The following is a 109,803-nucleotide window of genomic DNA, read 5'->3' as shown; positions in this document are numbered from 1 at the left end:
CCATCACGACCTCCCACGATCACCACTTGTCGCAACGACCGTATGAATCCACCGCATCGACGACGACACTGAGACCACCCTCGTGGTGGCGACGAGCTACTCCTCGCCGAAGCCCGCCTCGACGTCCGCCTCGATCGCATCCAGCGCCCGGGCCGCCTCCGGGCCGCTCGCCTCGAGTGCCAGCTCAGCACCGCCCGTCAGCCCGAGCCCCATGATCGCCAGGATGCTCGCGGCATCGATCCCGTTGAGGCTGACCTGTGCATCGAACTCCCCGACTTTGCGGGCGAGCATCGCGGCCGGCCGTGCATGCAGTCCGAGCCGGTTGCGCAGAATCAGGGTGCGCGTGAGCACCTCACCCTGCTCCGGCCCGACGGACCCGGGTGAGGGCGGACCGTCGTCCTCGCGATCCACCGGTCCGAAACTGGACGCCGCCTCCTCAGCAGCGGCCAGGACGGCCCGTCCCCCCGCGCCCCCCTGGGCCGCGACCGCTGCCGCGACCGCACCCTCGACGAACGGTGCATCCGCTAGGAGGACCCGTTCATCGTCGAGCATCTCGAGGACGGATTCGGCTGTGAGAGCCGCAGACCCGAGATCGGTCACCATCACCACGGCACCGGCCTCATCCTCCAAGGACGCCGTCACCGCCTGCTCCACCAGGTCGTAGCTGGTCCCGATGCGCCCGTCATCTGTGCCACCGGCGGGACGGATCGCTACATCGGGCGCCATCTGGGCCGCGACCTCGGCCGCACCGGCCGCGAGCGCCGCGGAGTGGGAGACGAGGACGAGAGCCGTCGTGGGCTCACTCATCCCCGCCCCCATCACCTGCGGCGCCCGCTGCCGCCTCGAGGAGCAGCGCGGTCGACTGCGCACCTGGATCTCGGTGCCCCACCGAGCGTGCGCCGAGATAACTCGCTCGACCCTTGCGGGCGGTCAGCGGTTCGGTGGCCGCCGCACCGGCCTGAGCTGCCTGGGCGGCCGCCTGCAGAGCCTCGACCCCGCTTCCACCTGCCTCGGCGATCTCCCGGGCGGCCTCGGACGCGGGCCCCCAGGCGTCGACCATCGTCTTGTCCTCGCGCTCGGCTTTCCCACGGGCGACGATCCCGCCCAGGGCCGCCTCCAGCACGTCCGCCACCCCGGCGGCGTCGAGCGTGGATCCCGCAGCTTTCGAGGCGCGGAGGTAGGCGGTGCCGTACAGCGGTCCGGCCGCCCCGCCGACTGTTGACATGAGCGTCTTGGCGACGAGTGCGAGCACATCGCCGATCGTCTCGGTCTCGGTACTCTGGAGCTTAGCGAGCACGGCGGTGAATCCGCGGTCCATGTTCTCGCCGTGATCGCCATCGCCGATCGCGCGATCGAGGTCGATCAGTGCCATCCGGTTCTGCCGCATGACGTCCGCACTGGCCTCCACCCAGGCCCGTGCCCACGCGACGCCGAGTGACCCGGGAGTGCTCGCGCCCCCCTCCATCCTCACGCCCCCCATCGCAGTGCGGCCGTGTGCACCGGAGCGTCATAGAGGCTGAGCAACTCATCGTCGAGACGGAGCACGGTGACTGAGGCACCCTGCATCTCCAGCGACGTCACGTAGTTGCCGACCAGCGACCGCTCCACGCTCGCGCCCCGCTGCTCGAGCAGCGCACGCGCCTGCCGGTAGACGATGTACAACTCGGAGGCGGGTGTCCCGCCCATCCCGTTCACCAGCAGCACCAGCCGGTCACCGGAGGCCACCTGCAGGTCGTCGGCGACCGCCGTCAGGAGCCGTTCGGTGATCTCGTCCGCGGAGGCGGCGGGGATCCGCTCCCGGCCGGGTTCGCCGTGGATCCCGATCCCGATCTCGATCTCATCCTCGGCCAGATCGAAGGACGGCTTGCCGGCATGGGGCACCGTGCATGCGGTCAGGGCCACTCCCATCGAGCGTACGTTCTCGTTCACCCGGGTGGCGATGGCGGCCACGGTCTCGAGGTCGTCGCCGCGCTCGGCCGCAGCGCCGGCAATCTTCTCCACCAGCACGGTGCCGGCCACCCCGCGGCGCCCCGCGGTGTAGAGGGAGTCCTGGACCGCCACATCGTCGTCGACGATCACCGATGTCACGGTCACGTCCTCCAGCTCGGCGAGCTCGGCGGCCGTCTCGAAGTTCAGCACGTCACCGGTGTAGTTCTTCACGATGTGCAGGACGCCGGCACCACCATCAGCCGCCACCGTCGCGGCGACGATCGGGTCGGGCGTCGGAGACGTGAACACCGCACCCGGTACGGCGGCATCGAGCATGCCGAGACCGACGAACCCGGCATGGAGCGGTTCGTGCCCGCTACCCCCGCCACTGACGAGACCGACCTTGCCGGACATCGCTCCGCCAGCGCGGGAGACGAACAGCTTCTCCTCGTCACCGCTGGAGACGACCAGGTCGGCGTGGGCGGCGACGAATCCTTCGACCGATTCGGCCACGACCGCCTGAGGATCGTTGATCAGCTTTTTCATGTCTGCTCCTTCGCATGGACGCCGGGGCGGCGAGTGACCAGTGCGGGCGGGTTCGGACCCCACGAGTCCACTGTGGACCGTGCCGGGTGCGGTTGCCTAGCCCTGGGTCCATCTTGCTCCTTCGACGGCCTCGTGCACAGGGTGATCGTGACAAGCAGTTCGTGAACGCACGGGATCCTGCCACAGTCAGCCCACGTGGGAGGATCGGGGCATGACGTTGTTGGCACACCAGAGACTGGTCGTCGACCAGGTCACGAACTTCATGAGCAACGACTTCGCGATCGCCGATGCCCAGGGACAGCAGATCGGCCACATCGAGACCGGTGGCAGTGCACTCAGCCGCTTCTTCATGGGCAGCCGCGAACTCACCGTCTTCGACGGCCCGGGCGAGCCACTGCTCCACCTCAAGGATACGGTCTCCTTCGGCCGCGACCGGATGGAGATCCTCGACGGGCACGGCCACCCGCTGGCACACATGGTCAAGCGGATCGCGTTCTTCCGGACCCGGGTGACGATCGAACTCGACGGTGCACCGTTGGAGATGACCGGCAATCTGTGGGGCTTCGACTTCACCCTGTCCGGCCCCCGGGGCCTCATGGCCACCGTGGCCCGCAATTGGGCCGGGATGGGCCGGGCGCTGCTGGGGCACAGTCGCTACGTCGTCGACCTCTCCCCGGACCTGGCACCCCGCGAACGTCAGGCGGTGCTCGGTGCTGTGATCGCGCTCGACCTCATCCGCAAGAAGCAGGACAACGGCTGAGACCGGCGTCGTCTCCGTATCCGCGCGGCAGACCTACCCCTCGCGACCGAAGGCCTCCAGCAGCCGCAGCCACACCTCGCTGATCGTCGGGTAGGCGGGCACTGCGTGCCAGAGACGCTCGATCGGGACCTCCCCGACCACAGCGACCGTGGCCGCGTGCAGCAACTCGGCCACGTCAGGCCCCACGAAGGTGACCCCGAGCAGCACCTGACGATCGGTGTCGACCACCATCCGGGCCCTACCGCTGTACCCGTCGGCGTGCAACGCTGCACCGGCCACGGCGCCGAGGTCGTGATCGATCACCCGCACCGCGTACCCCGCCTCCCTGGCCACCGCGGCGGTCAGACCGACGCTGGCGACCTCGGGGGAGGTGAACGCCACCTGCGGGACGCTGCGATGGTCAGCGGTGGCGACGTGCCGCTGCCACGAACCGTCCGCAACCGGACCCCCGCGAGCACGTGCCACGATCACGTCACCCGCCGCCCGCGCCTGGTACTTGCCCTGGTGGGTCAGCAGCGCCCGGTGGTTGACGTCCCCGACGGCATAGAGCCACTGTGCTCCCTGCACCCGCAACGTGTCGTCGACGTCCAGCCACTGACCGTCGGTCAGTCCCACGGTGCTCAAGCCCAGGTCGTCGGTTCGGGGGCGGCGGCCGGTGGCCACGAGCACCTCGTCGGCCTCCACCACCTGGCCGTCGGAACAGGTGAGGCGCACGGGCGTGGAGGGGCCGCCGTCGCGGGTGGCTGAGACCACGGTGACGCCGGTGCGCACGTCCACTCCTCGCTCGGCCAGGCTCGCGGTGACCAGTTCGCCGGCGAACGGCTCCTGCCCGGCCAGCACCTGCCCGCGCACGAGCATGGTGACGTCGGCGCCCAGGTCCCGGTACGCCGTCGCCATCTCCGTGCCGACCACCCCTCCCCCGACGATGGCCAGGTGCCCGGGCACCTCCTCGACACTGGTGGCCTCGCGGGAGGTCCAGGGGCTGACCGCAGCGAGGGCGTCCGGAACGTGGGCGTCGCTACCGGTGCAGATCACGACGGCGTAGCTCGCCTGCAGCCGTTCGGTCCCCTCGGCTGTGGTCACCTCCACCTCGCGCTCCCCGGTCAGGCGGCCGTGGCCGCGCACCAGGTCGATGCCCGCGCCCTCCAGCCACTGCACCTGCCCGGCGTCGTCCCATCCGCTGGTGAAGGACGTCCGCCGGTTGAGGACCTCGGCGATATCGAGGGAGGATCCAGGTCCAGTCGGCTCGTGGACTCCGGTGCCACGGACATGGGCAGCGGCGCGGCGGGCGTGCCCGGAACGTAGCAGAGCCTTGGACGGCATACATGCCCAGTAGGAGCATTCGCCGCCGACGAGCTCGGCCTCGACGATCACCGCACTCAGGCCTCCGGCGACGACCCGGCCGGCGACGTTCTCCCCCACCGCACCTGCCCCGATCACGATCACGTCCCAGGTTTGCATCTGTGCTCCTCGTGGGCGGACCCGCCCGGTCTCGTCAGGCCGATGTCATAGGTGCAGATTACGCTCGTTCCCATGGCTGTACTCAGTGGAACACAGACAAGCGAACCTCACCTGCCGTCGACGCGACCCGCAACGGCATGATCGAGTTCGAGGGGGTCGCCAAGCGGTTCGATGACGGCACGTTGGCGGTGCGAGGTGTCGATCTGGTCATCCCGTCCCACCAGGTGACGGTGTTCGTCGGTTCCTCGGGTTCGGGTAAGACGACGCTGCTGCGGATGATCAACCGGATGGTCGAACCGACGTCGGGGGTCGTGAGTATCGACGGCGAGGACGTTGCCGCACTCGACCCGGTCGCACTGCGGCGACGGATCGGCTACGTGATGCAGAGCGCGGGTCTGCTGCCGCACCGCAGGGTGCTGGAGAACATCGTGACCGTGCCGCGGCTGAACGGGATGGGGCGATCCGAGGCGACCGAGCTGGGGCTGACGCTCATGGATACCGTCGGCCTGGACCGGGATCTGGCCGGGCGCTACCCCAACCAGCTCTCGGGTGGTCAGCAGCAGCGGGTGGGCGTGGCCCGTGGGTTGGCGGTAGACCCCAACATCCTCCTGATGGACGAACCGTTCGGTGCGGTCGACCCGATCGTGCGCGCCGACCTGCAGACCGAACTGCTGCGACTGCAGGGAGAACTCGGCAAGACGGTCGTCTTCGTCACCCATGACATCGAGGAGGCATTCCTGCTCGGGGACCAGGTGGTGATCCTGGCGGACGGCGGCGTGATCGCCCAGCGTGGGGCTCCGGCCGACATCCTGGCCGCTCCTGCGAGCGAGTTCGTCGCGGACTTCATCGGCGCAGACCGTGGACGGAGGGCACTGCGGGTGGAGCACCGGGGCGGCGTCGCCGTGGTCGTCGACAGCAACGGCCGACCCGCCGGTGTCCTGACCGAGGACGCCGCGCCGTCATGACCTGGCTCTCACGGAATATCGACCTGGTGCTGGAACTGACGCTCGAGCACCTGTGGTTGAGCCTGCTGCCGATTGTGGCGGGCCTGATCATCGCCATACCGCTCGGCCAACTCGCCTGGCGTCAGCAGTGGCTACGTGGGCCCATGCTCTCGCTCGTCGGTCTGCTGTACACGATCCCGTCGCTGGCGCTGTTCGTGCTGCTGCCGCCGATACTCGGCATCGGGTACCTCAGCCGCGCGAACCTCATCGTGGCGCTGACCATCTACGCGGTGGCCCTGATGACGCGGTTCGCCTCGGACGCCTTCGCCTCCGTGGATTCACACGTGCGGCAGGCCGCCGTGGCGATGGGCTATGACGGCTGGCGCCGGTTCTGGGCAGTCGATCTGCCACTGGCGGGGCCGGTGCTCCTGGCGGGTCTGCGCGTGGTGGCGGTGAGCACGGTCAGTCTCGTCACCGTCGGAGTCCTGGTGGGGATTCGTTCGCTCGGATTCCTGTTCACGGACGGCCTGCAGCGCAACATCCCGGTGGAGATCCTGACAGGGATCGTCATGACTGTGGTGACAGCCCTGGCCCTCGACGCACTGCTGGTGCTGCTCGGCCGGTGGCTGATGCCCTGGTCGAGGGACGGGCGCGGTCGCGTGGCGGCGCGCCGGCGCCGGTCACCCAGAGCGGCGGTGGCGCGATGAACCTGTTCGCTGACGCCTTCGCCTGGCTCGCCTCACCGGAGCAGCACACCGGCGGCGACGCCATCGCCGTACGGCTGGGTGAGCACCTGCTGTACTCGGCCATCGCGGTGCTCATCTCCGCCGCGATCGCGGTACCGATCGGGTACGTGATCGGCCATACGGGACGCGGCAAGCAGGTCGCCGTCGCGTTCTCCGGCGCGGCCCGGGCGCTCCCCTCACTCGGATTACTGACGCTGCTGACTCTGTTCGTAGGCATCGGCCAGGCGCCGATGGCTGCCACGATCGTGTTCGTCGTGCTCGGTGTTCCGTCCGTGCTGGCGGGCACCTATGCCGGAGTCGAGGCGGTCGACGAGCGCGTCGTGGATGCTGCCCGGGCGATGGGGATGACCGAGTGGCAGATCTTGTGGCGCGTCGAGGCCCCGATCGGGCTGCCGTTGCTCATCGGCGGCCTGCGCAGCGCGACCCTGCAGATCGTCTCAACCGCAGTGCTCGCCGCCTACGTCGGCCTCGGCGGGCTCGGCACCTACATCCTGCGCGGGATCAACCTCAACGACTACGTCCAGATGCTCGGTGGCGCGATCGTCATCGTCGCGCTCGCGCTCGTGCTGGATGCAGCGTTCTCGCTCACGGCGTGGCTGGCGGAGAGCACCACACGGCACAGACCGGGGAATGCGGCCAAGCCGGCCGTTGTTTCTCACACTCACCCTCAGGAAGGAACGTCATGACCTTGCCTCCCCAGCGCCGTCGGGCGCTCGACCGCGGCAGCGTCCGCATGTCCGGCGCCGTCACTGCTGCCACCTCACTGGTGTTGCTGGCCGCATGCGGCGGTTCGTCCGACCCGCTCGACACCGGCGCGGGCGAGGAACCCGCGGATGCCTCCACCGTCGTGGTCGGTTCCCAGGCCTACTATTCGAACGAGATCATCGCCGAGATCTACGCGCAGGCGCTCGAGGTCGACGGCTTCGAGGTGGAGCGTCAGTTCCAGATCGGGCAACGGGACAGTTACCTCGCGGCCATGGAGAGCGGCGAGGTCGACCTGATTCCCGAGTACTCCGGGAACCTGCTGCAGTTCTACGACGCCGAGACCGAGGCGCGTAGCCCCGACGACGTCGCCGCCGCGCTGCCCGAGGCCCTCCCGGAGGGGTTGACAGTACTCAACCGTGCCGAGGCGCAGGACGCCGACTCCTACAACGTGACCGCGGCGTTCTCACAGGAGAACGGCATCACCAGCCTCGCGGATCTGGCCTCCTACGACGGTGAGATCACAGTCGGCGGCAACATCGAGCTGGAGTCACGCCCCTACGGGCCCGATGGACTCGCCGAGTTCTACGGGGTGGAGGTGGAGTTCGTCGCGATCGGTGACAGCGGTGGCCCACTCACCAAGGATGCGATCCGGGGCGGGGACATCACGATGGGTGACATCTACACCGCGGATCCGGATCTCGCGTCCGGTGACTTCGTGACCCTGGAGGACCCGGAGAGCATGATCCTGGCGCAAAACGTCGTTCCGCTGGCAGATGCCGAGATCGCCGAGGACATCGCCGGGGTGCTCGACCCGATCAGTGCGGTACTGACCACCGAGGATCTCATCGCGATGAACGCCCGCAGCGTCTCCGAACAGCTCGACTCGGCCACCATCGCCTCGGAGTGGCTGGCCGAGAACGGGCTGAATTGATCGGACAGTACGTGACATGAGTAGGTGGCGATCACGATGAGCACCTCGGGTTCTCCGAGTGCTGTCGGCACGATCCTGATCGACGGCTTCGACCGGGTGGCCGGCGAACTCCATCGCGCCCTGGACGGGATCGAGCCGGGCCACCTGGTGGCCCGGCTCGATCCGGAGGCGAACACCATCGCATGGCTGACATGGCACCTGACCCGCGTGCAGGACGATCACGTCGCCGATGTCTCCGGAGCAGATCAGCAATGGCTCGCCGGCGGCTGGGCCGAGCGATTCGGGCTGCCCTTCGACGTCTCGGAGCACGGGTATGGCCACACCAGCGCCCAGGTGGGACACGTGCGGGGTATCTCCGTCACGGATCTGCTCGGGTACCACGATGCCGTGCACGCGGCCACCGTCACCTACCTGCAGCGGCTTGTGGAGCCCGATCTGGACCGCGCGGTGGACCATTCGTGGGACCCGCCGGTCACCCTCGGTGTGCGGCTCGTCAGCGTGCTCGCCGAGGACCTGCAGCATGTGGGTCAGATCGCCTACATCGCCGGCGTGATGGAGCGCGTAGAGTCCAGAACCTAGCCTCAGGATCGGGGCAGGGCACTGTCCAATCGGTTCAGGGCACTGTCCGGCCGGCCCTCAGCCGGTTCCGTGCGGGGCGTCGACATGCCGTCGCAGCCAATCGTTGCGGGACGCGATCAGGTGGCGGACGTAGCGTGCGAGCACGAGCCGCTCGGCCAGCCTTCCGAGCGGTCCGAACGGAGCGACGAAGGTGACGTCGTCGCTCATCTGGGTGCCGCCGTCGGGTCGAGGCTGAAACCGGTGCACGTGACGGAACTGGGCGAACGGACCACGCACCTGCTCGTCGGTGAAGCTGTGGGGTGCCTCGTAGGCAGTGATGCGGCTCGTCATGGTCCACCACAGACCGAAATGACGGGCCCGCCACGTCACCGTCTCACCAAGCCCGATCACCCCGGAGGTCACGCCATCCACTGCAGCCTCCTCGCTCGCCGACATTGATGCCACGTGAGCGCCGATGTCGAGCGCAGCGTCGAAGACCTCCGGTGGCGGCGCCACGATGGTCGTCTCGGTGTGGAACTGGATCACCTGCCCTCGCCTCCGCGAACAGCGAGTACCTCGGCGCGACGTTCGGCCCACGCAATCGACGAGGCGATCGCCTCGTCCAGATTGAGCTCAGCCTGCCAGCCAAGCAACGCCTTGGCCCGGTCGACGTTGGCGTAGGCGCCGATGGCGTCCCCGGGTCTGGCCGGAGCCTCACGCACCGGCACACGGCGTCCGGTGACACGTTCGACGGCGGCATGCAGCTCGCGCACCGTGACGCCGGTCCCGGTGCCGATGTTGACCACGGCGGCCTCGTTCCCGACGGCGGTGAGCAGCGCATCGAAGCGTTCGACCGCCCGTACGTGCGCACGGGCCAGATCCCAGGCGTGCACGTAGTCGCGTAGGCCGGTGCCGTCGCGCGTGGGCAGATCCGTGCCCGTGAGGATGAACTCGTCCTGCTCCCCGCGCGCGGTCCGGATGAGCTGCCCGAGCACATGCAGAGGCTCCGCGGCGTGGATGCCGCTGCGCAGCTGCGGATCAGAGCCGATCGGGTTGAAGTAACGCAGGCTTGCCCCGCGCAGCAACCCGGCACCTGCCAGGTCTGCCATGATCTGCTCCACCATGAGTTTGGTGCGCGCATAAGGCGAACCTGGCGCGACCGGGGAACTCTCGTCAACCTCGAAGCTGGGCGAGTGAGCGTAGACAGCCGCCGAGGAGGAGAACAGCACCCGCGGGTGCCCGGCGTCGCTGAGCTCCTCGAACAGATCGAGCGACTTGGCCACGTTGTCGCGGTAGTACGCCGCCGGGTGTGCCACCGATTCGGGCACGCTCGCCCTGGCCGCCATATGCACAGTGACGGCGATCTCTGGATGCTCGGCCAGGATCTGCCGCACCAGGCGGCGGTCGGCGATGTCGCCCTCGTAGAAGATCCGGTTGGTGGTGAACGCCCGTGGGCCAGTCAGCAGCGAGTCGAGGATGACGGGCTCATGCCCGGCCCGTTCCAGGGCGGTCGCCGTCACCGAGCCGAGGTATCCGGCGCCGCCGGTGACGAGAACCTTCACATCGCCACCCTACTGGCGCAAAGGAACCCTGTGACCGCTGCGCGGCCATCGCGGGAGAGGATCCGGTGACCGTGGGTGTCGGCGATCAGCGTGCGTCGGTCGGTCGCCTCGGCTGCCGAGGCGGCTTGTCCTTGCCGAACACGGCGCGCGCCTCGGCTGCCAGAATCACCGAACCGGCGACGAGCACGCCCGTGCCGGAGGCGATCTGGTCCTGCTGACCCTGTTCGGCCAGGTCGGCCGCGAGGGAGATCGCGTTCGGAAGACTCGCCTGCACGTGCACCTGGTCAGGGTCGAAGACATCGCGGGCGATCTCGGCCAGATCATCCACGTCCATCGAACGCATCGACCTGGACTGGGTGATGACCACCTCGTCCAGGACGGGTTCGAGCACTGAGAGGATCCCCTCGGCGTCCTTGTCGGCCATCACCCCGATCACGCCGACCAGCCGGGTGAAGGAGAACGCCTCCTCCAGTGCCTGCACCAGGACTCCCGCACCGGCCGGGTTGTGGGCCGCGTCCACCACCACGGCCGGGCTGGAGCGCACGAGCTCCATCCGTCCGGGTGCGGTGGCATCGCCGAAGGCGGCCTCGACAACCTCCGCGCCCAGGGCGCCTCCCCCCAGGAACTGTTCGACCGCCGTCAGGGCGAGCAGGGCGTTCTGCGCCTGGTGGGCGCCGTGCAGCGGAAGGAAGATGTCGGTGTAGAGCCCGCCGGTACCACGCAGGTTCACCAGCTGTCCCCCAACGGCCACCATCCGCTCAGCGACCTCGATGTCGTACCCCTGGGCCACCACCCGCGCACCGCGTTCGACGGCGCGCCGGGCAATGACGGCAGCCACCTCGTCGTCCTGCTCGGCGGTCACCACGACCGCCGGCGGGTCGAGCTGTTTGATGATGCCCGACTTGACCTGCGCGATCTCCTCCAGGGAGTGCCCGAGCCACTTCTCGTGATCGCGGGCGATCGGCGTCATCACCGCCACCTCGCCGTCGATGACGTTGGTCGAGTCCCACTCGCCACCGAGCCCGACCTCGATGATCGCCACGTCCACCGGCGCATCCGCAAAGGCTGCAAAGGCAAACGCAGCAAGCACCTCGAAGAAGTTCAGCCGCGGGTGCCCACGCCCTTCGAGGCTCGCGTCCACCATCTGCACGTACGGCTCGATATCGCGCCAGACCTCCACGAAGGCCGCGGCTGAGATCGGCTCTCCGTCGATCGCGATCCGTTCGCGCACCGTGTGCAGGTGCGGGGAGGTGAAGCGTCCGGTGCGCAGCCCCATCTCCCGCAGCAGCCGTTCCACCATCCGTGCGGTCGAGGTCTTGCCGTTGGTCCCGGTCAGGTGGATGGCCCGGTAGGCACGCTGCGGGTGGCCGAGCAGGTCCACCAACTCGGCTACCCGGTCGATCGTCGGGGAGATCTTGTGCTCGGGTGCGCGGGAGAGGATCTCGGAGTAGATCTCTTTCGCCTGTTGCTCGGCCTCGGCGTCAGCCGCCCCGGTCATGAGGAGACCTTCGCCAGGTCGATACCGACGGGTGGTTCATCGTCGCCGACGACGGGAGCGACATCGACGTGCACGCTCACCGCGAGGGTCTCCCCGGCGATGAAGTCCTTCCGGTCGGTCACCGCCTGGGCCCACTGCCGGGGCACCGCCAGGGAGAGCCGGATGCGGTCCGAGACGTGCAGGTCGGCTGCCTTGCGCGCGTCCTGCACCTGGCGCACGACGTCGCGAGCGTATCCGTCCCCGATCAGTTCATCGTCCAGCTCCAGGTCGAGCACGACGAACCCACCACCGGGCAGCACTCCGGCGGCCACGGTGTCGCCGAAGCGGTCCTCGATCTCGGTGGTGAGTGTGAACTCGCCCTCCTCGAGGAGGATCCCGTCCACGCTCACGCGCTCACCCTGGGCTTCCCAGGCACCGCTGCGCGCACCGGCGATCGCACGCTGCACGTCCTTGCCGAGCCGCGGCCCGGCGGCGCGGGCGTTCACGGTGAGCTTGGTGTAGACGCCGTACTCGCTGGCGGCACCGTCGGCGAGATCACGGACCTCGACATCCTTGACATTCACCTCATCGGCCACGAGACCGGTGAACGCCGTGAGCGCATCCGGCCGGTCCACCACGACCTTGACGCTGCGCAGCGGCTGACGCACACGCAACTGGTTCGCCTTGCGCAACCCATGGGTCACCGAGACGACGTCCCGGACGGCATCCATCGCCGTCACCAGTTCCTCGTCCGCCACGAGAGCAGCCGCCGTCGGGTCGTCGGGGTTGCCGGGCACCGGCCAGTCGGTCAGGTGCACACTGCGCCCGCCTGTCAGCCCGCGCCACACCTCATCGGTGACCATCGGCGCGAGCGGGGCCATCACCCGCAGCAACACCTCCAACGCCGTGTACAGCGTCTGGTAGGCACCGGCGTCCTCGTCCCAGAACCGCTGCCGCGAGGTGCGCACGTACCAGTTGGTCAGCAGATCCAGATGCTCACGCACCCGGGCCACCGCCTCGGCGATCTCGTAGCGCTCCATCTCCATTCGCACGGTCTGGACCAGTGATCGGGTGCGGGCCAGGACGTAGCGGTCCATGTCTTCCAGCTCGGCCAGTTCCTCCGGCCGTGGGGCTCGCACGTCGATGCCGGTGCCGTCGTTGCAGGTGTTGGCGTAGAGGCCGAAGAAGTACCAGGTGTTCCACAGCGGCAGCAGCACCTGGCGCACCTGGTCGCGAATGGACTCCTCGGCCACCACGAGATTGCCGCCGCGCAGCACCGGTGAGCCCATGAGTGACAGGCGCACCGCGTCCGAGCCGTAGGAGTGGAACATCTCCATCGGGTCGGGGAAGTTGCGCAGCGACTTGCTGGCCTTGCGGCCGTCGTCGCCGAGGATGATGCCGTGCGAGACGCAGGTGCGGAACGCGGGGCGGTCGAACAGCGCCGTGGCAAGCACGTGCAGGGTGTAGAACCAGCCGCGGGTCTGCCCGATGTACTCCACGATGAAGTCACCCGGGTAGTGGTTCTCGAACCAGTCTGCGTTCGCGAACGGGTAGTGCACCTGCGCGAACGGCATCGAGCCGGAGTCGAACCACACGTCGAAGACATCCGGGATACGGCGCATCGTCGAACGACCCGTCGGGTCATCCGGGTTGGCACGGGTGAGCTCGTCGATGAACGGCCGGTGCAGGTCGGTCACCTGTACGCCGAAGTCGGCCTCGAGGTCGGCCAGCGAGCCGTACACGTCGATCCTGGGATAGGCGGGATCGTCGCTGACCCACACCGGGATGGGGGTTCCCCAGTACCGGTTGCGGGAGATCGACCAGTCACGCGCGTTCGCGAGCCACTTGCCGAACTGGCCGTCCTTGATGTGCTCGGGCACCCACGTGATCTGGTCGTTCAGTTCGACCATCCGGTCCCGGAACTCGGTGACCTTCACGAACCACGAGGAGACGGCCCGGTAGATGAGTGGGTTCTTGCAGCGCCAGCAGTGCGGGTAGGAGTGGTCATAGGTCTCGTGGCGCAGCAGTACGGCACTCTGACCCTGCGCCCCGCCGGAACCGGCCTTCAGGTCCTTGATGATGGCGGCGTTGGCGTCGAAGACGTTCATCCCGGCATAGTCGGGCACGGTGGCATCGAACTTGCCGGCGGCGTCCACCGGGGTCGCCGGTTCGATGCCGGCGGCGTCGGTGACGACCTTGTCCTCCTCACCGTAGGCAGGGGCGATGTGCACGATGCCCGTACCGTCGTCGGTGGTGACGTAGTCGGCGAGGAGCACCTGGTGGGCGTTCTCACGGCCGGCGAAGTACCCGAAGGGCGGGGCGTAGCGGCTGCCTGCCAGCTGGGCACCGGTGAGGGTCGCCAGTACCTCGGGCTCGGTCCCCAGCTCACGCTCGTAGGCGGCCAGGCGGGCCTCGGCGAGCACGTACCGCCCGCCGTCACTACCGGCCACGACGGCGTAGGTCACCTCGGGGTGGACGGCGGTGGCCAGGTTGGAGGGCACTGTCCAGGGGGTGGTGGTCCAGATGAGCAGGTGCGCGCCGGTGAGTGCCTCGGCAGCCTCGGAGGGGACCTCCGGACCGATCGCATCCAGCCGGAACCCGACCGTGATGGCCGGATCCTGCCGCATCCGATAGGTGTCGTCGTCCATCCGCAGCTCGTGGTTGGACAACGGGGTCTCGTCCCGCCAGCAGTACGGCAGCACGCGGTAGCCCTCGTAGGCGAGGCCCTTGTCGTAGAGCTGCTTGAACGCCCAGATCACCGATTCCATGTAGGTCAGGTCGAGCGTCTTGTAGTCGTTCTCGAAATCGACCCACCGGGCCTGCCGGGTGACGTACTCCTCCCACTCCTTCGTGTAGCGCAGCACCGAGTCCCGGCATTCTTTGTTGAACGCCTCGAGCCCCATCTCCTCGATCTGGGTCTTGTCGGTGATCCCGAGGATCCGCTCGGCCTCCAGCTCGGCGGGCAGGCCGTGGGTGTCCCAACCGAACCGGCGCTCCACCCGCTTGCCGAGCATGGTCTGGAACCGCGGCACGACGTCCTTGACGTACCCGGTGAGCAGGTGCCCGTAGTGCGGCAGGCCGTTGGCGAACGGGGGGCCGTCGTAGAAGACGAACTCGTTCTCACCCTTCTCCCCTGCCGACCGGTTCTCGATCGAGGCGCGGAAGGTGTCATCGCTCTTCCAGAACGCCAGCACGTCGGTCTCGACGTCCGGGAAGTTCGGGGAGGGCTGCACGCCGTCGGCCTGGGTGTGGCGCGGGAAGTGCAGGTCGCTGCCGGTCCTGGTGGGCTCGCTGGTCATCTGCGCTGTCCTTCGACTGATTCGATCCGTGTCGAGGACGATCCGCTCCCGTCCGGGCGCGTCCCGCGGTACCACCTCGGTTGCCCCGCCGCGGACGACGGAACCCCTTCATCTGCGGCTGTGACGGGCCTACCCGTCCGGTTCTACTGAGCTCCACCGTGGTGGGGCGGTTCTTCCGGAGGCTCACCGGTGATGGCCGGGTCGATGCCTGTGCTTCCAGTCTAGCCTGACGTACCCGGCGTGGGGCCAGCCGATATCGATCCCGCCCGCTCCACCGATGGGGTGGCCAGGCGGCCCGAGTGGTGTTGACGCGATCCACTGAACGCTGCGCGATCGCTGGAGACCATGATGGCGACCGAACCTGGCCGACCTCTGGCATGACGCACGATGCTCTTCGCGCGCTGACCGGCCCCCGTGGGTGACAGATTCTCGGCACTCAGGACAGGTGCTGGTGGAGGTAGCTGGTCAGCACGGCGTGGAGCTCGGTGGTCAGGGCGTCTCGTTCCGGTCCGCTCGCGTCGGCGATCAGGGGCATCATGCTGCGGACGAGCTGGATAGTGACGGTCGCGATACGGGCGACCTCCTCGTGCGAGCGATCTGGCAAGAGGAGCCCGATGAGTTCTGCCACGCGGTGGTGAATCGCGGTGTGGATTGGCGTGACGGCAGCACGGAGGCCGGCGGGCATGTCCGTTCTGGCGAAAAGAGCCTTGAATCCGGGATGGGCCAGGTTGAAGGCCACGAGAGGTCCGAGCACGGTATCGACGAGATCCTCGACGCTCGCGTCGTCGATACTCTCTCTCGTGAACACCTCTCCGCGCAGGGCAGCGAGCTGGCTGGCATAGTGATCGGCCAGCGCGTGGGCGATGTCGTCCTTGTTCTTGAAGAACTGGTACAGCGAGCCTGGTGAGATGCCGGCTTGTGCGGCGATCGCGTTTGTCGTCGCCGCGTCATAGCCGTGCTCGGCGAAGACGGCGGCGGCGGCGTGCAGGATCTGCTCGATCCGCTGCTGGCCGCGCGCCTGCCTACGCGGCCGTGCCTGCGAACCATCGGTGACCGTTTCCTCGCTCGCCACGCTTCTTCGCTCCCTCGAGGACTAGACAACACGAGCATTCGCTCGTATTCTTTTTTGCGAGCATCTACTCGCCTCTACTCGCCCCAAAGATAGCAGAGGCGCTGCCGCCGCATCAGGGCATCCGGCCGTGAACCCACCGACAGAGGCCGCGACGGCCGACGATCAACCACAGGAGAATCCCCGTGACTGACGCTCCGCTCCCGACCACCACCCTCGAACGCGTCGGCGACCTGACCTATCGTCGGCGGTGGCCGGTGCTGATCGTCTCGCTGATCGTGCTCGCGGGGCTCGGTGCGGTCGCCGCGGGCGCGCTGTCGTCCTTCGTGCTCAACCGCTGGGAGGCAGCCGGTAGCGAGTCGGTGGCGGCACAGGAAGTGATGTGGGACGAGTTCGCCACCGGCAACTCCAATCTGATCTTGCTCATCACCGCCGACGGTGGCGACGTGGACGAACCCGCCGTTGCCACAGCCTCGGCCGCTGTCGCCGACGAACTCGCAGGCGAGGATGCCGTGGCCGATGTGTGGTCGTACTGGTCGCTGGACGGCGATGCGACCCTGCGCAGCGACGACGGAGCCTCGGCCATGATCCTCGCCCACGTGACCGGCGACGCCACCGAGGCCCGCACTGCGATCGCCGAGTACATCCCCGACTACACCCGCGACGACGGTGTCATCAGAGTGCAGGTCGCAGGATCGGAGGCGGCATCGACGCAGATCAGCGCGCAGGCGACCGAGGACTTCCTGCGCGCGGAGCTCATCATCATCCCGCTCATGCTCGTCCTGCTCGTGATCATCTACCGTCGCGTGAGTTCCGCGCTGCTGACCCTCGGCGTCGGCCTGTTCTCCGTGATCACCACCCTGGCCGGACTCCGCGCGCTCACCTCGGTCGTTGAGATCGCGAGCTTCGCCTCCAACATCGTCCTCGTCATGGGAATCGGCCTAGGGGTCGACTACAGCCTGTTCGTCATATCGCGATTCCGCGAGGCGCTCGCCCGCGGCACGATGGTCCGCTATGCGCTCCGCGAGACGCTGAACACCGCCGGACGAACCGTCGTGTTCAGTGGCTTGACCGTCGCCGCATCCGTCGCGGTGCTGCTCGCACTGCCCTTCCCTTTCTTGCGTTCCTTCGCCTACGCCGGCGTACTCACCGTCATCACTGCTGCGGCTGGCGCGCTCATCATCTTGCCCGCCGCCCTCGCCATCCTCGGCGAGCGCATGGCACGACGCGGCGTCACCGTCCCGGTGTCGAAACCGGTGGAGCAGGGAGGCTGGTACCGGCTCGGGCAGCGCGTCATGCGGCGCCCGATCCTGTGGGGCGGAGCCGCGCTCGTCGCGCTCCTCGCTGTTGCCTCCCCGGCCTTTGACCTGCAGATCGGGGTGCCCGATGACCGTGTGCTCGCGCAGGGCTCCTCCGTGCGTGACACCTACGACCAGCTCCGTAACGACTTCGCCGTCGAGGCCAACGACGCCATCCAGGTGATCGAGACCGGCAACGCATCCCCGACCGCCACCGACGTGGCCGGCTACGCCGCCCGGATGTCCCGCATCGACGGGATCGCCCAGGTGAACTCTCCTGCGGGCGTGTTCGTGGACGGCACTCCGATCGCCGAGGGCGACGAACGACTCGACTCCGGCGACACGGTACGCCTGGATGCCATCCCCGCCCGCGAAGCACTCGACGGCACCGGGGGCGACCAGATCATCGCCGAGATACGCGCACTCCAGGCCCCCTTCGACGGCACTCTCGTCGGCGGGTATCCCGCCCAGCTCGCCGACTTCCGCGAAGCGCTCCTCGAACGGCTGCCGTTGATCGCCGCACTCATCCTGCTCGTCACCTTCGTGCTGCTGTTCCTCCTCAGCGGCAGCCTCCTCGTACCGCTGAAGGCGACCGTGCTGAACCTGCTCAGCATCGGCGTCATGTTCGGCGTCCTCACCGCCGTGTTCCAGAACGGGCTCTTCGCCGACGTGGTCGGCTTTACCCCCGTCGGCACCCTCGACCCGGCCTTCCCGATCCTGATGTTCTGCGTCGTCTACGGACTCTCCATGGATTACGAGGTGTTCATGGTCTCCCGCATCCGCGAAGAGTACGAACGCACCGGTGACAACGACCGTGCCGTGCTCGCTGGCCTCCAGCGCAGCGCCCCACTCATCACCGCGGCAGCCCTCACCCTTGCTGTGTCATTCGGCGTCTACGCCACCGGCTCGGTGATGTACCTGCAGATGATCGGCATCGGCGTCGCCGTCGCGATCCTCGTCGACGCGACCATCATCCGCGGCATCCTCGTCCCCGCCTTCATGCGCCTCGCCGGCCCCGCCAACTGGTGGGCCCCAGCGTTCCTCACCCCCGTCTTTCGCCGCTTCGGGCTCCGCGACGAACCCGCACGCTCCATCTCGGCACTTCCGGCCTCAACAGGGCCCCTCCCGGACTTCGAGACGCCAGTTGAGTCGGCCTGAGGCGCTCCATGCGAGACATCAGGCGTGGGATGGGAGCTCATCCCGTTCGAGAACTGCGACGACGGCGCCAGTGCGCTCATCCACGCCCGCCTCATCTGGGCACAGAAGTTCGGAGACACGCCCTAGCGTCCTCAGTCGCCGACGGCGTCGATCCCCCGCTTCACGATCGCCGGGTCGGGCTGTCCGACCACCTCATGGTCCTTGCCGTCGTACTCGAACTGGGCAAGGAAATGGCGCATCGCGTTGATCCGGGCTCGCTTCTTGTCGTTGCTCTTGATCGTGGTCCACGGCGCCCAGTCGGTGTCGGTGCGGCGGAACATCTCTTCTTTGGCCGTGGTGTAGGCGCCCCATTTGTCCAGGGATTCCAGGTCCATCGGCGAGAGCTTCCACTGCCGCACCGGATCCACTTGACGGATGATGAAGCGGGTCCGCTGCTCGGCCCGGGTGACCGAGAACCAGTACTTGGTCACCGATATCCCGGACTCCACGAGCATCTTCTCCAGCAGCGGGGCCTCACCCATGAACTGCTGGTACTGGTCGTCATCACAAAAGCCCATCACCCGTTCCACTCCGGCGCGGTTGTACCAGGAGCGGTCGAACAGGACCACCTCACCGGAGGTGGGCAGGTGCTGCACGTAGCGCTGGAAGTACCACTGGCCGAGCTCACGGTCACTGGGCTTGGACAGCGCCACCGTGCGGGCGTATCGCGGGTTCATGTGCTCCATGAACCGTTTGATCGTGCCCCCTTTGCCGGCGGCATCGCGCCCTTCGAACAGGATCACGTGCCTGCCGCCGGTAGCAGAGGTCCAGCGCTGGAACTTCAGCAGCTCCACCTGCAGCAGGTACTTCGTCTGGTCGTACTCGCTGCGGTCCATCCGCTCGTCGTAGGGATAGTTCTCGCGCCAGGTGTCGACCGCGCGGCCCGCGGGGTCGATCAGCACCGGGTCGTCGTCGTGGTCCTCGCCGAGGCTGTGACCATCGGTCTGGAGCCGGTCGATGTACTCCCGCACGTCCTGGATCATGGCGGCGAACGTACCGGGACCAGGCGAACACCCGGTGACCACCACGTGTCTGACAGACGACGGTCACCTCCGGTGAGCTGAGTACACCTCCTCAGGTCCCGTCAGGCTCCGGCGCTGAGCAGATAGTCCTCGGACTCCTCGTCCCAGCGCAGGTCCAGTGCCCCGTCGGCAGCGTCGGTGCAGAACTGCAGGAAGGTGCGATAGCCGAGCGCCTTCTCGCTGAAGTCCGGGCGCCGCTTGCGCAGGCGGTTCTTCAGGCTGGACAGGGCCACGGGCCCGTCGGACTCCGTGACGACAGACCGCAGCAGCGCGAAGGCGTCCGCACGTTCCCCATGAGCGGGCACGGACACCTCCGGGTCGCCGGCGGCCGGGCCCCTGGCCAACTCCACCAGGCCGCGCTCGGCGAGGTGGCGCAGCACATCGGAGAAGGTGCGGAACCCGTGGTCGGACTCGCTGAAGGTCGGATCCTTGCGCAGCAGAGTGCGTTTGAGTACCGAGGCCGTCACGCTCCCGCCGGTGGAGGACTGCAACCCGGCCAGGGTCTGCGCCACAAGCACCTCGAGCGCGCCGGCCTCTTCACTGCGAGCGGCCGGTTCGTCGTCAGTGGGCTCGGCCGGTGGGCTCACCGGTTCCCCGGCGGCGGCCGGTGGGGGCGCTGGTTCCTGCCTGCTCTTCTCCGCCGTCTTGCCACCCTGACGCCCACGCCGGCGCGGCCCGCTGGGTTCGGTCTCGGGCACCTCGACTCCCTCGAGGCGGTCGTAGAAGAGGAACTCGTCGCACGCTGGCGGCAGCAGCCGCGAGGTGGACTGTTCCACACCCACGCCGATCACGCGCTTGTTCAGCTCGCGCAGCTTATGCACGAGCGGGGAGAAGTCGCTGTCGCCGGTGCACATGACGAAGGTGGAGATGTAGTCGCGCTCGAAGGCCATCTCGATCGCGTCCACGACCATCTTGATGTCCGCGGCGTTCTTGCGGGAGGCACCCATCCGTTGCGGCATCTCGATCAGCTCCACCTGGTGGCGCGTGAGTGAGCGCCGGTCCTCGTCGAAGTAGGACCAGTCCGCATAGGCGCGGCGCACGACCACGCGACCCCGGATCGCGAGCGCGTCGGCGATCGGGCCGAAGTCGAACGCCATCCCGCCCAGGTGCTCGCGCGCGCCGAGCGCGAGATTCTCGTAGTCGAGGAAGACGGCGAGACGTTCTTCGGATTCCATGACACCACCCTAGGTGCGCGACGCGCAGATCCACAGACAGACCGGGTATCGGTGCAGATCAAGGCACACGCGCACGTCCTCCGGTGGCTGCCGGCCGGGCGCCGGAGAGGAGATGGTGACGGTGGTCAGGGGCGGGCTGGTCACGGGAGTTCCTCTCCGGCGCGGCGCAGCACAGCGCGCGCCTGGGCGAGCAGGGGTTCGTCCACCATCTGGCTGCCGTGGCGTTGCACGCCCCCACGCTCCCCGACGGCGGCCATCACCTCCCGCGCCCACCGCACCCGGGCAGCGTCGGGGTGGTAGGCCTCGCGGACGACGGGCACCTGCTGCGGGTGCAGGCAGGCTGTGGCGGCGAACCCGGAGGCGGCGGCGTCCTCTGCCTCGCCGCGCAGCCCCACGAGGTCGTCGAGGTCGAGATGGACGGCGTCGATGGCAGCCTTGCCGTAGGCGCCCGCGGCGAGCAGCACCCGGGACCGGGCGTGACGTGCGACCGGCCGATAGGGTGCCGCCACACCGGAGGTGGAGACGGAGAATCGGCTGGAGGTGCCCCCGAGGGAGGCCATCAGGTCCTCGGCGCCCCACATCAGGCCGACCACCGAGTCCTCGGCGGCCATCTCGGGGGCCACGAGCACGCCGCGCGCCGTCTCGCACAGGGCGATCACCTGCAGGCCCTCGAGCCCGGTCAGGTCGGCAGGGCTGCAGGCCTTGGCGAGCATCACCCGCCGGTATCCGGCACGACGGACCGCGTCCACGTCGGCCTCATGCTCCGGTGAGTCCGCCGCGTTCACCCGGACGATGGTGCGGTCGGGATCGAGTGGGTGCGCCTCGAGCGCACGCCGCGCAGCCGCCCGGGCGTCGGCAGCCACGGCATCCTCCAGGTCGAGGATCACCCCGTCTGCGCGCTCGGCCGCCTTCGTGAACCGGTCGGGTCGGTCGGCGGGGCAGAACAGCAGGGCAGGTCCGGGCAGATCCGCTGCGGACCTCGCGGGCCCTGGCGCCGTCATGAGCGCTCACCCCCAGCGTTCCCGCCGCCCGCGCGTCCCTCATGAGCCTGGCGGTACCACATGAGCGCCGAGCGCACCGCGACGACGGTGATGACGCCGTCCTGGTTGCGACCGGTGTGCTCGAGCCGGGCGATGCCCTGCCCCGGCCTGCTGGCCGAAGCACGGGTCTCGAGCACCACCGTCTGCGCATAGAGGGTGTCGCCGTGGAACATCGGGGCCGGGAACCGTACGTGCTCGAAGCCAAGGTTGGCGACGGTCGTGCCCTGGGTGAGATGCCCGACCGAGAGGCCCACCACTGTGGCAAGGGTGAACATCGAGTTCACCACCGGGCGGCCGAACGGCTGCGTCGCGCACCAGGCGGCGTCCAGGTGCAGGGCTTGTGGGTTCATCGTGGCGGTGGTGAACAGCACGTCATCGGCCTCGGTGATGGTCCGGCCCGGGGCGTGCCGGTAGCGCACCCCGAGCTCGAGCTCGTCGAGGTATTTGCCACGCTGGACCTCCTCGCGCAGCGGCTCCGCAGGCTGGGTGTCCATCGTTCTCCCTCTCTCGCTGTCGCCGAGCGGGCCGGTGCTATCGGCGGGTCAGGCCCGCGCCGGTCAACCCCAGTTCACGGGCGATCACTGCGAGCTGGACCTCGGTGGTGCCTTCACCGACCTCCAGCACTTTCGCGTCCCGGTAGTGCCGGGCCACGAGGTTCTCGTTGAGGAAACCGTAGCCGCCGAAGATCTGCGAGGCATCGTGAGCGTTGGCCACGGCAGCCTCGGCACCGACGAGCTTGGCGAGCGAGGCGGCCATCTTGAACCGCACCCCCGTGTCCATCAGCCGGGCCGCCTCCACCCACGCGAGCCGGGCGGTGTGCACGCGTGCCTGCATCCTGGCGATCATGAAAGCCACGTGCTGGTTGTCCTCCAGCGCTCGTCCGAAGACCTGCCGTTCGTGGCTGTGCCGGATCGCCTCTTCCAGGCATCCTTGGGCAGCGCCGGTGCAGAGTGCGGCGAAAGCGATACGGCCCTCGTCGAGGCAGGTGACGGCATAGGCGTACCCGCGGCCGCGCTCGCCGAGCAGACTCTCCTCGGGAATGTGGACATCGGTGAGCGTGAGGGGATGGGTGTCGGAGGTGTGCCAGCCGACCTTGTCGTAGGCGGGTCCGACGGCCAGTCCCTCGCTGGGGACGGGCACGAGGAAGGCCGAGAGCTCCGGTACCCGGGTGCCGTCGTCGCGCGTGCGCTCACCGGTGACAGCCGTGATGGTGACGAGCGTGGTGATCGGCGTTCCGGAGTTGGTGATGAACTGCTTGGAGCCATTGAGCACCCACTCACCACCGACGAGATCAGCGGTGGTGCGCGTGCCGCTGGCGTCTGAACCGGAACCGGCTTCGGTGAGTCCGAAAGCGGCGAGCGCCTGCCCGGTGGCGAGGCTGGGCAACCACTGCCGCTTCTGCTCCTCGGTGCCGAACCGCAGCACCGGCATGGCACCGAGTCCGATCCCGGCCTCGAGGGTGACGGCGAGGGACTGGTCGACACGGGCGATCTGCTCCACGGCGAGGCAGAACGCGGTGTAGTCGGCGCCGGTGCCCCCGAACTCCGGCGGCAGGGGAAGCCCGAAGAGCCCCATCCGGCCCATCTCGGCAATGACGTCCAGCGGCAGTTCCCGCCGGGTGTCCCAGTCGTAGGCGGCGGGGCGCACCACGGTATCGGCGAACGTGCGGACCTTCTCGGCGAGCGCGAGGTGCTCGGGGGTGAAGCCGTACGGCATGAGCGTGACTCCTTCGTCAGATCTTGTGGATCGTTGCGCTCGGCCCTCGCGGGTCTTGTGAACCCTCAGGGCCGGTGACGGCGGCGAGCACCTGGCCGGATGTGACCTGGTCACCGACGACGACGTCGATGGTGATCGTACCGGCGCGACCGGCGCGCAGTGGGTACTCCATCTTCATCGCCTCGACCGTGACGATGCGGTCTCCTGCCTCGACCCGGTCGCCCGTGGCGGCGTGCACGGCAACCACGGTGCCCGGCATCGGGGTGCGCAGCTGCGGGTCGCTCACCCCAGCCGACATCGCGGTACTCGTGTCCGGATCGTGGTGATCGAGACCCCACGTCCGGCCATCCCACCGCACCCAGGTGGCAGCCGGCTCGAGCAACACGTCCACACCTGCGCTCATGCCGTCGAGGACCAGCGCGCACGAACTGACGGCCCGCAGCAACACCGTGCCAGATATGGCACAGCGTCGCTGCTGGCCGTCGGTTGTGTCCCCGACCGCGACGAGCGCGCGCTCGGGAGGACCGGATACTGCGACTGTGCCCGCAGCGAAGGCATAGATGACGGGCTGGTCGGCGCCCAGCCGCCATCCTGACGGCCGGCGCCAGAGCTCGTCCGTCCAGGCGTGTGCATGCCGCGCCAGGGCTGCAGCGATCAGCGCCTCGTTCGGCGTGTGCTCCCGGGACATGGTGAGTCCGTCCAGCAACGTCGTGTCGGCGGTGCCGGTGCGTACCTCTGGGTGGGCCAGCAGCCGCCGCAGGTAGTCCACATTCGTCTCGATCCCGAAGATCACCGTGTCCGCGAGCGCCCGGTCCAGCCGCGCCAGGGCGTCAGCACGCGTGTCAGCGTGGGCGATCACCTTCGCCAGCATCGGGTCGTACTCGGTTCCGACCACGGTGCCCTTCGCCAGCGCGTGATCGACGCGCACCTCGTCCGGCCAGCGCACCACCGCGGCGGTTCCAGTCGCCGGGAGGAAACCGGAGTCCGGACGTTCGGCGTAGATCCGTGCCTCGATCGCATGCCCGTCGACCGCCCGGTCCAGGCCCGGATCGAGCGCTTCGCCGGCGGCGATGCGCACCTGCCACTCCACCAGGTCCACACCGGTGACCGCTTCGGTGACGGGGTGCTCCACCTGGAGGCGGGTGTTCATCTCCATGAAGGCGAAGGCGTCCGGATCCGCGGCGGGCACGAGGAACTCCACCGTTCCGGCGCCTTCGTACCCCACGCTCTCGGCCACGGCGACTGCGGCGTCGCTCATCCGCTGCCGGGTGGTCTCGGTCAGCAACGGTGAGGGAGCCTCCTCGATGACCTTCTGATGGCGGCGCTGCAGCGAGCACTCCCGCTCGCCCAGGCTGAGGACGTGGCCGTGGGCGTCGGCCAGCACCTGGATCTCGATGTGGCGGGGAGCGTCGACGAACCGTTCCACCAGCAGCGCCTCGTCCCCGAAGGCGGCACGGGCGATGCGACGGGCAGTCGCGAGCGCCTCCGGTAGATCGGCGAGGTCGCGGACAACCTGCATCCCTTTCCCACCGCCGCCCGCGGAGGGTTTGACGAGCAAGGGCGGGCCCAGGTGCGCCGCTGCGGTGAGGAGGTCCTCGTCCGGTTCACTGACCCCCTCGATCACCGGCACCCCCGCCGCGGCGACGTGCGCCTTCGCCCGAATCTTGCTGCCCATCAGTTCCAGTGCCGCCTGGCCCGGCCCGATGAACACCAGCCCGGCGTCGGCGCAGGCGCGCGCAAGCTCCGGGCTCTCGCTGAGGAAGCCGTACCCGGGGTGCACGGCCTCGGCTCCGGTCCGGCGCGCAGCCTCGATGATCGCGGCCACATCCAGGTACGACTGTGCCGCCGGAGCGGGTCCGATCCGGACGGCGAGGTCGGCGGCCCGGACGTGCGCTGCGCCGTCGTCGGGGTCGGAGTACACGGCGACGGATCGGATTCCCATCCGCCGGAGCGTGCGGGCAATGCGGACGGCGATCTCGCCGCGGTTGGCGATGAGGACGGACGTGAACACGGAGGACGGCTCCCTTCACATCCGGAACATGCCGAAGCGAGATTCGGACAGATCGGGCAGCGGCGCACGCGAGCACACGTCCAGGGCAAGCCCGAGCACGGTGCGAGTCTGGGCGGGGTCGATGATGCCGTCGTCCCACAGCCGCGCGGTGGCGTAGTACGGGTTGCCCTGACGCTCGTACTGTTCACGGATCGGTGCCTCGAACGCCTCCCGCTCGTGGGCGGGCCAGTCCTCGCCGCGGGAAGCGGCCTGGTCGGCGCGCACCGTCCCCAGTACGGCGGCGGCCTGACGTCCGCCCATCACCGAGATCCGCGCCCCGGGCCACATCCACAGGAACCGGGGCCCGTAGGCACGTCCGCACATGGAATAGTTGCCGGCACCGAAGGATCCGCCGGTGATCACGGTCAGTTTCGGTACCCGGGTGGTGGCCACGGCGGTGACCATCTTCGCGCCGTGTTTAGCGATACCGCCCGCTTCGGCCTCGCGGCCCACGAGGAAGCCCGAGATGTTCTGCAGGAACAGCAGCGGGATGCCGCGCTGGTCGCACAGCTCGATGAAGTGGGCGCCCTTGAGTGCCGACTCGCTCAGCAGCACGCCGTCATTGGCCACGATGCCCACCCGATGACCGTGGATGCGGGCGAAGCCGGTCACGAGGGTGGTGCCGTAGGTGGCCTTGAACTCCCGCAGTTCGGAGCCGTCCACGAGACGGGCGATGACCTCGCGTGGGTCGCTGGCCGCCTGCAGGTCGGTGGGCGCCACCCCGTAGATCTCTTCGGCCCGCACTGCGGGTTCTCGCGGTGGTGCGACGTCCCACACCCGCGGTGGCGGTGGCGGCAGGGTGGCGACGATGTCGCGCAGGATCCGCAGGGCGTGGGCGTCGTCGTCAGCCAGGTGGTCCACCACCCCGGAGGTGCGGGCGTGCAGTTCCCCGCCGCCGAGTTCCTCAGCCGTCACCTCCTCACCGATCGCCGCCTTCACCAGCGGTGGGCCGCCGAGGAAGATGGTGCCCTGGCCGCGGACGATCACGGTCTCGTCGCTCATGGCGGGCACATAGGCGCCGCCGGCGGTGCAGGACCCGAGCACGGCGGCCAGCTGCGGGATCCCGGCGGCGGACATGCGGGCCTGGTTGGCGAAGATGCGCCCGAAGTGCTGCTCATCGGGAAAGACCTCGTCCTGCATCGGCAGGTAGGCGCCGCCCGAGTCCACGAGGTACAGGCACGGGAGCCGGTTCTCCAGGGCGATCTGCTGGGCGCGCAGGTGCTTCTTGACCGTGAGTGGGTAGTAGGTGCCGCCCTTGACGGTGGCGTCGTTGGCGATCACGAGCACTTGCCTGCCGTGGACCATGCCGATGCCGGCGACCACTCCGGCAGCCGGGCATTCACCGTCGTAGAGATCCCAGGCCGCCAGTGGCGCGATCTCCAGGAACGGGCTGCCGGGGTCGAGCAGGGTGGTGATCCGATCCCGCGGCAGCAGCTTGCCCCGGTCGGTGTGCCGCTGCCGAGACCGCTCCGGCCCCCCGCGGGCTACCGTGGCGAGCCGTTCGGTCAGCTCGGCCGCAAGGGCGCGCTGGGTCGCGTCATTGGCGGTGAACTCCGAGCTCGCCGGGTCTGCGGCGCTGGCCAGAATCGTCATCGACTCTCCTTTGTGCTGCGGGGGTCGCCCGCAGCCTCAGGATGCCACGGCCGACCTCAGTCCACCGCGTGAGAACGGCAGTTCAGGTGAGGTGCAGGAAGTCCCGGAGGGCGTCCAGTCCCTCGTACGTCACCTCATCCGGGTGGAGTTCGGGGTGGGCGACCCGGTGCGCTTCCCAGTCCGCCCGGTCGAGGCGGTAGGCACGGTGCTCGACGGCGGCTCCTTCCCGGACCTCGCGGCTGCACCCGTTCTCGCGGTACCCGAGCCGCCGGGACACGCCGTTCGAGGCGGCGTTGTCCACCCACGCCTCGGTGCGCGCGACATCCGCGCCGAAGCCGTCGAAGGCCAGGTGCAGCACCAGCGCGCGCATCCGGGTGCCGATCCCCTGCCCCTGGTGTTCCCGGCCCAGCCAGGAGCCGGTGCCGAGCACACGAGTGGTCGGCACATCCGTCCCACCGACCGCCTGGATCCCGACCGGAGCACCCCGATGCAGCACCGCCAGCTCCAACCCCCAGGCATCCGGTCTCATCTGCGCCCGTGCCTGCCACTGGTAACGCAGCACACTGCGCGCGACCTCCTCCGGCGTGCCCCGGGTCCAGGGCACCATGAACGGCATCGCCCCCGGTGCGTGCACGCCGCGAGAGGCGAGCTCGGCCAGGTCCACGAGGAGTTCGTCGTCGAGGTAGCGCAGTTCCAGATCACCGGCATGCACCCGCAGACCGGCGGGTGGCCAGAGCACAGTCTGCGCAGGGCGTGGAGGGACGGCGTCCATCCGCAGACCGTATCGACCTCACCACGTCCGGTCACCGGATTTCCGGTTCGGGCCTGGTCGCTTCGGTCCGCGACTGTTCGCGCCACGTTCACCCGGTCGGCACCCGGCCGATCTACCCTGTCGAGGTGGGCCGCGCTCTCGCGGTCGCCGACGAGGAGGGTATCCAGCGTGAAGATCTACGCCCACCGGGGTGCCAGTGCAGAACTGCCGGAGAACACCCTCGCCGCGTTCTCCCGGGCGCTGGAACTCGGGGTGGAGGGCGTCGAGCTGGACGTGCACCTGAGCGCCGACGGGGTGCCGGTGGTGATTCACGACGACACGCTGGACCGGACCACCTCAGTCACCGGACCTGTGGGGGCTCGCAGTGAGGCGGAGCTGGCACGGGTGGACGCCGGTGGCGGGGAGCATGTGCCGACTCTGGACGAAGTGCTGGACCTCGTCGGGTCGGCGGCCGTGGTCAATGTCGAGATCAAGGATCCGACCGCGATCGATGCCGTAGCCACCGTGACGGCGCACCACCCGCAGGTGCACTGGTTCGCCTCCGGAGGGCACTGGCAGGCGCTCGCCCGCCTGACCGACCTGGTGCCGGGTCTGGCGGCGTACCCGCTGAGCCTCGGGCATGAGGGGAACGAGTCCGAGCTGCTCGCTCAGGTCCGTGCTCACCGACCGGAGGCGGAGGCCACCGTGGCCGAGATGCTGGAACGGGTCGGGACGTTGGAGGACGCCGTCGCCTTCGCGCTGCGTACAGGCTCAGGCGGGGTGTCGGTGTGGGAGCGCAACCTGACGGCGGGCGATGTGCAGACGATCCGGTCCCGCGGGCTCGAGGCGTGGGTGTGGACCGTGAACGACCCGGACCGGATGGGCGAGATCGCTGACCTGGGAGCGGATGCGCTGTGCACCGACGACCCGGCGACCGCACTGCGGGTGCTGGCAAGGGATCACTGAGGTGGCCGAGCGCTGACACCTCAGAGCAAGCGTGTTCAGAGCGGGCGTTCTCAGAGCCCGGTGTGCCGGGCTACCTGCGTGCTGGAGGCCTGTGCCACCGGGCGGATCGTCATGGAGTCGATGTTCACGTGCCGCGGCCGGGTGAGGGTCCAGGCGATGGCATCGGCGATGTCGTCGGCCGTGAGCGGATTCTCCACACCCTCGTAGACGGCGTCGGCTGCACCGGCGTCACCGAGGCGGTTGAGGGAGAACTCCTCGGTCCTGACCATGCCGGGCGCGATCTCGATCACCCGGATCGGTTCGCCGTTGAGCTCGAGCCGGAGGGTGTTGGCGATGATCCGTTCGGCGTGCTTGGCGGCCACGTACCCGCCACCGCCCGGGTAGGTGTCATGCGCAGCGGTGGAAGTCAGCACGAGCACGTCTCCCCCGCCGTCAGCCCGCAGTGCCGGCAACAGTGCCTGCGTCACCCGCAGCGTGGAGAGCACGTTGATACGGTACATCTCCTCCCAGTCGGCTACGTCGCCGCGTTCGACCGGATCTACCCCTCGAGCTCCGCCGGCGTTGTTCACCAAAGCTGTCAGGGGACCACCTGCGGCCACCGTGGCCGCCAGGCGGGCGACGTCGTCAGCGTCGGTGAGATCGGCAGTCACGTACTCGCAGCCGGTCTCCTCGGCCAGCGCCTGCAGGCGATCCTCACGCCGGGCAGTCGCCACGACGGCGTAGCCCCGACTGCGTAGCTCGGCCACCGTGGCGGCCCCGATTCCGGTGGACGCGCCGGTCACGACGGCGCGTGGCTGTGTGCTCACGTGCCCATGGTGGCATGTACGAGGGTCATCCTCAGAGCGTGTCGCAGACTGTGCCCCAGTTGGTGTGTCCGAAGGTGGTCTTGCGCCAGAAGGCACCTGAGTAGTGGCCATAGCCGGCATAGGCGGAGATGCTGTGGGTCTCGCCGTAGGAGTAGGTGTAGGAACCACCCGTGGCGATCGTGCTGCCGGTGCCACACCCTGAGGAGGACGACCGCTGGTAGAGCCGCACGAAGCCCTTCGGGCTCGACGACCCGTAGTACGTGAACGAGGACGTCACGTAACTACCGGACCGGGTGAGGCAGATCGTCCCTGGCCCGGAGGTCGAGGCGCAGGCGGAGGCGAGCGCAGCGGTTGCGTCCGTGGTGCGGTTCTGCAGCCGGGGTGTCTGTGCCAGGCTCGCAGTGGTGGTGCAGTCCTCCGATCGCTCCACGATCGGGATCGTCAACCCCGCAGGAGCACCCTGCCCCTCTGGCACAGTGGTGTCCCTGATGTCGATCGATACCAGCTCACACCCGCGCTCAGCCGAGTCTGCTGCCCAGTCCGTGGTGCTGACCTCGTCTTCCAGTGCTGTTGCCCACGCGAGCCACTCAGCATCGGTCGACTCGACCCCAGGTACCTCCTGGGCGTCCACCGCGGGTGTGTGCTCCTCGGCCGTGGCCTGCGATCCGGTCGCGATGACCGAACTGGCCACGAGCGCGACCCCGGCGACGGCGACGGTCAGGGCACGCGTTCTGCTTGTGGTCGATGACTGCACGGGGATGCCTCCGAGTGATGGATGGGGCGGAGGCGATCCGGTCAACCTTGCGGCCACCTCCCAGCGTGATCTGATCGTGACACAAAACTCGTGTGTAATCACCCCCCAGGTGCCGGACATATCTAGGTGTAAGGGACGGGGAGGAGGCGGATGAAGGCCGGCCCGGAGGGACGGTTCGAGGCTCTCTACTGGGAGCATCACCGGGAGTTGCTGGCCTTCATCCGCCGCCGCACCGAGACGGAAGCCGAGGACGTCGTGGCCGAGACGTTCGTGGTGGCATGGCGTCGACTTGACGACGTGCCGGACAACGCGCGGCCGTGGCTATTCGGCGTCGCACGCAACGTGCTGCGCAATCACCTCCGGGCGCAGAACCGTCAGACCCTGCTGAAAGTACGGATCGACGAACAACCGGAGGAGGATCAGCCCGATCTGGCCACCGCCATCGCCGACCGGCACGATCTGGCGGCAGCCTGGAACCGGCTCACCGGCGCCGAGCAGGAAGTCATCTCGCTGGTCGCGTGGGACGAGCTGAGCAACGACGAAGCAGCCACCGTGCTGGGATGCACCAAGTCCACATTCGCGGTGCGCCTGTTCCGGGCCAGACGCCGCCTGCTGCACCTGCTCAACCGGACGACGCACTCCAGGGGGACGACATGAGTGAGAAGTCGACGCTGCTGCGCGCTGTCGGCGCGCTGAAACCGCCCACACCCGAAACTACCGAGGGGGCTTCTCACGCGCTCTTGGACCGGGTGAACGCACGGATCGCGAAGGGCGTGACAACGGCCGAGGAAGCGCGCAGGCTCACCCCGTACCAGCCGCCTGCAGCCACCCGCCGCATCCTCGCTGGAGCGGCCGCAGCTGGCCTGATCGCCGTCGGAGCCATCACCCTCAGCGACGACAACACGCCCACGGCGCACGCGGACTGGTCACCGGTGCCGACCGAGCTACGGCCCGCAGAGATGGACGAGATCACCAACATCTGTCCAGCCCAGTTCTTCGGTACACCAGGTGGTGAGGATCCGCCCGAGGTAACGCCAGTCCTCGCCGAACGACGCGGTGAGTTTCAGGTCCTTCTCTCGGCATCCGAGGAGGGCGCATACCAGTACTGCATATTGCTGCCCGATCCCGAGTTCGACTCGGGGTACCGCCCGCACATCGAAAGCTACGACCCGGGTCCGAGCGCCCAGATCTGGCCATCCGACGACGATGGTTTGTATACGGCTCAGACGGGAACACCGTGGCAGCCATCACCTGACCACGGTCCGATGACAGTGTTCCTCGGCACCGTGGGCAACAACGTCGAGGCCGTCGAGCTCAACACCGAGAACGGTAGCTTCGCCCAAGCCAGCGTGATGGACGGCTGGTTCCTGGTCTGGTTCCCAGACGCAGTGCAGCTCAGTGATACGGCCACTGTCACCACAGACGATGGTGACGAGCTCGAGGTCACGATCGAACGTCCAGGTGACTGACCGCCGTCGGCGGGCACCGCGCTAGACTGCCCGGTACGGACACCCCGGGACTGACTTGTCCCGGGTCGACCGGCCCGATCTGGCCGGAGGGTCCCGCGCACCATCTGACCTCTGCCTGCCCAGGAGTCCCTGCCGTGCCGTCGACCCGATCCGCACTCGCGTGCGTCCCCCTCGTCCTTGCCCTTGCCGCCTGCTCACCGGACGCCTCCGCCGGCGGCCCTGAGCCTGACGAGTCCACCGGTTCCAGCGCCACCTCCGCTGACGTCAGCACCTACCCCGTCACGGTGGACAACTGCGGCTCCGAAGTCACCGTGACTGAGGCGCCAGAGCGGATCGTGACGATCAAGTCGACCTCCACGGAGATGGTCCTCGCCCTCGGCCTGGGAGACCGCCTCGTCGGCACTGCATTCTCCGATGGTCCCCTCCCCGAGAACCTGACCGAGGCGGGCGCCGACGTTCCGATCCTGGCCGAGCGGGCGCCGTCCGAAGAGGTGGTGCTGGAGACCGAACCGGACTTCGTGTTCGCCGGCTGGGAGTCGAACTTCTCCGCCGACGGCGCCGGTGAGCGAGCCGACCTGCAGCAGCTCGGTATCGCCACCTATGTCTCCCCCGCCGCCTGCCAGGAGCCCGAGTATCAGCCCAACCCGCTCACCTTCGAGGACGTCTTCGCCTCGATCACCGAGGCCGGAGACCTGCTCGGCGCCCCCGACGCAGCCGCCGATCTGGTGGCCGACCAGCAAACCCAGCTCGACCAGATCGAGGCCTCCGACGCCGGTCTCACCGCACTGTGGTACTCCTCCGGCTCGGATACTCCCTTCGTCGGCGCCGGGATCGGTGCCCCGCAGCTGCTGATGGAGACCGCCGGGCTCACCAACATCATGGCCGGAACCGAGGAGACCTGGACCTCCGCCTCGTGGGAGGCGATCGCCGATGCGAACCCCGACGTGATCGTGCTCGTGGACTCCGCCTGGAACACCGCCGACCACAAGATCGAGGTGCTCGAGTCCACCCCAACCACTGCCGTGCTGCCAGCAGTCCAGGAGGAGCGCTACCTGATCGTGCCGTTCCCGGCCAGTGAGGCCGGGATGCGCAGCGTCGGTGCCGCGGCAGACCTCGCCGCTCAACTGGCCGAGCTGGAACAGGCGATGGCGGGCGCGTGACCAGCCCCGGCACCACCAGGACGGACCGGCGAACCTCCGAGGATCGCCGGTCCGCCCCAGTGCGCGAGGAGGGGGTGGCGCCAGCCCTCGCTGCCCCGGCGCCCACGGATACCCGACCGCCTACGCCCACCCCGGGACGCGGAAGCCTGGGCCTGTGGATCCTGCTCGGGCTCGGCCTGTTGCTGGGGTCGGTGCTGATCGCGCTGACCATCGGCCCGGCCGCAATCACTCCGGCCGACGTGCTCGGCAGCGCCTGGCACCACAGCCTCACCTGGCTCGCCGAGCGCGGTGTCCCGATCACCCCGGCCGAGAACCCGCTCACCACCATCCGCGACGCGATCGTGTGGCAGGGGCGCGCCCCCCGGCTGCTCACCGCGACCTGCGTCGGCGCGGGCCTGGCGCTGTGCGGTGCGGTGATGCAGGCGATCACCCGCAACCCGCTGGCCGATCCGTATCTGCTCGGGGTCTCCTCCGGAGCCGCGCTCGGTGCTGTGGCAGTGCTGCTGCTGGGCGTCGCCATCGCCCTGCCCATCGCCGCCTTCGCCGGCGCGCTCCTCGCCCTCGGCGCCACACTCGCCCTGGCCGGGATCGGTGGCCGGCTCACGCCTGCGCGCACCATCCTGGCCGGGATCGCCGTGGCCCAGGCCTGCTCGGCGCTGGTCTCCTTCGTGATCTTCTCCACCGCCCAGGGTGACTCCTACCGGGAGATCATCAACTGGCTGATGGGATCCCTCGCCGCGGCCGCCTGGACGTCCGTGGCCATCTCAGGGGCCGCCGTCGTGATCATCGGAGCGCTGGTGCTCGCGCACGGGCGCAGCCTGGACGCCTTCGCCTTCGGCGACACGGCAGCCACCTCTCTCGGCGTGCACGTGCCGCGCACCCGATGGCTGCTGCTGACCCTGACGGCGTTGCTCACCGGTGCCCTGGTGAGCGTCAGCGGATCGATCGGCTTCGTGGGCCTGGTGCTGCCGCACGTGGTGCGCCTGCTGGTGGGCGCGCGGCACGTGCGGTTGCTGCCGCTGGCCGCGCTGGGCGGAGCCATCTTCCTCGTGTGGGCCGATACCGGGGCGCGAACGATCTTCGAACCCTCCGAAGTCCCCGTGGGCATCCTCACGGCCGCGATCGGGGCGCCGGTGTTCGCCTGGCTGCTGCTACGCAACCGGGGAGCCTCATGAGCGCCCCACCGGAGATCGAGGTCGCGGACCTGACGGCCGAGGGTCTGGGCTACCGGGTCGAGTCCGCCGAGCTGCTGCGGGAGGTCTCGCTGAGCCTGCGCGCCGGTGAGGTGACCGGGATCCTCGGTCCGAACGGGTCCGGGAAGTCCACGCTGCTGCGGGTGCTGATCGGTGCCCTCCCCCCGAGCGCCGGGCTGCTGCGCCTGGACGGCACCGACGCCCGCGAGCTCAGCCGCCGCACCCGGGCACAGGCGATGGCGTTCGTGGAGCAGGAGGCCCACGCCGAGATCACCCTCAGCGCGCGCGACGTGGTGCTGCTGGGCCGGATCCCCCACCGCGGGCCGTTCGGCGGCGACTCCCCGGCGGATCTCGCCCTGGCGCAGGAGTGCCTGACCCGGTCGGGGGCGGCCCAGCTCGCCGATCGGGACTTCGCCACTCTCTCCGGTGGTGAGCGCCAACGCGTCCAGCTCGCCCGGGCGCTCGCACAGCAGCCGCGACTGCTGCTGCTGGACGAACCGACCAATCACCTCGACGTCGCCGCACAGCTGGCGATGCTCGCGCTCGTCCGTGAGGTGGCCGACGCCGGCACCGGTGTGCTGATGGCCCTGCACGATCTCGCCCACGCTGCCCACGCCTGCGACCAGGTACTCGTACTGCATCAGGGGGAGGTGGCCGCAGCCGGTGCGCCGGCGGACGTGCTCACCCCCGACCTCATCGCCCGGGTGTATGGGGTGCGGGCAGAGTGGGTGACCGGGCGCACCGGCCGGACGCTGCTCTTCACTGCGCTCTGAGCGCGAGCCCGCCCGACACCGAGCGCGCCCAGGCAGGTACGGTGAGGCCATGTCGAGGGTGGGTGAGACGATCCGTCGGGGTCGGCGCATGCTGGCCTGGTGGCTCGCAGCGGCGACGATTCTGCACGGGACGGCCGTCGCCGTCGTGATGACGGTGGACAGGTTGCGCAAGCGACGGGACCCACCGGGTGGGGAGTTCCCGCGTACCCCGCCGAAGACCATGCCGGTCTCCGACGATGACGAGGTCACGGTCTACACCTTCGGTCAGCATGTCTATGACGCGATGCTGGAGTCGATCCGCGGCGCTGAGCAGACGGTGTACTTCGAGACCTTCATCTGGAAGGCGGACGAGGTCGGTCAGGAGTTCAAGGACGAACTCATCGCCGCCGCGCGTCGCGGAGTCGACGTGTACGTCGTCGTCGACTCCTGGGGCAACCTGGTGGTCGACCCGCGGTTCAAGAGACTCCCGGACCTGCCCACGCTGCACGTGCTCTGGTTCCCGTTCTTCCGCCCAGGGCTGCTGACGATGAACATACGCAAGACGGGCCGCGATCACCGCAAGCTGCTCATCGTCGACAGCGCCGTCGGGTACGTCGGCGGCTACAACATCGGCTCCCTGTACGCCACCCAGTGGCGCGACACCCACGCGCGCCTCGCGGGTCCGTCGGTGTGGGAGCTCGAGGACTCCTTCGTCGACTTCTGGAACGAGCACCGCAAGAAGCGCCACCCGAAGCTGCCCGATCGCGGCGCCCGCGCCTGGGAGGCCCGCATCCGCGGCGCGGAGAACGCTCCGAGCCGGATGCTGTTCCCTATCCGGGCGCTCTACCTGCAGGCCATGGACCGCGCCCAGCACCACATCTACATCACCCAGGCCTACTTCATCCCGGACCGCGAGATCCTCAACGCCCTCGTCAACGCTGCTCAGCGCGGCGTCACGGTGAGGGTGCTCGTTCCGAAGGTCTCCAACCACGTGATCGCCGACTGGGCTGCCCGCACCTACTACGCCACGTTGCTGGAAGCGGGTGTGGAGCTGTGGCTCTTCCGCGGCGCGATGGTCCACGCCAAGACGATGACGGTGGACGGGCGCTGGTCCACGATCGGCACGGCGAACATCGACCGGATGTCGATGACGGGCAACTTCGAGGTCAACCTCGAGATCTTCGACGACGGCACCGCCGAGCACATGGAGCAGGTCTTCGACACGGATCTGACGAATGCCCAGCGCCTCACGCTGAAGCAGTGGAACCAGCGGCGGACGATCACCCGCGCGCTGGAGCAACTGATCAAACCCTTCGGCCCGCTGCTGTAATCAACGACGGTCCTCGGGATCCTTCGCCTTCTTGCGGACCCGGTTGGTCCAGGCTGCCGCCAACCGGCCGGCGGCGCCCTGCTTTCCACGCCCGAGATAGGTGACCTCGTCCTTGTCCGGACCGCCGGGGACACGCTTGGGTAGTGAGGCCGAGGCGACGATCCAGGTGGGCAGCTTCAGCGCCCGGGCCACAGCCTTGATCCGTTCGGACTCGTTCGTGGACTCGCCCAGCTCTTCCTCGAGCAAGTCGGCGAGTGCTACGGACGTGTCCTTGCCGGCGTCACCGTCAGCGGGACCTCCCACCTGGCACAGCTCCAGCAGCCCTGCTGCGATCTCCTCACCGTCGAGCTCGCTGAAGGCGTCGCCGGACATGACGGGTTCACCGAACTCGTCCAGGGTGATCTCGGCCTCCGGCACCTCCCCCTCGGGCGGGTTGCTGTCGTAGCGCACGCGCTCACCGTCACTGTCGTAGCCGAACAGGCGCAGCCGTCTCTCCCGGTCCACCTCGGCAGCGAGCACTACTGCCTGCAACTGCCCTGCCGCATCTCGCGCCAGGGCATCGATCGTGCGCTTCCTGGAGGCGACGGCGCCGCGTGCGTTGGCGGCGATCACCAGGACCCATCGGGATTCCTGCGGCCCCACCCAGCCGGTGAACCCGAGCTCACCGAGCGCGGTCAGCACGCGCTCACGATCCGCCGCCACGTACAGGCCCGCATAACTCAATCTGCTGGGCTCGTCCGGATCAGTCATGCCGCCCACGGCGACGGGAGGAATCATGCTCATGCGCCTATTGTCCCGCGTCCACGGAGCAGCGCACCTGTGACGAGGTGCACACAGTGCATGATTGCACTCTGTGCACTTTCATGTGACAGTCGAGGAGTGACGACGGCCCCCACCTCTGCGCACTCCTCCCCTGGTCTGCGCGAGCGCAAGCGGGCACAGACCCGCGCCCAGCTTGCACGCGACGCCTTCACCTTCGCCCGCGAGCGCGGTGTCGACGGTTTCACCATCGACGAGGTGGCTGAGGCGACGGGTGTGGCACGGCGGACGTTCTTCAACCACTTCTCCTCGAAGGAAGAAGCCATCAGCCACGTGGTGGCGATGGCCGTCCACGAGTCACTCGCCGAGCTCGTGCATCCGGGCGCGACCCCGGGTGTCGACGACTGCGCCGTGATCGAGGCGTTCGGCCGTTCCGACCTGCTCGAGACCATCGGCCGTGTCACCCGCGCCCTGCTCAGCCCCGATGTGGTGACCACCTTCCGGCAGTTCGCCGACCTCGCCGGGTCTCATCCTTCCGTGCTCCCGCACGTCCGCCAGGTCGAGGCGCAGGTACGGGAGCGGGCGGCCGAGCTGCTTGCCAATCCGTCCTTCGGGGCCCTCGATCCGTTCGTCGCACGGCTGGTGCCGGGAGTCGTGATCTCCGCGCTGTCCACCGTCGTCCTGCGCGAGAGCCACGTCACCGAGATCGACGGCCCCGCCCCGCATGCGGTCAGCACCGACGAGTTCGTCGCCCAGTTGCTCCACTTCATCACCACCGGGATCGGCCCCGGCGAGCCACGGCACACGGGCCCCGCCGCACCTTCGCGCTGACATCCCTGGCACCACCCACGGCCCACCCGGCACACCGAAAGGGAACCTGCGTTGTCCACTCTCCTCTACCGCCTCGGCGCCTTCGCCTACCGCGCACGCTGGCGCGTCATCGCCATCTGGGTCGTGCTCCTCGCGATCGTCGGTGGCGCCCTGGCGCTCAACCCGCCCCAAATGTCCACCGAGTTCCGCATCGACGGGACCCCGGCCCAGGAAGTCCTCGACCAGCTGGACGAGGAGATGCCCAGCGCCGCCGGCGCCCAGGCGACGATCGTCTTCACCGCACCCGAGGGCGAACGCGTCGACGATCCCGGAGCCGCCGCGGCGATCGCCGACGCCGTCACCGAGATCAACGACAGCGACATCGTGGTCCAACCGGACACCGAGTCCCAGCAGGCCGACCCGAGCGCCATGACCGACGAAGAGGCCGCCGCAGCGCAGGCCGCCGCGGAAGCCTTCGCACCTGCCGGCGACCTCGAGCTGCTGCCGCTGATGGACGGCGAGGCACCGGTGACCGGGGTGATCACCTCCGCGGACGGCTCGATCGCCATGCTGACGGTGCAGCTGACCGACCAGGTACTCGACCTGCCCGAGGGTGCTGCCGACGAGATCGTCGCGGCCGCCGAGACCGCCGAGAGCGCCGGGCTGACCGTGCTGCCCTCGGAAAGCCTGACCCAGACGTTCGAGTCACCGATCGGGTCCAACGAGATCGTCGGGCTCGTGGTCGCGGCGATCGTGCTGCTCCTGACCCTCGGTTCCCTCGTCGTCGCCGGGCTGCCGCTCATCACCGCGATCATCGGCGTCGGGGTGGGTGTCGGGAGCGCCTACGCTCTCTCAAGCCTCATCCCGATGACCTCGATCACGCCGGTGCTGGCACTCATGATCGGACTGGCCGTCGGCATCGACTACGCACTCTTCCTCGTCAACCGCGCCCGGCGCTTCGTTCTCGATCAGGGCCTGAGTGCCCGGGAGGCCACAGCCCGCGCAGTCGGGACGGCCGGCAGCGCGGTGTTCTTCGCCGGCCTCACGGTGATCATCGCCCTGAGCGGCCTATCCGTGGTGGGTGTGGAGTTCCTGACCATCATGGCGCTCATCGCCGCCGGGACCGTGGCCATCGCCGTGGCCGTCGCCCTGACGCTGCTACCGGCCATCCTCGGATTGGTCGGAGAACGCCTAGTCACCGCCAAGCAGCGTCGTCGGGCAGCCGAGGCGAACGCCGACGAGATCGACCGGCCCGGTCCGGCCACTCGCTGGGCCACCGGACTGGTGCGCCACAAGGCGCTGGTGACGGTCGCCGTCGTGCTCGGCCTGGGCGTGATCGCGGTGCCGTTCGCCAGTATGCAGCTCAATCTCCCCTCGGCCGGTACTGCGAACCAGGACACGGTGGAGCGGCAGAGCTACGACGCCCTCACCGAAGGTTTCGGGGAGGGGTTCAATGCCCCGCTGCTCGTCGTTGCCGAGTCCGGAGAGGCCTACACCCCGGACGATGTCGCGACGCTCAAGGCGGAGCTGCTCGATCTGGCCGGTGCGAGCGCCGTCATGCCCTCCGGGCAGTCCGAGGACGGCACGCTCCTGACGCTGACGGTCGTGCCCGACGCAGGTCCGAACGATGAGACCACCGCGGACCTGGTGAACAAGATCCGCGACCTCGATCTGGACGGCGTGAGCAACCTGGGCAGCTCCGAGTTGGGCGTGACCGGGGTGACCGCCATCAACATCGATATGTCCCAGGTGCTCTCCGACGCGCTGATTCCCTATCTGGCGGTGATCGTGGTGCTCTCGCTGATCATCCTGCTGCTGGTGTTCCGGTCGCTCTTCGTGCCGGTGACGGCGACGCTCGGCTTCGTGCTCAGCATCCTCGCCACCCTCGGGGCCACCACCGCGGTGTTCCAGTGGGGCTGGGCGAAGGAGCTGTTCGGCTTCGACACCCCCGGCCCGCTACTGAGCTTCCTGCCGATCATCATCACCGGGATCCTGTACGGGCTGGCGATGGACTACCAGGTATTCCTCGTCTCCTCCATGCGCGAGTCACACGTGCACGGCCACCCGGGTGTGAAGGGCGTGGTGCACGGCTACCAGCTCGCCGCTCGGGTCGTGCTCGCCGCTGCGGTGATCATGGTCTCGGTGTTCGCTGGCTTCATCTTCGCTCACGACGCGATGATCAAGCAGATCGGCTTCGCCCTCGCCATCGGCATCCTCTTCGACGCCTTCGTGGTAAGGATGACGCTGATCCCCGCGGTGATGGCCATCGCCGGGGAGAAGGCGTGGTGGCTGCCGCGCTGGCTCGAGAAGATCCTGCCGAACCTGGACGTCGAGGGTGACAAGCTGGTCCAGTCCCTCGCCGAGGCCGACGGCACCGGAGAGTCGGCCGCGCCACGCAAGGGACGGCACTCCATCGACGCCTAGCCGAAATCGCTCGTCGATCTGGTCGTTGACGAACCGCCAGATCGACGAGCGATTTCAGGTGCCGGTACGGAACATGTCCTCCTCGGGCGGCCGGATCGCCACGTTGGCGCCGTCACCGTCCTCGGCGGTGACCAGGTGCCCCAGGCCCCGCACCACCGCGACCGGTCGCCCGCCGGTCTTGCCCCGCACCAGGTCGGCGGCGGCCGCGATCTCGTCGGCCACCGCGATCACGGTGGCCCGCAGTTCGCGCCCTTGAGCATCCTGGCGCCCCCGCAGATCCTGCAGGACGTCGATACCCGCCGCCCCGATGCTGATGTCGGCGATGCCGCGCCGCCAGGGCCGGCCCACCGAGTCGGTCACCAGCACCCCCGGTCGCAGCCCGAGACGTGCGTTCAGGCCACGACGCAGCACCCGTGCGGATTCGTCGGGATCCTCGGGCAGCAGCAGCACCGTCCCGGGAAGCACGTTGGAGGTGTCCACCCCGGCGGCCGCCATCACCAGCCCCTGCCGGTTCTCGACGATCTTGAGCGTGGACCCGTCCGGGTAGTCGCGGGTGGCCACCACCCGCACCGTCTCGTCCTCGATCGCGGCCTCCCGGTCTGCGGCCTTGCGCAGCCGTCCCTCCGCCTTGGCGATCACCTTCGAGGCGACCACCACGATGTCACCCTCGGCCAGCCCCGTGGACCCGTCCGGCCACGTGAGCCCGCCCAGCACCGGGGTCAGCGCAGCGGCAAGATCGGTCGAGGACGTCACCTCGGGAAGGCCGTCGGGGGCTTGGGCGAGCAACATCAATGAACCACCTTGGGGAGTACGTCGGAGCCGAACACACGCAGGAACTCGTCCTGGTTGCGACCCACATTGTGCAGGTAGATCCGGCTGGCACCGAGATCGACGTAACGTTGGATCTCGCGCAGGTGATCGGCCGGGTCCGCCGAGACGACCATGGCACCGGAGAAGTCTTCGGGCCGGATCAGCTTGGCGATCTGAGCCACCTCGAACGGTGAACGCAGGTCCGCCTTCGAGAACTTCATCGCCCCGTTGGGCCACTCGGTGACCGCGTTGCGCATCGCCTCACCCTGGGTGCGTGCCCAGCTCAGGTGCAGCCGTATCACCTTCGGCATCATGGCCGGGTCCTTCCCCGCATCCCTGGCACCGACTGCGAACCGGTCGAACAGCCTGGCCACCTTCTCGCTCGGTCCACCCATGGTGATCAGCCCGTTGGCGAGGCGTCCGGCACGTCGTGCCGTCACGGGCCCCGCGGTCGCCACCAGAATCTCCGGCGGCGTCTCGGGCATGGTCCACAGCCGCGTGGACTCCATCCGGAAGAACTCCCCCGAGTGCTTGTAGTCCTTCCCCGCCAGGGAGTTGCTGAACACCTTGGTGATGATGTCGATCGCCTCGAACATCCGGTTGATCCGCTCCGGTGCCTCCGGCCAGTACCGTCCCACCGCGTGCTCGTTGATCGCCTCACCTGAGCCGACACCGAGCCAGTGCCGTCCCGGATACATGGCAGCCAGGGTGGCGCTTGCCTGCGCAAGCACTGCCGGGTGCCAGCGGAACGTCGGCACGGCCACGCCCGGTCCGATATCCCCCTGCGTTCGCTCCGCGACGGCGGTGAGCACGTTCCAGACGAAACTCGCCTGACCTTGGGCAGGCACCCAGGGCTGCATCACATCGGTGGCCATGACGCCGGTGAGACCGTGGCGTTCCGCCGTCTGCGCGAGGCCGACGGCGTCTCTCGGGTGCAGCTGCTCCAGTGCCGCCGCGTAGCCGATGGTCGCCATGCCAGTCAGCCTAGACGTCCTCGACTCACCCCACGATTGTATCCAGTATCCGGGATTGTCGGGAGATCAGGTCCTCACGGTTCGACGAGAACCGCTGCGATGGTCGGGTGGGCGTCGATGTAGGCATCCACGAGATCACGCGCCACGGCGGCTGAGTCGACCAGCGGGTGCACGGCGAAGGCGTGCCAGGCCCGCTGCCGGGAACCGGACCGCGCAGCGCAAATGATGCCGCGATCGGCTGACTTGACCGCCGTGACCAGTGCCAGCTCGTCGAGTGCGAGCGGCGTGGGAGGTACGTCCGCACGGATCGTCCCCTCACTCACCACGCATGGCACCTCGATCACCGCCTCATCAGCGAGCGTGGGCACGATCCCGTCATTGGCGACGTCCAGGATCATCCGGTGCCGCTCCCCCGCCAGCAGCGCGGCCATCAAATCCACCGCCACCTCGTGGTACCCGCCCTGAAGGTCGTCGTCGTCCCTCGACGCGTCGGCATCGCGTGCCTCGGCCATGTAGCTGGCCTCGCGTTCAGCCAGGGTGTCCACCCACAGCGCTCGCGGATCCTCGGCGCGGGCCGCCTCGAGATAGAACGCGGCCTGCTGGGCGTCGAGAAACTCACCACGGGTCTGGCCGGCGCCACGGATCGCGGCGGTCGCCTCCCGCGCGTAGTCGTAGTAGTAGAGGTACTCGTTGGGAATCGCACCGCGGGCACGCACCCAGTCCAGACCGAGGGTGCGCGCCTCCTCGATCTGGCCCAGCAGGCCATCGTCGGCAAGGAGCTCCGGCAGCCGGTCCACGCCGTCGACGTGCAGCCCGTGCAGGAACCCCAGGTGGTTCAGCCCCAGGTAGTCCACCTGCACGGACTCGGCGGCCGGGTCCACACCGAGCACACGGGCCACGCGCCGCACCAGGCCGATCGGGGTGTCGCAGATGCCGACCACCCGCTCGCCCAGGTGGGTGCGCATGGCTTCAGTGATCAGCCCGGCCGGGTTGGTGAAGTTGATCGTCCACGCCTGCGGTGCCAGCTCCGCGATCCGGGCCGCGATGTGGTCCATCATGGGCAGCGTCCGCAGGGCGTAGGCCAGGCCACCGGGCCCGATCGTCTCCTGGCCGAGCAGCCCGCGCTGGAGCGCCACCTGCTCATCCAGGACCCGGCCGCGGGTGCCACCCACCCGGATCGCGGCGAACACCACATCCGCTCCGGTGACTGCCTCGTCCAGGTCCGTGGTGGCATGCACGCGCACGCCCGGGCCGGGAGCCTGCCCAAGTCCCCGTGCACCATCAGAGCGAGCCCCGCCGTCGGGAGCCAGCCGCTCCGCCTGCGCGGTGAGCACGCGGTGCATCACGCTCAACCGGGCGGCATCGGCGTCATGCAGCACCACCTCGGTGATCGGCACACGGTGGCGTGCAGCCAGCACCGCCGAGAAGACCAACGGCACGCGGAACCCGCCACCACCGAGAATCACCAGCTTCATGAGCCTCAACGTATCCCACGGATCATGGCATCCAGACGGCACACTCGTGGCAGTCCCATGGCAGACTCACACCATCATGTCCACCAGCTCCGAGGACGCCCCGACCTTCGACGTGCTGCTCGCCGGCACCGTCTTCTTCGACATCGTCTTCACCGGCTTCCCGCATCCCCCGGCGCCGGGAACCGAGGTGTGGACCACCGGCATGGGCTCCTCCCCCGGCGGAATCGCCAATCTCGCGGTGGCCACCTCGCGGCTGGGACTGTGCACCGGCCTGGCGGCAGGGTTCGGTGACGACCTGTACGGGGACTGGATGTGGCAGGTGCTGCGGGACCAGGAGCACGTGGACCTGAGCCGATCGCGCCGCTTCCACGCCTGGCACACGCCGGTGACCGTCTCCCTGGCCATGGACGACGACAGGTCGATGGTCACCCACGGTCACCCGCCGCCGGAGTCGGTAGCAGCCCTGCTCGATCCGCCGCCTCCCACCCGGGCGGTGCTCGCCGACCTGGGTGACCCTGAGGTCAGGTCAGCCGACTGGTGGCGCACCGCCGCCACGCAGGGCGCGCTGGTGTTCGCTGACGCCGGCTGGGATCCCGAACAGGTGTGGGACCGGCGGATCCTGACTGACCTCGCCGACTGCTACGCGTTCACGCCCAACGCACAGGAAGCAATGGGCTACACGCGCACCGACTCCCCCCAGGCTGCGCTGCGCGCACTCGCCGATCATGTGCCGCTGGCCGTGGTGACCCGTGGCCACGAGGGCGTGATCGCGATCGACTCCGCCACCGGCGAGGAGGCCGAGGTGCCTGCCCTGGATGTGGCCGCGATCGACCCGACCGGCGCCGGCGATGTCTTCGCCGCCGCCCTGGTACTCGGCACCGTGCGCGGGTGGCCGCTGACCAAGCGGCTCCGGTTCGCCACGTTGTGCTCCTCCCTGGCGGTCCAGCAGTTCGGAGGGTCGCTGGCCGCTCCCGGGTGGGGTGACATCGCCGACTGGTGGCGGGACGTGCGCACCCGGGCCGACGCCGGCGAGAGCAGCGCCCGCGAGACCGCCGGAGCATATTCCTTCCTCACCGAGTGCCTCGCGGGAATGACCACCCGGCGGGTGCGGCGCGCGGAAGCCACCATCGCCCGCTTCTCCGACGCGGATCTCGCCTCACCGGATGCGGAGCCTCCGACGGCGCCCTCCTCAGGGCAATGAGGCGGCGCCGCGATTACCACGGCGCCGGGAGGATCTGGGATGATCAGGCACCATGAGCGAGAACATCCCGAACCCTGCCACCGCCGTGACCGAGCCACTCCGCCCGGTCGCGCAGGTACCGGAGAAGCCTTCGCTCGACGGCCTTGAGGACCGCTGGTCGCAGGCGTGGGGCGAGAACGGTACCTACGCCTTCGACCGCACGCGCCCGCGCGAGCAGGTCTTCTCGATCGACACCCCGCCCCCGACGGCGTCCGGCTCGCTGCACATCGGGCACGTGTTCTCCTACACCCACACCGACTGCATGGCCCGCTACCAGCGGATGCGCGGCCGCGAGGTGTTCTACCCGATGGGCTGGGACGACAACGGCCTGCCCACCGAGCGGCGGGTGCAGAACTACTACGGGGTGCAGGTGGACACCTCCCTGCCCTACGACCCGGACTTCACCCCGCCGTACGCGGGCGATGTGCCGAAGAAGCACCGTCCCACCCCCATCTCGCGGCAGAACTTCGTCGAGCTGTGCCTGACGCTGGCGGCCGAGGACGAGAAGAGCTTCGAGCGGGTCTTCCGCTACCTGGGGCTGAGCGTGGACTGGGCGCAGACGTACCAGACCATCTCACCCGTGGCGCAGCAGACGTCGCAGCGCGCCTTCCTGCGTCAGCTCGCGCGGGGTGAGGCGTACCAGATCGAGGCGCCGACCCTGTGGGATGTCACCTTCCAGACGGCGGTGGCGCAGGCCGAGCTGGAGGACCGAGAGCGCGAGGGCGCGTACCACCGGATCTCCTTCCACAGCGCTGACGGTCCCGTGTTCATCGAGACCACCCGTCCGGAGCTCCTCGCCGCGTGTGTGGCGCTGGTGGCCCACCCCGACGACGAGCGCTACCAGCCATTGTTCGGCTCCACGGTCACCTCCCCGGTGTTCGGGGTGGAGGTGCCGGTGCTCGCCCACCAGCTGGCTGACCCGGAGAAGGGCGCCGGGATCGCGATGATCTGCACCTTCGGTGACACGACCGACGTCACGTGGTGGCGGGAGCTGAACCTGCCCACGCGTACCATCATCGGCCGCGACGGCCGGATCCTGGCCGAGCCGCCCGCCGCGATCGCCTCCGCCGAGGGGCTGGCTGCCTACGAGCGCCTGGTGGGGCTGACGGTGTTCTCCGCGCAGAAGACGATGGTGGAGCTGCTCACCGAGTCCGGGGATCTGCACGGCGAGCCGCGCAAGATCTCCCACCCGGTGAAGTTCTTCGAGAAGGGCGACAAGCCGCTGGAGATCGTCTCTTCCCGGCAGTGGTACGTGCGCAACGGGGGCCGCGATGCCGATCTGCGCGAGTCGCTGGTCAAGCGCGGCAAGGAGATCACCTGGTATCCGGGGCACATGGAGTCCCGCTATGAGAACTGGGTGGACGGTCTCACCGGCGACTGGCTGCTATCCCGGCAGCGGTTCTTCGGCGTGCCGTTCCCGGTCTGGTACCGCTTGAACGATGCGGGCGAGGTGCTGTATGACGATCCGCTGGTGCCCACGGAGGACCAGCTGCCGATCGACCCGGCCACCGATGTGCCCGAGGGCTACACGCCCGAGCAGCGCGGGAAGCCGGGCGGCTTCGCGGGCGATCCGGACGTGCTCGACACCTGGGCCACCTCGTCACTGACACCGCAGCTGGCGGGGCGCTGGGAGCGCGACCCGGAGTTCTTCGAGACTGTCTTCCCCTACGACGTACGCCCGCAGGGGCACGACATCATCCGGACGTGGCTGTTCTCCACCGTGGTGCGCGCCAATGCCGAGCACGACTGCTTGCCCTGGCACCGGGCCGCCATCTCGGGCTGGATCCTGGACCCGGACCGCAAGAAGATGTCGAAGTCGAAGGGGAACGTGGTCACCCCGCTGGGGCTGCTGGAGCAGCACGGCTCCGACGCCGTCCGCTACTGGTCGGCCTCGGCCCGTCTGGGCGCGGATACGGCCTTCGACGAGGGCCAGATGAAGATCGGGCGCCGGTTGGCGATCAAGCTGCTGAACGCCAGCAAGTTCGCACTGTCCTTCGCCGGTGATTCGCAGGTGACACTGGACCCCGTGGCGGTGACCGAGCCGATCGACCGCGCCGTGCTGGCCGAGTTGGCGGGCGTGGTGGACAAGGCGAGCACAGCATTCGAGGCGTTCGATCACGCGCGGGCGCTGGAGCTGTCAGAGTCGTTCTTCTGGACCTTCACCGACGACTACCTGGAGCTGGTCAAGGATCGCGCCTACGGCGGTGAGGCCGCTGCGGTGAGCCCGGAGGCGATCGCGAGCGCCAGGGCGGCGCTGTGGTTGTCCCTCGACACGCTGCTGCGGCTGTTCGCCCCGTTCCTGCCGTTCGCCACCGAGGAGGTCTGGTCCTGGTGGCGGGAGGGGTCGGTGCACCGCGCCGCCTGGCCGACGTCCGACACGCTCCGGCTGGCTGCCGCAGACGGGGATCCGGCGCTGCTGCCCGCCGCCGGTGGCGCCCTGGCCGCGATGCGGAAGGTGAAGTCGGAAGCCAAGGTCTCCCAGCGCACCGCGTTCGTGTCGGCCGAGCTGGCCGTTCGTTCTGGCCAGCAGGCGCTGGTCGCGGCGGTGGCCGGTGACCTGAAGTCAGCCGGACGCGTGGCCGGAGAGTTGACAGTCACCACGTCGACCGACGCTGACGCCGGTGCGATCGGCGTGACCGGTGAACTGCTGCCTCCCGAACCGAAGCAGCCCAAGTAGCGAGATCGGAGCTTCTCGTGCGCGCACTTCAGTACGACACTTTCGGTGGACCTGACGTCTTGACCCTGGGTGAGGCGGAGGAGCCGCACGCCGGCCCCGGTGAGGTGCGTATCGCCGTCGAGGCGGCGGCAGTGAACCCGATCGACGCCACCCTGCGCTCGGGAGCGATGGCCAAGCCCGGGCGGGTGCTGCGTGCCCCGCGCATCCCGGGCTTCGACGCCGCCGGAGTGGTGGACGAGATCGGTGAGGGCGTGCAGGGGTACGAGATCGGCCAGCGCGTGTTCGGCGCCGGGACCTCGGTCACGGCCGAACACGCTACCCTGACGGCGTTCTGGCGCACTCCGGAGGGAGTCTCCAGTGAGCAGGGGGCCGCTGTGGTGACCGTGGCCGAGACAGCGGCGCGCATTCTGCAGGCACTGGACGCGCAGGAGGGCCAGGTGCTGGTGGTCGACGGCGCCTCCGGCGGTGTCGGGACGACGCTGGTACAGCTGGCCGCTGCCCGTGGCCTGCACGTGGTGGGCACCGCCTCGGAGAGCAAGCACGAGCTGGTGCGTCGCCTGGGTGGGCTGCCGACAACCTACGGTCCGGGGCTGGCCGGCCGGGTGCGGAGTGTGTTGGCCGAGGCTGGGCTCGAGTCTGCTGGGCTCGAGGCGGAGGCTCTGCTCGGCGCCGACCTGGCGGGGAAGGGTGCGGCCGGGGAACTGATTGAACTGACCGGCGATGCGCGCCGGGTAGTGACCATCGCCGACTTCTCGGGCGAGACGGACGCGATCGTCTCCGACGGATCCGAGGGCCGCGCCTGGTACGCGCTCGGCGAGGTCGCGCAGCTGATCACCGAGGGCCGGTTCGAGGTGATCATCGACAGGGTGCTGCCATGGAATCAGGCGGCCGCCGCGCACGAGGCGGTCGAGTCCGGATCCACCACCGGCAAGGTCGTGCTACGGATCGAGTGAGCGTCCGAGCCGGGCAGTCAGCGGCCCCGGTACCGGTCCAGCACGATCTCGACCAGCTCGGCGGCAGGGGGTTCGTCGTCGGTGAGCAGCGGCGGGGTGACCACGTCGGCTCCCGAGGCGGCCGCGAGATCGGCGAAGAATCCCGGCGCGAGGAGGTAGGTGGCCACCACCACCCGGGCACTGGGTGAGGTGAGGCGGCTACGGGCCTGGGTTACGACGTCGGGAAGGCGCGGCTGTGCCGCGGAGAGAAACGCCGTGGTGACCCGGCGGCCCAGCGTGGCGGCCAGTTCCTCCCCCACATGCCGGCAGTCCGCCACAGCGCTGGTGTTGGACGATCCGGCAGCAGCGAGCACCACGGCATCCTCCTCGCGCAGCCCCGCCTCGTGCAGGCGGCGCGCGAGGAGGCGCACCAGCCGGGAATCGGGGCCCAGCGCACCGGTGACGCGAGCGTGGTCACGGCCCTCCACAGCCTCGGCAAGGTCGACGTGCACGTGGTAGCCGGCCGAGAGCAACAGCGGCACCACCTGCACCTGAGACTCGCCGAGCGCGTCGAGCGTGGAGGGAACGTCAGGGTCCTGCACGTCCACGAATGCAGCGGAGACGGCAAGCTCCGGCGCACGGGTGGCGACGACCTCCACCAACGCTTCGATCGCCCGCTGCCCGGCCGGAGAGGACGTCCCGTGGGAGCACGCGAGCAGCACCGGTGGGGTCGCTGGCGGCTGGTCGGTGATCATCGGGTCCTCAGGTGGAGCCACATCGGTGGTCGTCACGATCGTGACGATAGGACCCTCAGGTTTCCACATCCGGGCGGGGCAGTGACGGCTGTGTTACATCCGTCTCGCCGTGTGGCGGCGTGCTCACTCAGCGGCGCGCAACCGCGGCGCCAGGTCGCGCTCGAACAGTTCGAGGAAGCGCCGCTGGTCGTGGCCCGGGGCGTGGAAGACGAGGTGGTTGAACCCGATGCGACGGTAGGCGAGCACCTGCTCCACGGCGTCGTCGGGGTCGGAGGCGACGATCCACCGCTTCGCGATCTGCTCGATCGGCAGGGCATCGGCGGCACGTTCCATCTCGATCGGGTCATTGATGGAGTGCTTCTGCTCGGCAGTGAGCGAGAGCGGGGACCAGAATCGGGTGTTCTCCAGCGCGAGCTCGGGGTCGGTGTCATAGGAGATCTTGATCTCGATCATCCTGTCGATCTGCTCGGCGTCGCGCTCGGCCTTCGCGGCCCCTTCGGCCACCGCGGGCAGCAGCTTCTCGGTGTAGAGGTCCATGCCCTTGCCGGAGGTGCAGATGAACCCGTCCCCGGCTCGCCCGGCGTAGCGGGCGACCATCGGGCCACCGGCCGCGATGTAGACCGGGATACCACCATCGGGGGTGTCGTAGATGCTGGCGCCGTGGGTCGAGTAGTACTCACCGTCGAAATCCACCCGCTCCCCCGACCAGAGCGCCCGCATCAGCCGGACCGCTTCGCGCAAGCGGGCGAAGCGCTCCTTGAACTCCGGCCACTGCTGCTCCCCCGCTCCCTGGAATCCGGTGGCGATCTCGTTCAGGGCCTCCCCGGAGCCGACGCCGAGCATGATCCGGCCCGGGTAGAGCATGCCCATCGTGGCGAACGCCTGAGCGAGTACGGCGGGGTTGTAGCGGAAGGTGGGCGTCATGACGGAGGTGCCGATCCGGATTCGCTCGGTGCGCTCCCCGACTGCCGCCATCCATGCGAGCGAGAACGGGGCGTGGCCTCCCTCGTGCCGCCACGGCTGGAAGTGGTCACTGATCGCGACAGAATCCATGCCATGCGCCTCGGCAGCAACGCCCAGTTCGACGAGCTGACGGGGGCCGAACTGTTCGGCGGAGGCCTTGTAGCCGAGGGTGAGGGGCAGCATCGCGTGCGTCCTTTCGATGGGGTATGTCGAATCTAACCCCGACGGCGGCCCTCACCTTCCCGAGTATGGCCAGCGTTCGGAGTAGAGTCACCTGGCAAGCGGGAGATGGGGGGCGCCGGTGCCGAGGAGTTCCTTGCGGATGCAGCCGCGGAGTGTGATTGTCGCCGTCGTCGTGCTGCTCGGACTGGTGGGCGGGCTTGCCTACGTTGCGCTCGGGACCACCACCTTCAGCCGAGGCCGGCAACCGACGGCAGAGGAGTCCCGCGCCCTGCTTCTCGCAGCCCATGAGGCAGCCGCTGCACAGGATTGGGATCGTCTCTGCGGTGCGGGGATCGCCGCGAGTGAAGGCCTGTGCCGCCAGTACGTGGAGGACGGGATCGCCCCGCTTGCCTCGCCTCCGGATGCACAGCGCCCGCCAGTGATCGTGTGCCAGCGTGAGGCACCAGCGAGTAGCTCGAGCCCGCGGGGGTTCGCCCTCCGGGTGGAAGGCATCGACGGCGAGGGACAGCACTACGAATCAGATGTGCTCATCATCGCAACCGCCGCCGGCGCGCGGATGCAGATGCCGGTGTTCTGGGACGGTGTCCGCATCGCGGCGACGAGCGAGTCGGACACCCACTGGGATCCGTGCCTGGGTGATCGCGTCACGCAACCGGCCGGCTGAGTCAGTTCGGGCATCGTGATCTCCCGGCACAGCGGGACACCGCTCGCACTGACATACCGTGGGTCACCAGAACGGGGTGAACGCCGTACCTCTCGTGAAGCCGGACGAGCACCTCCTCGGTCCAGTGTCAGTGGTTCGGCCCGCCCACGGACTCACTCACAGGTCATTGTCGGTGGTCGATGGTTGAGTAAGACCATGACGACGACATCTCCCTCGGCACCCGCGGTGGACGCATCGCGGAGCGTGCTGTCGTCGTTGCGGCATGCCCGGACGGCAGCGTCGGCGTGGGAGGTGGAGACGGCACGGCTCGTGGCGGCCTGGGTCGCCGAGCACGCCATCCCCGACGCCGGTCCGGAGTCGACCGAGCGCGTGATCGGGCCGGACGAGCCGATCGAGCGACCAGCGCTCGCCGGGCTGGAGGCACCGATGCAGCTAGCGGGCCCGGGCGCTCCGTTGGTCCCGGATCTGGAGTTCTGCGAGGTCGCGGCCACGTTGTGCATGTCGCCGGATGCGGCACGCGGCTACGTCGGGGAGGTGACCGAGCTCGCATTCCGGTTGCCACACCTGTGGGACCGGGTCTCGTCCGGGCAGGTGCGCCTGTGGCGGGCGCGGGAAGTAGCCCGTGGTACGCGGATCCTCCCTCCCGACGGCGCAGCCTGGGTCGACGCCCAGCTCGCCCCGGTCATCGGTTCCTGCTCCGGAGCCCAGGTGCAGCGCGCGGTCGCTGCCGCACTGGACCGATTCGACCCCGAGGCTGCCGAGGCACGGCGGCGCGAGGCGGACGAGCATCGGCACTTCGACATCCACCTCGACGAGCCCGAAGGACCGGACCTGGTCGGCGCGGCAGGAACCGCGGCCGTCGAGGGCGTGATCGACCTGGCCGACGCGCTCGACCTCGATGCCGCGGTGGCCGCGAGCGCCGCCCAGCTGCAGGCGCTCGGGTCCATTGAGAGCCTCGACGCCCGCCGTGCCCGTGCTGTGGGTGAGATCGCGCGCAGGGATCTGATGCTGCCGCTGCCGTCGGCCGAGCGCACCGAGAGCGATCCGGAATCCGCCGGTCCGCCACCGGTCAGCCGCTCCGAGGGTGTGGTTGAGCAACTCTCCGACGTTGACGGCCAACGACCGGATATGAATGGCGGGAGCCTGGACGTGAGGGCCCCGGTCCCGGGCGACCCAGGGCGCAGGATCGAACTCGTCCTGCATCTGGGCGTCGACGCCCTCAACCCGGCGCTCGACCCCGCCCTCGAATCCGGTCCCGGCTCAGGTGCGGTCGGCCGGTGCGAGAACACGCGCTCGCCGGTCTCGGCCGAGCAGATCAGGGCCTGGTGCGGCTCACCCGGGACGAAGGTGCTGGTACGCCCCGTGGTCGATCTCGCCGGCCACTACCCGGCCGAGTGCTACGAGATTCCGGGCCGGCTGCGCCGCCAGGTGGCCACGCGCGACCCGCACTGTGTCTTTCCTTCATGCACCCGGCGCGCCCGGGCCTGCGACCTCGACCACATCGTCCCGTTCGAGCAGGGTGGGCCTACCTGCGGGTGCAATCTGGCGCCGTTATGTCGTCGCCATCATCGAGCGAAGACGCATGGCTCGTGGTCCTACGTGATGGTCACGCCCGGGACATACCTGTGGACCTCGCCCGGCGGTGAGTTGTGGTTTGTGGACGGGCGCGGAACCTTCGCGGTCCCCACCCGTGTCCCGAGCCATGCGGCACCCGATACCCCATGCGGGCACGCCGCCCACCGGGACCGGTCGGAGCCACCCGATCGACCGATCTCGGATCCGGCACGCTCGGCACCTGCTGCGAACACGCAGCCTGGCGGCACGCAAGTCCACGGCACGCAAGTCCATGGCACGCAAGTCCATGGCACGCAGGTTGACCCTGCGCCCAGAGCAGATCGGCCAGCGATCGACGAGTGGCTCGACCCTCCCCCGTTCTGACTGTGCCGCCCCGGACCCTGCCGAGCCACGCTCTGCGGGGCCGCTGGCGTGTGTGTGAACCTGGGCAGCATGGGAGACCTGATCGCCAACCAGCAGCCGCATCCTGTGGCACGCCTGGTTCGTACCGTGGGTGCCGTGCTGATCGTCCTGGGAATCCTCGGTGGCACGCTTGCGTACCTGTCCGGGCTGAAGACCGGACCCGAACTGATCTGCGCGAACCGTGCCGACTCCATGCCGGCAGCGATCGAGGGCAAGCCCTCGCTCTCCCTCGCCGATGCCCGCCTCGCAGCGATGCCCACCCGCCTGACGTGCACGTGGTCGGTCGACGGTAAGCCGGTGCTCACGGATGCCTACATCGCCCCGCAGGGTGACCTGGCGAACGGGGCGCTGCTGGTGTTCGGAGTCGGTGCCATCATCGGGTCAGCCGCATTCACAGCACGGGCGCGCGCGAAAGCCCCAGCGCCGCGCTGACGCGACCATCACCGGGGCCACACGGTGGTGCCACGTGGTCAGGCGGACGTCAGCTCCAGCCGGTAGCCACGCTTGACCACGGTCTTGATGAGTTCCTTTCCTGCCGCCTCCCGCAGCCGGGCGATCGCGACCTCAGCCGCATGCGGATCTGTCGACTCGCCAGGAAGGGCAGCGAGCACGTCCGCACGGGAGACCACTCCGCCCGCGGACGCGGCGAGAAGCCGCAGCACCGCAATACCGCTCGGCGAGAGCGGCAGCACCTGCCCGTCCAGCACCGCGACCCGGGAGCGGATCTGCAACGCGCCGACGGGGGTGCACAGGGCCACGGTCTCCGCATGCTCGTAGTGCGCCACCAACGCACGCACCAGGGCACCCAGGCGACCCCGCTCCGGCTGCAGCGGCGTGACACCGCGGTGCTCCAACGGCTTAGCCGTCACCGGCCCGACCGCGGCCGGCAGCATCGACCAGTCCTTGAAGCGTGCCAGCACACCGGCGTCCACCCCCTCGCCCTCGGCAGCGCTCAGCCACGCCTCCGCCCCGGGAGCCGAGGTGAAGACCACCGCATCGATCTCGCCGTCGGCCGCCGCATGCACCGAGTCCCGCAAGGCGACCGGGTCTGGCGGCGGTCCCCAACGGTAGACGACCAGGCTGCATACCTCGGCCCCGGCCTCGGCGAACACCACATCGAGCCCGTCGGCACCGGCACCGTGGTGCTGCACAGCCACCCGTAAACCGGCGACGCCCTCCCCCAGCAGCACATCCGCGATCTCTGCCGACGTCTCCGACTCGGCCACCCAGTCCGCGGTCAGTCCCGCCGCCTGAATGGCACCACGCGCCTTCGGCCCGCGAGCGACGATCCGCGACTTCTCCAGCACCGCCAGGAAAGGCTCGGCGATGCCATGTGCATCCGCCGCCTCCACCCACCCGCGAAAGCCGATACCGGTGGTCACCACCACCACATCCGGTGGTTCATCGATCAACCGCCGCGTGTCCGCGACCAGCAACTCGTCATCGACATGCGAGGTAATGCTCAGCGCCGGCGCGTGCCGCACATTCGCTCCACGGCGTTCCAGGGCCGCCGCCAGCTCGCCTTTGCGCCGGTCGGCGGTGAGCAGCACTGTACACCCGGCCATCACCTGGTGGAGGTTGGGGCGGACGGACTCACCCTCGCTCATGTAGGCCCGAGCCTGTCCTCGTCGGCCACGTCCCCGATCACAATGATCGCCGGCGCCCGTACCCCCACTCGCCCGGCCTCGTCGGCCACGCGCTCCAGAGTGCTACGAGTGATCCGCTCGTGCGGCGTGGACCCACGCTCGACCACTGCGACCGGGCAGTCCGCCCGCGCGCCCGCCTCCACCGCCTGCGCCGCGATCGTCGCCAGCTTCGAGACACCCATCAGCACCACCAGCGTCGACCCCTCGGCGACAGCGACTGCCGCAGCGCGGTCGAGGCCCACGTGACCGGTCGTCACGTGGAAGGAGGCCGATGTCCCCCGATGCGTCAGCGGGATCCCCGCCAGCGCGGGCACCGACAGTGCACTGCTGATCCCCGGCACCACGTGCACCGGCACGCCCGCCTCACGGCACGCGATGGCCTCTTCGCCCCCACGCCCGAAGACGAACGGGTCTCCGCCCTTGAGCCGGACCACCTGCCGCCCGCGCTGGGCTTGCTCCACCAGGATGGTGTTGATCTCGTGCTGTGGCACCGGGTGATGCCCGGGGGTCTTTCCGACGTTGATGACCTCGACACCGGGCGCGAGATCGGCGAGCACGTCCACAGGGCCGAGCCGGTCGGTGACCACCACGTCCGCTTGCGCGAGGGCCTGCCGGCCCCGGATCGTCAGCAGGTCGACGGCGCCCGGTCCCCCTCCCACGAGCGTCACCTGCCCCGTGGCAGGACGCTGCCGGCGCTGATCGACGCCCGCCCGCAGCAGGTCCCCGATCTGATCCCGGACCGACGCCACCCGGCGCGGATCCGCGCCGACGCCCACCGGGGTGCGTGAGACATCGGTGACCACACCCACCAGCAGGTCTCCCGAGCGCGTCGTCGCCGGTGTCCGGGCGCTGCCCTCGTTCGCGGCCCCGGCGTTGACGCAGAACACCCGGTGCTGCTCGGCCCATGCCGCCACATCGGCATTGGCGACCTTCGAATCGGTCGCAGCGAGCGCGAGCCACACCCCGTCCAGGTCGGACGCCTGGACATCTCGCTCGAGCCACTCGGCACGGTCGGGCATCAGACGCAGCAGGTCCGACAAGTCCTCGCACACGTACGGTGCGACGACTCGCAGCAACGCCCCCTCGTCCGCGAGCGTCTGGGCGCGACGAGCCGCGACCGGACCGCCACCGGCGATCAGCACGGTGCGGTCGGCCAGATCGAGGCCGAACAAGCTCGTCATGACTTCACATCCTCCACCGAACCGTTGTGAGGTGCACGGACGTGCACGACACCGTCCAGCACCTGGACGTCCCAGGTCCGCAGATCGGCACTGTCGTCGACCGGTTCGTAGCTCCCCCGCTCCAGGCATGCGCCGGTTCGCAACGAGAACACCTGCTTGTACATCGGGCCGGCGACTGTCGGCTCACCCTGCCGAGTGCCCACGATGCCCCGGGACATCACATTCGCCCCACTGAAGGGATCTCGCTGTTGCACCGCGTGCACCGAATCGTCCCGGAGGCGGAACAGAGCCATCTGCTGTCCGTCGACGAGGGCAGCGATCCCGCGTTCCACGCCCAGCTCGGCACGCTGGCACACCGCCACCCACGTCGACGGCGCCGGGCCGGACGTCTGCTCGCTCCGCGTTGTCGCTCCTGCATTCATCATGCGCGTACCTCCAGCGTGGTCCCGGCGATCAGCACCGGCCGGATCAGGTCCTCGTCTGCGTCCCGCTCCTGCGGCGTGGCCGGCCGGATCTGCCCACGCTCGGAGGCGTAGGCCAGGTCGGGGTCGGGTGTCGTGGGGGCGTTCACGAATGAGGAGAACCGGCTCAGCTTCTCCGGGTCCTCCAGCACGGCGCGCCACTCGTCCCGGTAGGCACCCACGTGCCGGCTCATCGCCTCGTCGAGGTCGGCGGCGATCCCGAGGCTGTCGTCCATGATCACCTCACGTACCCCCTCCAGACCGCCCTCGACGTCCTCGATCCAGGCGGCGGTGCGCTGCAAGCGGTCCGCAGTGCGGATGTAGTACATGAGGAATCGGTCGATCGTGCGCAGTAGCTCCTCCGAGGTGAGGTCCTCGGCGAGCAGCTTCGCGTGGCGCGGCGTGAATCCTCCATTGCCCCCGACGTAGACGTTCCAGCCCTTGTCGGTCGCGATGACGCCGACATCCTTACCGCGTGCCTCGGCGCACTCCCGGGCACAACCGGAGACGCCGAGTTTGAGCTTGTGCGGTGAACGTAGACCCCGGTAGCGCAGTTCCAACTCGACGGCCATCGCCACCGAGTCCTGCACGCCATACCGGCACCATGTGGACCCGACGCACGACTTCACCGTGCGCAGTGACTTGCCGTAGGCATGGCCGGACTCGAACCCATGCTCGACCAGCCGGCGCCAGATCTGCGGGAGCTGTTCGATCCGTGCTCCGAACATGTCGATGCGCTGCCCGCCGGTGATCTTCGTGTACAGGCCGAAGTCCTTGGCCACCTGCCCGATCACCAGCAACCCGTCCGGAGTGATCTCCCCGCCCGGGACCCGCGGCACCACCGAGTAGGTACCGTCCTTCTGCATGTTGGCCATCACATGGTCATTGGTGTCCTGCAGGGTCTCCTGCTCACCGTCGAGAATGTGCCCGTTGCCGAGCGAGGCCAGGATCGAGGCGATGACCGGCTTGCAGATGTCGCACCCACGTCCGGCATCGGCGGCGCCCTCAGGCACGTACCCGAAGCGGTCGATGATCTCGGTGAACGTGTGCACCTCGGCCACACGGACGGCGTCGAAGAGCTGGGCGCGGGAGAGCTCGAAGTGCTCGCACAGCGCGTTGGAGACCTCAACCCCAACTTTCTCGAGCTCGGTGGTGGTGATCTTCTTGACCAGCGGCAGGCACGACCCACAGCTGGTACCCGCCCTCGTGCACGCCTTCACGCCGGCCAGATCGGTGCATCCCTGCTCGGTCACCGCCGACCGGATGGTGCCGGCCGAGACGTTGTTGCACGAGCAGACGCCGGCGTCGTCGGGCAGTTCCAGCCCAGCCAGTCCGTCACCGGAGCCTGTGGGCGTGATGTAGGAGGACGGGTCACCCGGCAGCTCGGACCCCTGCAGCGGGCGCAAGCTCGCATAGGCAGCCACGTCGCCGACGAACACACCACCGAGCAGAGTCTTGCCGTCGTCCGACATCACGAGTTTCTTGTAGATCCCCGCCACCGGGTCGGCGTAGACGATCTCCATCGAGTCCTCGGTGCGGGCGAAAGCGTCACCGAAACTCGCGACGTCCACGCCCTGCAACTTGAGTTTCGTCGCAGTGTCGGCTCCCGGGAAGGTGGCCTGGCCGCCCAAGAGCCGATCGGCGACCACCTCGGCCATCGCGTAGCCGGGAGCGACCAGCCCGATACAGCGGCCCTCGATACAGGCGACCTCACCGATGGCCCAGATGTGCGGGTCCTCGGTGTGGCAGCTCAGATCGACCACCGCACCGCCGCGCTCCCCGATCGCCAGACCGGCATCCCGGGCGAGCTCATCCCGGGGACGCACACCGGTCGCGACCACCACCACGTCCACGTCCAGGCGGCCGCCATCACCGAAGTCGAGCCGGCCCACGTGGCCGGTGCGCCGGGAGGGCCGCATCTCCTGGGTCACGGTGTCGGTGCGGACGGCGATGAACTTGTCATTGATGAGGCGCTTGAGCGCCTGACCTCCGCCGAGGTCGATCTGAGCGTCCATCAGGTGGGTGCCGAACTGGATCACGGTGGCCTGGGCATCGAGCGCCTTCAGCGCCCCGGCAGCCTCCAGTCCCAGCAGACCACCACCGATGACGGCGCCCCGCACCGGTCGATCGAAGCGGGCCCCTTTCCCCTCCTCCCGCTTGGCCTCGACCCACCCGCGCAGCGCGGCGACGTCGTCGATCGTGCGGTAGACGAACACACCGGGCAGGTCGTTGCCAGGGATCGGCGGCATCGCTGCACTGGAGCCGGTGGCCAGCACCAGCTCGTCGTAGTTCCACGTCTCCCCCAGCCGGTCAGTGACCTGCTGGGCCTCGCGGTCGATGCTCTCGATCTTGCGGTCGCGGTACAGGCGCACATGCGGCTGGTCCCACAGTCCCGGATCACCGAGGGTCAGCTCGTCGGCGTCACGCGCGGAGAAGTAGGAGGTCAGAGCCACCCGGTCGTAGGGCTTAAGGGGCTCCTCGGCGAAGACCGAGACCTGCCACCGTCCGTCAGTGTCGCTGTCGCGGGCCACGAGTGCCTCGACGAGTCGTTGAGCGGCCATCCCACCGCCGATGACGACGAGGTGCCGGCGCTGCTGGTCGGCTGAGGTCATGGTGTGCTCCTTGCGGCGAGAGGGGACTTCTCGTTCTGGTCAGAGACGTTAGGTGGCGGCGATTTCGCACGTGTGCTGCCTGCGTTGCGCCTCCGTCACGGTTTCCTCACCGCCACCGTCTCCCTCATGAGAGGCCGCGGGGTGGTCGGTCTGTGAGAGCCACTGCGCCAGGCCGCACACGGCGTCGGTGCAGCCCCCGCACCCGGTGGTGGCGCGGGTGGCGCGGGCAATCTCCTCGGTGCTTCGAGCGCCACGCTCCCAGGAGTCGGTGATATCGGCCTTGGTGACGCCGTTGCAGGTGCACACCGTGGTACCGGCCGGCATCCGGGACGGGTCGGCTGCGGGAGCCGGCGTCTGCGTGAGTGGACGAAGCAGCAGGTGCGCCGGATCGCTGGGGACGGGCAGGCGCCGCGTGTAGGCGGCCACCAGGTCGGCACCCACGTCCGGCGCCCCGACACAGGTGGCGGCGACGATCAGGCCGTCGGACACGGTCGCCGTCAGATGCCGGCCTGCCGAGGGATCGGAGAGCGCGACGGTCCGCACCCGCCCGCCCGTGGCCGTGCGCCCCATGGTGACCACGTCCAGACCGGCCGCCTTCAGCCGCACCACATCCGTCCCGGCGAGACCTGCGGCTGGATCGGCGAGATCGGCAGCACTGCCGGAACTGTCGGCATCGACCTCGTGCGAGGCGATCGGCCGGGTACCTGCCGCGAGCGCCAGGCGGAGCGCCATGCTCGGTCGCCGTGACCCCAACAGCGGGGCAGCCCGATCAACTCTGGTGGCCCGATCAGCCCGGGCGGCCACCACACCGGCAATCCGGTCGGCCAAGCGACGCGCCTGGTCCCATCCCTGAGCGATCAGACCCGTAGCGCCCTCCGCGGGCTCGGCGCAGTCGCCAATGGCGTGGACACGGGGGTCCGCCGGGCTGGCCAGGTCCGCTCCCACACGGATCCCCCGCCCGACGGGCAAGCCCGCGTCCTGGGCGAGCCTGGCCTCCGGCTGCGTACCGCATGCCAGGACGAGCAGGTCCGTCGGGAGGATATGCTCCGTCTCGCCCACGGTGGCGACGACCCCGGTGAGCCGTCCGCCCTGGGTACGTACCGCCGTCGTGCGGGCCTGGGTGCGCACCTGGGCACCGAGACGTTCCAGCTCGGACGTCACGACGGCGGAGGCCCCTTGATCGAGCTGGCGATCCATCGGGCCGTGGCCGGTGTGGAGCACGGTGACGTCCAGTCCGCGCCGCACCAACCCACAGGCCGCCTCCAGCCCCAGGACTCCCGCCCCGACGACGGTGGCGTGGCGGGCGTTGGTCGTGGCCGCGATGATCTCGCGGGCGTCGTCCAGGGTGCGAAGGGCATGGACCCCGGCTGGGAGGCCGTAGTCCAAGCCCTCGACGGCGGGGATGCGGGCCCGCGCACCGGTCGCCAGTACGAGGTGGTCGTAGTGATGGCGCCCGAGCGGGGTGTGCACACACTGTCCGGCACGGTCGATGGCGGTCGCGACGGCGCCCCGCGTGACGGTGACGTGCTCGGACGCGGTGACCGGCAGCGTGAGCGAGTTCAGATCCGTGCGCCCGGCCACCACGTCACTGAGCAGCACCCGGTTGTAGGGCTCGTACTCCTCCCCGCCGAGCACCTCGATCTCCAGCGTGCCGGGTTCGGCACGGGCGAGCACGTCGTCGACGAACCGGGCGCCGACCATCCCGTGGCCCACGACGACGATCTTGGTCGGTGTGGTCATGGCTGGCCTCCATCGGTGGCTGGGCTCAGGTCGACAGCGCACACCTTGAACTCCGGCATCCCGGAGATCGGGTCCGTGGCGTCACTGGTGAGCAGATTGACGCTGCCGGTCCCGGCGAAGTGGAACGGCATGAAGACGGTGTCGGGGCGGATCTCGTCGGACCACCGGGCCCGGGCGACCGCCTCGCCCCGGGCGGAGCGCAACCGCACTTCTTCACCGTCCTCGATACCGAGCCGACTGGCCAGCAGCGGGTGCAGCTCGACCACGGGTTCGGGGACGACCCGGTTCAGGTCGGCCACTCGCCGGGTCTGCGCACCGGACTGGTAGTGCTGCAGCACCCGGCCGGTGACGAGGTAGATCGGCGCACCCGGCCGGACGTCATCGGCGGGGGCGTGGTGGTTGACGGCCACCATTCGCGCCCGGCCGTCCGGGGTGGCGAACCGGTCCTGGAACGGACGCGGCGTGCCCAAGTGGTCGGCGGCGGGGACCGGCCAGTAGAAGCCCGGACCGCTGGCAGCCTCATCGTCGTCCAGGCGGGCGTGGCTCAGCCCGGCGTAGTCGGCCACTCCGCCCGCCGAGGCACGGGCCAGCTCATCGAAGACGTCCGAGGGCTCGACGGCGAACTCGACCTGGGCGCCCAGACGGCGGCCGAGCTCAGCGAGAATCCACAGCTCTGAGCGTGCCTGGCCGGGCGCCGGGAGCGCCTGGCGGCGGCGGATCACTCTCCCTTCAAGGGAGGTCATAGTGCCCTCCTCCTCGGCCCACTGCGTGACCGGAAGCACCACATCGGCGCGGGAGGCGGTCTCGGAGGGGACGAAGTCACACACGACGAGCAGATCCAGCCGGTCGAGGGCGTCGGCGACGCGGCCGGCATTGGGAGCGCTGACGAGCACATTCGCACCGTGGACGAACAGGGCACGCGGACCAGCCGGCCGGTCTGCGGTGGCCGGGCGGCCGAGCGAGGAGAGCAGTTCGACCGCGGGACGCCCTGGCCCCGGGATCGTCTCGGGCGCCACGCCCCACACGGCGGCAACGTGCGCACGCGCTGCGGGGTCGGTGATGGACCGATAGCCGGGCAGCTGGTCGGCCTTCTGGCCGTGCTCACGTCCTCCCTGCCCGTTGCCCTGCCCGGTGATGGCGCCGTACCCGCTGCCGATTCGTCCCGGCAGGCCGAGCACGAGGGCGAGGTTGATCGTCGCGGTGACGGTGGCGGTGCCCTGACTGGACTGCTCGACCCCGCGCCCGGTGAGCAGATAGGCGCCCCGGCCACCACCGGCCGGGGACGCGGCCGCGAGCAGGCGAGCCACCCGGCGCAGCTGAGCGGCGGGCACCCCGCAGACAGTCTCGGCACGCTCGGGCCACCAGGCCGCCACCGACCGGCGAACTGCCTCGAAACCAGAGGTGCGCTCGTCCAGGTACACCGAGTCGACGAGGTTCTCGGCGATGACGATGTGCGTCAGGGCCAGCAGCACCGCCAGATCGGTCCCCGGCACCGGTTGCAGGTGCGCGCCCTGTCCGTTCTCGGTGAGGGCTGCCGTGCGACTGCGGCGGGGGTCCATCACGACCAGCCCGCCACGGGAGCGAACGGGGGCGAGATGCTGCACCGACGGTGGCATCGTCTCGGCCAGGTTAGAGCCGAGCAGCATCACGGCGTCCGCCCCAGCGAGGTCGGTGAGTGGGAACGGCAGGCCCCGGTCCAGGCCGAGGGCGCGGTTCGTGGCCGCCGCCGCACTCGACATGCAGAACCGGCCGTTGTAGTCGATATTCGGGGTGCGCAGCACGGTACGGGCGAACTTGCCGAGGGTGTACGCCTTCTCGTTCGTCAGGCCCCCTCCCCCGAAGACGGCCACTGTCTCCGGGCCGCTCTCGGCCTGCAGCTGAGCCAGGCGGACGACGATCGCGTCCAGCGCCTCGTCCCAGCTCGCCGGGTGAAGCTGCCCGTCGGGGCCGCGGAGCAACGGGGCGGTGATGCGGTCCGGAGTGTGCAGGAGTTCACCGCTCGTCCAGCCCTTCTGGCACAGCCCCCCGGCATTCGTCGGGAACTGGCGCGGCTGAACCGAGACGGGGCCGGTTGTTCCCGGATCGGCCGGATCCAGCACCATCGCGCACTGCAGGGCGCAGTACGGGCAGTGCGTGGCAGCCGAGGTGACGTCGGTGACCGGGGTGACCTGCGCCGTCGTGGTGGGCATCAGATGCCGGCCATACCGCTGCTCCGGCGTGCGTACACCACCCACGTCACGGCAGCCATCACGACGTAGCACCCGATGAACAACCACAGCGCGGGAACCAATGAGCCCGCCAGGTCGGTGGAGACGGCGAACCCTCGTGGGATCAGGAATCCGCCGAAGGCGCCGGTCGCCCCGGCGATACCGATGCACCCGGCGGCGGTTCGGCGCGCCGCCGACGCCTCCTCGGGAGTGTGCGCACCGTTGCGGAACACCGCGGGGATCATCCGGTACAGGGAGCCGTTGCCGACACCGCTGGCGATGAACAGGATCATGAAGGAGGCGAAGAACAGCACGAAGTGGTGCTGGCCGAGCGCCGCGATCACACCGACGGCTCCTGCTGCCATCACGGCGTAGGAGACGATCGTCACCCAGGCTCCGCCGACCTTGTCGGCGATGATGCCACCCAGGGGGCGTGAGACCGACCCGACGAGGGCGCCGAGGAACGCGATCGAGAGCGTGACCTCGCTGAACTCGTTGCGCATGAGGGTCGGGAAGGCGCCGGAGTAGCCGATGAAGGACCCGAAGGTGCCGATGTAGAGGAAGGAGATGATCCAGGTGTGCTTCTTGCGGGTGGCCACGGCGAACGAGCGCGGATCGGCCTTGGCGGTGCCGAGGTTGTCCATGAATCGCCACGCGAGGAAGGCCGCCAGGATCGCGAGCGGGATGAACATCAGCCCGGCACGTTCCAGGGCGAGCCCAGCCCCGGCGACGATGACCAACGGGACGGCCAGTTGCACGGCCGCGGTGCCCACGTTGCCGCCGGCGGCGTTCATCCCGAGCGCGCGACCCTTCTCTCGCTCCGGGTAGAAGAAGGAGATGTTGGCCATCGAGGAAGCGAAGTTCCCGCCTCCGACGCCGGCGAGGGCCGCCACGGCCAGCAGAACCCCGAAGGAGAGGTCCGGGCGCTGCACCGCGAAGACGAGCGCGGTGGTCGGCAGCAGCAACAACAGTGCTGAGATGATCGTCCAGTTCCGCCCACCGAACAGCGGCACGGCGAAGGTGTACGGGATCCGCAAGGTGGCGCCGACCAGGCTCGGCACTGCGATCAGCCAGAACTGCTGATCGACTGTGAGGGCGAAGCCTGCTGCCGGCAGCTGCGGGACCACAATCGACCACAGCGCCCAGACGCCGAAGCCGAGGAACTCGGCAAAGATCGAGATCCAGAGGTTCCGGCGTGCGACCAGGCGGCCACCGCCAGCCCAGAACGTGGTGTCCTCCGGATCCCAGTGCTCGATCCACCGGCCGGTCCGCCGGCGAGGGGCGAGTTCTCGATCGGATTCGGTGGCCGTGGGTTCAGCAACCTGCGGCGATGACGGTGCAGACATATCTGGCTCCTGGTGTCGTACCGGCGAGTGGGTACGACGCTAGGGAGGCCGTGTTTCAGCGCACGTCGCGAGCAGTTTCGCTGCCGTAAGGAAGATCGCACACCGCACCGCGGCGCCGGTGTGAGATGCGGGTCAGGAGGCGGGCGGGCGCTCAGCCGCGATATCGGCGTGGTGGCGGATCACCTCGGCGACGATGAACGCCAGGAACTTCTCCGCGAAGACCGGGTTCAGGCCGGCAGCCTCGGCGAGAGACCGCAGGCGGGCGATCTGCTCCTCTTCGCGTGCAGGGTCCGACGGCGGGAGGCCGTGCTCGGCCTTCAGCCGCCCGACGGCCTGCGTGCATTTGAACCGCTCCGCCAGCAGGTGCACGAGCGCGGCGTCGATGTTGTCGATGCTCCCGCGCAGTCCGCGCAGCCGCTCCGGTACCGCTACTCCGACCACTGGTCCCTGGCTGCGGGGTGCATCGCTCATGGTCCCCCATCTTAAGGGCTCGGCTCCTCCGCCTGGGCTGAGGCATGCACGCGCTGAGCATCTCCGCTCTGGGTGAACGCGGTCTCAGCGGGAGTCGCGGCATCGGTCCAGCGCAGCAAGGCAGCCACGCCGTCGGCGACATCGAGCTGCTCGGCGATCGTGATACCTGCCGATTGGTCCGTAGCCGCCCGGCCGAGGGCGAGGTCGGCGCGGACCTGCCTCGGCTCCCCCACGCCGAGGTCGGCGAGTTCCTCCGCCGAGGTACCCAGCTGGAGAGGGGCGTCACCGATCCAGAGCCTGTGCGCAGCGAGCCGCTGACGCGGGGAACTGACGGCACCGACGTCCAGCACCAGCTCAGTCACCTGACCGCGTCGCAGTACGGCGACCACGTCCTCCAGGCCGCTCACCGCTGCGCCCTCGCGGCCGATCTCCTGCTCGACGTGGTCGAGCACCGACTGCCTCCGGCGCATTCGAAAGCCGGTGACGGCCTCGTCCACCGCGGCGGCGAAGGCGCGCGAGTTGACGCCTTCGGTGCGGGCGCCTCCGGGGACGTCCACCAGCACCTCGCGGGCATGCGCGCCGAGGGCCTCCTCGACGTAGGCGGTGGAGCGCACGTCGCCGGTGAGCAGCACCAGATCGGGTTTCTCCCGCGCCATCACCCGGTCGACCTCCGCGGCGACGGTCTCAGCGTTGCGCTCCCACGAATCCTCGGCACGATTGTTGACCCGGTCCCGGGGAAGATCGCGGCTGGGCCGGACCTTGGTGAGCACATCGTGGTCACCGTCGATCTCTCTGTCCTGCAACAGTTGACTGCCCATGACGGCTGACGCCTCGTGCAGTGACAGGTGCGCCCCCGCACGATCTGACTCGACCACGAGGTACCGCGCGGCGGCATCGGCCGCGTATGCGAGCGCAAGAGCGTGGGCGTGGTCGGAGAGGACGGCCCTGCCCTCGGTCGGGGGATCCGGGATGACCCGGTCGAGCAGCACCTCACCACCCGCGGCCACCAGTACCCGGCCGTGCGGACCGTGGACCCAGGTGGGGCGCTCCAGTGCGGCGGCGACCGCGTCGGCGTCGGCCCGCGGCACATCGTCGGCACCATCGAGCGTGACCGAACGTTGCAGGTCGGCCCACCGGTCGAGCACCACCGCGTTGCGACCGTCATCAGAGCGGGTGGCATCAATGACCACGCTCAAGACCGGCGCATGATCCGGGAGAGACAACTGAGGAAGGTCCACCATGGAGACCTCGCTTCCTGATCGGATGCTGGTCCCCTCTAGCGTGCCTCCTCGCGGCGGCGCTCGCGACCTCAGCGGCAAGCGTTGAACCTCAGGCGCTCTTCTCCCGCGGGGTTCGCTTCGACCGAGGCGCCTCACGAGGAACGAGAGTGGGGTTGACGTTCTCCAGCACCACCTCGCGGGTGATGACAACCCGGGCGATGTCCTCACGGCTCGGTACGTCGAACATGACCGGCTGGAGCACTTCCTCCATGATCGCGCGGAGCCCGCGAGCGCCGGTTCCACGCATGATCGCCTGGTCGGCGACCGCCGCGATCGCGTCGTCGGTGAATTCCAACTCCACGCCGTCGATCTCGAACATGCGCTCGTACTGCCTGATGAGGGCGTTCTTCGGCTCGGTGAGGATACGAGTCAGGGCGGGGGCGTCCAGTGGCGTGACCGTGGTCAGCACGGGAAGTCGCCCGATGAACTCCGGGATGAGGCCGAACTTCAGCAGGTCTTCTGGCATGACGTCTTCGATGACGTCAGCCTGGTCGGCCTCACGCAACGGAGCGCCGAAGCCGATGCCTCGACGGCCGGAGCGGCTGGTGATGATCTCGTCCAGCCCGGCGAAGGCGCCGGCCACGATGAACAACACATTCGACGTATCGATCGTGATGAACTCCTGGTGCGGGTGCTTGCGGCCCCCCTGCGGGGGAACGGAGGCCTGTGTGCCTTCGAGGATCTTCAGCAGCGCCTGCTGGACGCCCTCGCCGGAGACATCCCGGGTGATCGACGGGTTCTCGCTCTTGCGTGCGATCTTGTCGATCTCGTCGATGTAGATGATCCCGGTCTCGGCCTTCTTGACATCGAAGTCCGCCGCCTGGATGAGTTTGAGGAGGATGTTCTCGACATCCTCACCGACATAGCCGGCCTCGGTGAGGGCAGTGGCATCGGCGATCGCGAACGGGACGTTGAGCATCCGGGCAAGCGTCTGCGCCAGGTAGGTCTTCCCGCACCCCGTGGGGCCGATGAGGAGAATGTTGGATTTCGCCAGCTCGACGTCGTCCTTCTCGCCCGTGGTCGAAGCGCCCGTGGCGCCGGACTGCACCCGCTTGTAGTGGTTGTAGACCGCAACGGCCAGGGACTTCTTCGCATCCTCCTGGCCGATGATGTACTCCTCGAGAAAATCGAAGATCTCGCGCGGCTTCGGCAGGTCGACCAGACCCAGCTCGTTCGCCTCGGCGAGCTCCTCCTCGATGATCTCGTTGCACAGGTCGATGCACTCGTCGCAGATGTACACGCCGGGACCGGCGATGAGCTTGACGACCTGCTTCTGGCTCTTCCCGCAGAAGGAGCACTTGAGCAGATCGGCGCCTTCACCTACTCGCGCCATCTCTCCTCACTTTCCTGCCGTCGGGGGCCGAGGCACTCGTCGTGATCATTGTGCGCCAAGCACGGCTGGGCGACCAGCCGAAATCCTGCCGTCAGGCGAACCTGCATCCACGATACGTGGCCTGACACATGAAGGCCGGACGGGCCACCGCGTGTCGTGAGTGCGGTGGCCCGTCCGACCCGAAAGCTCCAAGCCTCAGGAGCCCTCGCCGGCCGTCAGTGCCGGTGCCTTGCGGCTGTCGAGCACCTGATCGACCAGTCCGTACTCGAGCGACTGCTGGGCCGAGAGGATCTTGTCGCGCTCGATGTCCTGACGCACCTTCTCCAGATCCGTGCCGGTGTGCTGAGCGAGCGTAGTCTCGAGCCACTCACGCATCCGCATCACCTCGTTGGCGTGGATCTCGATGTCGGAAGCCTGTCCGAAGCCGCCCTCGAGGGAGGGCTGGTGGATAAGGACGCGGGCGTTCGGCAGCGCCAGACGCTTGCCCGGAGTCCCCGCAGCCAGGAGAACGGCCGCCGCTGAGGCGGCCTGACCCAGGCACACGGTCTGAATCTGCGGGCGGATGTATTGCATCGTGTCGTAGATGGCTGTCATCGCCGTGAACGAGCCACCCGGGGAGTTGATGTAGATCGTGATGTCCTGGTCCGGGTCCTGGCTCTCGAGCACCAGCAGCTGGGCCATGATGTCGTCGGCCGAGGCGTCGTCCACCTGCACGCCGAGGAAGATGATGCGGTCCTCGAACAACTTCGTGTACGGGTCCTGGCGCTTGAAGCCGTAGGGGGTGCGCTCCTCGAACTGCGGGAGCACGTAACGCGCCGTCGCCGGCTGCGGGGCCCGGCCACCGAATGCCTGGGGGGAAAGGTTCACAGTTCTCGCTCCTTGGATGTGGTGGGCGGGCGTCAGGACTGGGCCGCGGTCACGGCATCGGAGTCGGAGACCACGTGATCGATGAAGCCGTACTCGCGCGCCTGGTCCGCAGTGAACCAGCGGTCACGGTCGGCGTCGCGGTTGATCTCCTCGGCCGTACGGCCGGTCTGCTCGGCGGTCAGCTCCGCCATCACCTTCTTCATGTGCAGGATCAGCTCCGCATTGATCTTGATGTCGGAGGCCGTACCACCGATGCCGCCGGAGGGCTGATGCATCATCACCCGGGCATGGGGTGTCGCATAACGCTTGCCCTTCGCACCTGAAGAAAGCAGGAACTGCCCCATGGAGGCCGCCATGCCCATCGCGACGGTCGCCACGTCGGGCTTGACGTACTGCATGGTGTCGTAGATCGCCATCCCGGCAGTGACTGAACCACCCGGGGAATTGATGTAGAGGGCGATGTCCTTCTCCGGGTCCTCCGCTGCCAGCAGCAGCATCTGGGCACAGATCTGGTTCGCGTTCTCGTCCCGGACTTCGGAGCCGAGCCAGATGATCCGCTCCTTCAGGAGACGGTTGTAGATGTGGTCGCCCAGTGCCAGACCCTGGGTGTCGCTACCGGCGGCCTGCGGGAAGTCGCTCACGTGCATGCTCCTCGATCGTGGTGATGTCTGCGATGACACTAACGCCGTCGGGAGGTCAGACCTGCCCGCAGCCGCACCTGTTTCGCTGTCGGCGCACGCGTGCTCGGCGGAACGAGAACTGCCCCCGTTCCTGCCAGGGCAATCCTGGAGGCAACGGGGGCAGCTCGAGCGACGGTCAGGCCTTGGCGGCCTCGTCGCCCTCAGACTCGTTCTCGTCGTCGGAGGTGTCCTCGGCAGGCGCGTCCTCAGAGGAGGCGCCCTCGCCCTCGGCAGCGTCCGTCACGTCGACGGTCTCGGTCCCGGCCACCTCATCCTGCGCGGCGGCCGCAGCGGCCGCGGCCTCAGCCGCGTCCTCCTCATCCGATCCGATATAGGCGGACAGGTCGACGTCATCACCGGCAGAGTCGACGACCTTGACCTGGCGCAGTGCGACGGCGAGGGACTTGTTGCGGGTGAGCTCAGCGACGAAGAGCGGGATCTGACCGTTCTCGTCCGCCTGGCGGATGAATTCGCTCGGGTCCTGCTGGGACTGCTGCGCCGTGCGGAGCAGGAACTCCAGGAGCTCGTTCTGTCCGACAGAGACCGACACCTTCTCAGCGAGCGTGTCGAGCAGCAACTGACGCGTGAGTACCGACGTGGTCTCCTCGGTGACCTCTGCACGATGCTCATCATCCTCGAGGCGGCCTTCGTTCTCGAGGTGCTGGTGCACCTCGGCCTCGATCACCTTGGCCGGCAGCGGGAAGTCAGTAGCCTCGACGAGCTGCTCGAGCAGCTGGTCGCGGGCAGTGACGGCGCGGTTGTTCTCCTTGGCCTCGGCCACCTGCGTACGCAGGTTCTCCCGCAACTCGTCCACGGTGTCGAACTCGGAGGCGGTCTGAGCGAACTCGTCATCGACCTCCGGCAGCTCCTGCACCTTGATCGCAGTAGGCGTGACGGTGATCTCCGCCTCCTGACCGGCGCGGTCTCCACCGGCGAGCGGAGCGGTGAAGGTGGCCGTTTCGTCCGCGGAGAGGCCGGTCAACGCCTCGTCCATGCCTTCGAGCATGTTGCCCGAGCCGATCTGGTACGAGACTCCGGAGACCGAGTCGATCTCGTCGTCGCCGATCGTCGCCTTCAGATCGATGGTGACGAAGTCGCCGTCCTGGGCTGCGCGATCGACGCCGGCGAGGGTGGCGTGCTGCTCGCGCAGCGACGTCAGGCGCTCCTCGATGTCCTCGTCGGTGACCTCGGTGGACTCGACGGTGATCGTCAGGCTCTCCAGGTCCGGCAGCTCGATCTCGGGCCGCACGTCCAGCTCGGCGGTGAAGATCAGTTCCTCGGCTTCGTCGGTGAGGCCGGGCACGGCGGTGACCTCGATCTCCGGCTGGCCGAGAGGCTTGAGCTCGGACTCGGTCACTGCCTGGCGGTACAGGCCCGGCAGTGCCTCGTTGATCGCGTGCTCCATGACCGCGCCCTTGCCGACGCGCTGGTCGATGATTCGCGGCGGAACCTTCCCGCGGCGGAAGCCAGGGATGTTCACCTGGGAGGCGATGTGGGAGTACGCGTGGTCCACGCTCGGCTGCAGCTCGGCCAGAGGCACCTCCACGGTCAGCTTTGCCCGTGTGGGCTCGAGGTTCTCGACGGCGCTCTTCACTACGTGCTCTCCACTCGTGGGTCGGCATATGAGGGACACGCCCGCGCGAAGAGAATCTGCGGGCGACGATCGGTCGCGTCCACGAACACCCGGAGCGGGCATGCGAAATCGGACGCAGCCACCTATCGTACGGCACCTGCAGCACGGCCGAGGACCAGCCGCAGAGGAGATCTGGAGCGGGTGACGGGAATCGAACCCGCACCATCTGCTTGGAAGGCAGAGGCTCTACCATTGAGCTACACCCGCAAGGCGTGTCCTAGCGTACCTGCTCTCCGGCAGTGCACGGTCCAAGACACTGCCTCCGACGCCGTAGACTCGTCCCGGCGACCTGCGGGTCGCACCGGGATGTGGCGCAGGTTGGTAGCGCGTCCGCTTTGGGAGCGGAAGGTCGCAGGTTCAAATCCTGTCATCCCGACCATCAGGAGGGCCTGTCATCCGAGGAACGAGGGTGGCAGGCCCTCCTGATATCTGGCTTGCAGGATTTGGGAGGAGCTCGCCCTGGCGAGCGACGGCTCCTGTCATCCCGACCAATGAGTGTGGCCGGTCGCCCGAGGAACGAGGGTGGCTGGCCACACTCATTATCTGGCTTGCAGGATTTGCCGAGGAGCTCGCCCTCGCGAGCGACGGCTCCTGTCATCCCGACCATCAGGAGGGCCGGTCGCCCGAGGAACGAGGGTGACGGGGCTATGCCTGCCTGTGGCGTCCTTGCCGGCTGAGGAAGGCGCCCAGTCCGACCAGGACGATCGCGAGGCTCAGGACTCCACCCACGGTGGTGCCGGTGACAGGCAAGGAGGGGCCGTCGTCGGTGGGTTCCACCACTGGCTCCGGAGCGATCTCGGTGGGTGCGGTCAGGTACTGCACCTCGCCGGATGCACTGAGCCCGGCCGCCACGATCGTGTGGTTACCGAGCTGATCGGGGATCACGAAGGTGGCCGTGAACTCACCGGCCGCATCCGCGGCCGCGCTGCCGAGCACCGTGAGCTCGGAGTACATGCCGAGGCTCACTGGGGCACCGGCAGCGAACCCGGTGCCAGTCACGGTGATCTCCTGGCCGACCGTGGTCCGAGCCGGCACTCCACTGAGCTGACCAGTTGCAACGGGCTCGTCGTCCGGAAGGGTCACAGCGGCGGCGAGCTCGACCGCGACCGTGCCCGCGCGAACAGCATCCGGCGCAGCACCGTTGCTGGCAGTCACCGTGATCGGGTACTGCCCGACGGCGTCCGGCCCGGCTACGCCCGCGAGCGTCGCCGTACCGTCACCGTGATCGGTGAACGTCACCCCCACTGGGAGATCTCCGGTCAGGGTCAGTGTGGTTTCGGGCGGAAAACCGGGAACTGACTCAAGCACGAGCGCGTCCTGCACGCCGGCCACCAGCACGAGGGAGGGTTCTGTGAGGAGTTCAACCGACTGCTGGATCGTGAGGGTGAGTTGCTGCTGCGCCGACAGACCCGCACCGTTACTCGCCACCAACTCCAACACACTCACCCCACCAGCAACCGGAGCCCCCGACAACGTCGCCGAACCATCACCGTGATCCACCAACGACAAACCCTCAGGCAACACCGACTCAGCCCCCACCGTCACCGGCCCAGGAAACCCCGCCGAGACCTCCACCGTGAAACTGCCCACCTCACCAGCAGTAAACGTCACCGCATCCGCACTCGTGAAAGCCGGCGCCTCATCCACAGTGACCGTCAGAGACTGCTGCGCCGACAAACCCGCACCGTTACTCGCCACCAACTCCAACACACTCACCCCACCAGCAACCGGAGCCCCCGACAACGTCGCCGAACCATCACCGTGATCCACCAACGACAAACCCTCAGGCAACACCGACTCAGCCCCCACCGTCACCGGCCCAGGAAACCCCGCCGAGACCTCCACCGTGAAACTGCCCACCTCACCAGCAGTAAACGTCACCGCATCCGCACTCGTGAAAGCCGGCGCCTCGTTCACCGTGACCAGCAGCTCCTGCACGGCGTTCGGTGTGTAGCCGTTCGATGCCGTCACGATGACGGGGTAGGTTCCGCCGGTGGCGGCCTCCGGTGTTCCGGTGATCGCCAAAGTGCCGCTGCCGAGGTCGGAGATCGTGAGGCCGGCCGGGAGCCCGCCGGTGATCGTGACATCCGGTACGGGGTCCCCGGTCGAGGCGATATCGAACGACCCAGCCTCACCGGCGATGAAGGTCGCCGAGTCTTCACTCGTGATGGTCGGTGCAGCCCCGAGGTCGAAGGTGACGACTGGGTCATCGCTGCTGGCGATGTTGGGGCGGCTCGCGAGTCCAGTCACCACATCGGCGGGCACTCCCACCGACACCGTCCCATCCGACGTCAGTGGGCCGACCGTCACCTGATAGACCGATGGCCCACCGCTGACCTGGACGTTGTCCCGTCCTGCCGCGGTGCCCGAGACGGTCAGGTCGGACGCTTCGAGTGCAGTGGCCCCCTCGAGAAACCCATCAGAGGCGAACGAGACCGTGAACTGCACGGAGGTCGGCGCACTCGCGGCGATCGTCGTCGTCGGGGTCGTGACCGTCGGGGTAAGCGGCTCGGTGGGCGTTCCCACGGGTGGAGCCGCCTGCACCCCCTCCATCCTGACCGTGACCGAGTGGCCCTCGTCGTAGGTGCCAGGTGCCCGCAACTCCAGCGTCGCGCTGACAACCCGGGTCACATCGACGTCCTCGTAGCACAGCAACCCCTCGCACAGCAGCGGAAAGCTCGCGTCGAAGTTCTCCGTGGAGGCGATCCCGGAGGAGATGCTGTCCGTACCGCCGTCCGAATCGACCAGCGTCAGCGAGTAGCTGAGCGCAGTGCCACCGTCGTCTGGCGTCCGCTGGATCGAGTCGAAGGCGAAACTGATTCGGGTGTTCGTCCACCCCTCGGTGAGGTCGGTCGGGCCAGGCAACGTGTAGTCGAGTCGCACACTGCCCTGGGTGTTGCCCTGCCCGCCGATCGAGAACACGCCCACGCCACCGGACTCGGTGAACGTCGAGGCCTGGGTACCGCCCATCGCGGGAGAGAGCGTCACCGTCCTCGTGCCGAGCGAGTTCCCGGCGAAGTCGTCGATGACGACCGTGCCGACGGCCGATGCGTTCGGCGCAGTGACGACGCCGCCGAGGCAGACCAGGATTGCAGCGGCAACGACTGCAATCAGCCGCTGCACACAAGTGTGGAAATCAGCACGAGACACCATCGGAACGTCTGCTCCCTGCAGTGGGTGAGTCGACCGGTACTCACATACCCGTCGACGGCCCGGCTCAGCACGCGGCACCAAGCGGATCGTAGCGCAGACCTAGCCGCTCGTATAAGACACGAGGCCAGATCCCCGAACGCGACGAAGCGGCCGCCCCGTCAGGGGGCGACCGCTTCGAGGTTCGCGTGTCGCGAGTGTGAAACTCAGCTCTCGACGTCGACCAGACCGCGCTCGACGGCGCGGGCCAGGCGCCGCGGCACCCGGACCTCACGACCACCGGAGCGGACCGGGACGAGGTCCGCCGCCTTGGTCTTCCACTGCGAACGGCGCGCGCGGGTGTTGCTGCGCGACATCTTGCGCTTGGGAACTGCCATGGCTCTACCTCCCCTTCCGTCGTCGTTGTCTTCCTGCGGCTGGTCCGCCGCAGCATGTACTGCCAGCGCCTACGGGCGCCGGAGAAATCAGGCCTTGTTGCCAGCCTTGGCGTACCGCTGGCGGAACTTCTCGACGCGCCCGGCGGTGTCCATGATCTTCTGCTTGCCCGTGTAGAAGGGATGCGAGGCAGAGGAGATGTCGACGTCGACCACCGGGTAGGTGTTGCCGTCCTCCCACTCGACCGTGGTCTCGGAAGAGATCGTCGACTTCGTCAGGATGGCGAAGTTCGCGGAGATGTCACGGAACACGACCGGCCCGTACTCGGGGTGGATGTCCTTCTTCATGTCTACTTCCTACCTACTTCTCACGCGGTTGCTTCAGTGGTCTGTGCTCTGTGGTCTGCGCTGCGAGCAGCACCGTTCACACGCCTCGTCACGGCACCTCATGACGTCGGGCGGATCGGGCAACCGAGTGGTCACCCGTCGCGGAAGAGCTGGTTCCACGCGGGCATCGGTTCACGGCGCGCCCACGGAATGATACCCATATCTGGCGCTGGACGCCTACTCACCTCTGCGCAGGCGCACCCACGACGACGCAGGTCAGGACCGTAGGTCGGCGACTGTGACGAACAACTCACCCGGGCGTGCCCGTATCGTGGGACAGTCGGCAACCTCCCTTCCCTTGCGCAGAGGCACTGCGAAGATGAGGACGAGCGACGCCCACAGCTCCCCGCGAGCCCGAGCGGCTGTCCGGCCCGCCGGTCCCACCGTTCCCGAGGGTCCAGCCGGCGTCCATACCGAACAACCAGTCAACGAAGGACGAGACCCCATGGCCCGCATCTACGACAACGCTACTGCGCTGATCGGCAACACCCCGCTGGTCCGCATCAACAAACTCACCGAGGGCGCGGGCGCGAACGTGCTCGCGAAGCTCGAGTTCTACAACCCGGCCAACAGCGTCAAGGACCGGATCGGCGTCGCCATCGTCGACGCCGCCGAGGCTGCTGGCGAGCTGCCCGCCGGTGGCACCATCGTGGAGGCCACCAGCGGCAACACCGGTATCGCGCTGGCGTTCGTCGGCGCGGCCCGCGGCTACAACGTCGTGCTGACCATGCCGGAGACGATGTCGAACGAGCGCAAGATGCTGCTGCGCGCCTTCGGTGCCGAACTGGTCCTCACCCCGGGAGCAGAAGGCATGAAGGGTGCGGTCACCCGCGCCGAGCAGATCGCCTCAGAGCGCCCCGGTGCGATCCTGGCGCGCCAGTTCGCCAACGAAGCGAACCCCGCCATCCACCGCAAGACCACGGCCGAGGAGATCTGGGCCGACACCGACGGCGAGGTCGACATCGTGGTGGCGGGCATCGGCACCGGCGGCACGATCACCGGTGTGGGCCAGGTGCTGAAGGAGCGCAAGCCCGACGTCAAGATCATCGCCGTCGAGCCGGAGGAGTCCGCGATCCTCAACGGCGGGCAGCCCGGTCCGCACAAGATCCAGGGCATCGGCGCGAACTTCGTGCCGGAGATCCTCGACACCTCGATCTACGACGAGGTCATCGACGTCAACGCCGAGACCGCCGTCGAGGTCGCCCGACGCGCGGCCCGCGAGGAGGGCCTGCTCGTCGGCATCTCCTCTGGTGCCGCCCTGCACGCCGCCGTCCAGGTGGCGCAGCGCCCGGAGAACGCCGGCAAGAACATCGTGGTGATCATCCCCTCCTTCGGTGAGCGCTACCTGTCGACCATCCTGTACGCCGACCTCGCCGAGTGATCGGGACAAGGTCGCTTTCATGAGTCCGACGCGTCACCTGCGCCTGCGTGAGCTGGTCGCAGAGGATCTCGAGACCGCCCGGCGCCGCGACCCCGCGGCCCGGAGCGGTCTCGAGGTCGCCCTCCTGTATCCCGGCGTCCACGCGCTGTGGTTGCACCGGCTGGCGAACCGACTGTGGGTGACCAATCCGCTGCTCAAGTTGCCCGCCCGGCTGATCTCGCAGGTGGCGCGCGCCGTCACCGGGGTGGAGATCCACCCCGGTGCGGTACTCGGGCGCCGGTTCTTCATCGATCACGGCATGGGAGTGGTCATCGGCGAGACCGCCGAGGTCGGCGACGACGTGCTGATGTTCCACGGGTCCACACTCGGCGGACGGTCGATGAGTGCCGGCAAGCGTCACCCGAGCATCGGAGACCGGGTGGTGATCGGTGCGGGAGCCAAGGTACTCGGCCCGATCGACATCGGGGACGACGTCAAGATCGGGGCGAACGCCGTCGTCGTCAAGGACGTCCCGGCCGCATCCGTGGTCGTCGGCGTCCCGGGGCAGACCCGCCAGGCTCCCCCGTCCAGCAAGGACGACACCGCCGACCCGGCCCTCTACCTGGATCCCGCGATCTACATCTGAGGCCCCGCCCGTCAGGGCTCCTGCTCGCCCGGTTCCCACCCTGCCTCGGAGAGGTCGACGCGGGGCGGATCGTGCGCCGTCATCGACACCCCCTCGTTCCGCAACAGCTCCAATCCACGCCCGGCCACCCGTTCGGCCACGGCACCGCTGGCCGTGACGACGCGCCACCAGGGCACGCCGCCACCGTACTGAGCCATGACGGTGCCGACCGTCCGCGCGCTGCCCTTGCCCGTCAATGCCCTCGCCGCTTCAGCGATCACCCCGTAGGTGGTGGCCCGGCCCGATGGAATCTGCTCGACCAGATCGAGCACCGTCTCCACATAGTCCCCAGGCCCTTGCTCAGCGGCAGTGTTCACCCGCCCTATGATCTCCCATGACATGACGGACAGCGACAGCGCCACTGCGCCGGGCGAGACCTACGTCTGCCCGCACTGCGAGGCCACCCACGAGCACGAGCACGTCGACGAGCGAGCGGTGGTCGACGGCTACCGCCGCACTCTGGCCCGGGCCAGCGCTGCCCGGATGGCGGTGATACTGGTCACCCTCACCGCCGTGTTGCTCGGCTCTCTCGGCCTGCTGGCACTGGCGGGGCTCGGGCTCCTCAGCTGGGCAGTGGTCACCGGCGCCGGATGGGGCGCGGCCGTCGTCGACCTCGCTCGCCGCCCGCACTCTGGAACGCGGATGGGAACGGCGCAGCGCGACGAGCGCCGGTTCGTGCTGGTCTCGGTACTCACCGGCGCCGCGCTCACGCCGCTCGCCGCACTCGGCCTCGCGCTGACAGCCGGCGCAGTCGTCGAGGCGCATCCGCTCACGGTGGCAGGCGCAGCCGCGGCCGGCTGGTTCGCCGGTTCAGCGACCGCCGAGACGATCAGCAACCTCAGGTTGCGCGCTCTACTGGTCGCGGATACCCGCGCCGGAGAGGTGGCCCGGGAAGCAGCAGTGCGGCTGCGCAAGCACACACATGAGTGGCGCGGGCTGGGTACCGCAGCGGCAACCGCCATCGTCGTGGGGATCGAGCTCCTGGTATGCCTGTGGCTGCCGATCCTGGTGATCGTGCTCATACCCCTGCACGTGGCAGTGGCGGCGCTGGTCGGCCGGGCGCAGCAACGCCGCCCGCTCCCCCTCCCCTAGAGCCGATCGAGTACGAGAGGCTGGGTGGGTGAGCACCTACCGACGCCCGCCGATCGATGCGCCGGTCTTCCGCGACACCGACGGTCGGGTTATCGACTACGGGAACCGGTGGTTCGATCATCCCCCGGAGGAGACCTACTCCGTGGTCACGCACCCGGATCGATTCGCACCGCTCCACGCGATCGGCGACGCACTGATCGCCCACCTCCAGGAGAACTATGACGTCGAAACCGACGAGGGTGAGGAGACGGCGCTGGACCTGCTGACGTCAGCCCGAGCCGAGGTGGTGCGTGCGGTGCGGATCCGGCCGAACGATCCGGCCTGCGCATCGTTGACGTTCGTGTTCACTGCCTTCCCCGGCATCTTCCTGCACGCCGGCCTGCTGCACGACTTCCATCTCCCGGTCTGCGGCTGCGATGCGTGCGATTCCACGTGGTCCGAGGAAGCGGACACTGTGGAGCGTCTGGTGTTGGCGGTGGTCAACGGGCACTACCGGGAGGGCATCGGGGAAGGTAGCCAGCCCTGGGTCGACTTCGGCCTCACCTATCCTGACGGCGCGAGCTCAGGGTCGTCGAATTCAGACGATCTCCCCATCGAGCGTCTCCGAGCCGCTCAACCACTCCTGCGGACTGTCTCCGACGGGTGGGCTGCCTGGCCCCGGCGGACCTCCGCCTAGTCAGAACGAAGCGCTCAGCGCGCCTCGTACTCGGCCAGCTGGTCAATACGCCGCTGGTGGCGTTCGTCGCCGGAGAACGCCTCAGCCACGAAGGCATCGACAATCGCCAGGGCATCCGCGGTGCTGTGCTGGCGGGCCCCGACCGCGACGACATTCGCGTTGTTGTGCTGGCGCCCCAGGCGAGCAGTCTCCACGTTCCATGCGAGGGCGGCCCGCACTCCCGCGACCTTGTTGGCAGCAATCTGCTCTCCGTTGCCGCTCCCGCCGATCACCACTCCGAGCGAACCCGGGTCCGCGACCACGGCTTCACCGGCTGCGAAACAGAAGGCAGGGTAGTCGTCCAGAGCGTCGTAGGCATGAGCTCCGTGGTCGGTCACGTCGTGCCCGCTGCTGCGTAGGTGGTCGGCGAGTACGGCTTTGAACTCGAACCCGGCGTGGTCGGCGGCGAGGTGAAGGCGCATGCGGTCATTGTGCCGCACAGGAGGTCGCTCCTCACGGGTATGTTCGGAGGATGAGCATCATCTCCGAAGCTGACGCCGCTGCCATGGACCACTCCGTCCGTCCGCAGGACGACCTGTTCCGCCACGTCAACGGCACGTGGCTGGACTCGCACGAGATCCCAGCCGACCGTGGGCGGGACGGCACCTTCCACCAGTTGCACGATCAGGCCGAGCAACACGTGCGAACCCTGATCACTGAGGCTGCCGACGTCCCGGCCGATGATCCGGCCGGGGACGAGGCAGCGAAGATCGCAGCCGTCTACGTCTCGTTCATGGCGACCGAACGAGTGGACGCCCTCGGTATCCTCCCCCTTGCGGCCGACCTGGAACTGGTGACGGCGGCGCACACGAAGGATCAGCTCACCCGCGCACTCGGGACGCTGCAGCGCACGGGCGTCGGCGGCGTAGTCGAACCGTTCATCGATGTCGATTCCGACGACCCCAGCCGGTACATCGTCTATCTCGAGCAGTCCGGTCTCGGGATGCCCGACGAGGCGTATTACCAAGCGGAGGAGCATGCGGCCGTCCGAGCTGCCTACATCCCACACGTGGCTGCGATGCTCGCCACCGCGGGTGTGGTGACCGAGGCTGAAGCACACGGCGCTGCCGAGCGGGTGATGGCCCTGGAGACCAAGCTGGCCGGCGCGCACTGGGACCGGGTGCGGTGCCGCGACGCCCAGGCCACCTACAACCGGATGACGCTGGCCCAGCTGAGCGAACTCGCCCCGGAGTTCGACTGGTCCACCTGGGTGAGCGCCCTGGGAGGCGAGGAGTCCACGCTGGCGGAGGTCGTCGTCCGGCAGCCGGAGTTCCTCGCCGAGCTCTCGGCGGCGTGGGCGAACGAGCCGACCGACCTGTGGCGGCTGTGGCTGACGTGGCGGGTGGTGCGTGCACGTGCCCCGTACCTGCACAGCGAACTCGTGGAGGAGAACTTCGACTTCGTCGGCCGGACCCTCACCGGCGCCCCGGAGATGCGCGAACGGTGGAAGCGGGGCGTGAGCCTGGTACAAGGTGTGCTCGGGGAAGCCGTGGGCAAGCTGTACGTGGCCCGGCACTTCCCGCCCGAGCACAAGGAGGCCATGCGGGTGCTGGTGGCCGACCTGGTGGAGGCCTACCGGCGCTCGATCAACGACCTGGACTGGATGAGCCCAGCCACTCGTCAGAAGGCCCTCGACAAGCTCGAGGCGTTCACCCCGAAGGTCGGCTACCCGGATAAGTGGCGCGACTATTCCGGCCTTGAGGTCGCCAGCGACGACCTGCTCGGCAACGTCCGCGCAGCGCACGCGTTCGAGACCGACTACGAGTTGAACAAGCTCGGCGGGCCGATCGATCGTGACGAGTGGTTCATGTCCCCGCAGACGGTGAACGCCTACTACAACCCATCGATGAACGAGATCGTCTTCCCGGCGGCGATCCTGCAGCCCCCGTTCTTCGACGCCGACGCGGACGATGCCACGAACTACGGCGCAATCGGCGCAGTGATCGGGCATGAGATCGGGCACGGATTCGACGATCAGGGCAGTCGGTACGACGGCACCGGTCGCCTGCTCGACTGGTGGACTGAGGACGACCGGGCTGAGTTCGACACCCGTACCCAGGCCCTGATCGCGCAGTACGACGTCCTCTCCCCCAGCGAGCTGGACGATTCCCATACCGTGAATGGCGCCCTGACGGTCGGCGAGAACATCGGCGACCTGGGCGGTCTCGGTATCGGCATCAAGGCGTTCCGGATCGCGAAGGAGCGCAGCGGCGAGGAGCCTACGCAGGAGGAGATGCAGCGGCTGTTCCTCGCGTGGGCCCGGTGCTGGCGTACGAAAGCCCGCGAGCAGGAGGCACTACGGCTGCTCTCGATCGACCCCCACTCCCCCGACGAGATCCGCTGCAACGCCCCCGTACGCAACCTGGACGAGTTCGTCGACGCGTTCGACGTGCAGCCGGGCGACGGGCTGTGGCTCGACCCTGACGAGCGCGTCCGGATCTGGTGATCAGTTGCGGGCCGGCAATCCGGCCCGCAGCCACCCCTGGAATCCCCCGACGGCGTAGCTCACCCGGGCGAGCTCGAGTTCGGCAAGCGCCTCGGCTGTCTCCCGTGCCAGCTGTCCATCCTCGCTGAGCAGGATCACCGGCCGCGAGTCGGTGGAGTTGAGCAGATGTCCGAGCAGCTCTTGCGGCGCGAGGACGGCAGCCGCGAGGTCAGGGTGCACCTCACCGGTAGCGTGCTGGTCACCCAGGTCGACCAGCAGCGCACGCTCGTAGAGGGCTGCCTGGTAGGCGGCGCGGACTGAGATCGCGGCGCTGCCTGGCTCAGTCTGGGTGGGGCGGGCGGAGAGGACGACGTCCCAGGTGGTGCCGGTGGTGACGGCCATGTGCATGTGCTCCTGATGGGTGGGCGGGTGCGGGGCGAGTCAGCGACGGCGACAGGTGTCGCACATCGCGGCGCTGCTCATCGAGCGACAGCGCATTCGCCCCGGCATTCGCGCCGGTGCCCCCATCAGGGCGTGCTCGACCCGCGCACCGGTGGCCACGAGGTCGAGGAACATGAGAAGTACTTCACCACATCGACCGGCGGCGCCGGGCAAGCCCACCACTTGTCTCATCAGATGGGACGCGGGGCATGCCCGTCGCGTCCGACACACCGGAGGCAGACTGACAGACCGTCGTCCCCTGCCGTCAGTGGGTCAGTCTGCGGAACCTTAGTCAGACGGACGGCGCGGCGCACCACGGGAACCACACCAGTGCCACGTCACCGGTAGAGGAGATTCAGAAGGTTCGGGTACCTCCGCGCGCGATCTGGAACCCGTGCCCGGTGGTGATGGACCGGCAGACGGGCCCGTCCCTCGTGCTCTCACACAGGATGTCGCCGACGCGCGTCGCCTGACCGTAGTCGAGCTCGGTGAGGTCACCGGGCTGTTCGGGTGCCGCACCGCAGACAGGCGTGGCGCCGTCGGCGGAGACCTCCCACCGGTACCCGGAGTCGTCGGCGGCACAGTCATCGATGCTCGGCGGCGAGTACGAGAAGGACTCGATCACGCACGACGCGGCGTCATTGCCGAGCTCGCACCAGATGTTGCCGCTGGGCAACATGAAACCAGCCACGTCGAGCACGTCTTCGGGTACGTCGACCTGCGGGGCATCGGTGGTCTCACCACTGTCGCTCCCATCGTCACCGGCTCCTGCTCCATCGGTCGCCGCGGCCCCGCCCGTCGCGGTGCCGGCGTCGCCGGTGGGGTCCTCCCGCGCAGCGCCGCTGTCCGGCCAGGTGACCAGAATGATCACCAAAGCCACGATCAGCAGCGCGTCCACGCACACGAGTGCGACACCCCATGGTCCAAGGCCGCCGCGCTGGGCCATCGATCCTCCGTCGTCCGGTTCCGAATGCTCGTCTACGGTAGCGGCCGGAGACCATGCGGACGACCTGACCGGAACTCACCCCGGAGGCCGAGAGAACTCTCAGTCGAAGATCGGCCCCTGGGAGCGGGTGCGCTTGATCTCGTAAAAGCCGGGATAGGCAGCCACGGCCACCACGCCGTCCCACAGTTTGCCGGCTTCCTCACCCTTGGGTGCGGGGGTGATGACCGGGCCGAAGAACGCCGTGCCGTTGAAGGCGACGACCGGCGTGCCGACGTCCTCACCGACGCGCGAGATGGCTGCGGCGTGCGAGGCGCGCAGGGACTCGTCGTGCTCGTCGGAGTCCTCGAACCGGATCAGATCGGCGGGAAGACCCACCTCAGCAAGCGCCTCGACCAGCACCTCATGCCGGTCGTCGCCGCGGCCTCCCGGGTGGAAACGTGTGCCGATCGCGTCGTAGAGCGGCTTGACCCACTCTTCGCCGTGCAGCACCCGGGCAGCGTTGATCACCCGCACGGGGCCCCAGGCCTTCGTGAGCATCGCCTTGTACTCCTCGGGCAGCTCGTCCCGCCCCTCGTTCAGGACCGACAGGCTCATGATGTGCCAGCGGACAGAGATATCACGGACCTTCTCCACCTCGGTGATCCAGCGGGAGGTCATCCACGCCCACGGGCAGGCGGGGTCGAACCAGAAGTCGGCGACGTCTGTGTGCGTGGCATCGGCCGAATCAGAGGCGGCCTGGGCGGCAGTGCTCATCGAATCTCCTTCGTCAGGTCGAGACATGTCCATTGTCGCCAACCGAGAACGACCGTCCGACATTCCGCGAGGGTGAGGTGGCTGGGATGATCGCCGGATGCGTCTTACGTGGCCGTCCGAGGCACCCTCAGCAGGATCGGTCCTGCTGCGCCCCTGGAGAGCGATCGATGCCCGCCTGGTGGCCGAGTTCGCTTCCGACTCCTACATCCCCACCATCGGGTCCGTGCCTGCGCAGGTCGACGACGACAAGGCCGCGGCGTGGATCTCGCGCCAGCTCGCCCGGGCCGAGCAAGGGACGGGCTACTCGTTCGCCGTGGCCGACAAGCGCACCGATCGTGCGGTCGGCCATGCTGGTCTCTCCCTGCGAGCCCTCGACAGCGGCCGGGCTGTAGGCGGCTACTCGATCTCGCCACCATGTCGTGGACGCGGGTACGCCAAAGACGCACTGATCGCGCTGACGGGCTTCGGCTGGAGCATCCCGGCGCTGCACAGAATCGAGCTGTACATCGAGCCGTGGAACATTGCCTCCATCCGTACGGCCGAGCGTGCCGGCTACCTGCGGGAGGGCCTGCTCCGCTCGCACCAGGAGATCGACGGTGTGCGACGCGACATGGCGCTCTATGCCGCGCTCCGACCCGGGTAGTCAACCGGCCGGGGAGGCACGCTCAGACGAAATCCTCGCGCATCGGTGTGAACAGGTCGAGCAGCACTCCCGCCTCACGGCAGCGGCACCCGTGCTCGACGTTGCTCGCCTTGAGCATCGAATCACCGGCTCTGACGGTCTTGACGACGCCATCGATCTCGAACTCGAACACCCCGCTGACGACATAGGTGATCTGGGTGTGCGGGTGGTGGTGGAGCGGCCCGACTGCTCCGGTCTCGAACGTGTTCTCCACGCACATCATCGCCTGGTCGTAGGCGAGCACCCGGCGGGTGACCCCGCCGCCTGCCTCAGTCGCCTCGACGTCGTCGCGAAAAACCCACCGTTGATCGATCATGGACCCACCCTATGGCCGGGTGCCGCTCCCGTGGCGGTTGGTGATGGCAGGATCGTGTCACTGCGCTACCGGCCGGGGTAGCACACCCCGATCTGCCCGCATCGATGAGGAGCAACGTTCGTGCCTGGAGAGAACCTCACCCGTATCGAAGCTGCTGAACGGGCCGCGACGGTCCAACCCGCCGCCTACGAGGTAGCGCTCGATCTCATCGGGTCCGAACCGACTTTCCGCTCGAGGACGCGAGTGCGGTTCACTGCCACCCCTGGAGCGAGCACGTTCATCGACCTGATCGCGCCGGCTGTGCACGAGATCGTGCTGAACGGAGTCTCGCTGGACCCGGAGTTGGTGTTCGCCGACTCACGGATCCAGTTGAACGGCCTCCGGGCCGAGAACGAACTCCACGTGGTGGCCGACTGCGCCTACATGAACACCGGGGAGGGACTGCACCGGTTCGTGGACCCCGTGGACAAGGAGGTCTACCTGTACTCCCAATTCGAGGTGGCTGACACCCGGAGAATGTTCGCCGTCTTCGAGCAGCCCGACCTCAAGGCCACCTTCCAGTTCACGGTCACCGCGCCCGAGCACTGGGAGGTGGTCTCCAACGCTCCCACTCCCGCACCCCGCGCGGCCCACGACGGCGCAGCCACCTGGGTCTTCCAGCCCACCGGGATTCTGCCGTGCTATGTCACCGCCCTGGTCGCCGGCCCTTACCACCGGGTCGAGAGTGAGCTCACCTCCCGTGACGGTCGCACCGTCCCGCTGGGAGTGTTTTGCCGGGCATCCCTCGCCGAGCACCTGGATTCCGAGAACATCATGGAGGTCACCCGCGCCGGGTTCGCCTTCTTCGAGACGGCCTTCGACATGGCCTACCCGTTCGAGAAGTACGACCAGTTGTTCGTACCGGAGTTCAACGCCGGTGCGATGGAGAACGCCGGCTGCGTGACCCTCGTGGAGAACTACATTTTCCGGTCGAAGGTGCCCGAGGCCACGATCGAACGACGAGCCGTCACGATCCTGCACGAGCTCGCGCACATGTGGTTCGGCGATCTGGTCACCATGCGCTGGTGGAACGACCTGTGGCTGAACGAGTCGTTCGCCGAGTACGCCTCCACGCTGGCCACCGCTGAAGCCACGCGGTGGACACAGGCGTGGACCACCTTCAGTTCACTGGAGAAGTCGTGGGCCTACCGGCAGGACCAGCTGCCCACCACCCATCCCATCGTGGCCGAGATCAACGACCTCGAGGACGTCGAGGTCAACTTCGACGGCATCACCTACGCCAAGGGCGCCTCGGTGCTCAAGCAGCTCGTCGCGTGGGTAGGGCAAGAGGACTTCCTCGCCGGCGTGCAGGCGTACTTCCGCAAGCACGCCCACGGCAACACCGAGCTGCGCGATCTGCTCGCCGAGCTGGAAACCACCAGTGGTCGCGACCTGAGCGCTTGGTCACGCGTGTGGCTGCAAGAGTCAGGCGTGACCACACTGCGTCCGCAGATCGAGGTGGACTCCATGGGCAGGATCGCCTCCTTCTTCATCAGCCAGGAGGCTCCCGACGAGCACCCGGCTCTGCGCCCGCACCGCATCGCCGTCGGCGGCTACGACATCGATGCCGAGGGGCATCTGCGGCGCACCCACCGGGTCGAACTCGACATCGACGGGGCAAGCACCCCCGTGCCGGACTTCGTCGGGATCGACCGACCGCAGCTGATCCTGGTCAATGACGACGACCTGGCGTACGCGAAGATGCGCCTCGACGAGAACTCGCTCACGACGGCGACCCAGCACCTGCATGCCTTCACCGATTCCCTCCCCCGTTCGCTGGTCTGGAGCTCCGCATGGGACATGACCCGGGACGGGGAGTGGCCGGCACGTCGCTTCATCGACCTGGTGACGGACAACATCGGCGCCGAGACCGACTCCACCATGGCGTTGGTGCTATTGCGCCAACTCGCCACTGCGGTGACCTTCTACACCGACCCAGCGGACGTCGACCGGGTCAGGGCCACCGTCGCGGATCGACTCTGGGACCTCGCCAACGCAGCCACACCTGGGTCGGACAGTCAGTTCCAGCTCCTCAAGGCGTTCGCGACCCACGCGACCACCGCCGCGCACCGGGCCGCACTGACCCGGATACTCGCCGACAAGACAACCCTCGAGGGTCTGACGGTGGACACCGATCTGCGGTGGGAGCTCCTGAGCAGGATGGCAACCTTGGGAGCGGTCGGCGAACGCGAGATCGCGGCCGAGGAGAAGCGTGACTCCACTGCGGCTGGACGCAGGGCCGCGGCAGCAGCCCGGTCATCCCTGCCGACGAGGGAGGCGAAGGAGGCCGTCTGGGCGTCCGTGGTGGACGCCGACGACCTCCCGAACGCCGTCCAGAGCGCTTTGATCGGTGGCTTCACGCGAGTGCACGGGCAGGCGGGCCGAGCCCTGCTGGCCGGCTTCGCGGATCGCTACTTCGAAGCGATCGAAGGAGTCTGGGCCAAGCGCACGAACGAGATCGCCCAGAACATTGTGGTGGGTCTGTACCCCTCCCGGATCGCCGATATCGACACCTCGACCGGAGTGGACGTGCTCGCCCGCACCGACGCCTTCCTCGATCAGCTCGGCGACCGGAGGCCGGCGCTGCGCCGCCTGATGGTGGAGAACCGTGACACGGTGCGACGAGCCCTGGCCGCACAGCAGGTGGACCGTTCGGCGGGCTGAGCCCTCACTCGATCCACTCCAGCAGCGACTCCCCCGCCTGGACGGACCCGCGGGGGCCGATACGTACCGCCTCCGACACCGCTTCCAGGGCGACCACCGGGCACACGGGCGAGCGGCCGCCGTCGGCAATCTCCCGTGGCGAGAAGGTGACCATCCGCTGGCGTCGTTCCACACTCTCGCCCTCGGCCACGTGCACGGTGAAGCCCTCGCCGCCGAGCTGGACCGTGTCGACACCCAGGTGCACCAGCACCCCCTGACCTGACGCGGCGACCACCACGAAAGCGTGCGGGTGCAGTTTCAGGATGCGCCCGGAGATCGGGGCGAGCACGTCCACGGGGTCGCCAGCGGCGGCAGCCAACGGGTCAATCGCGGCCCCGGGTCCGACGATCTCCTGCGCAAAGACCGGGTCCGGAACCTGGGACATCGCCATCACGTCTCCTGAGACCGGGGCGAGCACATGCAGCGTCATCGGCCGTCCTCACCCGCGTTCGCGAAGCTCGTGGGTCAGGGCCGTCACCAGCGACGCGAACCGGGCATTGCCCGGAAGATCCTCGACGAGCACAGCCTGTTCGGCACCGTCGGCCAAGGGGATCTTCCAGTTCGGGTACTCGGTGTCGGTGCCGGGCTGGTTCTGAGCGCGGCGCTCACCCACCGCATCGGCGAGCGAGACCCCCACCAGGACGGCGGGAGTCTGGGCGACGTAGCGGTGTAAGGCCTCGACGATCTGGCGCTCCGTGGGATCGGCGGGCAGCAGGAACCGCTCACGCAACCCCTGGAGCATGCGTTCTCGCTCGATTCGTGCGGCCAGTCGTACGCGTTCCACCGGTTCAGTCAGCAGTCCGAGGCGGTGCCGCAGATCGACGTGTTCCTCAGCGAGGTATCCGGCCGTCGGGGGCAGGTCGTGGGTGGTGACGGTGGCAAGGACCAGTTCGCGGTAGTCCTCCGGCGGCCTGGGACGAGCATCCTCCTGTTCGAACCACAGCACCGAGGTGCCCAATACCCCCCGTTCGCTCAGGTAGTCGCGCACCCACGGTTCGACCGTTCCCAGGTCTTCACCGATCACCACGGCCCCGGCCCGGTGTGCTTCCAGTGCCAGCACGCCGACCATCGCCTCGTGGTCGTAGCTGACGTAGGTGCCCTCTCCCGCGCTGCAGCCGTGGGGTATCCACCACAACCGGAACAGGCCCATGATGTGGTCAACCCGGAGCGCACCCGCGTGACGCAGTGCGGTACGGACCAGATCGCGCACGGGGGCATACCCCACGTCGGCGAGTGCATCGGGCCGCCACGGCGGCTGGGACCAGTCCTGCCCCTGCTGGTTGTACATGTCCGGCGGCGCACCGACCGACATCCCCCGGGCGAGCACGTGCCGCATCGACCACGAGTCGGCCCCTTCCGGGTGCACGCCGACCGCCAAGTCCTGCATGACTCCGATGCGCATACCGGCCTCACGCGCGACCCGCTGGGCCCGGGCCAGCTGCTCATCGGCCACCCACTGCAGCCAGCAGTGGAAGGTGACCCGTTCGGCCAGCTGACGACGCAGCGCGGCAATCGCACCAGAGGTGGCGCCGTCGGTGAGCGGCCACTCGTCCGAGCTGAAGGACTCCCGGGCGGCGCACCACAATGCGAAATCTTCCAGCCCCTGTCCCTGTTCAGCGCGGAACCGGTTGAACTCGCCCTGGCGGGAGCGGCTTCGGCCCGCGGCGAAGATCGTCTCGAGTGCCGACCTCTTCTCTTGCCAGACCGCATCCCGGTCCAAGGGCGAGGTATCGGTGTTCATGACCTGCACCGACTGCGCTCCCCACTCCAGGAGCGTGCGCTGATTGTTGGGCAGGTACGCCGCCTCGGCTACCTCTTCGGGACGGATGTAGATCGGGTTGACGAACCGTCTCGTCGCCGGCAGGTACGGGGAGGGCGTCATCGGCACGCTCGGCTCGGCTGCATGAACCGGGTTGATGAGCAGGAAATCCGCCCCCACCTCGGCCCCGAGCGCCCCGAGCTCAGCCAGGTCCGCAAAGTCCCCGATTCCCCACGAGCGATGAGAGCGCACCGAGTACAACTGCGCCATCAGTCCCCATCCGCGGCCGCCGAGATCCTCCCGCAACGGCGGGAGCGGGAGCGTGACCGGGGTGACGGCCAACGGCGCACGACTCTCCTCGTCGAGACCGACCACCACCACCAGCTCATGCCATCCCAACGGCAAATCGTCCGGCAGGATGAAGGTCGCTTCGCCAACGGACCGGCCGTCGATCGTTCGCGGCTCGACCCAGCGATCCGACTGTGCGAGCTCGACGGATCCTGCGGACTCGAGCACCACATGTGCCCGCACGGCCATACCGTCGTCGACATGGACGGGCACAGTGGCCTCGGTGCCCTGCCTGATCACCACACACGGAGGCAGCACACGGCGCCACGGCGCGAGATCGGCGCGGGAGCGCTCGGCGAGGATTTCCTCAGCGGAGCCGGTTCGCACCCCCATCGCAGCGAGCACAGCACGCACCGTGGCGGCCGGGACGTCGCGGTGCTCCCCGTGGAAATCCCAGAAGTCCGTCGCGACCCCGTAGGCGGCCGCGAGCGCACGCAAGTCTTCGCTCAAGGCACCAGTGCTCTCTTCGGTCACGGCGTGGTCCAACGCTCCCCATCAGTCGGTTCGGCGGCACGGTGGTCCGCTCCTGACATCGATCCGGCTCACCATGATCTGCTTGGCCCGATCCTGCCAGAGACGCCGCCTGCGGGCGCGTCGGCACCAGCTGGTGATATCAGCACCACACGCCGACCGCTTCCGCCGAGTCAGGCCCCGGAGCGCAACCCGTCAATCTCGGCGGCGAGATCATCCGCCTCCGGCCCGACCACGACCTGCACCACGCGACCGGACCGCACCACACCGAAGGCACCATGTGAACGTAGGCCGTCCTCGTTCACGAGCCCCGGGTCGGTCACCTCGACCCGCAACCGCGTGATGCACGGCTCCAGGTCGACCACGTTCTGGTCGCCGCCCAGTGCCGCGAGGAACTCCTCAGCCTTGGTCACGTCCACTCCTTCTTCGTCGATGCGATCGCTCTGTGATACATCCCACTCTACAACCGCATGGCCCTGGGCACTGCCCACCAGCACAATGATCAGCAACCAACGACGGGGAGGCGATCCATGACGCACGGCGACCATCCGGTGGGCATCTCGGGAGCAGGTGTCTCACCAGGGCGCGCCGCCGGTCCGGCGGTGTGGATGACCAGTGCCGCCGGTGAGCCGCCCAAACGGCGCAGCTCGGCCGATCCCGAGGTCAGTGCTGCGGCCATCGCGGATGCGGCCAGCGCCGTCGGGAGGGACCTGGCCGACCGAGCGGAGGCGACCGACGGCACGGCACGGGATGTGCTGGAGGCCACAGCCCAGATCGCCCAGGATCCGACGCTGGTGCGGGACGCCCAGCAGCGGGTGCGTGCGGACAGGGTCAGCCCCGAGCGGGCAGTCTGGGAGGCTGCGGGGGCGGTCGCCGACCAGTTCGAGTCGCTCGGCGGCTACCTCGCCGAACGTGCGCGCGACGTGATCGACGTGCGGGACCGGATCGTGGCGTACCTGCTGGGCGCGCCCACGCCGGGAGTGCCACGCCGGGAGGAACCGTTCATCCTCGTCGCCCGCGACCTCGCTCCAGCCGATACGGCGCAACTGGATCCGGAGATCGTCCGCGGTCTCGTCACCGAAGAGGGCGGACCCACCTCACACACCGCGATCCTCGCCCGGGCGATCGGCATCCCCGCCGTCGTCGGTATCGGGGAGGCAGTCGAGCAGATCAGCACCGACATGGTCGTCCTCGTCGACGGTGGGGCCGGTCAGGTTTACCTCGACCCGTCCGAGGAAGCGGTCGCTGCAGCCCGCGAGCGCACTACCGTGCGCACGTTCACTCCCCCGGGCACCACGAAGGACGGTCATCGGGTGGAGCTGCTCGCGAACGTCGGGGAGGCGGAAGACGCCGAGCCCGCCGCGGCTTCGGGAGCCGAGGGGGTGGGCCTGTTCCGGACTGAGTTCTGCTTCCTGGACCGTGACGACGAGCCGACCATCGACGAGCAGGTCGCCGCCTACGGGCCCGTGATGGCGGCGTTCGCGGGAAAGAAGGTGGTCATCCGCACCCTGGACGCCGGGGCGGACAAGCCACTGCCGTTCCTGACAGATACCGACGAGACCAACCCCGCGCTGGGTGTGCGCGGCTACCGCACGTCATGGCAGAACCCCGACGTCCTCGATCACCAGCTGACAGCGATCGCCCGGGCAGCGGACGAGTACGAGGCGGACGTGTGGGTGATGGCTCCGATGATCAGCCGGGTGGCCGAGGCCGAGGACTTCGTGGCTCGCTGCACGGCACATGGGCTCCGCACTGCCGGGGTGATGGTCGAAGTGCCCAGCGCAGCCTTGCTGGCCGGCCCCCTGCTGGCACGCGCTGCTTTCGCCTCGATCGGGACCAACGACCTCGTGCAGTACACCCTGGCGGCCGACCGGCTCCTCGGTGCGCTCGCGCCCCTGTCTACGCCATGGGACCCGGCGGTACTGCGGCTCATCCAGCTCACGTGCACGGGCGGACAGGCGCAGGGGCGCCCTGTCGGGGTCTGCGGAGAGGCCGCCGCCTCGCCGGCTCTGGCGGCCGTACTCGTGGGACTCGGCGTCGCGAGCCTGTCGATGACACCGCGGGCGCTGGGGGACGTGGCTGCCCTGCTCGGCGCAGTGACCCACCAGGAGTGCCAGGCGGCAGCCGGGCTCGCCCTCGCCGCAGACAGTGCGGACGATGCGCGGCGTGCGGTACGTGAGGCGCTCCCGGTGCTTGCCGACCTGGCGCTGTAGCAGGAACGGCGCCTGCGAGGACGAGGGAGAGGTCGGCGGCTGTCGTGCGTCGGCTCCGACCCTGCGCGCGATCTCTTACGCTGGGACAGTGAGCACCAATCCCGAGAGCGCAGCCGGCAACCGCCCCACCCTGGGGTTGTCCGCCGCGGGGCCGCTGCGTAGCGAACGCCAGCCCTCCTTCTACGAAGCGATCGGCGGCGAAGCGACCTTCCGCCGCATCGTGCACCGCTTCTATGAGCAGGTCGCCGGCGATGACCTGCTGCGCCCGATGTACCCCGACGCCGACCTCGGGCCTGCCGAGGACCGGCTGCGGATGTTCCTCGAGCAGTACTGGGGCGGTCCGACCACCTACTCCGAGACCCGCGGCCACCCGCGACTGCGGATGCGACACGCGCCGTTCCGGGTCTCCCCCGCCGCCCGTGACCGGTGGCTGGACTTCATGCGCGTGGCCGTGGACGAGGCCGACCTGGCTCCCATCCATCGCGCCACGTTGTGGGACTACCTGGAGCGCGCCGCGCACTCCCTGGTGAACACGTTCGAGGAGGAGTGATGGGCGAACACGGCGAGGAGCCCATGCCGCTGGCGGCAGTGCTAGCTGCGCTCGACCTCGAGCAGACCGACTCCGACACCTTCGTCGGGACCTCCTTGCCGCAGCTGCACGGCCGCGTCTACGGCGGGCAGGTGCTCGCGCAGGCACTGCTGGCCGCCGGACGCACGATGGACCCCGGCCGGCTACCGCACTCTGTGCACGGATACTTCCTGCGGCCCGGGTCGCTGGAGGATCCGATCACCTTTGCCGTGGAGCGGCTGCGGGATGGTCGATCGTTCAGCGCGCGGCGTACCCACGCGCTGCAATCCGGCAAGCCGATCCTGTCGATGATCGCGAGTTTCCAGTCCGAGCAACCCGGCTTGGAGCATGCTGACCCGATGCCGGAGGTACCCGAGCCGGAGTCGCTGCCGAGCTCGGTGGCCCTGTTCAACTCCCTCGACCACCCGGTCGCGCAGTTCTTCTACCGCAACGGCGCCTTCGATCTGCGCCATGTCAGCGGGAACCTGTTCACCGGACCTGCCGCCGAGCACTCGGACCGGCAGTTCCTGTGGATGCGGGCACGGGCACCGATCCCCGGTGACCAGCTGCAGCAACGGGCCATGCTCGCCTACGCATGCGATCAGGTGATGCTGGAGCCGATCATGCGCCGGCACGGCCTGTCGTGGATGACCAGGGAAGCGAGTGTGGCCAGTCTCGACCATGCCATGTGGTGGCACCGTGATGTCGACGCTGGGGAGTGGTTGCTGTTCGCGCAGTCGTCCCCCTCTGCCCGGGGTGGTCGTGGACTGGGTGAGGCGAAGGTGTTCGACCGCAGTGGCAGCCTGGTCGCGACAATCGCCCAGGAGGGGATGCTCCGGGTGCCGCAGGGTCAGGGCTGACCCGAGGGGTGGAGAGTGTCCGTGGGACCTTCGGCCCTAGGGAGGAGGACGGCGCCGGAGCAGACTACGTGTCACGGGGTGCACCAGAACCCCCGTAGACAAGGACACCGACGATGAGCACGACACTCTCTCAGACCGCTACTGGTACGAGGACGCAGGACGACCTCATCCGTTCCGTGTGGGCCCGGCGGGCTCTCGCGATCGGCCGTATCGTGATCGGCTTCAGTTTCCTGTGGCCATTCCTGGACAAGACCTTCGGCCTGGGATTCACCACCCCAGCTGAACGAGCCTGGATCAACGGTGGCACGCCCGCCCAGGGGTATCTCGGCAATCTCGACCCGTCGCAGCCGCTCGCAGGCCTGTTCCAGGATCTCTTCCTGAACCCGTTCGGGGACGCGTTGTTCATGATCGGTCTGCTCGGTATCGGCGTGGCCATGATCACCGGGGCCGGTCTACGCATCGCCGCCGTCGGCGGCGCACTGCTGATGCTGTTCATGTACCTGGTGGCACTGCCATGGATCGGCGAGCCGGCCACCAACCCGATCATCGACTCGCACTGGCACGAAGCGCTGCTGCTGATCGTCGCCGCTCTCACCCTCGCCGGGGACACCTGGGGCCTGGGCAAATGGTGGGCAGGTACCGCCATCGTCCAGCGCCTGCCCTGGCTACGATGATCGCCAGTCGCGCTCGGCGGGTCTACCCGCCGAGCGCGACAGTTTGTCCGCCGAGCTCAGCGACAGCGGTCCGGATCCCCGCCGGATCCCCAGCGCGAGCCGGGTCCGGAGGATGCTGGGCAAGTGCGGCGCGCGCCGCGAGCGCATCCACTGAAGCGAGTAGACACACGAGCGCTGTGCGCACATCTCCCGCCTCGGTCAGCGCCATCCGGCACTGATCGGCCGGGCGCCCGGTGGCCTGTGCGAGCATCCGCACGATCCGGGCGTGCAACTTCTCGTTCGTCGGCAGCACGTCGATCATCAGGTTCGAGTACGTCTTGCCCAGTCTCACCATCGTCGCGGTGGAGAAGGTATTGAGCACCAGCTTCTGCGCGGTACCCGCCTTCATCCGCGTGCTCCCGGTGACCACCTCAGGTCCGGTATCGACCAGTACGGCCACATCGGCCGATGAAGCGAGCGTGGCGCGCGGGTTGCAGGCAATCAGCCCAGTCGCAGCGCCGCGGGATCGGGCCTGTTCCAGGGCACCGCCCACATAGGGCGTGCGTCCACTCGCCGCCAGTCCCACCACGAGATCGCCCGGTCCGACCTCCGCCACGGCCGCCGCTCCGGCCGCGGGGTCGTCCTCGGCCCCCTCGACGGGAGCAGTCATCGCTTCACTTCCCCCGGCGAGGAACGCCTCCACCTGATCCGAACCCACGCGGTAGGTGGGGAGCAACTCGACAGCGTCGAGCACACCGAGGCGACCTGACGTGCCCGCCCCGACGTAGACGATCCGCCCACCGGAGCCAAGCGCATCGACTGCCAGGTCAACCAGTGTCGCGATCTGCGTACCGACCGCGGCCACGGCCGGTACGACGGCAGCATCCTCGGCGGTGATCAGGCGCACAAGATCGCCCGAGGTAAGCGTGTCGATCTCGGTGGTGCGCGGATTGCGGTCCTCGGTGGCGGACTGCACACGCAACGGCGTGTCCTGCGGGTGCGGTGTCATGCGTCCTCCTGTAAGTCACCGGTGCGAAACCTCCTGGAGGACTCGCAGGCGATAGCTGCCGCGCGAGCGCTGGCTCGCGCGATCCCGTGGGTGTAGACGATATGCGGGTGATCCGGGGCAGCATCCTCCACCCCGACATGCACGAGAACCGCGTCCGGGTGGTCGGTGAGTAGGCGGAGCAGGCGACCGTCAGACTCCCGGGCCACGACTGCCAGGCGAGCGCCGTCCAGCACGCGGGGCGTGTCCGCTGCACTCAGCGGCGTCAGTCCGAGGGCGTTGCTGAGCTCGCGGACGACCGGTCCGGAGGTGGCACCAGCGGCCTGGTCCCAGCGAGTGATCAGGTCGACGACAACGTCCCCCGCCTGCAACCTGACGTCGCCGCGCACGCGCAGTCCGCGCCTGGCCGCCTCCAGACCGAGAGTTTCGACGCGTGCTCCGACACGGTCAAGGTCCGGCACCGGCCGGCCGGAACGGCCGCGCAGTGCCCGTACGCGTCCCGCTGCCTCGCGGATACGGCCCGCATCAAGACTCCCCACCCGGACGGCGTCCTCAATCGTGTCGCGCACCTGGAAAAAGTGAGCTGCGTCGTCGGGAACTTCGGCCGTAGAGCCCAGGCACAGCAGGTCGGCGCCTGCGGCGATCGCCCGCACCGCAGCGGCTCCGACGCCGTCCTCCGAGACCGCCTTCATGTCCAGCGCATCTGTCACCACCGGGCCGGCGAAGCCCAAGGAACGCGCACGGTCGATCGCCACCGCGGACAGTGACGCGGGCGCATGCGGGTCCCAGGCGGGCACGATGAGATGCCCGACCATGAGCGTGTCCATACGTTCGGCAAACGCCTCGATGAACGGTGGAAGATCGCGTGCGCTGAGCTCAGCGTCCGTGACGTCCAGGCGCGGGAGCGCGAGGTGGGAGTCGACATCGGTGTCACCGTGCCCCGGGAAGTGCTTGCCTCCGCTGAGCACACCGGCGGCACGGAGTCCTCGAATCACGGCCCGTCCGTGCCGCGCCACCAGTACTGGGTCTGCACCGAACGAGCGGGGACCGATCACAGGGTTGTCGGGCCGCGCGGCCACGTCGAGCACAGGCGCAAACGTGAGGTCGATACCGCAGGCAGCGATGAGCTCTCCCATCGCGTGTGCACAGGCCTCGGTCAGCGCGGGATCGTCGATGGTGCCGAGGGCGGCCGGTGCCGGCAGGTCCGAACCTGCCTGGGCCTGCAGACGCGAGACGTTGCCACCCTCTTCATCGATCGCCACCAGCAACCCGGGCTGCGCGGCGCGCAACGCCTGAGTGAGGGCGACCGTAGTCTCGAGGTCCGGCGTATTCTGGCCGAAAAGCAGGACACCGCCCAGATCCTCAGTCTCAGCCACCCACTGCGGAACCGCGGTGCCGGAGAAGCCTGGCAACAGAAGAGCATGAATGTCTCGTCGCAGCTGGCTGGTCATCGACGCTCCACCGGGTGCACACCTCACACCTTACTGGCTGGCTACCGACCCTGCTTCGACCCAAGGCGCACACTCCCCTCACGCCTGTGACCCAGCCCTCATTTCCGCGACATCGCGCCACGAACACCCGGCCCGTCTCACTATACGGACTGAACTGGGCAGCCACCGGAGGGTGGTAGCCGACCCTCGACCTTTCCGCATCACCACACCGCTGATGGGGAAGACGAAGCGGCGCAGACAGCCTCGATGGAGCGCTACGCTGGTTCCCATCCAGAAGCACAGTGGCTACCGTAGAGGTCCGTATGGCGACCACATCAGCAGACCCGAGCCCTTCGACATCGAACGACGACCTGGAGATCCGCCGCACCGTCGTCGCTGACGGCGCAGCCATGTGGAACCTGGCCCGCGAGTGCGGCTTGGACCTGAACTCCTCCTACGCCTATCTGATCTTCGCCGCGGATTTCGCCGCGGCCTGCCGGATCGCGTTGCTGGGCGGGGAGCCGGTCGGTTACGTGCTGGGGTATCAGCCCCCGGAACGGCCAGATCATCTGTTCGTATGGCAGGTGGCGGTCAGTTCCCGGGCTCGTGGCCGGGGCCTCGCCCGGCGCATGCTGGAGGATCTCCTGCGCGCACACCCCGAGGGCACGGTGCTGGAGGCGACTGTCGAAGAGTCCAACGAGGCCTCCCGTGCGCTGTTCGCCGCGGTGGCCCGTGCGCACGGGGGAACCCTGAGTTGGACCGAGGGGGTGCGCGCCGAGGACTTCCCCGACGATCACCCGAGCGAACCACGCCTCGAGATCACAGGTATGGATCCCCACTGAGTCCACCGACCCGGGCTTCGCCGGGTACGACGGACCGCCGTACGAGAATTCACGTTCACCGATGATGGCTGATACCAGCCGCGACCACGAGAGAATGGCATGAGTCTGATGACGACCGATACGACGGCGCTCGAATCTGACGTCCGGAGCTACTCGCGCTCCTGGCCGGTGGTGTTCGACCGAGCACAGGGTGCCACCATGTACGCCGAGGACGGCACCGCCTACCTCGACTTCTTCGCTGGTGCGGGCAGCCTCAATTACGGACACAACAACCCGCACATGAAGAAGGTGCTGCTGGACTACCTGAGCTCGGACCGGGTGGTGCACTCCCTCGACATGTTCACCACCGCCCGCAGTGAGTTCCTGCAGACCTTCTCCGACAACATCCTCAAGCCCCGAGGGTTGGACCACCGAGTGATGTTCCCGGGGCCAGGGGGCGCCAACGCTGTCGAGGCCGGGCTGAAGCTGGCTCGCAAGATCACCGGCCGGGAAGCGATCGTCAACTTCACGAACGCCTTCCACGGCATGACCCTCGGTGCGCTGTCCGTGACCGGGAACTCGATGAAGCGCGGCGGCGCCGGTATCCCGCTGGTGCACGCCACCCCGATGCCCTACGACGACTACTTCGACGACGAGCACGACGTGCCCGACTTCCTCTACCTGGAGCGGCTGCTCCAGGACGCCGGTTCGGGCTTGAATGAGCCAGCGGCTGTGATCGTGGAGACGTTGCAGGGTGAGGGCGGCATCAACAGCGCCCGCGTGGAGTGGCTGCAGGGTCTTGCGGAGCTGTGCAAGAAGCAGGACATGCTGCTGATCGTCGACGACATCCAGATGGGCTGCGGCCGGACCGGTCCGTTCTTCAGCTTCGAAGAGGCGGGTATCGTGCCCGACATCATCACCCTGTCGAAGTCCATCAGCGGCTACGGACTCCCGCTCGCGCTGACGCTCGTGCGGCCCGAGCTCGACGTCTTCGAGCCGGGTGAGCACAACGGCACCTTCCGCGGTTTCGCCCCGGCCTTCGCTACCGGCGCGGAGACCATTCGGCAGTACTGGAGCGACGACAGCCTCCACAAGTCCACCATTGCCAAGGGCATGGTGATCGAGGGAGCGTTCAACGCTCTCGTCGCCAAGTACCCCGACGCCAACCTCATCTCCAAGGGCCGGGGCCTGGCACGAGGACTGCAGTTCGGCGAGTCCGCCAAGGCCGGTGAGGTCGCCAAGGAGTGCTTCACGCGCGGGCTGCTCGTGGAGACCTCCGGTCCAGAGGACGAGGTGGTCAAGCTGCTGCCGCCACTGACCCTCACCGACGACGAGCTGAACCGGGGACTGGACATCATCGCCGACTCTGTCGCTACTGTGCTCTCGGCCTGAGAGCCACCCCATCACCCGGCCCGACCGCGGCCCCCGATTCGAAAGGCAGAAGCCCCATGCTCGTGCGCACCATCGACGAGATCAACGACACCGACGCCGACATCAAGACACCGAACTGGCGCAGCAAGCGCATCGTGCTCGCCAAGGAGGGCGTCGGGTTCTCGGTACACGAGACCACGCTGTACGCGGGTACCGAGAACGAGTTCTGGTACGCCAACCACTATGAAGCCGTCTTCGTGGTCGAAGGCGAGGGACAGATCGTCGATCTCGCGACCAACGAGGTGCACGAGCTCAAGCCCGGATCGCTGTATCTGCTCAACAACCACGACAAGCACCGTGTACTTCCGCGCACCGATATGCGTACGGTGTGTGTGTTCAACCCCCCGGTGACCGGTCGGGAGGTGCACGACGAGAACGGGGTCTACCCGCTGGTCACTGAGGAAGCCTGAAACCTCACGCGGGGGCTGCGACCCCTCGCCCGTTCCCAACGGAACGGGCGAGGAGTCGCAGCCTTCGACGTTGGTGGGTCCGGCCTAGCCGCTAGGTCGGACAGGGAAAGTTCACGACACCCGGAACGTTCCGGGAGAAGGGAATTGGCCATGACCACCACGACGATCCAGCAGGATCTCTACCCGACCCGCACCGGAGAGGTGCCCGGTCCGGCGTTCGAACGCGAGCACCAGACTGTCTGGGGCTCGGCCTCGGACGGTCCGTTCGACGCCGACGCCCTGGAGGAACACGAGAAGCGTGGCTTCACGATCCTCCAGGACTTCATCACCGGGGACGAGATCGAACTCTACTCCGCCGAGTTGCGCCGGCTCTCCTCCGACGACTCGCTGACAGGCGACCCGCGTCTCATCACCGAGAAGTCGACGGGCGACGTCCGTTCAGTGTTCGAGGTGAGCAAGCTCAGCCAGGCCATCGACGCCCTGAGCCGCGACCCACGCGTGCTCGACCGGGCCCGGCAGTTGCTCGGCTCCGAGGTGTACCTGCACCAGACCCGCGTCAACTACATGCCGGGGTTCAAGGGCAGCGGGTTCTACTGGCACTCCGATTTCGAGACCTGGCACGCCGAGGACGGGATGCCGCTGCCGCGGGCCGTCAGCTGCTCGATCGCGCTGACGCCGAACTACCCGTTCAACGGTGGACTGATGGTGATGCCAGGCTCGCATCGAACCTACGCCCCGGGCGTGGGTGAGACCCCGGCGGACAACCACACGTCTTCGCTGAAGGAGCAGACCGTGGGCGTTCCCAGCCAGGAGGCGGTGACGCAGATGGCCCACCGATACGGGATCGACCAGTTCACCGGGCCGGCCGGGTCCGCACTGTGGTTCGACTCCAACATCATGCACGGCTCCGGGAACAACATCACCCCGTTCCCCCGGTCGAACGTGTTCATGGTGTTCAACTCCGTTGAGAATGCGCTGGTGGAGCCCTATGCAGCACCGGCACCGCGACCGGAGCACATCGCCAGCCGGGACTTCACCCCGCTGAGGTGATCGCACCCGAACCCACCAAGAACGGGGGCGGCCCTGGCGGGCCGCCCCCGTTCTTATGTCGGCACGGACCCGTACCGGGGCGGGCACGATCACGCACCGTCGTCGGGCACGGTCGGCGCCGTGTTGAGTCAGCGGCGCCTGAACTCGACCGGATCCTCGACGAGCGGGGCGAGCGCCGCACGCTCCTCGTCGCTGAGTCGCCGGGGCCGGCCGGTGGCAGCATCCACCATGACGATGGAGGTCGCCGCCTTGGCTGCAACCTCCCCGCGGGGTGAGAGCAGCTCGTAGCAGACCTCGAGGCTCGCTTCGCCGATACGCCCGATCCACAACTCGACCACCACGGGTTCATGGGAGTGCCCGAGTGGTGCGAGGTACTCGATCTCCTGACGCGCCACCAGTGTGTAGCTACTCGCCTCTGGGCCGCCGGCCAGGACGTTCGTACCACTGGCGACCTGGCCATTCGTCCAGAACGTCGCGATGCGCGCTTCCTCCAGGAGAGTCAGCATCGCTGCATTGTTGACATGCCCGTAGGCGTCCAGGTCGGACCAGCGGACCGGCACCGGCACGCGCACCCGCGCCATCCTGATCAGTCCCGCGTGAGCTTGCGATAGGTGACACGGTGCGGACGGGCGGCCTCCGGCCCGAGGCGTTCAACCTTGTTGGCCTCGTAGTCGGCGAAGTTGCCCTCGAACCAGTACCAGTTCGCGGGGTTCTCCTCCGTTCCTTCGTAGGCGAGGATGTGGGTGGCGACGCGGTCGAGGAACCACCGGTCGTGGGAGATCACCACCGCCGAGCCCGGGAAGTTCAGGAGCGCGTTCTCGAGACTGCCGAGCGTCTCCACGTCCAGGTCATTGGTCGGCTCGTCCAGCAGCAGCAGGTTCCCGCCCTGCTTGAGGGTCAGGGCAAGGTTGAGCCGGTTGCGTTCACCACCGGAGAGCACACCGGCCGGCTTCTGCTGATCGGGGCCCTTGAACCCGAACTGGGAGACATACGCACGCGAGGGGATCTCCACGTTCCCGACCTGGATGAAGTCGAGGCCATCGGAGACCACTTCCCAGAGTGTCTTCTTCGGGTCGATCCCACCGCGGCCCTGGTCGACGTAGGAGATGTCGACGGTCTCGCCAACCTTCAAGTCGCCGGAGTCGAGTGGCTCCAGACCGACGATCGTCTTGAACAGCGTCGTCTTTCCGACACCGTTGGGGCCGATGACGCCGACGATGCCGTTCCTGGGCAGTGTGAAGGAGAGGCCGTCGATGAGGGGCCGGTCTCCGAAGCCCTTCCGCAGTTCGCTGGCCTCGATGACCACTGAACCCAGTCGAGGACCGGGCGGGATCTGGATCTCCTCGAAGTCGAGCTTACGAGTGCGCTCAGCCTCCGCTGCCATCTCCTCATAGCGGGCCAGACGTGCCTTCGACTTCGCCTGCCGGCCCTTGGCGGAGGAACGCACCCAGTCCAGTTCGTCCTTGAGTCGCTTGGCGAGCTTGGCGTCCTTCTTGCCCTGGATGTCCAGTCGGGCAGCCTTCTTCTCCAGGTAGGTGGAGTAGTTGCCTTCATAGGGGTAGAGGCGACCACGGTCCACCTCGGCGATCCAGCCTGCCACGTGGTCAAGGAAGTACCGGTCGTGGGTGACGGCGATGACGGCGCCGGGGTACTTGGCCAGATGCTGCTCGAGCCATTGCACGGACTCGGCGTCGAGGTGGTTCGTCGGCTCGTCCAACAGCAACAGGTCGGGCTGCTCCAGCAGCAATTTGGCGAGCGCGACACGGCGCCGCTCACCACCGGAGAGGTGAGTGACCGCCTCCTCGCCCGGAGGTAGCTGCAGTGCGTCCATCGCCTGCTCGAGCTGTGAGTCCAGGTCCCACGCGTCCGCCGCGTCGATCTCCGCCTGCAGACTTCCCATCTCTGCCATCAGGGCATCGAAGTCGGCGTCCGGCTCGGCCATCAGGTTGCCGATCTCGTTGAAGCGGTCGAGCTTTGCCTTGATCGCGCCCATCCCCTCCTCGACGTTGCCGAGGACGGTCTTTTCCTCGTTCAGGGGCGGCTCCTGCAACAGGATGCCCACCGAGTAGCCGGGCGAAAGGCGTGCCTCTCCGTTGGAGGGGGTGTCCAGACCGGCCATGATCTTCAAGATCGTGGACTTTCCGGCTCCGTTCGGGCCGACCATGCCGATCTTCGCACCCGGCAGGAACGACATCGACACGTCGTCGAGGATGACCTTGTCACCGTGCGCCTTGCGCGCTTTCACCATCGAGTAGATGTACTCGGCCACAGTTCTCCCAGATCAGTTCGGGTGGATCGCATCTCCCAGCCTACGGCCCTCGACGCACTGGGGTGTACCTGTGGCCGAGTCATCTGCTCAGGCGGAGACCCGCTCGACCAGCGACTCCTCACTTGCGGGTTCGTCGGTGGACGCCAGCACACCGGGATCTGCCCCGTCGTGTTGCGGGTCGTCAGCACCTTCTGCATCGCCGGTGCCGGACTCAGCCTGATCGGTTCGTGTGTCCCAGTTCTCCGGCACTTCCTCCATACCGGAGACATCCGGAACATTGTGCTGGGCCCGTTCCGCCGCTTGCTGGGCCACCTCGGCTGCCCAGCTGCTCCGGCGTACGTTCGCCTCGGCGTGACGCAGATCTGGCCCGAAGGCGTTCGCGATGATCGTGGCGCTCCACCGATCCTCACCGTCCCTGCTCACGTACTCCTCGTGCTCGAGCCGACCACGGGCAACCACGGCGTCTCCGCGACGGATACTCCTGGCAACATTGACGGCGAACTCACCGAAGAACTTGACCGCGAACCATTGCGTCGCCCCGTCCGACCAGTGACCCTCCCGGTCCCGGATGCGTGGGGTGCTCCCCACATTCAGGCGCAGATACGGCACTTTTCCTTCGCCTTGCATGAGGGTCGGGTCGTGCCCGATGTAGCCACGGATCGTCACATCTACCTCGTTGACCATCTCGTCTCCTCCAGTTCAGCGCCGGGCCTTCCGGCGCTGAACCCAGAGTGGAGGCACGAGCGCGACAGCCGAGGTGCGCCGGCATGGGGCTGTGGACGAAGGAACATCGGGAGGCGCGGCCCATATGCCTGCGCGCGGCAGACCCGTCAGTGATCAGTCGAGGAGATGCCTCGGCGCACGGTCGCATGACGCTGCAGCGGTGCTGCCGTCGGGTTGACCAGATCCTCCTCGACCACGGCCCGGAGTGCCTCGGTCGTGCGCTGGAGGTAGTCCTCGGCCCGCTCGTGCCCCGTGTGCCGGCGCCGGCGACGGGCTGCGATCAGAAATGCGATGCACACGAACACTTGGGCGAGTGCCGCCCCCGCCATCGATGCCGCTACCACACCCGAGGTGGACATCACGGCTCCGGCAGCGATCACCAGCGCCACAGCGAACCCGCCGATGACGAGCCCGAGCAGCCGTAACGTCGCAGCGGCCCGGTCACGACCAGAAGGGAGCGCGGAGCCCGACAGCGCCTGCCAGACGTGCGCCCCGAACTCCTCGGATGACGCCACACCCTCCAGCACGGCCTCCGTCCACGGTTCGGGGAGCCGTTCGGTGACCTGCGCAAGCCATCGGTCCCGGATCGCCTGGATCCTGCTACTCGCCGGCTCCTGCACAGGCGCCAGGGCAACGGCGCGCGCCGAGCTGACGGCAGTCCGGACCGACTCGGCGACCGAGGGCACTCCGGAGGCCAGTGCGAGGCGCTCAGCGGTCTCCTGCGCTGACGGTGGTTGCGGATCCTGCGGCCCGAGGTGCACGGCGAGCCGCCGGCAGATCGCCGCGGTTTCGTCCCTCGCGGTCCGCGCGGCAACCGACTCTCCACCGATCACCCGCGCGAGCAACGCACGGAGCTGGTCGACCCCGGTGCCTTCCCGGGCGGAGACCATCTCGATGCGCACGTCGGCAAGACCGTCCTCGATCAGGAGGCGCTGCACGTCGGACCGCACGCGGTCACGGGCCGCATCCGGCAAGCGATCGATCTGATTGATCACCACCACCATCGCCTCGTGCCGGTCGGCCAGTGCTCGCAGGTACTCCTCGTGCAGGACGTTGTCGGCGTACTTCTGCGGGTCTACTACCCACACGAGCAGATCGATGAGCGGCAACAGACGCTGGACCTGATCGGCGTGCCCGGACTCGACCGAGTCATGGTCGGGCAGATCCAGCAGGACCAAGCCCGCCAGGTCGTCCTCGGAGTCACCGTCGAGGGCAGACTCACGCTGGATGCGCCGGTCCGGTGCGACCTGGAGGAAGTCCAGCAGTGTCGTCGCCTTACTGCCCCACACGCAGGCCGCAGCGCGCGCCGTCGTCGGGCGGATCACACCGACATCTGCGAACTCGAGATGGGAGACCGCGTTGAACAGGCTCGATTTGCCGGACCCGGTTCCGCCGACCAGAGCAACGACCGTGTAGTCCACGCCGAGCTCGAGCCGGCGCATGACGCGCCGCAGATCCGCCTGTGCCTGGTCATGGGCCTCGGAGGGGATCAGGTCACCGGCGGCGTCGAGCGCCGCCGAGATCTCCTCCACCCGGTGACCGAGCACCGTGCCAACACCATCGGCCGGGCGGGCGGTCTCGACGACTTCACTCACATGTACCCCTTCAGCTCGGAGGCTCGCAGGCGCAGGCTACGGGCAGAGTCCTCATCCATACCCAGCGCGTCGAGCGTAGCGACGAACGGTTCGGACTCAGCTGTGACGGCCATGTGCGCCCAGGAGCCCAGGTCGCTGCTCAAGCGTCCCACGACGGCGTCACCTCGCTCCCCCAGCAAACGCGTCACTGCGCGCGCGGCCCCGTCCAGACCGACAGCAGCAGCCTCGACCAGCGCCGCCTTACCGCCACCATCCAGGCCAGCGTCCTCACCGGAGAACGGCAACGTCTCGCACAGCTCCGCCACGACGTCATCCCACTCAGCGAAAAGCACGGTGAGCCGTTCGGCGCGTGCCTGCTGGCACTCCTCGGTGCTGACCGAAGCGGCGAGGTGACGCCCGGCATCAGACTGCTCCGCCGTCGTCCGAATGGCTCGTTCCGCCCGTTCGGCAGCCTCCTCGATGAGGGTACGGGCGGCCTGCACGGCGACCTCTCGCAACGAACGGATCGCCTCGGCGCGGGCGGGCGCGGCGCGGCGGAAGCGCCACGACTCGAACAGGTTGGCAGCCGGGGCAACCAACGGTGCCAGCGGGCCGCCGGTACTCGCGCCGGAGAGCCAGGCCGTCGTCGGTGCTCCGGTGGCGGCCGCGCCGGTGGTCAGATCCTCCCGCACCTGGTCCGCGGAGCCCGTCGCGGCGCTGGTGAGCTGATTGCGCAGACCGACCCGAGCCCGCCACTGCTCCTCCAGGGCCAGGGCCACCTGCTGGACGTCCTGGCGCAGGGCTGGCCACGCCCCGCGCACAGTACGCGCAATGACACTGCGTGACTGGCTGCGTGCACCGAGCACGGTGAGCCATTGGGTGAACTCGCGGATCCGGTCCTCGCTCAGGACACCCTCGTGCGGTCCGACGTCGGGGACCACGAAGAAGGGCACGGATCCGAAGCCTTGACCGTCGAGGCGCTCGAACAGGTCCCGGCGCACCGTGGTAAGTGCATCGGGATCCACCCGGTTCAGGACGACGGCGAGCGAGACGCCTCGCTCGGATGCCGCCCGCAGGCGCGTCCATGGCACGGCGTCGCCGTACCGGGACCCGGTGGTGACGAACACCCAGAGATCGGCCAGTTCGACGAGCTGGTCGGCCAGGCCGCGGTTACCGGCATGGACCGAGTCCAGGTCGGGCGCATCGAGCAATGCCATCCCCCGGGGGATGTTCTCGGTGGTCGACGCATCAGCCACCTGAGTGACTGGGTGCTCGTCCATCAGCTCGGCGTCCTTCGGGTGCACCACCAGGACTGGCTGACGGGTGGTGGGCCGGAGCACCCCGGCCTCGGTGATCTCCTCGCCGACGACGGAGTTGACGATGGTGGACTTGCCCGCGCCCGTGGAACCACCGACGACGACGATGACCGGGGCGGCCACCTGCTTCAGCCGTGGCAACAGGTGGTGGCGGATCTGGGTGGCCAGCCGGTCTCTGCGAGCGCGATACTCGCCGATCCCGGGAACCTCGAGTGGCAGCGACGCGGCGTCAACGTTGGTGAGCAGGTGTTCAATCACCTCCACCATCGGCACGCGGCCGGCGAGGTCCTCGTAGGCGTCGTCGGAATCGGTGCCCGGCTCGGGCGGCGAAGTTGCGGGGGTCGAGCTCACGTGCCTAGCCTGCCGTCTCCTCGGTCGTGGGCCAACTCGCGCGCCGGGCGGGCGCGCCGCGGGGTCGGTGGATATCGAGGGACCCCGTACCTCGATATCCTAGGCGGACGCCCTCGTAGCTCAATGGATAGAGCAACGGCCTTCTAATCCGTAGGTTGCAGGTTCGAGTCCTGCCGGGGGCACCAGCGACGAAGGAGTTGTGCGCCCGCAGGACGAGGAGGAGCGCAGCGACGGCCCTGCCGGGGGCACCGATGCGCGCTAGCGCTGAGGCACCTCGAGCGCATTCGAAAGCATCTCTTGCGCGCGAATCCAGCCCATGGAAGCTGCAATTGGATTCGATGGCCGTGCGTGGATTCGAACGGACCTTGACCGGCGATCGCTGGGGGTGCGGCCGGCTGCGAGTTCGATGTCGGTGCTCGCCCGTAGAGTCCGGCTCATGCTGAATCGACGTCAGAAAACTCTGGACGGAGCGCCTATTCCGTCAGACCATAGGGTCAGAAGACCGCGATGGTGCGCGCCCGAGTTCTGTAACCGTCTCGATGGCGCGCCCACCGGTCACGTACTGGAAGGGATCCCTGCGTGAGTTCACACGACCTGGCCATCCAGACCGAGGGTCTGGTGAAGAAGTTCGGCGACAACATCGCCGTCGACGGGGTCGACCTGTCGATCCCGCGCGGTGGGGTCTACGGAGTCCTCGGCCCCAATGGTGCCGGGAAGACGACTGCCATCCGCATGCTTGCCACCCTCCTGCGGCCGGACGCCGGACGAGCGAGTGTGCTCGGGCACGACGTCTTCACCGAAGGGTCCACAATCCGGGAGAAGATCGCTCTCACCGGGCAGTTTGCCTCGTTGGACGAGGACTTGACCGGAATCGAGAACCTGGTGCTGCTCGGCAGGCTGCTCGGATTCTCGGCCCGTGCGGCTCGCCGCCGCGGGTTCGATCTGCTGGAAGCGTTCGGCCTCGCCGATGCCGCCACACGGCAGGTGAAGAAGTACTCGGGCGGGATGCGCCGCCGACTCGACATCGCCGGCTCCCTGCTCGTCACGCCCGAGCTGATGTTCCTCGACGAACCCACGACCGGGATCGATCCGCGCAGCCGCAACCAGGTATGGGACATCATCCGCACGCTGGTGGCCACCGGAACCACGGTGTTGTTGACCACGCAGTATCTGGAGGAGGCCGACCAGCTCGCCGACCGGTTGGCTGTGATCGACCACGGCCGGGTGATCGCGGAGGGCACGCCCGGCCAGCTCAAGGCACAAGTCGGCTCAGGTGCGCTGAAGGTGCGCGTGGCCGATCCAGCTCAGCGCGAGCAGGCAGCCGAGATTCTCTCCGGCAGCATCGACGCCGAGGTCACCCGCGAGTCCGATCCGTCGGCGCTCCTGCTGCGGATGGACGCCGGTTCGCGCGCAGCCGATGCCCTGCACGCGTTGGAAAGTTCCGACATCGAGATCGAGACATTCGCGCTCGGGCACCCGAGCCTGGACGAAGTGTTCCTCGCCCTCACCGGGCAACCTGTCGAGTCCGAGACCACCGAGAACGCCGCAGACGAGCAGAAGGTGAGTGCCTGATGACCACGACCACACAGCCGCAGGCTCCCACCACAACGGCCGAACCGGAACGGATCCGCAAGATCCTCGTCAGCAAGCAGGACCGACCGCATCGGTCCGGGCCGGTCAGCGCGTCACTCACCTATGGCTGGCGGGCGCTGCTGAAGATCAAGCACGTCCCGGAGCAGCTCTTCGACGTCACGATCTTCCCGATCATGATGACAGTGATGTTCACGTACATCTTCGGCGGTGCGCTCGCCGGGTCCGTGGATCAGTACGTGCAGTGGCTCATCCCGGGGATCTTCGTGCAGACGCTGATCATGATCACGATGTACACGGGGCTGACGCTGAACAAGGACATCTCCAAGGGCGTCTTCGACCGGTTCCGCTCCCTGCCGACCTGGCGACCTGCTCAGCTCGTCGGCGCGTTGCTCGGCGACCAGGTGCGCTACACCCTCGCCGGCGCGATCATCCTGATCGTCGGCTTCGTGATGGGCTTCCGCCCCGACGGAGGTCTGCTCGGTGTGCTGGCGGCGTTCCTGATGTTGTTGGTGTTCTCCTTCAGCGTCTCCTGGATCTGGACCGTGGTCTCACTCGCAGTGCGCAGCGAGCAGGCAGCGATGGGGATCTCGATGTTCATCTTGATGCCCTTGACGTTCGCCTCGAACATCTTCGTCAACCCGACGACCATGCCGAGCTGGCTCGAGGCCGTGGTCGACGTCAACCCGGTCTCGGTCGTGGTCACCTCGGTGCGCGAGCTGATGTCGGGTATCTATGATGTGGGCTCGATGATGACCGTGCTGATCTACTGCGTGGTGCTGGTGGCGGTGTTCGGACCGATCTCAATGTTCATCTACAACCGCAAGTCCTGACGTCGCAAGCCCAGTGTGCTCAACCCTCCCCACTCCCGGGGTGGGCTGAGTACGCCGGCCGACATGACGGCGTCGTCTCTGCTCAGCTGGCTCCTGGACCAGTGGCTCGGGCGCACGGCGAGGACCGCACCCGCCGGAGGACTAACCAAGAAGACCGTGGTGCAGAGCCCGCAGGACGGCGTTCGTGCGGTCCCTGGCCCCGAGTTTGACCAGCACGGTCGAGACGTGGTTCTTGACCGTCCCTTCGGCCAGGTGAAGCGTCTGCGCGATCTGACGGTTGCTGTGTCCCTCGGCCACCAACCGTAGGACCTCCTGTTCGCGCGGGGTGAGGTCCTCGACGACCGCGCCTCTGGCTCCCCCTGGCACGGGCCCGGAGCGGATGGCCCGCAGCAGGCGGTCGGTCAGTGACGGGGAGACCAGCGTGCCGCCGTCGGCCAACGTGCGCACCGCACGGGTGAGCTGGTCGACGGTGACGTCCTTGAGCAGATAGCCGCGCGCCCCGGCTCCGAGAGCCTGGAGCACCAGGGCGTCGTCGTCGAAGGTGGTCAGCACCAGCACCGGCACGTCCAGGCCACGTTCCCGCAGCTGCTCCAGCACCCAGATGCCGTCCTTGCCGGGCATCCGCAGGTCGAGCAGCACCACCTCGGGTGCCGTCTCGGCCACGACTGTCACGGCACGTTCTCCGTCGCCGGCCTCCCCGACGACGTCGACCTCGGCAATGGTCAGCAACGTGCGGATGCCTTGGCGCACCAGCGCCTGGTCGTCGACCACGACCACGCGTGTCATACGGCCGGGACCCGGACGGTGACAGTGAACCCTCCGCTGCCATCGACGTCGAGACGGCCGCCGAGGTCGGTCAGTCGTTCGGCCATCCCACGCAGCCCGTTGCCCCAGGTGAGGCGCTCGTCCCCACGGCCGTCGTCGGATCCCGTCAGGACCACCTCGTGCCCATCCTGGGCGACATGGATCGTCAAGGTGCGGGCCTCAGCGTGCCGGAGAGTGTTGGTGACGATCTCCTGAACTGCGCGCAGGACCACGGCGCTTCGCTCCTCGTCGAGGCTCACCTCCGGCTCCATGTCGAGCTCGACCTCCAACCCGGGAATGTCCTCGAGGACGCGCCGCACCGCCTCCGTCAGGTCGGCAGGAGGCGCCCGCAGCTCGGAGACGGTGTGCCGCACGTCGGCGAGGAGGTCGCGCGCTACCCTGTCCGCGCGGTCGATATGGTCACGCCCATGTTCTGCGCCCCGGTGGCGAGCGGCCTCCAGCTCGAGGGTCAGCACAGTCAGCTGGTGCCCGATGAGGTCGTGCAGGTCCCGCGATATCCGCAACCGCTCCGCGGACCGGGCTGACTGCTCCATCAAGACGCTGGCACCCTGCAACTCGACGTGCGCGCGTGCCAGGTCGCGGCGCATCCGCTGCTCTCGGATGAGAGCGAGCGAGCTGAGCACCGAGGCCACCTGGATCAGCAGGTAGAAGCCGACCATGACAAGCGGCTCGGCGAATGTCTCCACCGGCAGATGGGCGAGCCAGAGCACCACCGTGTTCCCTGCCACGATGCCTGCGACCGCCCGGACCGGCACCAGGTAGGCACTGACGGCGGCCATCACCACGAGGATCACGGGCAGGAGCCCCGAGACGTGGACGGTCAGCACGAGCGCCCACGAACTGAGCACCGCTCCGGCGAGTGCGGCATACCGGCT

Annotated in this window: 98 protein-coding genes and 3 tRNA genes (1 of these 101 only partly in view); 41 read left to right on the top strand and 60 right to left on the bottom strand. The window is 68.5% G+C overall.

The features are described from left to right. Nucleotides 1-96: 96 nt before the first annotated feature. From dhaM to dhaK, 3 genes are read right to left on the bottom strand one after another with little or no spacing between them, the layout of a single operon-like run. Nucleotides 97-807, bottom strand: a complete 711-nt coding sequence (gene dhaM, locus FV560_RS14590; RefSeq protein ID WP_159622275.1) for a dihydroxyacetone kinase phosphoryl donor subunit DhaM — start codon at nt 805-807, stop codon at nt 97-99. Further along, on the bottom strand, nt 800-1,465 hold the full coding sequence (gene dhaL, locus FV560_RS14585; RefSeq protein WP_159622294.1) for a dihydroxyacetone kinase subunit DhaL: 666 nt from the start codon (nt 1,463-1,465) through the stop codon (nt 800-802). The genes dhaM and dhaL overlap by 8 nt, the downstream gene beginning before the upstream one ends. 2 nt (nt 1,466-1,467) lie before the next feature. Then, the gene (dhaK, locus tag FV560_RS14580) at nt 1,468-2,475 is read right to left on the bottom strand and encodes a dihydroxyacetone kinase subunit DhaK (protein WP_159622274.1); all 1,008 of its coding nucleotides are present in this window, start codon (nt 2,473-2,475) and stop codon (nt 1,468-1,470) included. Between the two features lie 211 nt (nt 2,476-2,686). Here dhaK and FV560_RS14575 point away from each other — a divergent pair, with 211 nt between their 5' ends. Then, nucleotides 2,687-3,235 (top strand): LURP-one-related/scramblase family protein, encoded by a 549-nt coding sequence (locus FV560_RS14575; RefSeq protein WP_159622273.1) that lies wholly within the window; start codon nt 2,687-2,689, stop codon nt 3,233-3,235. Between the two features lie 33 nt (nt 3,236-3,268). Here the strand turns inward: FV560_RS14575 and FV560_RS14570 are convergent, their stop codons facing one another. Then, nucleotides 3,269-4,696 (bottom strand): dihydrolipoyl dehydrogenase family protein, encoded by a 1,428-nt coding sequence (locus FV560_RS14570; protein ID WP_159622272.1) that lies wholly within the window; start codon nt 4,694-4,696, stop codon nt 3,269-3,271. Between the two features lie 137 nt (nt 4,697-4,833). On the opposite strand from FV560_RS14570, the gene FV560_RS14565 reads away from it, so the two are divergent. From FV560_RS14565 to FV560_RS14545, 5 genes are read left to right on the top strand one after another with little or no spacing between them, the layout of a single operon-like run. Next, nucleotides 4,834-5,661: an ABC transporter ATP-binding protein gene (locus FV560_RS14565; RefSeq protein ID WP_159622271.1), complete on the top strand. Its 828-nt coding sequence runs from the start codon at nt 4,834-4,836 to the stop codon at nt 5,659-5,661. Beyond that, a complete protein-coding gene (locus tag FV560_RS14560) occupies nt 5,658-6,347 on the top strand; it encodes an ABC transporter permease (protein ID WP_159622270.1) in 690 nt (229 codons plus the stop codon). The genes FV560_RS14565 and FV560_RS14560 overlap by 4 nt, the downstream gene beginning before the upstream one ends. Next, complete coding sequence (locus FV560_RS14555; RefSeq protein ID WP_159622269.1) at nt 6,344-7,072, top strand: ABC transporter permease; 729 nt, start codon at nt 6,344-6,346, stop codon at nt 7,070-7,072. Before FV560_RS14560 ends, FV560_RS14555 begins: the two co-directional genes overlap by 4 nt. Then, entirely contained in the window at nt 7,069-8,022 is a 954-nt protein-coding gene (locus FV560_RS14550; protein WP_235020142.1) for an ABC transporter substrate-binding protein, read from the top strand. The genes FV560_RS14555 and FV560_RS14550 overlap by 4 nt, the downstream gene beginning before the upstream one ends. Nucleotides 8,023-8,058: 36 nt before the next feature. Next, nucleotides 8,059-8,601, top strand: a complete 543-nt coding sequence (locus FV560_RS14545; protein ID WP_159622268.1) for a mycothiol transferase — start codon at nt 8,059-8,061, stop codon at nt 8,599-8,601. A gap of 57 nt (nt 8,602-8,658) precedes the next feature. On the opposite strand, the gene FV560_RS14540 is transcribed toward FV560_RS14545, so the two are convergent. From FV560_RS14540 to FV560_RS14520, 5 genes are all read right to left on the bottom strand, one after another. After that, nucleotides 8,659-9,126 (bottom strand): SRPBCC family protein, encoded by a 468-nt coding sequence (locus FV560_RS14540; protein ID WP_159622267.1) that lies wholly within the window; start codon nt 9,124-9,126, stop codon nt 8,659-8,661. Continuing rightward, a complete protein-coding gene (gene galE, locus FV560_RS14535) occupies nt 9,123-10,142 on the bottom strand; it encodes a UDP-glucose 4-epimerase GalE (RefSeq protein WP_159622266.1) in 1,020 nt (339 codons plus the stop codon). The genes FV560_RS14540 and galE overlap by 4 nt, the downstream gene beginning before the upstream one ends. An 85-nt stretch (nt 10,143-10,227) precedes the next feature. Further along, a complete protein-coding gene (locus FV560_RS14530) occupies nt 10,228-11,640 on the bottom strand; it encodes a bifunctional folylpolyglutamate synthase/dihydrofolate synthase (RefSeq protein WP_159622265.1) in 1,413 nt (470 codons plus the stop codon). Beyond that, nucleotides 11,637-14,918 (bottom strand): isoleucine--tRNA ligase, encoded by a 3,282-nt coding sequence (gene ileS, locus FV560_RS14525; protein ID WP_159622264.1) that lies wholly within the window; start codon nt 14,916-14,918, stop codon nt 11,637-11,639. Before ileS ends, FV560_RS14530 begins: the two co-directional genes overlap by 4 nt. A gap of 436 nt (nt 14,919-15,354) precedes the next feature. Next, nucleotides 15,355-15,990 carry a TetR/AcrR family transcriptional regulator gene (locus FV560_RS14520; RefSeq protein ID WP_159622263.1) on the bottom strand — a complete coding sequence of 212 codons (636 nt, stop codon included), beginning with the start codon at nt 15,988-15,990 and terminating at the stop codon, nt 15,355-15,357. Nucleotides 15,991-16,172: 182 nt separating this feature from the next. On the opposite strand from FV560_RS14520, the gene FV560_RS14515 reads away from it, so the two are divergent. Next, nucleotides 16,173-18,443 carry an MMPL family transporter gene (locus FV560_RS14515; protein WP_200837704.1) on the top strand — a complete coding sequence of 757 codons (2,271 nt, stop codon included), beginning with the start codon at nt 16,173-16,175 and terminating at the stop codon, nt 18,441-18,443. 131 nt (nt 18,444-18,574) lie between these two features. Here the strand turns inward: FV560_RS14515 and ppk2 are convergent, their stop codons facing one another. The 8 genes from ppk2 to FV560_RS14475 form a co-directional block, all read right to left on the bottom strand. Beyond that, on the bottom strand, nt 18,575-19,465 hold the full coding sequence (ppk2, locus tag FV560_RS14510) for a polyphosphate kinase 2 (RefSeq protein ID WP_159622262.1): 891 nt from the start codon (nt 19,463-19,465) through the stop codon (nt 18,575-18,577). A 101-nt stretch (nt 19,466-19,566) separates the two neighbouring features. Beyond that, a complete protein-coding gene (locus tag FV560_RS14505) occupies nt 19,567-20,679 on the bottom strand; it encodes a PIN domain-containing protein (protein WP_159622261.1) in 1,113 nt (370 codons plus the stop codon). Between the two features lie 140 nt (nt 20,680-20,819). Beyond that, nucleotides 20,820-21,680, bottom strand: coding sequence for an HpcH/HpaI aldolase/citrate lyase family protein (locus tag FV560_RS14500; protein WP_159622260.1), 861 nt, complete (start codon nt 21,678-21,680; stop codon nt 20,820-20,822). Beyond that, entirely contained in the window at nt 21,677-22,213 is a 537-nt protein-coding gene (locus FV560_RS14495) for a MaoC family dehydratase (RefSeq protein WP_159622259.1), read from the bottom strand. The genes FV560_RS14500 and FV560_RS14495 overlap by 4 nt, the downstream gene beginning before the upstream one ends. Before the next feature lie 37 nt (nt 22,214-22,250). Further along, nucleotides 22,251-23,435: an acyl-CoA dehydrogenase family protein gene (locus FV560_RS14490; protein WP_159622258.1), complete on the bottom strand. Its 1,185-nt coding sequence runs from the start codon at nt 23,433-23,435 to the stop codon at nt 22,251-22,253. Between the two features lie 16 nt (nt 23,436-23,451). Continuing rightward, entirely contained in the window at nt 23,452-25,446 is a 1,995-nt protein-coding gene (locus tag FV560_RS14485; RefSeq protein WP_159622257.1) for an acetyl/propionyl/methylcrotonyl-CoA carboxylase subunit alpha, read from the bottom strand. 15 nt (nt 25,447-25,461) lie between these two features. Further along, complete coding sequence (locus FV560_RS14480; protein ID WP_159622256.1) at nt 25,462-27,078, bottom strand: carboxyl transferase domain-containing protein; 1,617 nt, start codon at nt 27,076-27,078, stop codon at nt 25,462-25,464. 82 nt (nt 27,079-27,160) lie between these two features. Then, nucleotides 27,161-27,850, bottom strand: coding sequence for a GNAT family N-acetyltransferase (locus FV560_RS14475; protein WP_159622255.1), 690 nt, complete (start codon nt 27,848-27,850; stop codon nt 27,161-27,163). 168 nt (nt 27,851-28,018) lie between these two features. On the opposite strand from FV560_RS14475, the gene FV560_RS14470 reads away from it, so the two are divergent. After that, the gene (locus tag FV560_RS14470) at nt 28,019-28,795 is read left to right on the top strand and encodes a glycerophosphodiester phosphodiesterase (protein ID WP_159622254.1); all 777 of its coding nucleotides are present in this window, start codon (nt 28,019-28,021) and stop codon (nt 28,793-28,795) included. 50 nt (nt 28,796-28,845) lie between these two features. Here the strand turns inward: FV560_RS14470 and FV560_RS14465 are convergent, their stop codons facing one another. Together FV560_RS14465 and FV560_RS14460 are read right to left on the bottom strand one after the other, a co-directional pair. Beyond that, entirely contained in the window at nt 28,846-29,601 is a 756-nt protein-coding gene (locus tag FV560_RS14465; protein ID WP_235020141.1) for an SDR family oxidoreductase, read from the bottom strand. A 31-nt stretch (nt 29,602-29,632) separates the two neighbouring features. Continuing rightward, entirely contained in the window at nt 29,633-30,355 is a 723-nt protein-coding gene (locus FV560_RS14460; RefSeq protein ID WP_159622252.1) for a hypothetical protein, read from the bottom strand. 150 nt (nt 30,356-30,505) lie between these two features. On the opposite strand from FV560_RS14460, the gene FV560_RS14455 reads away from it, so the two are divergent. From FV560_RS14455 to FV560_RS14430, 6 genes are all read left to right on the top strand, one after another. Next, a complete protein-coding gene (locus tag FV560_RS14455) occupies nt 30,506-31,012 on the top strand; it encodes an RNA polymerase sigma factor (RefSeq protein WP_159622251.1) in 507 nt (168 codons plus the stop codon). Next, on the top strand, nt 31,009-31,824 hold the full coding sequence (locus FV560_RS14450) for a hypothetical protein (RefSeq protein ID WP_159622250.1): 816 nt from the start codon (nt 31,009-31,011) through the stop codon (nt 31,822-31,824). Before FV560_RS14455 ends, FV560_RS14450 begins: the two co-directional genes overlap by 4 nt. 134 nt (nt 31,825-31,958) lie before the next feature. Next, nucleotides 31,959-32,984, top strand: a complete 1,026-nt coding sequence (locus tag FV560_RS14445; protein ID WP_159622249.1) for a putative F420-0 ABC transporter substrate-binding protein — start codon at nt 31,959-31,961, stop codon at nt 32,982-32,984. Between the two features lie 146 nt (nt 32,985-33,130). Further along, complete coding sequence (locus FV560_RS14440) at nt 33,131-34,159, top strand: putative F420-0 ABC transporter permease subunit (RefSeq protein ID WP_159622291.1); 1,029 nt, start codon at nt 33,131-33,133, stop codon at nt 34,157-34,159. Continuing rightward, entirely contained in the window at nt 34,156-34,950 is a 795-nt protein-coding gene (locus tag FV560_RS14435) for an ABC transporter ATP-binding protein (RefSeq protein WP_159622248.1), read from the top strand. The genes FV560_RS14440 and FV560_RS14435 overlap by 4 nt, the downstream gene beginning before the upstream one ends. A 49-nt stretch (nt 34,951-34,999) precedes the next feature. Then, the gene (locus FV560_RS14430) at nt 35,000-36,259 is read left to right on the top strand and encodes a phospholipase D-like domain-containing protein (protein WP_159622247.1); all 1,260 of its coding nucleotides are present in this window, start codon (nt 35,000-35,002) and stop codon (nt 36,257-36,259) included. Here FV560_RS14430 and FV560_RS14425 read toward each other — a convergent pair whose 3' ends face one another. Continuing rightward, nucleotides 36,260-37,042, bottom strand: coding sequence for a hypothetical protein (locus FV560_RS14425; RefSeq protein WP_159622246.1), 783 nt, complete (start codon nt 37,040-37,042; stop codon nt 36,260-36,262). A gap of 96 nt (nt 37,043-37,138) precedes the next feature. On the opposite strand from FV560_RS14425, the gene FV560_RS14420 reads away from it, so the two are divergent. Both FV560_RS14420 and FV560_RS14415 read left to right on the top strand, forming a co-directional pair. Next, on the top strand, nt 37,139-37,849 hold the full coding sequence (locus FV560_RS14420) for a TetR/AcrR family transcriptional regulator (RefSeq protein ID WP_159622245.1): 711 nt from the start codon (nt 37,139-37,141) through the stop codon (nt 37,847-37,849). A gap of 51 nt (nt 37,850-37,900) precedes the next feature. Further along, on the top strand, nt 37,901-40,252 hold the full coding sequence (locus FV560_RS14415) for an MMPL family transporter (RefSeq protein ID WP_159622244.1): 2,352 nt from the start codon (nt 37,901-37,903) through the stop codon (nt 40,250-40,252). A 54-nt stretch (nt 40,253-40,306) separates the two neighbouring features. Here the strand turns inward: FV560_RS14415 and cofE are convergent, their stop codons facing one another. The 3 genes from cofE to FV560_RS14400 all read right to left on the bottom strand — a co-directional run bounded on the left by cofE (nt 40,307) and on the right by FV560_RS14400 (nt 43,511). After that, entirely contained in the window at nt 40,307-41,041 is a 735-nt protein-coding gene (cofE, locus tag FV560_RS14410; protein ID WP_159622243.1) for a coenzyme F420-0:L-glutamate ligase, read from the bottom strand. After that, nucleotides 41,041-42,036: a TIGR03557 family F420-dependent LLM class oxidoreductase gene (locus tag FV560_RS14405; RefSeq protein ID WP_159622242.1), complete on the bottom strand. Its 996-nt coding sequence runs from the start codon at nt 42,034-42,036 to the stop codon at nt 41,041-41,043. Before FV560_RS14405 ends, cofE begins: the two co-directional genes overlap by 1 nt. Before the next feature lie 74 nt (nt 42,037-42,110). Next, nucleotides 42,111-43,511: a family 4 glycosyl hydrolase gene (locus FV560_RS14400; protein WP_159622241.1), complete on the bottom strand. Its 1,401-nt coding sequence runs from the start codon at nt 43,509-43,511 to the stop codon at nt 42,111-42,113. A 76-nt stretch (nt 43,512-43,587) separates the two neighbouring features. On the opposite strand from FV560_RS14400, the gene FV560_RS14395 reads away from it, so the two are divergent. The 3 genes from FV560_RS14395 to FV560_RS14385 are packed head-to-tail and all read left to right on the top strand — an operon-like array spanning nt 43,588 to nt 48,381. Beyond that, nucleotides 43,588-44,712 (top strand): PfkB family carbohydrate kinase, encoded by a 1,125-nt coding sequence (locus FV560_RS14395; RefSeq protein ID WP_159622240.1) that lies wholly within the window; start codon nt 43,588-43,590, stop codon nt 44,710-44,712. A gap of 52 nt (nt 44,713-44,764) precedes the next feature. Further along, nucleotides 44,765-47,428 carry a valine--tRNA ligase gene (gene valS / locus FV560_RS14390; protein ID WP_159622239.1) on the top strand — a complete coding sequence of 888 codons (2,664 nt, stop codon included), beginning with the start codon at nt 44,765-44,767 and terminating at the stop codon, nt 47,426-47,428. A gap of 17 nt (nt 47,429-47,445) precedes the next feature. Beyond that, nucleotides 47,446-48,381: an NADP-dependent oxidoreductase gene (locus FV560_RS14385; protein WP_159622238.1), complete on the top strand. Its 936-nt coding sequence runs from the start codon at nt 47,446-47,448 to the stop codon at nt 48,379-48,381. A 17-nt stretch (nt 48,382-48,398) separates the two neighbouring features. Here the strand turns inward: FV560_RS14385 and FV560_RS14380 are convergent, their stop codons facing one another. Further along, a complete protein-coding gene (locus FV560_RS14380; protein ID WP_338049710.1) occupies nt 48,399-49,151 on the bottom strand; it encodes a sirohydrochlorin chelatase in 753 nt (250 codons plus the stop codon). Between the two features lie 87 nt (nt 49,152-49,238). Beyond that, nucleotides 49,239-50,261 carry a glucose-6-phosphate dehydrogenase (coenzyme-F420) gene (fgd, locus tag FV560_RS14375; protein ID WP_159622237.1) on the bottom strand — a complete coding sequence of 341 codons (1,023 nt, stop codon included), beginning with the start codon at nt 50,259-50,261 and terminating at the stop codon, nt 49,239-49,241. Nucleotides 50,262-50,400: 139 nt separating this feature from the next. On the opposite strand from fgd, the gene FV560_RS14370 reads away from it, so the two are divergent. From FV560_RS14370 to FV560_RS14360, 3 genes are all read left to right on the top strand, one after another. Continuing rightward, nucleotides 50,401-50,925, top strand: coding sequence for a hypothetical protein (locus tag FV560_RS14370; protein WP_159622236.1), 525 nt, complete (start codon nt 50,401-50,403; stop codon nt 50,923-50,925). Nucleotides 50,926-51,120: 195 nt separating this feature from the next. Then, nucleotides 51,121-52,863: an HNH endonuclease signature motif containing protein gene (locus tag FV560_RS14365; RefSeq protein ID WP_159622235.1), complete on the top strand. Its 1,743-nt coding sequence runs from the start codon at nt 51,121-51,123 to the stop codon at nt 52,861-52,863. Between the two features lie 69 nt (nt 52,864-52,932). Continuing rightward, entirely contained in the window at nt 52,933-53,334 is a 402-nt protein-coding gene (locus tag FV560_RS14360; RefSeq protein WP_159622234.1) for a hypothetical protein, read from the top strand. 38 nt (nt 53,335-53,372) lie between these two features. Here the strand turns inward: FV560_RS14360 and FV560_RS14355 are convergent, their stop codons facing one another. The 14 genes from FV560_RS14355 to FV560_RS14290 form a co-directional block, all read right to left on the bottom strand. Next, nucleotides 53,373-54,509, bottom strand: coding sequence for a uroporphyrinogen-III synthase (locus FV560_RS14355; protein WP_235020140.1), 1,137 nt, complete (start codon nt 54,507-54,509; stop codon nt 53,373-53,375). Next, complete coding sequence (gene cobA / locus FV560_RS14350; RefSeq protein WP_159622233.1) at nt 54,506-55,729, bottom strand: uroporphyrinogen-III C-methyltransferase; 1,224 nt, start codon at nt 55,727-55,729, stop codon at nt 54,506-54,508. Before cobA ends, FV560_RS14355 begins: the two co-directional genes overlap by 4 nt. Continuing rightward, nucleotides 55,726-56,154, bottom strand: coding sequence for a nitrite reductase small subunit NirD (nirD, locus tag FV560_RS14345; RefSeq protein ID WP_235020139.1), 429 nt, complete (start codon nt 56,152-56,154; stop codon nt 55,726-55,728). Before nirD ends, cobA begins: the two co-directional genes overlap by 4 nt. Further along, on the bottom strand, nt 56,151-58,802 hold the full coding sequence (gene nirB, locus FV560_RS14340) for a nitrite reductase large subunit NirB (protein WP_159622232.1): 2,652 nt from the start codon (nt 58,800-58,802) through the stop codon (nt 56,151-56,153). Before nirB ends, nirD begins: the two co-directional genes overlap by 4 nt. Before the next feature lie 48 nt (nt 58,803-58,850). After that, nucleotides 58,851-60,542, bottom strand: a complete 1,692-nt coding sequence (locus FV560_RS14335) for an FAD-dependent oxidoreductase (protein ID WP_159622231.1) — start codon at nt 60,540-60,542, stop codon at nt 58,851-58,853. Further along, the gene (locus FV560_RS14330) at nt 60,539-62,731 is read right to left on the bottom strand and encodes a molybdopterin oxidoreductase family protein (RefSeq protein WP_159622230.1); all 2,193 of its coding nucleotides are present in this window, start codon (nt 62,729-62,731) and stop codon (nt 60,539-60,541) included. The genes FV560_RS14335 and FV560_RS14330 overlap by 4 nt, the downstream gene beginning before the upstream one ends. Continuing rightward, nucleotides 62,731-64,095 (bottom strand): MFS transporter, encoded by a 1,365-nt coding sequence (locus FV560_RS14325; protein WP_159622229.1) that lies wholly within the window; start codon nt 64,093-64,095, stop codon nt 62,731-62,733. Before FV560_RS14325 ends, FV560_RS14330 begins: the two co-directional genes overlap by 1 nt. A gap of 132 nt (nt 64,096-64,227) precedes the next feature. After that, complete coding sequence (locus FV560_RS14320) at nt 64,228-64,566, bottom strand: chorismate mutase (protein ID WP_159622228.1); 339 nt, start codon at nt 64,564-64,566, stop codon at nt 64,228-64,230. A gap of 11 nt (nt 64,567-64,577) precedes the next feature. Further along, nucleotides 64,578-65,756, bottom strand: coding sequence for a baeRF2 domain-containing protein (locus FV560_RS14315; protein ID WP_235020145.1), 1,179 nt, complete (start codon nt 65,754-65,756; stop codon nt 64,578-64,580). Nucleotides 65,757-65,895: 139 nt separating this feature from the next. Continuing rightward, nucleotides 65,896-67,179: an ATP-dependent Clp protease ATP-binding subunit ClpX gene (gene clpX / locus FV560_RS14310; protein WP_159622226.1), complete on the bottom strand. Its 1,284-nt coding sequence runs from the start codon at nt 67,177-67,179 to the stop codon at nt 65,896-65,898. A gap of 195 nt (nt 67,180-67,374) precedes the next feature. After that, nucleotides 67,375-68,046, bottom strand: coding sequence for an ATP-dependent Clp protease proteolytic subunit (locus FV560_RS14305; protein ID WP_159622225.1), 672 nt, complete (start codon nt 68,044-68,046; stop codon nt 67,375-67,377). Between the two features lie 32 nt (nt 68,047-68,078). Further along, a complete protein-coding gene (locus FV560_RS14300) occupies nt 68,079-68,693 on the bottom strand; it encodes an ATP-dependent Clp protease proteolytic subunit (RefSeq protein ID WP_159622224.1) in 615 nt (204 codons plus the stop codon). 169 nt (nt 68,694-68,862) lie between these two features. Further along, a complete protein-coding gene (gene tig / locus FV560_RS14295) occupies nt 68,863-70,320 on the bottom strand; it encodes a trigger factor (RefSeq protein WP_159622223.1) in 1,458 nt (485 codons plus the stop codon). 172 nt (nt 70,321-70,492) lie between these two features. Beyond that, nucleotides 70,493-70,566: transfer RNA gene (locus FV560_RS14290), tRNA-Gly, on the bottom strand. A gap of 95 nt (nt 70,567-70,661) precedes the next feature. Here FV560_RS14290 and FV560_RS14285 point away from each other — a divergent pair. After that, nucleotides 70,662-70,738, top strand: a tRNA-Pro gene (locus FV560_RS14285). A gap of 266 nt (nt 70,739-71,004) precedes the next feature. On the opposite strand, the gene FV560_RS14280 is transcribed toward FV560_RS14285, so the two are convergent. The 3 genes from FV560_RS14280 to FV560_RS14270 form a co-directional block, all read right to left on the bottom strand. Next, nucleotides 71,005-73,482 carry an Ig domain-containing protein gene (locus FV560_RS14280; RefSeq protein WP_159622222.1) on the bottom strand — a complete coding sequence of 826 codons (2,478 nt, stop codon included), beginning with the start codon at nt 73,480-73,482 and terminating at the stop codon, nt 71,005-71,007. 233 nt (nt 73,483-73,715) lie between these two features. Beyond that, a complete protein-coding gene (gene rpmF / locus FV560_RS14275; protein ID WP_159622221.1) occupies nt 73,716-73,886 on the bottom strand; it encodes a 50S ribosomal protein L32 in 171 nt (56 codons plus the stop codon). An 87-nt stretch (nt 73,887-73,973) separates the two neighbouring features. Continuing rightward, complete coding sequence (locus FV560_RS14270; RefSeq protein WP_159622220.1) at nt 73,974-74,231, bottom strand: type B 50S ribosomal protein L31; 258 nt, start codon at nt 74,229-74,231, stop codon at nt 73,974-73,976. A 484-nt stretch (nt 74,232-74,715) separates the two neighbouring features. Here FV560_RS14270 and cysK point away from each other — a divergent pair, with 484 nt between their 5' ends. Further along, on the top strand, nt 74,716-75,651 hold the full coding sequence (cysK, locus tag FV560_RS14265) for a cysteine synthase A (RefSeq protein ID WP_159622219.1): 936 nt from the start codon (nt 74,716-74,718) through the stop codon (nt 75,649-75,651). 19 nt (nt 75,652-75,670) lie between these two features. After that, complete coding sequence (gene cysE / locus FV560_RS14260) at nt 75,671-76,276, top strand: serine O-acetyltransferase (protein ID WP_159622218.1); 606 nt, start codon at nt 75,671-75,673, stop codon at nt 76,274-76,276. Between the two features lie 11 nt (nt 76,277-76,287). Here cysE and FV560_RS14255 read toward each other — a convergent pair whose 3' ends face one another. Next, nucleotides 76,288-76,632, bottom strand: coding sequence for an MGMT family protein (locus tag FV560_RS14255; protein WP_235020138.1), 345 nt, complete (start codon nt 76,630-76,632; stop codon nt 76,288-76,290). A 22-nt stretch (nt 76,633-76,654) separates the two neighbouring features. Here FV560_RS14255 and FV560_RS14250 point away from each other — a divergent pair, with 22 nt between their 5' ends. Both FV560_RS14250 and FV560_RS14245 read left to right on the top strand, forming a co-directional pair. Further along, nucleotides 76,655-77,407 (top strand): hypothetical protein, encoded by a 753-nt coding sequence (locus FV560_RS14250; protein ID WP_159622216.1) that lies wholly within the window; start codon nt 76,655-76,657, stop codon nt 77,405-77,407. A 28-nt stretch (nt 77,408-77,435) separates the two neighbouring features. After that, nucleotides 77,436-78,083 carry a DUF6226 family protein gene (locus tag FV560_RS14245; RefSeq protein WP_159622215.1) on the top strand — a complete coding sequence of 216 codons (648 nt, stop codon included), beginning with the start codon at nt 77,436-77,438 and terminating at the stop codon, nt 78,081-78,083. A 14-nt stretch (nt 78,084-78,097) separates the two neighbouring features. Here FV560_RS14245 and FV560_RS14240 read toward each other — a convergent pair whose 3' ends face one another. Next, nucleotides 78,098-78,544, bottom strand: a complete 447-nt coding sequence (locus tag FV560_RS14240) for a ribose-5-phosphate isomerase (protein ID WP_159622214.1) — start codon at nt 78,542-78,544, stop codon at nt 78,098-78,100. Between the two features lie 50 nt (nt 78,545-78,594). Between FV560_RS14240 and FV560_RS14235 the strand changes: the two genes are divergently transcribed. Next, nucleotides 78,595-80,568: a M13 family metallopeptidase gene (locus tag FV560_RS14235; protein ID WP_159622213.1), complete on the top strand. Its 1,974-nt coding sequence runs from the start codon at nt 78,595-78,597 to the stop codon at nt 80,566-80,568. Here FV560_RS14235 and FV560_RS14230 read toward each other — a convergent pair whose 3' ends face one another. The 3 genes from FV560_RS14230 to FV560_RS14220 all read right to left on the bottom strand — a co-directional run bounded on the left by FV560_RS14230 (nt 80,569) and on the right by FV560_RS14220 (nt 82,687). Beyond that, nucleotides 80,569-80,949 carry a hypothetical protein gene (locus FV560_RS14230; RefSeq protein ID WP_159622212.1) on the bottom strand — a complete coding sequence of 127 codons (381 nt, stop codon included), beginning with the start codon at nt 80,947-80,949 and terminating at the stop codon, nt 80,569-80,571. Nucleotides 80,950-81,343: 394 nt separating this feature from the next. Then, the gene (locus FV560_RS14225; protein WP_159622211.1) at nt 81,344-81,934 is read right to left on the bottom strand and encodes a hypothetical protein; all 591 of its coding nucleotides are present in this window, start codon (nt 81,932-81,934) and stop codon (nt 81,344-81,346) included. 99 nt (nt 81,935-82,033) lie between these two features. Further along, a complete protein-coding gene (locus FV560_RS14220) occupies nt 82,034-82,687 on the bottom strand; it encodes a mycothiol-dependent nitroreductase Rv2466c family protein (RefSeq protein WP_159622210.1) in 654 nt (217 codons plus the stop codon). 97 nt (nt 82,688-82,784) lie between these two features. Here FV560_RS14220 and FV560_RS14215 point away from each other — a divergent pair, with 97 nt between their 5' ends. Then, nucleotides 82,785-83,330, top strand: a complete 546-nt coding sequence (locus FV560_RS14215) for a GNAT family N-acetyltransferase (protein WP_159622209.1) — start codon at nt 82,785-82,787, stop codon at nt 83,328-83,330. A 22-nt stretch (nt 83,331-83,352) separates the two neighbouring features. On the opposite strand, the gene FV560_RS14210 is transcribed toward FV560_RS14215, so the two are convergent. Further along, a complete protein-coding gene (locus tag FV560_RS14210) occupies nt 83,353-83,685 on the bottom strand; it encodes a cupin domain-containing protein (RefSeq protein WP_159622208.1) in 333 nt (110 codons plus the stop codon). Between the two features lie 120 nt (nt 83,686-83,805). On the opposite strand from FV560_RS14210, the gene pepN reads away from it, so the two are divergent. Next, nucleotides 83,806-86,388 carry an aminopeptidase N gene (gene pepN / locus FV560_RS14205; protein WP_159622207.1) on the top strand — a complete coding sequence of 861 codons (2,583 nt, stop codon included), beginning with the start codon at nt 83,806-83,808 and terminating at the stop codon, nt 86,386-86,388. A gap of 4 nt (nt 86,389-86,392) precedes the next feature. On the opposite strand, the gene FV560_RS14200 is transcribed toward pepN, so the two are convergent. From FV560_RS14200 to FV560_RS20155, 3 genes are all read right to left on the bottom strand, one after another. Next, nucleotides 86,393-86,857, bottom strand: coding sequence for a PTS sugar transporter subunit IIA (locus FV560_RS14200; RefSeq protein WP_159622206.1), 465 nt, complete (start codon nt 86,855-86,857; stop codon nt 86,393-86,395). Between the two features lie 9 nt (nt 86,858-86,866). Next, nucleotides 86,867-89,008, bottom strand: a complete 2,142-nt coding sequence (malQ, locus tag FV560_RS14195) for a 4-alpha-glucanotransferase (protein ID WP_200837702.1) — start codon at nt 89,006-89,008, stop codon at nt 86,867-86,869. A gap of 170 nt (nt 89,009-89,178) precedes the next feature. Next, a complete protein-coding gene (locus FV560_RS20155; RefSeq protein ID WP_193498624.1) occupies nt 89,179-89,418 on the bottom strand; it encodes a PTS sugar transporter subunit IIB in 240 nt (79 codons plus the stop codon). A 117-nt stretch (nt 89,419-89,535) separates the two neighbouring features. Here FV560_RS20155 and ptsP point away from each other — a divergent pair, with 117 nt between their 5' ends. From ptsP to FV560_RS14170, 4 genes are all read left to right on the top strand, one after another. Beyond that, the gene (gene ptsP / locus FV560_RS14185) at nt 89,536-91,218 is read left to right on the top strand and encodes a phosphoenolpyruvate--protein phosphotransferase (RefSeq protein WP_159622203.1); all 1,683 of its coding nucleotides are present in this window, start codon (nt 89,536-89,538) and stop codon (nt 91,216-91,218) included. Between the two features lie 154 nt (nt 91,219-91,372). After that, entirely contained in the window at nt 91,373-91,768 is a 396-nt protein-coding gene (locus tag FV560_RS14180; protein ID WP_235020144.1) for a globin, read from the top strand. Beyond that, the gene (locus FV560_RS14175) at nt 91,768-92,646 is read left to right on the top strand and encodes an acyl-CoA thioesterase (protein ID WP_159622201.1); all 879 of its coding nucleotides are present in this window, start codon (nt 91,768-91,770) and stop codon (nt 92,644-92,646) included. The genes FV560_RS14180 and FV560_RS14175 overlap by 1 nt, the downstream gene beginning before the upstream one ends. A gap of 113 nt (nt 92,647-92,759) precedes the next feature. Then, nucleotides 92,760-93,320: a DoxX family protein gene (locus tag FV560_RS14170; protein WP_159622200.1), complete on the top strand. Its 561-nt coding sequence runs from the start codon at nt 92,760-92,762 to the stop codon at nt 93,318-93,320. A gap of 22 nt (nt 93,321-93,342) precedes the next feature. Here FV560_RS14170 and murQ read toward each other — a convergent pair whose 3' ends face one another. Together murQ and FV560_RS14160 are read right to left on the bottom strand one after the other, a co-directional pair. After that, on the bottom strand, nt 93,343-94,308 hold the full coding sequence (gene murQ, locus FV560_RS14165; RefSeq protein ID WP_159622199.1) for an N-acetylmuramic acid 6-phosphate etherase: 966 nt from the start codon (nt 94,306-94,308) through the stop codon (nt 93,343-93,345). Then, nucleotides 94,305-95,756 (bottom strand): glycoside hydrolase family 3 N-terminal domain-containing protein, encoded by a 1,452-nt coding sequence (locus FV560_RS14160; RefSeq protein WP_159622198.1) that lies wholly within the window; start codon nt 95,754-95,756, stop codon nt 94,305-94,307. The genes murQ and FV560_RS14160 overlap by 4 nt, the downstream gene beginning before the upstream one ends. A 302-nt stretch (nt 95,757-96,058) precedes the next feature. Here FV560_RS14160 and ectA point away from each other — a divergent pair, with 302 nt between their 5' ends. The 4 genes from ectA to thpD all read left to right on the top strand — a co-directional run bounded on the left by ectA (nt 96,059) and on the right by thpD (nt 99,447). Further along, a complete protein-coding gene (ectA, locus tag FV560_RS14155; protein ID WP_159622197.1) occupies nt 96,059-96,577 on the top strand; it encodes a diaminobutyrate acetyltransferase in 519 nt (172 codons plus the stop codon). Between the two features lie 108 nt (nt 96,578-96,685). Further along, nucleotides 96,686-97,948 carry a diaminobutyrate--2-oxoglutarate transaminase gene (gene ectB / locus FV560_RS14150; protein ID WP_476748641.1) on the top strand — a complete coding sequence of 421 codons (1,263 nt, stop codon included), beginning with the start codon at nt 96,686-96,688 and terminating at the stop codon, nt 97,946-97,948. A 56-nt stretch (nt 97,949-98,004) separates the two neighbouring features. After that, complete coding sequence (locus FV560_RS14145) at nt 98,005-98,397, top strand: ectoine synthase (protein ID WP_159622195.1); 393 nt, start codon at nt 98,005-98,007, stop codon at nt 98,395-98,397. A gap of 150 nt (nt 98,398-98,547) precedes the next feature. Then, the gene (gene thpD, locus FV560_RS14140) at nt 98,548-99,447 is read left to right on the top strand and encodes an ectoine hydroxylase (protein WP_159622194.1); all 900 of its coding nucleotides are present in this window, start codon (nt 98,548-98,550) and stop codon (nt 99,445-99,447) included. Nucleotides 99,448-99,575: 128 nt separating this feature from the next. Here the strand turns inward: thpD and FV560_RS14135 are convergent, their stop codons facing one another. From FV560_RS14135 to FV560_RS14115, 5 genes are all read right to left on the bottom strand, one after another. Then, nucleotides 99,576-100,028: an acyl-CoA thioesterase gene (locus FV560_RS14135; RefSeq protein ID WP_159622193.1), complete on the bottom strand. Its 453-nt coding sequence runs from the start codon at nt 100,026-100,028 to the stop codon at nt 99,576-99,578. 5 nt (nt 100,029-100,033) lie between these two features. After that, nucleotides 100,034-101,716 (bottom strand): energy-dependent translational throttle protein EttA, encoded by a 1,683-nt coding sequence (gene ettA / locus FV560_RS14130; RefSeq protein ID WP_159622192.1) that lies wholly within the window; start codon nt 101,714-101,716, stop codon nt 100,034-100,036. Nucleotides 101,717-101,803: 87 nt separating this feature from the next. Further along, nucleotides 101,804-102,400 carry a single-stranded DNA-binding protein gene (locus FV560_RS14125; RefSeq protein ID WP_159622191.1) on the bottom strand — a complete coding sequence of 199 codons (597 nt, stop codon included), beginning with the start codon at nt 102,398-102,400 and terminating at the stop codon, nt 101,804-101,806. A 146-nt stretch (nt 102,401-102,546) separates the two neighbouring features. Further along, the gene (locus FV560_RS14120; RefSeq protein WP_159622190.1) at nt 102,547-104,034 is read right to left on the bottom strand and encodes a GTPase; all 1,488 of its coding nucleotides are present in this window, start codon (nt 104,032-104,034) and stop codon (nt 102,547-102,549) included. Next, complete coding sequence (locus FV560_RS14115; RefSeq protein WP_159622189.1) at nt 104,031-105,680, bottom strand: GTPase domain-containing protein; 1,650 nt, start codon at nt 105,678-105,680, stop codon at nt 104,031-104,033. The genes FV560_RS14120 and FV560_RS14115 overlap by 4 nt, the downstream gene beginning before the upstream one ends. A gap of 109 nt (nt 105,681-105,789) precedes the next feature. Here FV560_RS14115 and FV560_RS14110 point away from each other — a divergent pair. The 3 genes from FV560_RS14110 (at nt 105,790) to FV560_RS14100 (ending at nt 108,103) form a co-directional block, all read left to right on the top strand. Next, nucleotides 105,790-105,865, top strand: a tRNA-Arg gene (locus FV560_RS14110). Nucleotides 105,866-106,259: 394 nt separating this feature from the next. Then, nucleotides 106,260-107,252: an ATP-binding cassette domain-containing protein gene (locus tag FV560_RS14105; RefSeq protein WP_235020137.1), complete on the top strand. Its 993-nt coding sequence runs from the start codon at nt 106,260-106,262 to the stop codon at nt 107,250-107,252. Further along, nucleotides 107,252-108,103, top strand: a complete 852-nt coding sequence (locus tag FV560_RS14100) for an ABC transporter permease (RefSeq protein ID WP_159622188.1) — start codon at nt 107,252-107,254, stop codon at nt 108,101-108,103. Before FV560_RS14105 ends, FV560_RS14100 begins: the two co-directional genes overlap by 1 nt. 141 nt (nt 108,104-108,244) lie before the next feature. Here the strand turns inward: FV560_RS14100 and FV560_RS14095 are convergent, their stop codons facing one another. Then, a complete protein-coding gene (locus FV560_RS14095; protein WP_159622187.1) occupies nt 108,245-108,889 on the bottom strand; it encodes a response regulator in 645 nt (214 codons plus the stop codon). Continuing rightward, nucleotides 108,886-109,803 carry the 3' portion of a sensor histidine kinase gene (locus tag FV560_RS14090; RefSeq protein WP_235020136.1) on the bottom strand. It continues 249 nt past the right edge of the window, so only the last 918 of its 1,167 coding nucleotides appear in the window; its start codon lies off the right edge, out of view — the gene reads right to left on this strand; it ends in the stop codon at nt 108,886-108,888. The genes FV560_RS14095 and FV560_RS14090 overlap by 4 nt, the downstream gene beginning before the upstream one ends.

Origin of the sequence: Ruania rhizosphaerae, from assembly GCF_009805705.1 — a bacterium.
In the GTDB taxonomy this organism is placed as follows: domain Bacteria; phylum Actinomycetota; class Actinomycetes; order Actinomycetales; family Beutenbergiaceae; genus Ruania; species Ruania rhizosphaerae.
Note: the sequence above shows the minus strand (reverse complement) of the source record. Positions and strands in the feature narration are given on the sequence as shown.

Bases quoted from the DNA above. Each gene is read 5' to 3' on its own strand.
- dhaM (WP_159622275.1), bottom strand. From the start codon at position 807: ATGAGTGAGCCCACGACGGCTCTCGTCCTCGTCTCCCACTCCGCGGCG.
- dhaL (WP_159622294.1), bottom strand. From the start codon at position 1,465: ATGGAGGGGGGCGCGAGCACTCCCGGGTCACTCGGCGTCGCGTGGGCA.
- dhaK (WP_159622274.1), bottom strand. From the start codon at position 2,475: ATGAAAAAGCTGATCAACGATCCTCAGGCGGTCGTGGCCGAATCGGTC.
- FV560_RS14575 (WP_159622273.1), top strand. From the start codon at position 2,687: ATGACGTTGTTGGCACACCAGAGACTGGTCGTCGACCAGGTCACGAAC.
- FV560_RS14570 (WP_159622272.1), bottom strand. From the start codon at position 4,696: ATGCAAACCTGGGACGTGATCGTGATCGGGGCAGGTGCGGTGGGGGAG.
- FV560_RS14565 (WP_159622271.1), top strand. From the start codon at position 4,834: ATGATCGAGTTCGAGGGGGTCGCCAAGCGGTTCGATGACGGCACGTTG.
- FV560_RS14560 (WP_159622270.1), top strand. From the start codon at position 5,658: ATGACCTGGCTCTCACGGAATATCGACCTGGTGCTGGAACTGACGCTC.
- FV560_RS14555 (WP_159622269.1), top strand. From the start codon at position 6,344: ATGAACCTGTTCGCTGACGCCTTCGCCTGGCTCGCCTCACCGGAGCAG.
- FV560_RS14550 (WP_235020142.1), top strand. From the start codon at position 7,069: ATGACCTTGCCTCCCCAGCGCCGTCGGGCGCTCGACCGCGGCAGCGTC.
- FV560_RS14545 (WP_159622268.1), top strand. From the start codon at position 8,059: ATGAGCACCTCGGGTTCTCCGAGTGCTGTCGGCACGATCCTGATCGAC.
- FV560_RS14530 (WP_159622265.1), bottom strand. From the start codon at position 11,640: ATGACCGGGGCGGCTGACGCCGAGGCCGAGCAACAGGCGAAAGAGATC.
- ileS (WP_159622264.1), bottom strand. From the start codon at position 14,918: ATGACCAGCGAGCCCACCAGGACCGGCAGCGACCTGCACTTCCCGCGC.
- ppk2 (WP_159622262.1), bottom strand. From the start codon at position 19,465: ATGATCCAGGACGTGCGGGAGTACATCGACCGGCTCCAGACCGATGGT.
- FV560_RS14505 (WP_159622261.1), bottom strand. From the start codon at position 20,679: ATGGAATCCGAAGAACGTCTCGCCGTCTTCCTCGACTACGAGAATCTC.
- FV560_RS14500 (WP_159622260.1), bottom strand. From the start codon at position 21,680: ATGACGGCGCCAGGGCCCGCGAGGTCCGCAGCGGATCTGCCCGGACCT.
- FV560_RS14495 (WP_159622259.1), bottom strand. From the start codon at position 22,213: ATGGACACCCAGCCTGCGGAGCCGCTGCGCGAGGAGGTCCAGCGTGGC.
- FV560_RS14490 (WP_159622258.1), bottom strand. From the start codon at position 23,435: ATGCCGTACGGCTTCACCCCCGAGCACCTCGCGCTCGCCGAGAAGGTC.
- FV560_RS14480 (WP_159622256.1), bottom strand. From the start codon at position 27,078: ATGACGATTCTGGCCAGCGCCGCAGACCCGGCGAGCTCGGAGTTCACC.
- FV560_RS14475 (WP_159622255.1), bottom strand. From the start codon at position 27,850: ATGGACGCCGTCCCTCCACGCCCTGCGCAGACTGTGCTCTGGCCACCC.
- FV560_RS14455 (WP_159622251.1), top strand. From the start codon at position 30,506: ATGAAGGCCGGCCCGGAGGGACGGTTCGAGGCTCTCTACTGGGAGCAT.
- FV560_RS14450 (WP_159622250.1), top strand. From the start codon at position 31,009: ATGAGTGAGAAGTCGACGCTGCTGCGCGCTGTCGGCGCGCTGAAACCG.
- FV560_RS14435 (WP_159622248.1), top strand. From the start codon at position 34,156: ATGAGCGCCCCACCGGAGATCGAGGTCGCGGACCTGACGGCCGAGGGT.
- FV560_RS14430 (WP_159622247.1), top strand. From the start codon at position 35,000: ATGTCGAGGGTGGGTGAGACGATCCGTCGGGGTCGGCGCATGCTGGCC.
- FV560_RS14425 (WP_159622246.1), bottom strand. From the start codon at position 37,042: ATGAGCATGATTCCTCCCGTCGCCGTGGGCGGCATGACTGATCCGGAC.
- cofE (WP_159622243.1), bottom strand. From the start codon at position 41,041: ATGTTGCTCGCCCAAGCCCCCGACGGCCTTCCCGAGGTGACGTCCTCG.
- FV560_RS14405 (WP_159622242.1), bottom strand. From the start codon at position 42,036: ATGGCGACCATCGGCTACGCGGCGGCACTGGAGCAGCTGCACCCGAGA.
- FV560_RS14400 (WP_159622241.1), bottom strand. From the start codon at position 43,511: ATGAAGCTGGTGATTCTCGGTGGTGGCGGGTTCCGCGTGCCGTTGGTC.
- FV560_RS14395 (WP_159622240.1), top strand. From the start codon at position 43,588: ATGTCCACCAGCTCCGAGGACGCCCCGACCTTCGACGTGCTGCTCGCC.
- valS (WP_159622239.1), top strand. From the start codon at position 44,765: ATGAGCGAGAACATCCCGAACCCTGCCACCGCCGTGACCGAGCCACTC.
- fgd (WP_159622237.1), bottom strand. From the start codon at position 50,261: ATGCTGCCCCTCACCCTCGGCTACAAGGCCTCCGCCGAACAGTTCGGC.
- FV560_RS14370 (WP_159622236.1), top strand. From the start codon at position 50,401: ATGCAGCCGCGGAGTGTGATTGTCGCCGTCGTCGTGCTGCTCGGACTG.
- FV560_RS14365 (WP_159622235.1), top strand. From the start codon at position 51,121: ATGACGACGACATCTCCCTCGGCACCCGCGGTGGACGCATCGCGGAGC.
- FV560_RS14360 (WP_159622234.1), top strand. From the start codon at position 52,933: ATGGGAGACCTGATCGCCAACCAGCAGCCGCATCCTGTGGCACGCCTG.
- FV560_RS14355 (WP_235020140.1), bottom strand. From the start codon at position 54,509: ATGAGCGAGGGTGAGTCCGTCCGCCCCAACCTCCACCAGGTGATGGCC.
- cobA (WP_159622233.1), bottom strand. From the start codon at position 55,729: ATGACGAGCTTGTTCGGCCTCGATCTGGCCGACCGCACCGTGCTGATC.
- nirD (WP_235020139.1), bottom strand. From the start codon at position 56,154: ATGATGAATGCAGGAGCGACAACGCGGAGCGAGCAGACGTCCGGCCCG.
- nirB (WP_159622232.1), bottom strand. From the start codon at position 58,802: ATGACCTCAGCCGACCAGCAGCGCCGGCACCTCGTCGTCATCGGCGGT.
- FV560_RS14335 (WP_159622231.1), bottom strand. From the start codon at position 60,542: ATGACCACACCGACCAAGATCGTCGTCGTGGGCCACGGGATGGTCGGC.
- FV560_RS14330 (WP_159622230.1), bottom strand. From the start codon at position 62,731: ATGCCCACCACGACGGCGCAGGTCACCCCGGTCACCGACGTCACCTCG.
- FV560_RS14325 (WP_159622229.1), bottom strand. From the start codon at position 64,095: ATGTCTGCACCGTCATCGCCGCAGGTTGCTGAACCCACGGCCACCGAA.
- FV560_RS14320 (WP_159622228.1), bottom strand. From the start codon at position 64,566: ATGAGCGATGCACCCCGCAGCCAGGGACCAGTGGTCGGAGTAGCGGTA.
- clpX (WP_159622226.1), bottom strand. From the start codon at position 67,179: ATGGCGCGAGTAGGTGAAGGCGCCGATCTGCTCAAGTGCTCCTTCTGC.
- FV560_RS14300 (WP_159622224.1), bottom strand. From the start codon at position 68,693: ATGCACGTGAGCGACTTCCCGCAGGCCGCCGGTAGCGACACCCAGGGT.
- rpmF (WP_159622221.1), bottom strand. From the start codon at position 73,886: ATGGCAGTTCCCAAGCGCAAGATGTCGCGCAGCAACACCCGCGCGCGC.
- FV560_RS14270 (WP_159622220.1), bottom strand. From the start codon at position 74,231: ATGAAGAAGGACATCCACCCCGAGTACGGGCCGGTCGTGTTCCGTGAC.
- cysK (WP_159622219.1), top strand. From the start codon at position 74,716: ATGGCCCGCATCTACGACAACGCTACTGCGCTGATCGGCAACACCCCG.
- cysE (WP_159622218.1), top strand. From the start codon at position 75,671: ATGAGTCCGACGCGTCACCTGCGCCTGCGTGAGCTGGTCGCAGAGGAT.
- FV560_RS14250 (WP_159622216.1), top strand. From the start codon at position 76,655: ATGACGGACAGCGACAGCGCCACTGCGCCGGGCGAGACCTACGTCTGC.
- FV560_RS14240 (WP_159622214.1), bottom strand. From the start codon at position 78,544: ATGCGCCTTCACCTCGCCGCCGACCACGCCGGGTTCGAGTTCAAAGCC.
- FV560_RS14235 (WP_159622213.1), top strand. From the start codon at position 78,595: ATGAGCATCATCTCCGAAGCTGACGCCGCTGCCATGGACCACTCCGTC.
- FV560_RS14230 (WP_159622212.1), bottom strand. From the start codon at position 80,949: ATGGCCGTCACCACCGGCACCACCTGGGACGTCGTCCTCTCCGCCCGC.
- FV560_RS14225 (WP_159622211.1), bottom strand. From the start codon at position 81,934: ATGGCCCAGCGCGGCGGCCTTGGACCATGGGGTGTCGCACTCGTGTGC.
- FV560_RS14220 (WP_159622210.1), bottom strand. From the start codon at position 82,687: ATGAGCACTGCCGCCCAGGCCGCCTCTGATTCGGCCGATGCCACGCAC.
- FV560_RS14215 (WP_159622209.1), top strand. From the start codon at position 82,785: ATGCGTCTTACGTGGCCGTCCGAGGCACCCTCAGCAGGATCGGTCCTG.
- FV560_RS14210 (WP_159622208.1), bottom strand. From the start codon at position 83,685: ATGATCGATCAACGGTGGGTTTTTCGCGACGACGTCGAGGCGACTGAG.
- FV560_RS14200 (WP_159622206.1), bottom strand. From the start codon at position 86,857: ATGACGCTGCATGTGCTCGCCCCGGTCTCAGGAGACGTGATGGCGATG.
- ptsP (WP_159622203.1), top strand. From the start codon at position 89,536: ATGACGCACGGCGACCATCCGGTGGGCATCTCGGGAGCAGGTGTCTCA.
- FV560_RS14175 (WP_159622201.1), top strand. From the start codon at position 91,768: ATGGGCGAACACGGCGAGGAGCCCATGCCGCTGGCGGCAGTGCTAGCT.
- FV560_RS14170 (WP_159622200.1), top strand. From the start codon at position 92,760: ATGAGCACGACACTCTCTCAGACCGCTACTGGTACGAGGACGCAGGAC.
- murQ (WP_159622199.1), bottom strand. From the start codon at position 94,308: ATGACACCGCACCCGCAGGACACGCCGTTGCGTGTGCAGTCCGCCACC.
- FV560_RS14160 (WP_159622198.1), bottom strand. From the start codon at position 95,756: ATGACCAGCCAGCTGCGACGAGACATTCATGCTCTTCTGTTGCCAGGC.
- ectA (WP_159622197.1), top strand. From the start codon at position 96,059: ATGGCGACCACATCAGCAGACCCGAGCCCTTCGACATCGAACGACGAC.
- ectB (WP_476748641.1), top strand. From the start codon at position 96,686: ATGACGACCGATACGACGGCGCTCGAATCTGACGTCCGGAGCTACTCG.
- FV560_RS14145 (WP_159622195.1), top strand. From the start codon at position 98,005: ATGCTCGTGCGCACCATCGACGAGATCAACGACACCGACGCCGACATC.
- thpD (WP_159622194.1), top strand. From the start codon at position 98,548: ATGACCACCACGACGATCCAGCAGGATCTCTACCCGACCCGCACCGGA.
- FV560_RS14135 (WP_159622193.1), bottom strand. From the start codon at position 100,028: ATGGCGCGGGTGCGCGTGCCGGTGCCGGTCCGCTGGTCCGACCTGGAC.
- FV560_RS14125 (WP_159622191.1), bottom strand. From the start codon at position 102,400: ATGGTCAACGAGGTAGATGTGACGATCCGTGGCTACATCGGGCACGAC.
- FV560_RS14100 (WP_159622188.1), top strand. From the start codon at position 107,252: ATGACCACGACCACACAGCCGCAGGCTCCCACCACAACGGCCGAACCG.
- FV560_RS14095 (WP_159622187.1), bottom strand. From the start codon at position 108,889: ATGACACGCGTGGTCGTGGTCGACGACCAGGCGCTGGTGCGCCAAGGC.